This is a genomic window from Olleya marilimosa CAM030 (assembly GCF_000518485.1).
GTDB lineage: Bacteria > Bacteroidota > Bacteroidia > Flavobacteriales > Flavobacteriaceae > Olleya > Olleya marilimosa.
This window is the reverse complement of record NZ_JADR01000007.1, coordinates 115343-230685: the sequence shown is the minus strand read 5'-3', so window position 1 is coordinate 230685 and position 115343 is coordinate 115343. Positions and strand designations below refer to the sequence as shown.

Here is a 115343-nt window from a genome sequence, read left to right as displayed (position 1 = left end):
CTGAAAGTATTAAATCTAAATTTGAAAATAGCAATGGTAAGATACGCTCTCAGCTTGTATTTGAAACACCAAACTATAAAGTATGGGTTGGCAGCTTTAGAACACGATTAGAAGCAGAGAGAGCTTTAGTAGACGTGCAGAAAAAATTTACCGATGCCTTTATCTTTAAGCCTAAAAAAGAAAAAGAATAATATAATTTAGTTTAAAACAAAAAAAAGCGATTCAAATGAATCGCTTTTTTTATATAGTTTACTTAAGTTTATTTAAGCTTTTTCTTAACTTCTACTTCATGGAAAGCTTCAATAACATCTCCAACATTAATATCGTTGTAGTTCTTAATTTGCATACCACAATCATATCCTTTAGAGACTTCTTTGGCATCATCTTTAAATCGTTTAAGCGATTCTAAAACACCTGTATAAGTTACAACTCCATCACGTATTAAACGTATTTGAGAGTTTCTAAAAATCTTACCATTCATTACCATACAACCTGCAATAGTACCAACTTTAGAAACTTTAAATATTTCTCTAATTTCAGCAGTACCTGTAATCTCTTCTTTAACTTCTGGAGATAACATACCTTCCATTGCGTCTTTAAGATCGTTTATGGCGTCATAAATGATAGAATATGTTCTAATATCAACTTCTTCTCTGTCTGCAATTGTACGTGCATTTCCAACAGGACGCACATTAAATCCAATAATAATTGCATCTGAAGCTGTTGCTAATAATACATCACTTTCTGTAATAGCACCAACACCTTTGTGAAGAATATTTACTTGAATTTCTTCTGTAGATAGTTTTTGGAAAGAATCTGTTAATGCTTCAACAGAACCATCCACGTCTCCTTTAAGGATAATATTAAGCTCTTTAAATGTACCTAAAGCAATACGTCGACCAATTTCGGCTAACGTTAATGTTTTAGTTGTTCTTACATCTTGTTCACGTTGTAATTGTGTACGCTTAGTTGCAATTTGCTTAGCTTCACGCTCATCTGCAAATACGTTAAACTTATCACCTGCTTGAGGTGCACCATCTAAACCTAATACAGATACTGGTGTTGATGGTCCAGCTTCCTGCACATCATGACCACGCTCATCTTGCATAGCTTTAACTTTACCACTATTCTTACCTGCTAAGACATAATCTCCAACACGTAATGTACCAGCTTGTACTAATACTGTAGACACGTATCCTCTACCTTTATCTAAAAAGGCTTCCACTACTGTTCCTACAGCTGGCTTATTAGGATTAGCTTTAAGCTCTAATAATTCAGCTTCAAGTAATACTTTTTCTAATAATTCTTTAACACCTGTACCTACTTTTGCAGAGATATCATGAGACTGGATTTTTCCACCCCAATCTTCTACAAGTAAATTCATTTGTGCTAAACCTTCTTTAATTTTTTCTGGATTAGCATGAGGCTTATCAATCTTGTTTATTGCAAACACAATAGGAACACCTGCTGCTTGTGCATGAGATATTGCTTCTTTTGTTTGAGGCATAATATCGTCATCCGCTGCTGCTACAATAATAGCAATATCTGTAACTTGAGCACCACGTGCACGCATCGCTGTAAAGGCTTCGTGACCTGGTGTATCTAAAAATGCTATTTTTTGACCGTTATCTAATTGTACACCGTAAGCACCAATATGCTGAGTAATACCTCCAGACTCTCCAGCAATTACATTTTCCTTACGGATGTAATCTAATAAAGATGTCTTACCATGATCAACGTGACCCATTACTGTAACAATTGGGGCACGAGGTTTTAAATCTTCTGGTTTATCCGCAACATCTTCTACTGAAACATCAATATCGGCTGTAACAAATTCAGTTTTATATCCAAATTCTTCTGCAACGATAGCAATAGTTTCGGCGTCTAAACGCTGATTCATTGTTACCATCATACCTAAAGACATACAAGCTGAGATAATTTGTGTTACTTGAACATCCATCATCGTAGCTATTTCGTTTGCTGTAACAAACTCTGTAACTTTAAGTATCTTACTTTCTGCAGCTTCAATTTGCTGATCGATTTCTGATTGCTCTCTATGTTGATCTCTTTTCTCTCTTCTATACTTAGCACCTTTACCTTTAGATGATTTACCCTGTAACTTCTCTAAAGTCTCACGTACTTGTCTTTGTACTTCTTCCTCACTAGGTTCTGCTTTAACAACAGGACCTCCTGATTTACGACCACCTGGTTTTTTACCTTTAAATCTGTCGTTACCACCTCTAGCAGGTGATGAAGATGTTCTGTTATCTCCTGGTTTAGATATACGACGACGCTTCTTTTTATTAGCGTTATCATCTTTTTTAGGATCTTCTTTTTTCTTTTTAGGCTTGTTAAACTGAGACAAGTCAATTTTTTCTCCTGCAATCTTTGGTCCGGTAAGTTTTGTATACTTAGTTTTCAAAGTTTCTTCAACAGGTTCCTGAGGCTTCTCTTCTTCCTTTGGCTTAGCAACTTCCTTTTTAGGTGTAACAACAGGTTTAGCTTCAACTTTTGCTTCTGGTTTAGATTCAGTCTTAGCCTCAACTTTGGTTTCAACCTTCGGCGTTTCTTTAGCTTCTGAAGTTTTTTCAACTTTTACAGGCTCTTTTTTAGGCTCAGGAACTGCCTCTTCCTTTTTAGCTACTTTTTTACCTGAATCTAAATCTATTTTTCCAACAGTTTTAGGTCCAGAAAGCGCCTTAGAAGCTTTGATAACTTCTTCCTCTTTTTTGAGCTGAGCAGCTTTAGCAGCTTTGATAGCTTCTTCTGCTTTTTGCTTTTCTTCTAACTCCTTTTCGCGTTTAATACGTAGCTCTTCCTTCTCTTTGTTCTTCGCTTCATTAACCTCTTGAGACGCCATTTTTTTGCTTGCGTCTTTTTGAAATTCATTTGAAAGAATACTGTACGTTTCTTCTGAAATTTTAGTAGTCGGACGCTTCTCAACCTCTACACCCTTAGAATCTAAAAATTCTACAGCGCGATCAAGAGAGATGTTAAGCTCACGTAATACCTTATTTAATCTAATTGTTTCAGCCATAAATTGCCTTTAACCTTATTCTTTTTTTTTCCAAATATATGTTAATCTTCGAACTCTTCCTTAAGAATTCTAATAACATCTAAAATTGTTTCTTCTTCTAAGTCAGTTCTTTTGACTAGATCTGCCACATCTTGCTCTAAAATACTCTTAGCTGTATCTAGACCTGCTTTACTAAATTCTTTGATGATCCACTCTTCGATTTCATCAGAGAATTCTCTTAATTCTACATCTTCTTCAGCACCTTCTCTTAGTACGTCTATTTCATAACCTGTCAATTGACCTGCTAATCTAATATTGTGACCTCCTCTACCAATTGCTTTACTTACTTCTTCTGGCTTTAAGATTGCTTCTGCACGTTTGTTTTCTTCATCAATCTTGATTGATGTTACTCTTGCAGGACTTAATGCTCTAGTAATATAAAGTTGTAGGTTATTAGTGTAATTAATTACATCAATATTTTCGTTACCTAACTCACGAACTATGCCATGAATACGAGACCCTTTCATTCCGACACATGCTCCAACAGGATCAATTCTGTCATCGTAAGAGTCTACCGCTACTTTAGCTTTTTCTCCAGGGATACGAACCACGTTTTTAATTGTAATTAAACCATCAAACACTTCTGGTATTTCTGATTCAAAAAGTTTTTCTAAAAACTTTGGTGATGTTCTTGACATAATGATTGTTGGCTTATTTCCTTTAAGCTCTACACTATCAATAACACCTTTTACGTTGTCTCCTTTTCTAAAAAAGTCAGAAGGTATTTGTTTATCTTTTGGTAAAATAATCTCGTTACCTTCATCATCTAACAAAATTACAGCTCTGTGACGAATGTGGTGTACTTCTGCTGTATATAAATCTCCAACTAATTCTTGGAACTGCTTAAACACGTTAGTATTATCATGTTCATGAATTTTTGAAATCAAGTTTTGACGTAATGCTAAAATAGCACGACGACCTAAGTCGATTAATTTAACTTCTTCAGATACATCCTCACCTACTTCAAAATCAGGTTCAATTTTTCTTGCTGCAGTTAACGAGATTTCTTGATTAGGCTCTTCAACTTCACCATCTGCAACTACAACACGATTTCTCCAAATCTCTAAATCTCCTTTATCTGGGTTTATAATAATATCAAAATTATCGTCATCTCCAAATTTTTTCTTCAATGCATTTCTAAATACATCTTCTAAAATAGCCATTAAGGTGACACGATCTATTAATTTATCGTCTTTGAACTCTGAAAAAGATTCAATTAACGCTATATTTTCCATAACTCTATTTGAATTAAAATTTTATAATAACCTTTGCTTCTACAATATCTTTGTAAGCAATATTTTCTTTTTTATTTACTGTAACTTTACCTTTACCAACTGGTTTTGGCTCTCTAGCTTTCCACTCTAAAGTTATTTCATCTTCATTAGCTTCAGTCAAAACACCTTCAATTTTTTGAGTAGTTGTCTTAACACCTAAAGTTCTTCCAATATGCTTTGGATACTGTCTTGGCAACGTTAAAGGAGCAGCTGCACCAGACGACATTACTTCTAACGCAAAATCGTGCTCTTCTCTATCAATATTATGCTCTATTGCACGACTAATAAACATGCAATCTTCAACTTTAACACCTTGATCACCATCAATTATAATATTAATAGCATTCTCTCCATTAACACTAAAATCTATTAAAAATAAATCTTTGCGCTCTGTTAAGGCTTCCTCTAGTAAACTTTTGACTGTATTTATAAACATTTTTAAGTATAAAAAGAGGGGACTTTTAGTCCCCTCAATTTCAGTTTTTCTCTTGCAACGCTGCAAAGATACATAATTTTATTGATTTTCATAACTTTTTAAAAGTCATTTTTTATTACTAACTTTATAATAAGTTCTTTATTAACCATCTAAATCAACATTATGAAAAAACTACTAGTCCCAACTGACTTCTCAACCGAAGCAGAAAATGCAGTTAAAGTTGCTGCTCAATTAGCAAAAAAACATAATTGCGAATTAATATTATTGCACATGCTAGAGCTTCCATTAAATCAACTAAGCACAGGTGGTGGCACACCAGCTGATTTACCAGAAGCTGTTTTTTTTATGAAATTAGCCCATAAAGAATTTGAAAAAATACTTGATAAAGACTATCTAAAAGGCATAACGGTTCATGAAGCAGTAGATTTTAACGAAATCTCTAAAGGCATTCTTGAAACCTGTAAAAATCATGATGTCGATTTAATTGTTATGGGATCTCATGGTGCAGAAGGACTTAAAGAACTGTTTATTGGATCTACCACAGAAAAAGTTGTTAGAACTTCCAACACACCTGTTCTAGTTATCAAAAACGAACATGACAATTTTGATATAAAAGAATTTGTTTTTGCTTCAGATTTTAAAAATGACAACAAAGAAACTTATGTACAAGCTGTAAAACTAGCTAATCTTTTTGAGGCAAAAATCCACCTACTTAACGTTAACACACCAAGTAATTTTACAACAACAGCAGCCTCAAAAGTTAGAATGAGAGACTTTATAGCTAACTCAACTTTTGACAATTACACGATAAACATATATAATGACGAAACAATTGAAAAAGGCATATTGAATTTTTCTAGAATAATAGATGCTGATTTAATAGGCATAAGCACACATGGACGACAAGGTATTGCCCACTTTTTAAATGGCAGTATTAGCGAAGATTTAGTAAACCATGCAAAAAGACCAGTAATTACTTTTAAAATCTAAAGTTAAAATGTAATAAAAATAAAAAAGCTTCCTAAAAAGGAAGCTTTTTTTTGTTGGCCCACTAGGTTTCGAACCTAGACTCTTTGGTACCAAAAACCAACGTGTTACCAGTTACACCATAGGCCAATCTCGTAATGAGGATGCAAATTTAATACAATTATTTATTCACGCAAACATTTTTTAAAAAAAATTTAAATTAAAACTTAACGTTAACTTAAAAACCGTGTCTGTTTGATAATAATTACTAAATTCGCAACACATAATAAACCTTTAATTTATGATGACTTTTAACTTTAAAAAATGGAACTTAATACTTAGTTGGTTCGCTTTTTTAATTGCTCTTATCACTTACACACTTACTGTTGAACCTACTGTAAGTTATTGGGATGCTGGAGAATATATTTTAACCTCTTCAAAATTACAGGTTGGACACCCACCAGGAGCTCCACTGTTTCAGATGTTTGGTGCTGTGTTTTCAGTGTTTGCACTAGACCCTTCACAGATAGGTTTTTTAATGAATATGATGAGTGCTGTATCTAGTGCTTTCGCAATATTATTTATGTTTTGGACCATTGTTTTATTATTAAAAAAAATAATTGGACAACCAGAAAATTTAGCAAAAGGACAAAAAATAGCCATTTTAGGAAGTGCTTTTGTTGGAAGTTTAGCTTTTGCGTTTACAGATTCGTTTTGGTTTAATGCTGTTGAAACCGAAGTTTATGCTATGGCAACATTAATTATGACTGTCATGTTTTATCTAGGCTTACGCTGGGAAAAAGACATGCACAAACCAAGAGGAAACCGTTGGTTAATTCTTATAGCCTTTGTTGTAGGACTATCTTTTGGAATTCACTTTATGGGATTATTAACCATTCCTGCGATTGGGTTAATCTATTTTTTCAAAAACTACCAAAACATAACAGTCAAAAATTTTATAATAGCCAATGTTGTATCGGTTGCTGTATTATTGTTTGTATTTAAATTAATGTTTCCAAACGTATTAAGATACTTTAGTGCATTGGAGCTATTTTTTGTTAATCAAATAGGACTGCCTTTTAATTCTGGTTCAATTATAGCAGGCGTTTTATTGATTGCAGCATTTTACTACGGACTTAAATACACCAGAGCAAAAAAACTGTATCATATTAATACAGGTATTATATGTTTGCTATTTGTATTAATAGGATCATCTACTTGGTTAATGTTACCAATTAGAGCAAATGCCAATGTTGTTATTAATGAAAACAATCCTTCAAGTGCTAGAGAACTTTTAGCGTATTATAACCTAGAGCAATATCCAGAAACACATTTATTTTACGGACCTTTATTTACAGATCAGTATACAGGTTTAGATGAGAACGAACCATATGTAGATGATAAACCTAAATACGAAAAGGATGAAGCTACAGGCAAATATATAATTGTTAACGACTATAAGCGCGCTAAACAAAACTACAATTCTAAACAAGCTGCCATTTTGCCAAGAATGTGGAGTGGAGAAAATGCTGAAAACTACATGCTGTTTACTGGCTTTTTAGAATTTAGTTTAAAACCAGAATACCAAGGTGAAGATCAATTAGTACAATCTATGATTGACTTTAAAAGTGATGTCGCTAAAGGTGTCATTGATTATGAAGATTATCACAACTTTTTAAAACAATTTGGACAGTTTATAAATATTGAAAAGCCATCACTAGCTAGTAACATCTCTTACCTTTTTGAATACCAACTTGGTTATATGTATTGGCGTTACTTTATGTGGAATTTTGCAGGTAAGCAAGACGATTTACAAGGTCGATACGACCAACATGGTAATTGGATTAGCGGAATTAAGTTTATTGACGAGTGGCATTTAGGGCAATCTCAAGACAATCTTCCAAGTGATGTTGCAGACAACAAAGGTCGTAACACGTATTTTTTCTTCCCATTAATTTTAGGATTAATAGGCTTATTTTTCTTATTCAATAAAGACAAAAAATTATTTTGGGTTACCTTGGTATTTTTCTTATTTACAGGATTAGCAATACAAGTATATACAAACGTAAGACCATTTGAGCCTAGAGAACGTGATTATTCTGTGGTTGGTTCGTTTTATGTATTTGCGCTTTGGATTGGACTTGGTGTGTATGCTATTTTTGATTTACTTAAAAAGTATGTTACAAATAAAGTATTAGCTCCAACAGTCACTTTAGTTTGTTTATTATTAGTACCAGTAATTATGGCAACACAAAACTGGGATGACCATGATAGATCAGGTAAATACACTGCTTTAGCTATGGCTAAAAAATACCTTGATTCTTGTGGAGAAAACGGTATTTTATTCTCTATTGGAGATAATGACACCTTTGCTTTATGGTATGCACAAGAAATTGAAAACTATCGTACAGACGTACGCGTGGTTAACACTAGTTTATTTCAAACAGATTGGTATATAGATCAAATGAAGCGTAAAGCCTACAAGAGTGATCCAATACCTTCCAGCTTAACACACGACAAGTATAAACATGGTACAAGAGAGTACTTAATGAAACGTCTAAGATCTAAGGATACTTTGGATATTGCTACGTTTATGAATTTTATAACCAGCGACGACCCTAAAACAAAATTAAAACACGCCTTACAACAAGAGGGTGAAGATTATACACAATATCCACAACAATTTCTAAACTCTAACTATTTCCCTGTAGAAAATATTAGAGTGCCTGTAGACAAACAATCTGTATTAGATAACGGTATTGTAAAAGCAAAAGACAGTGACTTAATAGAAGACTATGTTGATATTACAATTACTGACAATGCCATAACAAAAAACCGCTTATTGATGCTTGATATTGTAGCAAGTAATAATTGGGAACGACCAATATACTTTACTGGTGGAGCTTTTGGAAACGATGATTATATCTGGATGAAAGATTACTTACAATTAGATGGTATGGTTTATAAATTAGTACCAATAAAAACACCTGTTGCTAGAGCAAATCCATTTGATATGGGACGATTAGATACAGAGTTTATGTATAATAAGGTGGTTAATTGGGATTGGGGAAATAGTGGAAGTGATCAAATTTACCATGATCCAGAAACTAGAAGAAACTCAATTACTTATAGAGGAAACTTAGCTAGATTAATTGAAAACTTAATTAACGAAAATCAATTAGATAAAGCTGAAGAAATAGCAGACATTGCTATGAAGAACATGCCTGTTAATAAGTTTGGACACTATACTTTATTAGAGCCTTACATAAGTGCCTATTATGAAGTAGATAATCAAGACAAAGCTAGACAACTATTTAAAGAGGTAGCTACTAAATATCAAGAAAACTTAAAATACTACAGTACTTTAACTAGAGAAAACCAAGACAATAACTTTACTGAAATACTTACTGATATAGAGCGTTACAAAGCCTTAGTAGATGTTTTAGTAGAATATGACAGAGATTTTGCTAAAGAAGAATCTATGACCTTTACTAACTATCTTGAATTGTTTAAACAATACTATGATAGCGAGCCTGAGCCAGAAATCAGTCCTGTACCATCGGACAAAGATTTTTTACAGCAATTAGACACTGTTTTAAAAAGCGAATAGATGCCTGTTTTTCCTGCAAAAACACCAAAATTAATACAACGCCTTTTTCCAAAGTATATTTGGAAAAAGGCGTCTTTGACTAAGACTATTTATTTAACTTTTGATGATGGTCCTACTCCAAAAATCACACAATGGACTTTAGATACACTTAAAAAGTATAATGCTAAAGCAACATTTTTTTGTATTGGCGATAACATAAAAAAATATCCAGAGCTATTTAAATCTGTTTACAATGATGGCCACACCATTGGTAATCACACGTTTAATCATCTTAAAGGTTGGCGTACAGATACCAATAGCTATGTAAAAAATACAGAAAAAACACAACAACTAATTACCTCCAATAGCAAACAATTGTTTAGACCTCCTTTTGGAAAAATCAAACGCAAACAAGCTAAACAATTAATTAAAAGAGGTTATAAAATAGTAATGTGGAGTGTTATATCTTATGACTGGGAAGTCAAGGTAACACCAGAACAATGCCTAGAAAACGTTATTAAAAACAGTGTATCGGGAAGTATTATTGTGTTTCATGACAGCATAAAAGCATCAAAAAATATGCAATATGCATTACCTAAAGTTTTAGAGCATTTTAGCAGTAAAGGGTATCAATTTAAAGCGCTTTAAACAAACTGTTGTACGATACTTATTAAAGTATTAGCATCCTGTTCTCCGCTTTGGCGCCACTTCATTTCTCCATTTTTATAGATAATTAAAGTTGGCAACCCTTTGACGCGTAAAGCTTCAGATAGTTCTTGATTTTTCTCAACATCAATCTTGATAACTTTTGCTTTATCACCAAGTGCTGCTGCTACATCGCGTAAAACAGCGTGCATGGCTTTTGATGGTTCATTCCATTCTGTAAAAAAGTCTAACAGTACAGGAATTTCGACATCTATTAATTCTCCAAATTTTGACATTTGATATTCAGTTTAGTTCAAACTAGTTACTAAAATATAACATTTAGTTGTAATTAAGCAATTTGAGTCCCTTTTTTAAGTTCTATAACAGTAATTTCTGGCCAAATTCCAACGCGTCCAGGATAAGCTAAATAGCCAAAACCTCGGTTAACGTTGATGTATTGTCCTTTTTCTTTATAGATTCCTGCCCAATGTTTGTAACGCCATTTTACTGGACTCCATTTAATCCAACCTGGTATTTCTATCCCAAACTGCATACCATGTGTGTGACCACTTAAAGTTAAATGGTAATGATTATCGTGATCTATGACTTTTTCTGCCCAGTGTGATGGGTCATGAGATAATAATATTTTAAAATCACCTGCAGCTATATTGCTTGAGGCTTTATCCAAGTCTCCAGCTTTTTTAAAACCTCCTTTTCCCCAATTCTCTACACCAACTAAAGCTAATTTTTGACCATCTTTTTGGATGTAACGACTTTCATTTAACAATAAATCAAAGCCAATTTCTTTTTGAATAGTTATTAATTCGTTTAAATTATCCTGTTTGTCTTTTTCAGTTGCCCAATCTACATAATCTCCATAATCATGATTGCCTAATACAGAAAACACCCCATCACTAGCCGACAATCTAGAAAAGGTATCTTTCCAATCATACATTTCTGAAGCTTTATTATTTACTAAATCTCCAGTAAAAACTATCACATCGCTTTTTTGTTTATTAACTAAATCTACAGCGTAATTAATTTTTTCTTTATTATCAAAACTTCCAGAATGGATATCGCTAATATGTGTCATTTTATAACCATCAAACGCTTCTGGTAAATCTTCAAAATGTAAAGTATATTTTAAAACTTTATAATTGTATCGTCCTTGATACATACCATAAAGTAAAGAAGCAAATGGTATTGCTGCTAGGCCTAATCCAATTTGGCTTATAAATTTACGTCTAGAGGGTAAGTAAAAAGACTCTTTAGTTATAAAGTATTTATCATAAACGCTAATAAATGATCTAATAATATCCTCTCCTATTAATATAGGAACAAGCACTAAATTAAAAGCCATAAAGGATAACAAAAAACCTATAGCATAACCTCTACCACCTGATATTACTCTGCCTTCAGATGGTGTTGTAAATTGATACACCATATTTAAAGCTACAACAAGTGCTATTGCAAAAAACAAATAATGTATCCAACTTGATTTAAATACTGTTTTAATAGCCTGAAAACCATAAACAGTTAGTAATATATATAGAATAGAAATAATAATTAGACGTGTCATAACATAGTTTAGACCACAAATTTAACCATTATCAATCTCAATTATCTTAGCAATTTGTTAAACGTTTTGATTTTTAAATCGTTAAGCTGAATACTTTACATCACTATAAAGTTAATTATCATCATATAAACTAATAGTTTTATTATATGCTTTTACCTATTATTAAAATTGAAAGAAGCATAACGCTTTACTTCTTTTTGAAAATGAATATAAGTACTTACAACAGAATTTTTTGAAGCTTCATTTTTAATTATCTTAGTTCCTTATAAAAATTAGCATTCTATTTTAATGAAACTAAAACTAACCGCACTTTTCATTTTACAACTATTCATTTCTAGCTGTAATGACAAAACCGAAAATAGTAACCCAACAACCACAGAAAAACCTTTAATAAGCTATGTCAATCCTTTAATTGGTACAGGAGGTCATGGTCATACGTATCCAGGAGCAACTATGCCTTTTGGAATGATGCAACTAAGTCCAGACACACGACTAGAAGGTTGGGATGGCTGTTCTGGCTACCATTATAGCGATAGTTACATCTATGGCTTTTCGCATACACATTTAAGCGGAACAGGTGTTTCGGATTATGGTGATGTTTTAATCATGCCAACCAATAAGGTTAATTTTAATAATGGTGCAGATGGAAAACCTGGATATCGTGCTCATTTTTCTCATGACAATGAAGTCGCTCAACCTGGTTATTACAAAGTACATTTAGACAGTACAAATATTGATGTAGAATTAACGGTTTCTAAACGAAGTGGCATACACAAATACAGTTTTCCTTCGACAGAAAACCAATATGCAATTGTAGATTTAATTCATCGCGATAAAGTTTTAGATGCTAAAATCACAAAGATTTCTGACACGCAAATTGAAGGTTATCGTTTTTCTGAGGCTTGGGCTAAAGACCAGCGTCTGTATTTTGTTATTAAAACATCACATACTTTTTCAGATATACTTCAATCTCCACCTCAACAAGGTCAAAAAGGCGCTCAAAAAATAGCTTTAAAATTTAACAACCCAAATAACAATCCTGTTTACTTAAAAATAGGTATTAGTGCTGTAGATGTTGAAGGTGCTAGAAAAAACCTTAAAGAAGAAATAGGAGAACACTCTTTTGAAGAGATAAAAAATACAGCTCAAGATATTTGGGAAAAACAACTACAAAAAATTGTAATCCAAGATAAAAATATTGATAACAAAACCAACTTTTACACCTCAATGTATCATGTGGCTTTAGCACCTAATTTGTATCAAGATGTCGATGGTCGTTATCGTGGTATGGACATGAAAATTCACACAACCAAAGCTTTTGACTACTATACAGTCTTCTCGCTTTGGGATACCTATCGTGCAGCGCACCCATTATTTACAATCATAGAACAAGACAAAACCAATGATTTTATAAACACTTTTATTGCTAAATATAACGAAGGTGGTATTATGCCAATTTGGGATTTAAGTGCCAATTACACAGGCTGTATGATTGGCTACCATGCAGTACCAGTAATTGCAGATGCCTACTTAAAAGGCATCAAAGATTATAATATCGACAAAGCTTTTGAGGCAATGAAGCATAGCGCAACAAGAGACAAATTAGGTTTAAAAGCTTATAAACAATTTGGTTTTATTCCTGTGGAAGAAGAAAGCGAATCTGTTTCTAAAACCTTGGAATATGCCTATGACGATTGGACCATTGCCCAAATGGCAAAAAGCTTAGGCAAGCTAGACGATTATAAAACATATTCTAAAAGAGCACAATATTATAAAAACAGTTTTGATCCCGAAACACAGTTTATGAGAGGTCGTTACAGAAACACTTGGTTTGCACCTTTTGATCCTTACGAAGTCAATTTTAATTACACTGAGGCTAATGCTTGGCAATATAGTTTTTACGTACCACAAGACATCTCTGGTTTTATGACACTTCTTGGCGGAAAAGACAAACTAGACGCTAATTTAGACAAACTATTTGTTGCAAAAGACCAAACCTCTGGACGTCATCAAGTGGATATTACAGGTTTAATTGGGCAATATGCACATGGTAACGAGCCTAGTCATCACATGGCTTATCTTTATAATTTTGTAAATAAACCACACAAAACCCAAGAAAAAATCCATCAAATTTTAACCCAATTATATAAAAATCAACCTGACGGAATCTCTGGTAACGAAGACTGTGGTCAAATGAGTGCTTGGTACATTTTTAGTAGCTTAGGTTTTTATCCAGTAACTCCTGGTAGTAATAATTATATTATTGGTACACCGCTTTTTGAAAAAGCAACCATTAATCTAAAAAACGGCAAACAGTTTACAATTTCGACAGATAATTTAAGTTCTAAAAATATTTATATCGCTTCCGCAGAATTAAATGGCAGTCCGCTAAATCAGTCTTTTATCAATCATTCAGATATTATCAATGGTGGCACACTTCATTTTAAAATGACAGACCAACCCTCTACTTGGGCTACAAAAGATAACCAAGTTCCAAAAACCGAAATTACAGAACACCTCATCACTCCTGCTCCATTTATTGCAAAAGGTGATATAGCCTTTAAAGGCGAAACTGAAGTTGTTTTAGATAATGTAGACAAACAAGTTGCAACTTACTACAGCCTAGACAATCAAAGTTTTAAACCATACCAACAACCCTTTACTATCTCTAAAGCTACATTGTTACAAGTCTATTCAGAAAAAAACGGAATTAAAAGTGCTACTATCCAAACCCAATTTTATAAAATAGACCCAAATATTTCAATTAAACTAGAAACCGAATATGCAAATCAATATAATGGTGGCGGAAACGACGCGTTAATAGATGGTATTTACGGAACACAAGATTTTAGAACCGGAACTTGGCAAGGTTATCAAGACAAAGACTTAATAGCAACTGTTGATTTAGGTAGCGCAAAACAAGTAAATCTTGTCACATTAAATTTTTTACAAGAACAACGATCATGGATTTTTTATCCAACCCAAGTGAGTTGTTTTGGCTCGACAGATGGTATTAATTTTAAGCCAATAGATACTACTCAATTTGTTAACAACACACAACCTTCTGAAGACACAGAAATAAAAAAGATCTTCTTTAAACAAGTACCAAAACCATATCGTTACATAAAAATCATAGCAAAAAAACTAGGCAAACTTCCAGAATGGCATTTAGGCTACAAGCATGATGGTAGAAGTTGGCTTTTTGTGGACGAAATCACTATCAAATAACATTTATAACTATATTTAGGACAAATTAAAAACCAACCAATGGAAAACCAAAATAACAAATCTGCTTTAACAACCTTAGTGACTGTCTTCTTTTTTTGGGGATTTATAGCTGCTTCAAACAGTGTATTTATCCCTTTTTGTAAAACCTATTTTGATATCGATCAATTTCAATCGCAATTAGTAGATTTTGCTTTTTATGGTGCCTATTACATTGGTGCCTTACTATTGTTTATAATATCTAGCACAATTAAAAAAGACATCTTAAATGCTTGGGGTTATAAAAACGGAATTATTTATGGATTACTCCTTTCTGCAATTGGCGCTTTTGTTATGTATCCTGCAACAGCTGGTGCAGAACAAGGACAAACTAGTATTTTTTATTTTGTATTAATTGCACTTTTTATTGTTGGACTTGGTTTTTCATTACAACAAACCACTGCTAACCCATTTGCTATTGCATTAGGAGACCCTAAAACTGGCTCACACAGATTAAATCTTGCTGGCGGAATCAACTCCTTTGGTACTACCATTGGACCTATTGTAGTTGCATTTATCATTTTTGGTTCTACACCTTTATCTGGTGATGAATTGGCTGCTATGATTAAAAATAACGAGATTACACTTAATACTGTACAAATGCTATATTTAGGTGTTGGTGTTTTATTTTTATTAGCAGCAGCATTATTTTATTTCTCAAAAAAATTACCAGCTTTAAAATCTGAAACTGCTTTTGAGCCAGCTAATAAAGCCAAAAACTTATTAATTGTGTTAACCCTAATAATCATTGGTTGTTTTGGTTACATTTTTAGTACTTATACAGGTAATGAAGTTGCTTCAGAAGCTTTAGAAAATAAACGTCTAGTCTTTTTAATTATCGCATTAGCTGCTGTTGTTGGATGTTTACTATTTGCTTATTCTAGTTCTTCTAAAAAATCAGAAGGTTGGGGAGCAATGAAGTATCCTCAGTTAGTTTTAGGGATGCTTGCTATTTTTACGTACGTTGGTGTAGAGGTTACTGTTGGTAGTAATTTAGGTGAACTACTAAAAAAAGCTGTAGACGGAACAAACCTAAACGAATTAGGCTTACCAATCCTAAACGATGCACAAATCGCACCTTATATTTCACTGTATTGGGGAGGATTAATGGTTGGTCGTTGGGTTGGAGCTATTACTGTATTTAACCCAAGTAAAGGCTTAAAAAAATGGCTGTTAATTATTGTGCCTTACGTTGCTTTTGGAGTAATATTATTAGTTAATTTTGGAAAATACTCGTCTAATCAAATCTTATTTTTCGCCATATGCGTTGCGGTACAAATTGGAGGTTTCTTTTATGCTAAAGACAATCCAGTTACAACATTAAAAACATTTAGTTTATTAGGTGTTTTAGCTATGGTAATCGGACTATTAACTTCCGGTAACGTCGCATTATTTGCTTTTTTATCTGGTGGGTTGTTCTGCTCAATTATGTGGCCTTGTATATTTACTTTAAGTATTGCAGGTTTAGGCAAATACACGTCTCAAGGATCTGCATTTTTAATAATGATGATTCTTGGTGGAGCAATTATTCCGCCTTTACAAGGTAAATTAGCAGATGTCTTTGGTATACAAACGTCTTACATTATGGCTGTACTATGCTTTGGTTATTTATTATTTTATACTTTCAGGACTAAATCCATTTTGGACAAACAAGGTGTAACGTATTAATTACATAGTATGGACAGAAGAAAATTTTTAAAAAACGCATCATTAACCAGTATTGGTTTAGCAGCAGGAAGTTCAGTATTGGCTTGTGCCAAAACCGAAAAAACGTTAACTGATGCTACACAACAAAAAGAAGACACTACAACCATAATTGACAACACAAGTTTTCCTGTATCCATTTGCACTTGGGGTTTTGTAGATGCCAATGCAAAAGCAGGTCAAACGTTGGAACAAGGTGTAAAGGCTTTAGATGCTGCTATTGCTGGTGTCGCTATTGAAGAAGAAAACTTAACTAATACAACCGTTGGTAAAGGTGGTGCGCCAGACAGAGATGGCCAAGTAACGCTAGACGCTTGCGTTATGGACAGCTCTGGAGATTGTGGTGCTGTTGTTTGTGTCCAAAACATTACCAATGTTGCACTTCTAGCCAAAAAAGTAATGACAGAAACTCCTCACGTTATCTTAGCTGCAAAAGGTGCCGAAGATTTTGCCTACACACAAGGCTTTAAAAAAGAAAACCTACTTACAGAAGCTTCAAAAAAAGCATGGGAAGACTGGAAAAAAACTTCAGAATATAAGCCTATTATCAACATAGAAAATCATGATACCATTGGTATGTTATGCTTGGATAAAGATGGTGACATTGCAGGTGCTTGTACAACCTCTGGATTATCTTATAAAATGAAAGGACGCGTTGGCGACTCGCCAATCATAGGCTCTGGATTATATGTTGACAATCAAGTTGGTGGTGCAGCTGCTACTGGTTTAGGTGAAGAAATTTTAAAAACCGTAGGAAGCTTTTTAATCGTAGAGCTGATGCGCAACGGAATGCATCCACAACAAGCATGTGAAGAAGCCATAAACCGTATCGTCAATAAAAACAAAAACCACAAAGATTTTCAGGTAGCCTACATTGCTATTAACAAAGCAGGTCAAACAGGTTCGTATTGTATTCATCCTGGATTTGCGTACATGAAATATCAGCATGGTAAAAATCAAAGAATCTTATCTAAAGCATTCTTAAAAGCTTAATCAATAATTTACTGTTTTAAGTACAGAAGTTATCAAATTTTAAAGCAAACCTGCGTTAAGTTTTGTAGTTTTGGTATTCTATCAAAATTACTATTATGTCAGACAATAAACGCGTCTTTTTAGTCGATGCCTACGCTTTAATTTTTAGAGGTTATTACGCCTTTATAAAAAACCCAAGAATAAACTCTAAAGGAGAAGACACCTCTGCTATTATGGGTTTTATGAACTCGTTATTAGATGTTATTAAGCGTGAGCGTCCTGACCATTTAGCAGTATGTTTTGATAAAGGTGGAAGTGCTGACAGAGTCGAAATGTTTGAAGCCTATAAAGCCAATCGTGACGAAACGCCTGAAGGTATTAAAACTGCTGTACCTTATATCATGGAGATTTTAAAAGCCATGCATATTCCAATTATGGTTAAAGATGGTTATGAAGCGGATGATGTTATAGGGACTTTAGCTAAACAGGCCGAAAAAGAAGGCTACCAAACCTTTATGGTAACACCTGATAAAGATTTTGCGCAATTAGTTAGCGAAAACATTTTTATGTACAGACCTGTGTTTGGAGGTGGTTATGAAACTTGGGGAATCCCAGAAGTACAGAAAAAATTTGAAGTAACAGACCCTTTACAAGTCATTGACTTTTTAGGAATGATGGGAGACGCTAGTGATAATATTCCTGGTTTACCTGGTGTTGGAGAAAAAACCGCTAAAAAGTTTTTAGCACAATATGGTAGCATGGAAAACCTTTTTGCCAACACACACGAGCTTAAAGGTAAAATGAAAGAGAAGATTGAAGCCAACCAAGAGTTAGGTTTACTTTCTAAAAAACTAGCAACTATTATGTTAGACGTTCCTGTGACGTTTAATGCCAAAGATTTTGAGTTAGACGCTCCAGATATTCCTAAAGTTACTGAGATTTTTCAAGAATTAGAATTTAGACGCCTTATAGATAATTTCACAAAAACCTTTACTTCTGGTGCAGAAGCCACATCGCTTGCTAACAACAACCCTTCGGAAAAAGCAGCACCAAAAGTGACGCCTAAAGAAGCAGAAAGTGCTGGAGCTGGTCAATTTAATTTGTTTGGAGGCGACCCAAATTCCGCAACAGCGACATCTGACACAGATAGCTTAGCGCGAAAAACTGCCGAAACTACTGCTCATTTTTACCAAAGTGTAGCCTCAGGAATGGCAACTACATTATTTATCAAAAACTTAATGAGTCAGACGTCTGTGTGTTTTGATACCGAAACCACAGGTCTAAACCCATTAACTGCAGAATTGGTTGGGATTTCATTTTCATGGGAAATTGGTAAAGGCTTTTACCTACCCTTTCCGGAGGATAAAACCGAAGCACAAGCCCTAATCGAAACCCTAAGACCATTTTTTGAAAGTGAGACCATTCAGAAAATTGGACAAAATTTAAAATACGATATTAAGGTACTAGCCAAATACAATGTACAAGTCAAAGGTCCTTTATTTGACACCATGTTAGCGCATTACTTAATTAATCCTGACATGCGTCATAATATGGATGTATTGGCAGAGACGTACTTAAACTACACTCCAATTGCTATCACAGAATTGATTGGTAAAAAGGGGAAAAACCAATTATCCATGCGTGATGTTCCGTTGGAAAAACAAACGGAATATGCGGTTGAAGATGCTGATATCACGCTACAATTAAAAGAACATTTTGAAAAGGAATTAGGCGAAGCTAACACCCAAAAATTATTTGACGATATTGAGGTGCCTTTATTACGTGTATTGGCTGCAATGGAGTTAGAAGGTATTAATTTGGATGTTGACTTTTTAAATAGCCTATCAGACGATTTAAATAACGATATCAACACCTTAGAACGTAAAATATATGAGGTTGCTGGAGAAGAATTTAATATTGCTTCACCAAAACAATTAGGTATTATTTTATTTGAAAAACTAAAATTGGTTGATAAACCTAAAAAGACAAAAACAGGTCAATATGCGACAGGAGAAGACATACTGTCTTACCTAGCTAAGGACCATGAAATTATTCGCAATATTTTAGATTATCGTGGTTTAGCAAAACTTAAAAGCACCTATGTGGATGCGTTACCACTTCAGGTAGAGCCTGCAACAGGTCGTGTACATACAGATTATATGCAAACCGTTGCTGCTACAGGACGTTTAAGTAGCAATAATCCAAACTTACAGAATATTCCGATACGTACAGAACGTGGACGTCAAGTCCGTAAAGCGTTTGTACCACGCAATGAAGATTACACACTATTAGCTGCGGATTATAGCCAAATAGAACTACGTATTATTGCTGCGTTAAGCGAGGAAGAAACCATGATTGAAGCGTTTAAAAATGGAGAGGACATTCACGCTTCCACAGCATCAAAAGTCTTTAATGTGCCTTTAAACGAAGTCACTAGAGAGCAACGTAGTAATGCTAAAACCGTAAACTTTGGGATTATCTATGGTGTGTCTGCTTTTGGATTAAGTAACCAAACCGATTTGTCGCGTGGTGAAGCCAAAGAACTTATTGATACCTACTACGAAACCTACCCTAAGCTTAAAAAATACATGAGTGCACAAGTAGATTTTGCACGTGATCATGGTTATGTGAAAACTATTTTAGATCGTAGACGTTACCTAAAAGATATAAATAGTCGTAATGCTGTGGTACGTGGTGCAGCAGAGCGTAATGCTGTTAATGCACCAATCCAAGGTAGTGCTGCAGATATTATTAAAATTGCCATGATTAACATTTACAACAAACTAGAAGCTGGTAATTATAAAACCAAAATGTTACTGCAAGTGCACGATGAATTGGTGTTTGATGTTTACAAACCTGAACTTGAGGAAATGAAAACCTTAATTAAAACCGAAATGGAACAAGCCTTTAAAATGGAAGTGCCTTTAGATGTTGAAGTGGATACTGGTTTGAATTGGTTGGAGGCGCATTAGGATGAAAACTATTCTTGTTACATGTGCAATCATCCAATTTGATGATAAAGTTTTAGCTGTTCAAAGAAATAAAAGCATGAAACTTCCATTAAAATGGGAATTTGCAGGTGGCAAGATTGAAGAAGGTGAAACAGAGGTTGAGTGTATTAAAAGAGAAATATTAGAGGAATTAAATATCAAAATTGAAATCAAAGGAAAGTTAACTCCTGTAACTCATGAGTATCCTGATTTTAAAATCAAATTAATTCCTTTTACTGCTGAATATGTTACAGGTAAATTAATACTTAAAGAACATTCTGATTTTGTTTTAGTTAACAAACGGAAATTAATTAATTTAGATTGGGCAGAAGCCGACATACCAATTTTAAAAGAATATTTAGAATTATGAATCAAGGAATTTACGAAGAATTAATAACCCAATTAGTATCTGAAAAATTAAATGAACTTGATAAAGATAAATTCTTTCTAAAGAAAACTTCAATAGACAAAGAGGAAGCCTCAAATGTTTTATCTAAACATTTAGCTAAAACTTTAAAACATGCTTTTCAACTTATAAAAGGTAAAGCTGAATTACAAATTGAAATTGCTAACAAAATAATTAAATTACTAAAAGACGAATTAAATAAACAAGAATTTAATGATGATTTAGTTAGTGTTGAAGGTGAAATTTTAAAGGCAGTATTTTCAAAAACTGATGCGCACTTTTCAGATTTAGATTTAAGATTAAAAGAAATAACCCCTTACACAAGATTAACACAAAGTGAATTATTTACAGGTGGGAATGTTGGTCTATCACTAGAAAGTGAACTTAAAAAGGAGATTCTTTCATCTAACGAAATATATCTTCTTGTCTCTTTTATAAAATTTAAAGGTATCATTATTCTTGAAAAAGAGTTACGAGAATTTACACAGCGTGGTGGAAAACTAAAAGTAATTACCACGACATATATTGGAGCAACAGACTATAAAGCTATTCAACTACTTTCAAAATTACCAAATACTGAAGTTAAAATATCGTACAATACAAGTAATGAAAGGCTACATGCAAAAGCATATCTTTTTTATAGAAATACTGGATTTCATACAGCATATATTGGCTCTTCTAACTTTTCGAGGTCAGCTTTAACAGATGGTTTAGAGTGGAATTTAAAAGTTACGACCAAAGAAGTAAGTCACATAATTGATAAATTCAATAAGACATTTGATTCTTATTGGAGGAGTGATGATTTTGAATTATTTGATGATGGCATACATAAAGAGAAACTTCAAAGCGCTTTAAAACAAAGTAAATTTAGTAAACCTTATGAAAACGCTACAGCTTTGTTTGATATTAAACCTTTTCCTTATCAAAAAGAAGTATTAGAAAAACTAGAAGTAGAAAGAACGGTTCATAAAAGATTTAGAAACCTTGTAGTTGCAGCGACTGGAACAGGAAAAACCGTTATTTCTGCATTTGACTATAAGCGTTTCAAACAAAACAACAAGTCAGCAAAACTTCTATTTCTTGCACATAGAAAAGAAATTATTCAAAAATCATTATCTACTTTTCAAGGTATTTTAAGGAACAATAATATTGGTGAATTATGGGTTGACGGAATGGTTCCTGATAATTTTGAATTCGTATTTGCTTCCGTACAATCTGTCAAAAACAAGTTTAAAGAATATAACTTAACTCCAGATTATTACGATTATATAATAATCGATGAATGTCATCACCAAACCGCTAATAGTTATAGAGAAATAATTAACTATTTTAAACCAAAGGTTTTACTAGGCTTAACTGCTACACCTGAACGAATGGATGGTGGAGACATTTTAGAAGATTTTGATAATAAAATTGCTGCAGAAATTAGATTGCCAGAAGCAATGAATCGAAAATTACTTTGTCCATTTCAATATTTCGGGATAACAGATAGCATAGATTTAACAAATGTAAGTTGGGCTAGAGGTAAATATGTCGCAAGTGAATTAACTAATCTGTATACCGAAAATGACAGAAGAGTTAGAGAAATTATTGATGCATTAGATAAATACACGAAAGATATAAATGAAGTTAGGTCTTTAGGATACTGTGTTTCTATGGAACATGCTAAATTTATGGCTGAAAAATTCACATTAGCAGGATTAAAAGCCGATTATTTAACAAGCATAAATAGTAAAGACAGAATTCAAATTCGTCAGAAACTTGAGAAAAAAGAAATTAATTACCTATTTGTAGTCGATATGTTTAATGAAGGTATTGATATTCCTGAAATTGATACTGTTCTATTTTTAAGGCCAACTGAAAGCTTGACAGTCTTTTTACAACAACTTGGAAGAGGACTGAGACTTCACGAAGAGAAAGATTGCTTAACTGTTTTAGATTTTGTTGGAAATTCCAAACCTGAATATAATTTTGAAAGTAAGTTTAGAGCTTTAATCGGTAAAACTAATACAACAGTTAAAAAAGAAATCGAGGATGATTTCCCGCATCTTCCTTTGGGTTGCTCAATCATTTTAGAGAAGAAGACAAAAGAAACAATTCTTAAAAATATTTCGGCTGCAACATCATTAAATAAAAACAAATTAATTCAAAGAATTCAACAATATCAAAACGACACTAATTTACCATTAACAATAGGTAACTTTTGCTCGTTTTATAATATACCTCTACAATCAATATACAAAAGAGAAAGCTGGAAGCGTTTATGTCAATTAGCAGGAAGAATAGAAAACTTCAATTCTGAAAATGAGAAAGCTATTGTTTCTGCTATTTCAAACAAATGGTTATCTACAAATTCACTCAGTTATTTCTCTTTCATTTTAAAAATTGCAAAACAGAATTTTAAGGTGACAATTTCAGAATTGAATGAAAATGAAAAAACCATGCTTCTAATGTTGCATTACGATGTTTGGCAGAAAGAAGAAGGTTTCGATTCTTTAGAAAAAAGTATTCTCCAAATTGGAAATAATCTTGTTCTAGTCGAGGAAATAAAGGAAATTCTAGAATTTTTAATTGATAATATAGACTTCAAAGAATTACTGATTGAACTTCCATATGAACAACCATTAAAATTACATAGTCGTTATACAAGAGACCAAATATTAACTGCTTTCCAATTTAGTAGTTTCACAAAAAAATCATCTAATAGAGAAGGAACTGCATTGAATATAGATTTGAATACCGAATTACTTTTTATCAACCTTATTAAGTCCGAAGAAAACTTTTCACCAACCACAATGTATGATGATTATGCTGTAAATGAATTACTATTTCATTGGCAAACTCAAAACTCTGCAAGACCTGATAAAGGAAAAGGATTGTCTTACATAAAACATCAAGAGGAAAATAAACGAATTTTACTTTTTGTTCGCGAAAAAGCAAAAGATGAATTTGGCAATACAAAAGGTTATGTTTTTATAGGAGAAGGAAATATAAAAGACCACTACGGTTCAAAACCAATGAGCATTAATTGGGAATTAAATGAACCTATGCCAAATTATTTATGGAAAGATGCTGCAAAACTTTCTGTTGGATAAATCCTAACATTTCCTACCCTCAAAATACTCCATACACTTAATAGCAGGATTTGTTTTTCGGTTTTTAAAGCCATGTGCAGCGCTGCTTACAATTAAAATTAAAGCAGCAACTAATGCAGTGTAGGCTACAGTAGTATTTGTGTTGTTATTAGCTACGTAAATAGCAATTAATGCCCAAGCACCAACTAATGCAAACTCGCGCATGTTACGTGTCCAGGTAACTATTAAGTTTATTACAGTGGCTATCCAAATTAATAGTAAGGTCCAAACGGTTGGTGATAACCCAAAACCATCCCAATTATATTTTACTAAAACTGCTGAGACATTAGCAATACTAGCTACTGTAATCCAACCACTATAGATTACAAATGGCCACCACAAAAACACAATAACAGTGATTGGTGCATCAAACAATTCCATTTTATTTTTAAGCACTATTTGTAATAATGCGATAAGTATTATAAAAATAAATACAGAGGACAATGCAGTATAACCATAAATCCAAGTGACGATCCAAGCACAATTAGCAATACATGAAATAGCAAACCACCAACCTGTTGTTAGTACAAAGTCGTCATTTCTGACCTTGACAAACAAACTACATCCTTGATAAACAATAAATCCTGTTAAAAGCAAATAGATGATTCCCCAAATGGAAAACGCATATCCAGCAGGTGTAAATAAGGTATTGTATTGTTTAGAGACTTCTCCAATGGTCGTGTTATTTAATAAACCAGTATTGGATAAATAGTTCATTACAATCACGCAGACAAAAGCAATCCCATTAATTATTTGTAGTTGTTTTTTCATAGTTATAATATACTACAATTAAAACATCCTGAAAAAATTCTACATCAAAAAAAAGTTAATAGATTACTAATTTTTAACGACGTTTGTTTTTGCTTTTAAACTTAGCCTTATTCTTACGTTGGTTAAAGGGAACCGCATCATTAAAGGTGTTTTTAGCTTCACCTTTTGGCTTGTTTTTTCGCCATTTTTCTTCTTTTCCTGGTAATAAAACGTTTAATAAGTCAGGACGTCCCACTTTATTCAACGTCTTTTTTATCCAAGCTTTGTTTTCTTCTTTATACCAAAAGAAAAAACGATGTTGTTCGTCTTTCTCTTTTCTTGTTTTAGGCGTATTTACTTTTTTAAGCGTGTATGGATGGTAACCACTATAATAAATTACAGTTGCTACTGTCATTGGTGTTGGTGTAAAGCCTTGTACTTGCTCTAACTGAAATCCCATGTCTTTGGTTTCGGCAGCTAGATTAGCCATATCTTCAACCTCACAAGCAGGATGATTAGAAATAAAGTAAGGTATTAACTGTAATTTTAATCCTTTAGCAATATTAATTTTATCAAAACGCTCTTTAAACTTATGGAAGTATTTAAACGACGGTTTACGCATTAATTTTAACACAGGATCACTTGTATGCTCTGGAGCCACCTTAAGTCGTCCAGAAACGTGCTTAGTCATGACTTCTTCTGTATAGGCATCTAACTCTTTTGGATCTGCATTTTTATTAAATTCTGGGACTAACATATCGTGTCGGATTCCAGAACCTATAAACGATTTTTTAACTTTTGGATGACTATCAACCGCTTGGTACAATTCGGTTAACGGTTTATGAGACGTATCTAAATTACTACATATTACTGGCGAAATACAACTTGGTGCGACACATTTATCGCAAATAGACTGAACTTTACCCTTCATTTGATACATATTGGCACTTGGTCCTCCAATGTCACTTAAATAGCCTTTAAAATCAGGCATATTTGCAACAGTATCAACTTCTTTTAAAATAGATTCCTTACTACGTGAGGCAATAAATTTTCCTTGGTGCGCAGATATGGTACAAAAGCTACAACCACCAAAACAGCCTCTGTGAATGTTGATGGAAAACTTAATCATCTCGAACGCAGGAATTGGTCCACGTTTATCATACTTTGGATGTGGTAATCGTGTGTATGGTAAATCAAATGACGCATCAATCTCTGCTTCGGTCATTGTTGGATATGGTGGATTAATCATTAACACCTTATCCCCTACTTTTTGAAAAATTCGTCTTGCAGCTAATTTATTGGACTCTTGCTCGATGACCTTAAAATTAGATGCATATTTTTTCTTATCCTTTAAACAGGTTTCATGCGAAGCTATTTCAATATCTTCCCAATTACTGTTTTTCGGAATTTTTTCGTCTTTATTTAATAATACAGCGGTTTGATTAACTGTATTAATACTACTAAATGGTACGCCTTTTTCTAGTAAACGTATAATTTCACGTAAAGGTTGTTCTCCCATTCCGTACACCAACATATCTGCTTTAGAGGTTTCTAAAATTGTTGGCATTAATTGATCACTCCAATAATCGTAATGTGTTACACGACGTAAAGACCCTTCAATACCACCAATTAATACTGGAGTATCTGGCCATTTTTCTTTTAAAATTTTAGAATATACAGACGATGCATAATCAGGTCTAAATCCAATGTCACCATTTGGCGTATAGGCATCCTTATCACGTTTCTTTTTATTAGCATTATAATTGCTAATCATGGGATCCATACAACCACCTGTAACACCAAAAAATAATCTTGGTTTACCTAATTTTACAAAGTCCTGAAGATTATCGTTAACGTTAGGTTGCGGTACAATAGCGACACGTAAGCCAAAACTTTCTAGCAAACGTCCAATAACTGCTGGACCAAACGTAGGATGATCCACGTAGGCGTCTCCACTAAACAGTATGACGTCTAGCTCTTGCCAACCACGTATCTTAACCTCTTTGTTAGTGGTAGGTAACCAATCTGATAATTTTAATTCTTGCATAACGTTGCAAAAGTATATAAAAAAAGACTGTGATGTATTTATTTTAAAGGGAATAGTTAATCTAGAAGCCTAAACTTTAACATCTAACGCATCGCGTAATGCATTACCAATTAGCATAAAAGCCATTACTAAAAGCATGATGCATAAACCTGGTAAAATAGCTAGATAGGGTTTCCCTAAAATAATATAGTTATAATGATCCTTAATCATTGCTCCCCAACTTGCCATAGGTGGTTGTGCACCAATACCAAGAAAACTAAGTCCAGACTCTATTAAAATTGCTGCAGCAAAATTGGCTGCACATATTACAATCACTGGAGCCATAATATTAGGCAATATGTGTTTTGTTATTATCCTAAAGTCGTTAAATCCTAAAGCTCTAGCTGCTGTCACATATTGCATTTGCTTTGCACTAATAAGTTGTCCTCTAACCACTCTAGCCACTTCTACCCACATGGTTAAACCTACTGCTATAAATACTTGCCAAAACCCTTTACCTAAAGCTAAAGTAATAGCTATAACCAACAATAACGTTGGTATGGACCAGGTTACATTTATAATCCACATGATTAAAGCGTCTACTTTTCCTCCATAATATCCAGCAACACTACCCATAAATATCCCAATAACTAACGATATAAATACTGCTACAAAACCAATAAAAAAAGAAATACGCGCACCAACCAATAAACGACTTAATAAATCACGTCCATATTTATCGGTTCCTAAATGGAAGGTCACGTTTTTAATATATTGAGAGGCTGAATTTTGAGTAATAAAAGAGGCATCAATTGTTTTTGTAACTCCTTCTAATCCATCAGAAGCAAACTCGGTGTACGTTAATTGATTATTATCTATTGAATAACTTGAAATAGGAATTTCGGTATCTGTATTTTTTATTCCGAAGAACACTTTTTGAAAATGTGATTGCTCATTTTTAATTTGAGAAGGTATGGTCAACATCTTAACACTAAATCCAGGAGGTTTAGAATGTATTGACACATGCATTTGATTGGCATTTTGAGAATTGTCTGGTGCAAATAAATACGCAAACACAGATACTAAACCAACTAATGCCACAAAACACAAACTAAAAACGCCCCAAAAGTTTTTTTTAAACTTTTGAAGCGCTAATTGTGATAAGGAGTATGTTTTTGTTGTCATTTTATAATTATCAATTCCTAGGTTTTGCAATGTTAAATATACAAATCAAAGGAATGACAAAACTACTAATTTTTTATCGTGGCTACTTTTTTAATTTCGTAAGTCATTTTTAGGTCGTTTAGCACGTTAAGCGCTTCTTCAACATAAACATCTTTACTTAAATTTTCATGCCATCTGTTACGTTTATCACGTAAGGTTGTGTCTTGATCAAACATTTTTTGTTCGTATGGTAACGACTCAAATGTTAAATTAGTTTTGTAATCTGAAATTGCATCAAACTGCTTAGCTTCTTCTTCATTTAACTTTAACTCTGCTTTGTATTTATCGTAATTAAGCGAGTAGCTATTATCATCCATTTTTGTTTTAGCCCATTTAGCACTATTTTCAATTAATTTTAATTGTTCGTTATTAGCCATACGCTCTTTACTGTTAGCAATGGTACGATCGTAGTCAAAATAGCTATTCCAAACTTCAAAATCTACTGGTGTAATTTTATCCCAAGCTAATGGGTTTTCTTGATCACGCTCTCCTATGTCAATAAAGCTATAACGATCCGGAACAACAACATCACTTTTTACACCTTCTAACTGCGTTGATCCACCATTAATACGGTAAAATTTTTGACGTGTTAACTTTAAAGCACCTAAATCTCCGTGAGAACTATTACGAACCATACGGTTTAAGTCTAATACATTTTGTACTGTTCCTTTACCATAGGTTTGCTTACTACCAATAATAATAGCACGTTTGTAATCTTGCATTGCTGCAGCTAAAATCTCTGATGCAGATGCAGACAACTCGTTAACCATAATTACTAATGGTCCATCCCAAACAATGGATTTGTCAGTATCACGTAAAACCTCTTTTGGCTCGTCAGTTGATCTAACTTGCACTATTGGTCCATCTTTAATAAATAAACCAGCCATGTCTACAACGGTTCTTAAAGATCCTCCACCATTATTACGTAAGTCTAAAACAAGACCTTCAATACCAGCTTCTTTTAAACGCTCAATTTCCAGTTTAATATCTGTTGCAGCATTACGATTATTATAATCTTCAAAATCTACATAAAACTTAGGAAGGTTAATAATTCCGTAATTTTTATTGTCTTTTTTAACTATTGAAGATTTAGCATATGTTTCTTCTAACTCTACTAAATCTCTAGTAACAGCAATATCCTCAATAGTACCATCCACTTTTTTCATGGTTAAAATAACCTTAGTTCCTTTTGGTCCTTTAATTAATTTTATAGCATCATCAATACGCATTCCAACTACGCTCACTGCTTCTTTCTCTTTATCTTGACGTACTTTCATTATTACGTCTCCAACTTCTATTTTACCATCTCTCCAAGCTGGTCCTCCAGAAATAAGTTCTACAATTTTGATGTAGTCCATTTTTTTCTGTAAACGTGCTCCAATACCTTCAAGTTTACCAGACATTTGTTGATCAAACCTATCTTTATCAGTTGGTGCTAAATAAGAGGTGTGTGGATCAAACTCTTCCACAATGGTATTTACATACATACCAAACCAGTCCTCACGATCCATATCTTCAATATAATCTGTAAAATAATTATCTAAAGCTTTAGTAGTTTCTGCTCTAGCTTCAGCTTCAATTTCTGTAATAGATTTTTTTACTACTGGTTCTTTTTCTATAGCTTCAGTATCTTCTGCATCTTCATTTACTTTAGCTGTTCCGTTTTGCTCATCCATTAAAGCATCATAGCTAGATAGCGTATTAAATTTTAACTGTTGTCTCCAACGCTCTTTTAATCCTTTTTTGTTTTTAGCGTATGATAAGTTTTTATAATCCGTATTATACTCTTCATCTTGGTTAAAGTCAAAAGGTTTTGCTAAAATTTCTTTATAATAAGATTTAGCTTCTTCTTGACGTTGCACTAAACGCTCATAAACTAAATTGAAAAATGAAATATCATACGCTCTAAGTTGGTCATCAATTTCGGTTTCAAACTTTTTAAAATCGTCAATATCTGATTGTAGGAAGTAACGTTTTAAAGGGTCAACCAACTCTAAATAGTCGGAATAAATCTCAGCAGAAAAAGCATCATTTAATTGTTTAGGCTCAAAATGAAGTTGATCTAAAGCCAGAGTTATGATTTGAATTAATAGTTTGTCTTTATCTGGATCGTCATCAACTTTTGTTGTAAAACTACAAGAACCAAATGCTAATAATAGTACTAGCAATATTATATTATATTTCCTTTTCATGTGTTCTGTTTAAATTTTTTTGAGAAATTTCTACTAAAGTAAAGAAAAAACCATGCCAATAAAATCTAAACCACCTAATTTTTTGTTAAACTGAAGAAATTGAGTAGATACGGGAGAATTTATGTATTTTAGCTAAGTAATTTAATAGACTACTATGAGTAAAAAACCACTAATTTTAGTGACTAATGATGATGGCATAACTGCACCAGGAATTTTAGCTTTAATTGAAGTTATGGAAACCCTAGGCGATGTAGTTGTTGTAGCTCCAGATAGTCCGCAAAGCGGAATGGGTCATGCTATTACTTTAAATAATGTATTACACTTAGACAAAGTCTCTAAAAAAGGAGACAAAACTTTAAAATACAGCTGTTCTGGGACGCCTGCAGATTGTGTTAAAATTGCAATTAACGAGGTTTTAGACAGACGTCCAGATTTATGCGTTTCTGGTATTAATCATGGCTCCAACAGCTCCATCAATGTGATATATTCTGGAACTATGAGTGCTGCTATTGAAGCTGGAATTGAAGGCATACCTGCAATTGGATTTTCTTTGTTGGATTATAAATGGGATGCAGATTTTGAAGCTTCAAAAAAATATATCAAACAAATAGCTAAAAATGCATTACAACATGGTATTGCTGATGGAATGATACTGAATGTTAATATTCCTGCTTTAAAAGAGAAAGAATTAAAAGGCATTAAAGTTTGTAGACAAGCAAGAGCTAATTGGAAAGAAAAGTTTGACAAAAGACAAACACCTCAAGGTAGAGATTACTACTGGCTAACTGGTGAATTTGTAAATTACGATAATGGCACTGATACAGATGAATATGCACTATCAGAAGGTTACATCTCTGTTGTACCTGTACACTACGATTTAACTGCGCACCATTACATGCAAGAACTAAATACGTGGCAATTTGAATAATAAAAAACAGATTATTTTAGGCTTTATCTTAGGTGTAATTTCTACAGGAATTGGCGTGCTACTATACATTGCCTTTTTTTCTAGGTATGGTGTTGAAGAGACTTTAAAAAAAGCTGTTCATTTTAAATTTGTTGACAAAATAGTTAGCTTAGGCGCATTACTTAACTTAGGTTTGTTTTTTCTGTTTTTAAACAGAAAAAAGGATGATATGGCAAAAGGTGTGCTAATAGCCACACTAATCATTGGATTAATCATTATAATAAATAGATTATAAATTGAAATATTACATTATTTCTGGCGAAGCCTCTGGCGATTTACATGGTGCAAACCTAATGAAAGCGTTGCAAAAACAAGATGCATCAGCTGATTTTAGATTTTGGGGAGGCGACTTAATGCAGGCTGTTGGTGGTACATTGGTAAAACACTATAAAGCCTTAGCTTTTATGGGATTTTCTGAAGTCATCATGAATTTAAGAACCATTGCCAAAAACTTAACGTTTTGCAAAACAGATATTGCAAACTATAATCCTGACGTGATTATTTTTATTGACTATCCTGGATTTAATCTACGTATTGCAAAATGGGCTAAGGCTAAAAATTTTAAAACACATTATTATATTTCCCCTCAAATTTGGGCATGGAAAGAAGGTCGTATTAAAGCTATCAAACATGACGTTGACCAAATGTATGTCATCCTACCGTTTGAAAAAGACTTTTACGAAAACAAACATAATTATCCTGTACATTTTGTTGGACATCCATTAATTGATGCTATTGCAGACAGAACGCAAGTGGACGATAAAACGTTTAGACAAACACATGGTTTAAGCGATAAACCTATAATTGCCTTATTACCTGGAAGCAGAAAGCAAGAAATTACTAAAATGCTATCTGTTATGCTTAGTGTTGTTGATGACTATCCAGACTACCAATTTGTAATTGCAGGTGCACCAAGTCAGGATTACGATTTTTACAAAACTTTTATTAAACAAAGTAATGTCCATTTTATAACCAATAAAACTTACGATTTACTAAGTCTTGCAACTGCTGCTTTAGTTACTTCCGGAACAGCAACTTTAGAAACCGCCTTATTTAAAGTACCTCAGGTAGTTTGCTATAAAGGGAGTTGGGTGTCTTACCAAATTGGTAAACGCGTGGTAAACCTAGATTATATTAGCTTAGTCAACTTAATTTTGGATAAAGAGGTTGTAACCGAATTAATTCAGGGTGACTTTAACACTAAACGTCTAAAAAAAGAGTTAGATACTATACTGGACAATTATGAACGTACTAAATATTTTATGAGTTATTATGACTTAGAAAAAAAATTAGGCGGAAAAGGTGCTAGTGAAAATACAGCTAAACTGATTTACAATTACATACACGATTAATTATTAAATGAATAAAATTGTCCTACTTTTAATATTAGCAACATTAATGTCCTGCGGAAGCAGTAAAAGTAAACGTGTTGTAACTACCAAATCTGAATCTGAAGTCATTAGCCAAACAACTAACAAGCCTGCTAGACGTGGACCTGCAAGAAAAACAACAACCACAACTTCTAGAAATACAGAAACCGGACACAATACAGAAGACAATCAAAACATAGAAGTAATTCCTATTAGTAGTCCTTTAATAGCCAATATTATTAACACTGCTAAAAGCTATGAAGGTGTCAGATATAAATATGGTGGCACTACAAAAAAAGGAATGGATTGTTCTGGTTTAATATTTACAGCATTTCAATCTGAAGATATAAGCTTGCCAAGATCTTCAAGCGCTATGGCAACTCATGGTGACTGGATAGATGTAAAAGAAGTTAAAGAAGGTGACTTATTATTTTTTGCTACAAAACGAAACAGCAGAACGATAAATCATGTAGGATTAGTAACATCTTCTAGATTAGGACGCGTAGAATTTATACATGCCAGTACTAGTAAAGGCGTTATGACTTCATTACTATCTGAACGCTATTGGTACTTTGCTTTTGTCCAAGCGCGTCGTATATTGTAAGAAATTGCTTATATTGAGATATGAAATTGCTTCATTTTTCAATTATAAAATTTACCATTTGCCTAATAATTGGTATCATACTTTCTAAAACACTAAGTATTTCGGTGTTTTACAGCTTTCTTATAACTGTATGTTTTACAGCACTTACGGTTTTTTTATATTTCATCTTTAAAAAGAAAAATAATTACCTCTATATTTTTGGAATAACTTGCTACCTGACCTTTATTGCGTTTGGTCTTTTTATATCTAATAGTAATGAAGATTTAAATAAAACCAATCATTTTAGTAATTATACAAGTCGTGATACCGCATCTACAACTATAACTTTTAGGGTTAGAGAATTACTAAAACCTAACGCTTTTAGTAAACGCTATTATGTTGATATACTAAAACTAAACAATAACACAGTAATTGGTAAAGCATTACTAAACGTTAAAAAGGACAGTTTACAAACCCAATTACCAATAGATGCTATTTACACGACAGCCTTACCATTAGTAGACGTAAAAAAGCCTTTAAATCCGGATCAGTTTAGTTATAAAGATTATTTAGAAAAACAGCAAGTCCACTACCAATTATATGCAGATCACACCAATTTACTACAACTTCAAAATAAAACTCATACATTATTTGGATATGCAGCTAAGTTAAGAAATTACATAAATAGCAAATTAAATCCGTACCAATATACAAATGACCAACTATCCATTATTAACGCCTTGATATTAGGGCAAAGACAAAATATAACAAAAGAAGTTTATGACAATTATACTAATGCAGGAGCAATACACATATTAGCAGTTTCTGGGTTACATGTTGGTATAATATTGTTAATACTAAATTTGGTATTCAAGCCTATAGAACGTTTAAAAAACGGGAAGTTTTATAAAACCCTAATACTCGTTATTTTATTATGGACCTATGCTTTAATTGCAGGTGGCTCTGCATCTATTATAAGAGCAACAACCATGTTTAGTATTGTTGCTATAGGTATTAACTTAAAACGACCGACAAACATCTACAACACCTTAGCTGTTTCTGTTTTTATTTTACTGTTAATTAAACCTAATTTTTTATTTGATGTTGGTTTTCAGTTAAGTTATGCTGCAGTAATAGCAATTGTTAGTTTTCAGCCTATAATAGAAAAACTTTGGACACCTAAATACAAAATAGTTACCCTTTTATGGCAAACACTAACAGTAACGGTTTCTGCTCAATTTGGAATTATTCCTATAAGTTTATATTATTTTCATCAATTCCCTAGTTTATTTTGGCTATCCAATCTAATTGTAATTCCGTTTTTAAGTATCATTTTAGGTCTTGGTTTACTAGTAATAACATTAGCACTATTTGGTTTACCTAAAACTTTATTGTCAGATGCTTTTGGAATGGTTATCAATTGGATGAATTCCTTTTTTGGATGGATTTCTAGTCAGGAAGATTTTTTAATAATTGATATTCCGTTTACCATTGCTCAAGTCATTGTGTCCTACATCTTCATATTTTGTCTATATGTATTATATCACCACAAGAGTTATAGATGGTTACAAGTCACTTTAATTTCAGTTTTAGCATTGCAAATAACATATACAATTATTCAATTTGACACTAAAGGCAATCAATTTATTGTATTTCATAAAAGTAGAAACACACTATTAGGTAAAAAACACAACAATCAATTAGCGACGTTTTCTACATTAAAAACAGCAGAAACAAATGCTATAATTAGAAGCTATGCAGTCAAAAACGCATTACAAACAATACCTTCTAAACCCATTACAAACTTATATAAATTGAACAACAAACATCTATTAGTTGTTGATAGTTTAGCTGTTTTTAATTTAAAAGGAATTACAGTAGATTATGTAGTATTAACACAATCTCCAAAATTAAACTTAACACGTTTAATTGACAGCTTAAAACCAAAGGTTATAATAGCAGATGGAAATAATTATAGATCGTATGTTAATCGGTGGGAAGCCACTTGCTTAAAACAAAAACTCCCGTTTTACCATACATGGAAAACAGGAGCTTATATTATAAACTATTAAAAACGGTTTAATTGTCTTTAAAGGTCGCTTTAAAGGCTTTGTAATAGGCATCAAAATCTGCTTGAGTTTTCATGTCCTTGTGTTTATTAGACTGAAACATTTTTAAATACAACTCTAAAGCTTGAGGTGTTTGATATCCTGTAATAGGAGATATTAACTGTGCATCTTCATCAAAAAACAGTAATGTTGGATAAGCTCTAATTCCTAAACCACGTGAAAGCTCGTGACTAGAATTTCTAGTTTTAGCTTTAGCTGGATTGTAATTAGGATTTTTATACGTTTTTCCTTTAAAAGTAATCTCTTCATTACCTTCTGCGTTAAACTTCACTGCATAGTAATGCTTATTTACATAAGCAATTAAGTCTTTATTTGTAAAAGTTCTAGCATCCAAAAGTTTACATGGTCCACACCAAGCTATGTAAGCATCCATCATTATTTTTCTAGGTTCCTTTTTTTGAAGTTCGACAGCTTCTTCAAGTGTTACCCAATTAATTTTGTCTTGTGCAAAACTGCTAACTGTAAACAACAGTGTTAAGGCTAAAAATATGTTTTTCATTATATCTATATTATATCTTTTATAGTCGCAAATAGTGTTCCAAATTTACAAAAAAATAAAACGCCTCAAATTTGAGGCGTTTTATAATAAATTATACTCTTTGATTAACGTATACCATGCATCATTTTTAATAATGTCTTATTTAAAATAATCATTATTATTCCTGCTCCAATTGGTACCAATGTAAAAATTAAAAAGAAAGTTGTCATTCCATATTCCTCTACAATTGGATCAATATAACTACCTGTAATACCTGCTGTCCAGTTAGCAATAAAATTAGCTACAAACCAAACACCAAACATCATTCCTACAAGTTTAACAGGAGCCAACTTACTTACATAAGATAATCCTACAGGAGATACACATAACTCTCCAAGTGTGTGAAATAAATATGCTAAGATCAAGAAAATCATACTTACAGAAGCTGTTTTAGCTCCTAAAGGAATACTCATTGATCCATAAGCTAATATTCCAAAACCTAATCCTAGTAAAATTAGACCTATTGCAAATTTTATTGGTCCAGTTGGATTGTACTTACTCTGCCATATTTTTGAAAACAATGGTGCAAAAGCAATAATAAAAAATGAATTTAATATACCAAACCATGACGCTGGCACATCTGTTTGATCTGATTGAAACTCTCTTACTAACATCCAAATAACTATAATCCAAATGATAACAAAACTAGTACCTAATAAAATATTTGACAGTGCAAATTTAGAAAACGTTTGTCTAAACAACATTGTTAACACCCACGTTATTATAAGCATTGGCACAATTGTTAAAATGGTATTTACTATTTTAAATGTATTTGCTCCAGCTCCAGTTAATACTCTATCAGTATAATCATTTGCAAAAATTGTCATCGACCCACCTGCTTGCTCAAAAGCCCACCAGAAGAAAATTGTAAAAAATGCAAGTACACCAATAACAATTAATCTATCTCTAGTTACTTTAGATTTTTTAGCTTCATCAACAACTTCTTCTAAATCATCATTTATCTCTTCAATAGAGTCTTCAATAGCATCATCAAAATCTACAGTTCCTTTAGGAGATAATCCAATTCGTGCAAATATTTTTTGTGCATAATAAAATTGTAACATTCCAAAAAACATAAAGATTCCTGCTAAACCAAAACCATAATGCCATCCTACTTTTTCACCTATATAACCACAAAGTAAAATTCCTAAAAATGCACCAGCATTAATTCCCATATAAAAAATGGTATAACCAGCATCTTTTTCTTTTCCTTGGTTTTTATATAATTGTCCAACCATTGAAGAAATATTTGGCTTAAATAAACCGTTTCCAATGATTAATAAAAACAATCCTAGATAAAAGAATATAGAAGTTATTCCTTCTAATGCCATACTTGCGTGACCTAAAGTCATTAGTAAGGCTCCAACAACTATTGCATTTCTATATCCTAATAGTTTGTCGGCTATTAGACCTCCAAAAATCGGTGTTATATAGACTAATCCTGTATACAGTCCATATAACTGTAAAGCTTCAGAACGTTCCCAAGCCCAACCACCATCTAGAAGTGTGGACACTAAGAATAGTACTAATAACGCACGCATCCCATAATAGGAGAATCGTTCCCACATTTCAGTAAAAAAGAGTACAAATAATCCAGACGGATGACCTAATACGGTTTTTTGATTGGTTTCTGAACCTCCAAATTTAAATTCCATAAGTTATAATATTAGTTAGTTTAATTAAAGTTTATCGCCTAAAGTGCGATTGATAAAGTTTGTCATTTTTGTATATAAATGCAATCTTGTATTACCTCCATAAATACCATGGTTTTTGTCTGGATATATCATCCATTCAAATTGCTTGTTAGCTTGTACTAAAGCTTCAACCATACGCATTGTATTTTGTACGTGTACGTTATCGTCTCCTGTACCATGTATTAATAAAAAGTCTCCTTTTAATTTATCAACATGATTTATTGGTGAGTTATTATCGTAACCACTTGCGTTTTCTTGTGGTGTTGTCATGTAACGCTCTGTATAAATAGAGTCGTAAAATCTCCAACTTGTTACAGGTGCGACTGCTATTGCCATTTTAAACACATCGTTTCCTTTAAACAACGCATTACTTGACATAAATCCACCATAGGACCATCCCCAAATTCCCATTCTGCTAGAATCAATGTATGGTCGTGCTCCTAATAATTTTGCAGCTTCAATTTGGTCTTCAACTTCAAATTTACCTAATTCATTTTGAGTTACTTTTTTAAAATCTGCACCTTTTAAACCTGTTCCTCTTCCATCAACACAAGCAATAATATAACCTTGTTGCGCCAACATTTGATACCAATAATCATTTGCACTATGCCATTTATTAGCCACTTGTTGAGATCCTGGACCTGAATATTGAAACATAAATAATGGATATTGTTTGCTAGCATCAAAATTGGCTGGCTTTATCATCCACATGTTTAAGTCGTTTCCGTTTACAGAAATAGTAGAAAACTCTTTATCAGATATTGTATAAGCCTTTAAAGTATCCTTTAAATCTTTATTATCTTTTATGGTTTTTAAAACTTTTCCTGTATTAGCATCATTTAAAGTATATAAATATGGCGTTGTCGCACTTGAAAAGGTATTGATAAAGTAAGTGAAGTTAGCACTAAAGTCTGCATTGTTTGTTCCTTCGTTTTGTGTTAATCTTCTTTTTTGAGTTCCGTTTAATTTAATAGAATAAACGTCTCTGTTAATACTACCGTTTTCTACTGACTGATAAAAAATACGATCTGAAGCACTATCATAACCATAGTACTCTGTCACTTCCCAATTACCTTTAGTAATTTGGTTAATTAACTTTCCTTTTTTGCTATAATGATACACATGATTGTAACCATCTTTTTCGCTAGTCCAAATAAAGGTTTTGTCCTTTAAAAACGTTAGATTGTCTGTAATATCTATGTAAGCTTTATCCTTTTCTTCAATAACTAAATACGCTTCGTTTTGGCTAGCATCTATCATCCATAAATCTAATTGGTTTTGATGACGATTCATATAAATAGCACTTAACATATTAGCGTCATGAGACCATTTAATTCTAGGTATATAAAAGTCGTTGTAAGTTTTATTCACTTTTACTTCTTCTAATTTATTTTTATCTAAATCAAAAAGATGTAAGGATACTACTGCATTACGCTCGCCTGCTTTTGGATATTTAAAAACGGTTTGTGTTTGATATAAATCTTTACCATAAACGTCCATAGAAAACTCAGGAACATCACTTTCGTCAAATCTTATAAATGCTATTTTGTTACTCTCTGCATTCCAATCAAAAGCTCTAACAAAACCAAACTCTTCCTCATAAACCCAATCCGTAATACCATTAATTACTTTGTTTTTTTCGCCATCAAAAGTCAATTGTGTAACGTCGTTACTTTCTAAATTTTTAACGTATAGATTGTTTTGATAACCATAAGCTACTTTTTTACCGTCTGGAGAAAAAGTTGGTTCTTGTATTTTATAATTAGCAACACTATGTACTGACTTGTCTGACACATCATACACCACGTATTTACCTAATGAAGAACGTCTAAAAATAGATTCTTCTTCAAAAGCTAAAAGTATTTTGTTTTCATCTTTGCTAAATGTATAATCAGAAAAATATTTTAAATCTAAATCCTTAGAGCTAACTAAGGTCTTAACCTTTTCTAGCGTCTTGTAATCGTAGATATCAATTGTCGTTGCTCCACTTGCGCGATCAAAGTTTAAAACCGAATATTGTTGTCCATTATTCATGGAGTGTAAGGCTTCTAAACCTTCAGTTCTAAAGGTACCACTCCATATTTCATCAAGTGTAAATTCCTTATTTTGAGCAGTTAAAAAAGTAGTTGCTAAAAAGCAGAATAGAGAAAGGATTCTTAAAATCTTCATTTAATATTAATTATTTAATAATAGGATGTCAAGTTTACTAAAAATTACCCAAAAAACCTCCAATATTAACAGATAAATCAGCAATATTACACGGACTACTGTAAATTGAAAGTCTATATAGTATCTTTGCATTTCAAAATTAATAACATGAGTACACTAGTTTCTGGATTTTCTAAATTATCAAAAGCTGAAAAGATTAATTGGCTAATCACAAATCACTTGTCCAGCTATAAAGATGCTGAAACCATCCTTAAGCAATATTGGAATAGCGATCAAAAGCTACAACAGTTGCATGACGAATTTATAGAAAACACCATTACTAACTACTTTTTACCCTTAGGGATTGCACCAAATTTTGTTATTAATGACAAGATTTACACCATACCAATGACTATAGAAGAAAGCTCTGTAGTTGCTGCTGCTAGCAAATCAGCAAAATTTTGGCAAACTAGAGGTGGATTTAAAGCAACCGTAATATCTACTACTAAAATTGGACAAGTCCACTTTACATATTCTGGAAGTTATAACGATTTAAAAGACTATTTTAATACCATAAAACAACAACTTTTAGAGGACACAAAATCCATCACTAAAAACATGGAAAAACGTGGTGGTGGTATTTTAGATATTGAGTTAAGAGATAAAACTAATGATTTAGAAAATTATTACCAATTGCATGCCACTTTTGAAACCTTAGATGCAATGGGAGCAAATTTTATAAACTCGTGTTTAGAACAATTTGCTAAAACATTTAAAACAGAAGCTGAACAATACTTACAATTACCAATAAACATTGTCATGAGTATTTTATCTAATTACGTACCTGAGTGCTTAGTTAGAGCTGAAGTAAGCTGTAAAGTTGAAGATTTAGCCGAAAAAGATATTAATCCACATACATTTGCTGAAAAATTTGTTCAAGCTGTAAACATAGCTGAAATTGAACCTTACAGAGCTGTCACACACAATAAAGGTATCATGAATGGGGTTGACGCTGTGGTTTTAGCTACAGGAAATGATTTTAGAGCTGTGGAAGCTGGTGTCCATGCTTATGCTGCAAAAGATGGAAAATACAGTAGCTTAACGCATGCTAAAATTGAAGATGGGATCTTTACTTTTTGGATGGAAATACCTTTAGCTTTAGGTACTGTTGGTGGCTTAACAAGCTTACATCCTTTAGTAAAATTGGCATTACAAATTTTAGACCAACCTAATGCAAAGCAATTAATGCAAATTGTGGCTGTTGCTGGATTAGCACAAAATTTTGCTGCTTTAAGAAGTTTAACCACAACTGGTATACAAGAAGGACACATGAAGATGCATTTAATGAATATATTAAATCAATTTGAAGCAACACCTTCTGAAAAAGAACAGATTGTAAATCACTTTAAAACTAACGTAGTTACACATAGTGCTGTTGTAGAAGCTATTGAAAAACTTAGACAATAATGCAAACCTTTTATAGTCACGGAAAATTATTACTTACTGCAGAGTATGTTGTACTTGATGGAGCTAAAGCGTTAGCAGTACCTACTAAATTTGGACAGCAATTAACAGTAGAGCCAATTAGCCAACCTCAAATTATATGGACCAGCTTAGACCATAACAACGCTATATGGTTTGAGGATCTATTTAGTTTAAATGAAATTAACAATGGATACTTATCTCGTAATCCTATCTCAGATAGGCTAATCCAAATTCTTAAAGCTATAAAGCAGTTAAACCCTGAATTTTTAATATCAAATACAGGTTTTAAAATAACCACAATACTTGAGTTTCCTAAAAATTGGGGTTTAGGTACATCGTCTACTTTAATCAATAATCTGTCGCAATGGGCTAACGTAGACCCATACCAATTACTAAAATTAACCTTTGGAGGTAGTGGTTATGATATTGCTTGTGCACAAAATAGTAATGCTTTAATTTATCAATTAGAAAACAATCTACCTACTATAAATAGCTTAGTTTTTAAACCTGTTTTTTTTGAAAACCTTTATTTTATTCATTTAAATAAAAAACAAAATAGTCGTGATGGTATTGCACATTATAAAGCTAACAGACACGATTTAGAAAACTCAATAGAAGCTATTAATACAATAACAAGTAAGTTTATTAAAACTGAAACAATTGATGACTTAAAAGAGTTAATAGACCATCATGAAACGATTATAAGCACCATAACACATCAAACCAAAGTCAAGGATAATCTTTTTAGCGATTTTGATGGCAGTATTAAAAGTTTGGGTGCTTGGGGAGGCGATTTTATTTTAGTTGCAAGCAAGACCAATCCTACTGCTTACTTTAAGGCTAAAGGATTTAATACCATATTAAAATATAAAGACATGGTCTTATAAAATTAATGCATATAAAAAAGCCTCTTAAATTGTTAAGAGGCTTTTTTTATATTTAAACTATAGTAGCTTATTGTACTGTTTTAGCTCTAAAATCTTCAATCTCTGCAGATTCTTTTAAAGCACTGTATAATCTAGTTTGTACTGCACTTAATTTTTGTGCACTTACTTGATTAGCAAATGGTAAATAGTTTTCTAATTCTACAGCAGGCGTCTTTTTAGTAACCTGTACCATAAATACACCAGTGTTTCCTTTTATTAATTTAGAAGCTACACCTTCTTTTAATCCAAAAGCTGTTCCTACAACCATTGGCTCTTTTCCTGCTCCTGCAATTGTTGGATTTTTCATGTTTATTGCTGAAGATGATTTAACCGTTTGGTTTTCTGCTGCAGCAAAATCTGCTAATGTTGAAGCGTTAACTCTGTCCATTATCATTTTAGCTTTTTTCTCTTTTCTAATTGCTGGTAATGCAGTAACTGAAGCATCTTCAACACTCATTAATCCTTTCTCTTGCTTACCAGTTAATTGTGCGATTACAATTCCTCCAGGTACGTTATCAAAACGCTTATAATCTCCTACTTCTGTAGCATCTTCAAAAGCCCAACGTACAATTTGACGTTGATTTCCTAATCCAGGAATACTTTCGTCTAATTCATTAGCTGTCATTGGACGTACTTCATAGTTTGCATTTTTAGCTACTTCTGCAAAGTTACCGTTAGCGATAGCTAATTCAAAGTTAGAAGCATCAGCAAAAATCTTATCTTCAGTTTTAGATGAAGGCTCAATTTTTCTAGCAATTGTAGCTAATTTTGCAGCTGTCTCAACATTTTTCTTATCGTCAACTCTAATAATGTGGTAACCAAATTTAGTTAATACAACGTCAATGCTTCCTTTTTCATTAAAAAACAAAAAGTTAGCAAAGTCAGGATCAAAACTTGCAGGATTGTAAGTTGTTAATCTTGTCCATCCAATGCTTCCGTCTTTACCTTTAGTTCCGTCAGAGTTTATTTCATTTGCTACTTCTGCAAATTTAGTTTTATCATTTTTTACTAAAGGAAAGATGCTATCAATCATTGCTTTAGCTTCTTCTTTAGTTCTAGTAACATCTGCTCCTGCTCTTGTTGTTCCTACAAAAGGAATTACAATATGGCTAGACTCGATTGAATCTGCTAATTTTTTGTAATCTAAAACTTTAGTTACTTTATAATAGTTACCGTCTTTGTATGGACCGTAAGTTTTTCCAGCTTCTAAATTAAAGATTGTATCTGCAATTGTTGCAGGTAAGCTAGACTTGTATTGGTATTTATCTACAAATTTAAAATCATCAGAGTTACTGTTTACAAATCCTTCTGTATCTTTAGTATTTGCAAAACCTAGTTTGTTGTCTGTTGCTTTAGTAACTTCGTTATAAACTTCTTTATCTTTAAGCAATGCTTTAAGCTCATTTTGGATTTCATTTTCATCTTCTAAAGAGGCAACTTCTTTAAAAAATACATATTGAAAGTTTCTGTTAGCTTCTGTTTGATATGCTTTTTGATTTTTGTTTATGTAGTTTTTAATATCTGACTGAGACACGTTAACCTCTGCATCTGGAATAGCTGTGTAAGGGACTTGCACATAATTGATGTCAACTTTTTCTCCTTCTAATTTATGTTCTAACTGTCCTTCTGCTAAAGTTGCAGTAGTACCAGCTTTAACCATGTTAAAGTAGTTAGATTGTAAGGCATTGCTAGCTAAAGACTGCTCTGTAGAAATCCAATTTTGGTAAGCTTCAGCTGAAGAGCTTTTTAAATTATCTATGAATAATTTTAATTTAGCCTCATCAAAAACACCATCTTCATTTAAAAATGTAGGGTCAGTTCCATAAGACGTTTTGATTAAGTCACGCATTTGCTCAGACTCAACAGTCATTCCTAATTTTTCAATTTGACCGTTCATTACAGCTTCTCTCACTTTAGTCTCAAACACACTATTCATGACTTGACTAGTTGTTGCATTTGGTCCCATTTGTCTTTGCTGAAACTCTACAAGGTTAGAAAACTCTTCTCTTGAAATGTCTTGTCCATTGATTGTTGCTACAACATCTGGAGATTTAGAAAATAATGCATCTTTATTATCAAATAAACTTGATAAAATAAAAGCGAATAACGCTAATGCAATAACTAAGATTAATACAACCGTTTTTTGTCTAATTTTATTTAAAATTGCCATTTTTTGTGATAAATTTTGTGAAATATAGTGGGCGAAAATACCATTTTCTATTCAATAATAAAAGTACTTTATTATAATAAATATATTAATTAAAAATACTGTTAGTAAAATAGTTAGTATTTATCTTAAAAAATTAGTCTTCTTCTTTAATTTGAAGCTCTACCAAGTCTATTTTGGTATTGGAAACTTCTAAGATTTTAAAGTTGAATTTTTCTGTAGAAACAATTTCGTTTTGTTGCGGAATCTCCTCTGTATGATCTACAATTAGACCTCCTAAGGTTTCGTAGTTTTCTCCGACTGGAAGATTAAGCTTGTACGTTTCGTTTAGATAGTCTACTTCTGCTCTTGCTGAAAACACATAGGTTGTAGCATCTTTTTGTTCTTCAATTAAATCGATTGTATCATGTTCGTCTTCGATTTCTCCAAACAACTCTTCTACAATATCTTCAACTGTCATAATACCAGAAGTTCCACCATACTCATCCACAACTACAGCAATACTTTTACGCTTTTTGATTAAAACATTAAGAATATCTTTGACTAACATGGTTTCTGGAACCAACTCTATTGGCATAATCATAGAGCCAATATTTTTGGGTTTTTTAAATAAATCAAAAGAGTGGACATATCCTAAAACATCGTCTATGGTTTCTTTATATATTAGTATTTTAGAACAACCAGTTTCTGTAAACAAAGCGCTTAAGTCTTGAATTGAATCCTGAAGCTCTAAAGCTATAATCTCTGTACGAGGTACCATAACCTCTCTTGCTTTTACTTCGGAAAACTCCAAAGCATTTTGAAAAATTTGAATTTCGGTATCTATATCCTCATGCTCTTCAATACTTTCCATTTGCTCACTAATGTAGTGACCTAATTCTACTTTTGTAAAGGCTAGTTGTACTTGATCACCTTCTGTTTTAAAGATTTTTTTTAAAACTACATCACTAATCCAAATAACAAAATCTGACACCCAACTAAACAACACATAAAAAAGGTAGGCAGGAAAAGCTAATACTTTTAACAAGGTATTAGAATATATCTGAAAGAATACTTTAGGTAAAAACTCGGCAGTAAATAAAATTAATAAAGTAGATAATATGGTTTGAGACAATAAACTTAAATCTACTAACATATAGGACGCAAAAGCATTATCTGTTGGTAACATGCTCTGAAACCAACCCATAAGCAAATCTCCCATAAAAAAACCATAAATAACCAATGCAATATTGTTACCAATAAGCATAGTAGCAATAAACTTTGATGGTTTTGCTGTTATTTTTGATAGGATTTTAGCTAGAAAGCCATCTTGCTTTTTTTCTATCTCAATATGAATCTTGTTGGATGATACGTATGCAATCTCCATCCCTGAAAAAAAAGCTGATAATAATAAGCAACAAACAATAATAAGTATTGAGCTAAGCATCTACTTACGATCTTGGTTTTCGAACTTTTTATTAAATCTTTTTTTGAAAAAGAACATAAATACAGCTGTTACACCTAATAGAAGAGACATATATGCTCTGGTTTCTCCCCAACTTGCAATTGCATCATAAAGAAACAGTACTGCAAATACTAAATAGGCGTATTGAAAAAATTTAAAAGTTTTCATTTAAATATAAATTGATAAGTAAAGATACTAAAAAAGTATTCTTTTAATTAGAAAGGAAATATTATTCTTGAACAGCAAATTGACCTGTAACACCCAAAACTTCAGCTTTTTTAAAGTCTCTGTCCGAATCAAAACCCATTCCGCTAGTTACGTAACCTTTAGCCCTGTATGTTGCTGGCAGATTAGTAAATAACCATTGCTTACTTTGATCGTAGTATAATTGCTCTGCAAACAAGGTGTCATTTGTTGATGTCGCTGCAATAACATGACCTCTTAAATCAATAAGATTGGTATTATCGTAAAGTATAGCGTAGTCTGATATAATAGTAGTTTTAGCTCTGTTTTTATCATACAAATGCAAAATAACACCTTCCGGAAACTCAGAGTAAGCAAAAGCCCTATTACTAAAATCAAACATTTTAGGACTAATCAAATTTGCTGCTAGACGACCTGAGTCTGTATATTTAACATTAATACTGTCTGAGACACCTACTGGATCATTAGCAGACATACCCATTTTTTTTACATCGTCTAAATTGTTTTTACATGCAAAAAACAAAGTCATAGCTAATGCTATGACTGAGTTTTTTAATATATGTAATTTAATGTTTTGCATTATAGGTTTGGTACTGTTACACTTCTACCTATCCAACATCCAATTTTAATACTTTGACCTGCATTACCTTCAGCAAATATTTCTGATTTGGTAGGCGCTTTAGCGTTATAGCTTTCTACATATTTAGATCCTGCTCCTCCAGCTTTAGCAGCTTCGTTAGCAGCTAACCAGAACACAGCTCTTTTGTTAAAGTTTGTATCACCACAACTGTTTGCACTACTTGCATACATTGATGCTATCTGTAAGTGAGGGTTTTTGTTAGATGGGTTAAGGTTTAAAGACTCTTGGTAATATTGTCTTGCCTTACCATAACTACCACTCTTTTTAAAGTCTGAAGCAGCTTTGTAATATAATTTAGCCTTTTTAAATGGATCTGTTTCTAAGTCCATAGTTTGGTCTAAATACTTTTGCTCTCCTGTAATAACATATAAGTAATAAGAAGTACTAGCATCTGGTTGTATTGTATTTTTTTGCTTTACAATGGTAACAAACATTGGATCTTCTTTACATCCTTTTTCATATAACTTGTTCATTGCACGTTGTAACCAAACTGCATTAGTTTTGTTTGCTTCGTAATTTTTTTGGTATAATGGAATTAAGTTTTCACAGTTAGCTCTATCTCCTAATTCTTTATCAACACCAAGTTGAACATTATCAAAAGCATCTACCATAGCACCATAATATGTTTTCCATTGACCATCCTTTTTAGTTAAGGCCACACCAGAGTCTTCCTTATTGATTAACTCATTAAGTTTTTTAGCGTTAAATGCAGTTTCTTCTTCAATTTTTTCGGCAACATCATCATACTTATCAAATAAGTCTTGTGCAGTTTTGTTTCCAGAATCATATAAGCTAACCATTAACTTAAAGTATACATATAAACTCTTAGCACTTTTAAAGCTATCCTTATCTGCTTTATAAGCAGCATCAAAACAATCAAAAACATCTTGATCTGTTAAACCTAAAGCTTCTTTGTTATCATACTTAAGTTGACATTGCTCTGATTGGTACTCTCCAACAGGAGAAATACTTGCAAAGTTTGCCATTCTTTCATCAAACATTAAAATTAAATCATTTACATAACCTAATTTTTCTGCTCCAGTAGATTTTTTTATGTAATGATTTAGTATTTTTTCTCCATATACGTAAATCGCTTTGTTATATTTTGGACAGTCTTTTCTTAACTCCATGAAATATGGGTAAGCTGCTTCATAATTTTTAGCTTTTGAAGCCTCAGTCATTAACGACAATTTAGTCATACATTCTTGCTCATTTTGAGCAAATCCTACTGACAGACCCAAAAACAGGGCTATTAATAAAGTGATTTTAGTTTTCATAATCTTCAATTTTACGCTGTTAGTTATATTTCTTTTTATTAAACCATCTATCATTTAATGATAAACTTAATTGGAAGTTAACAAAGTTTTCTTTTACTAAATTTGCATTTGTTGTACCTCTTTGTCCAATCTCTACTCCTAAATTAGCATTAGAAAACCAAACTCCAACTGGTATCCCTACTCCAAAAGACATGCCAAACTCTTGTATTGATTCGTTATTTATAATTAAACCAGTCTTTTCAAAACGCATTCCCGCTCTATAAGTCGCTCTTTTCCAAACGCTTGAAAAAGAATTATATTCTGGAATAAAAAATCCACCTAATGAAAATTTTGAAGCATCTTCAAAGGTTGCACCTACGTTTTCATATAAGGGATTAAAAAATTCGCTTGTGTTTTGTGTGGTATATTCTAGACCAGCAAACCACTTTCTAGGCTGACCTATACCAGAACCTACTGAGAATTTTGATGGTAAGGTTAGTTTTGTTTCTTTTAAGTTATTAGTAGATAAGTCTACCTCAATTTGATTTGTTAAACCAGAAGACACATCAATTGTAGATATTGATCGTTGGTTTTGAGAGGTCAAATTAATCTCTGGTGTATAAGTTACAGATCCTTGATATTCTAGTTTAGGAGATATCATTTTTTGATAATGTATTCCTAAATTAAAATTTAATCCACTCAAGTCAGATCTATTACTCTCTTCCGAGTAATATTGTAATGGCTCATCAGCATCGTTATACAAAACATTAATTGTGTTATTCTGGATGTTTCCAAAATCATAGTCCATTTGTACACCTACACTAAGACTTTTATTAACTTGATATCCTAAAGCTAAAAAAGCTTTATTTAACCCTCCTTCTCCTGCATATCTGTAGTCCACCATATCATTAGCATTACGAGTTTCTAACTCATAACCTACAGAAGAGTAAGGTAGTAGTCCAAAGCCAAAACCAAATTTCCCAACTGGAAAAGCTAGAGCTAAATAATCAAAAGTAGTACTTGTAGCACTATCACTTCCGTTATCAGATTTTAGATCAGTGGTTGTATGGCTTCCTCCAACAGTAAATTTTACTGGTCTAGTTTCGTTATTAAAAGTTGCTAGATTGTTACCACCATAAGTTGCTGGATTTGAAAAATTAATATGAATACTATCTTTGTAAACACCTAATCCTCCCATGCTACGATTTTCAACCGATCCTTTAAATTTTAAGCTTCCTATACCATAAAAAGAATATGGTGAAGCTGTTCCCTCCTGTCCGTAACTTTGAATTGCAAAAACTGCAATAAAAACTAATACAAGTTTTTTTATCATCCGTTTGTGTTGTGTTGTAATATGAAATTCAAACCTTCTAAAAGAAAATTTGAGTTGGCAAATATGCTACTTTTTAATTGTTTAGACAAAAAATTAGTATCTCCACCTGTTAAAATTATTGTTAAATCTGAATAATCAGCACTATAACGTTCAATTATTCCATCTATTTCACTTAAAACACCATAAACAATTCCGCTATTTATTGCGTTTATTGTGGAATTTCCTATAAAATGTTCTGGAAACTGAGTTTCTAATAATGGTAATTTAGCGGTTTGATTGTGTAATGCGTGATAACGCATTCTTATCCCAGGAGAAATTGAACCTCCTAAATAATCGTTTGTATTAGTTATAAAATCATACGTAATACAAGTTCCTGCATCAATTATTAAAACATTTTTATTAGAAAATTGTTGTACAGAAGCACAAACTAATGCTATTCTATCAATGCCTAATGTTTTTGGAGTCGCATACAAATTATTAAATGGTAAAGGTGTTTCATGACTTAATACCAATAAATTAAAATGAATGTTCAAATAATTAACAACAGCTTGATCTAAAACACCAACCGATGATACAATTGCTAAATGCAACTGACTATAAGATTTCCTTAATTCTTTAATGCCATCCAAAACTTCAGATTGTGATACTACAACAACAGTTATAATGTTGTTTTTGTCAAAAACAGCTAACTTAGTTCTGGTATTTCCTACATCTATTACTAAATTCATTCTACATTTAAAAGTGGTAAATCTACAAAACCATTAGATTAAAAAGTATTAATAATATTATAATATTGAAATTGAGACAAATAAGTCTCCTTAAAACACAAAAGTAAAAAAACATTGTAATTTTTTTGATTTTTTGTTTGGTAGTTCTAAAATTGAAACTATATTTGCACTCGCAATTTATTGCTACTGGTGCCTTAGCTCAGTTGGTAGAGCAAAGGACTGAAAATCCTTGTGTCCCTGGTTCGATTCCTGGAGGCACCACCACTAAAAACCCGATTCAGATGAATCGGGTTTTTTGGTTTTAAGAACTAACCAAAGATTAATAATTCACTATAAAAAGTAGTATATTAGCTAATACTACATTTTTCAACTTAAAATTTAAATTATAGTATGAGTACTAAAGATCAATTTATGCAAGAAGCTGTAAACGCAGCTTTAAAAGGAATGAACAACAATGAAGGCGGACCATTTGGCTGTGTCATTGTTAAAGATGGAAAAATTGTAGGACGCGGAAACAATAAAGTAACCTCTACTAACGATCCAACTGCACATGCAGAAGTAACTGCGATTAGAGATGCTTGTAAAAATTTAGACTCGTTTCAATTAGATGGTTGCGAAATATACACCTCTTGCGAACCTTGTCCAATGTGCTTAGGTGCTATTTACTGGGCTAGACCAGACAAAGTATATTACGGAAGTAATCAAGTAGATGCTGCCAATATTGGTTTTGATGACGAATTTATCTACAAAGAAATCCCTTTACCTTATGCAGAAAGAAGCATCCCGTTTGAGCAATTAGCACGCGAAATAGCATTAGAGCCTTTTCAAGAATGGACTAAAAAAATTGATAAAACTGAATACTAAATAAACAATGACGTCAGTTCGAGTGTTTCGACTTTTTGTCGAAATGTATCGAGAATATTTTCAAAAAAGGGCTTCTCGATACAAAATTCCAAAAAGGGAATTTCACTCGAAGTGACGACCTCATTACATTTTTAATTCATTTATAATAAAAATCAATTAAAACAATCCTCATGATAACCTTCATCCTAAATAACAAAACCATAAAAACCTCGGAACATTCCGGAACCACTTTATTGGATTTTGTGCGTTACCAACAACGCTTAACAGGAACAAAGATTGGTTGTCGTGAAGGTGACTGTGGCGCGTGTACCCTTTTAGTAGGAACACGTCATGGTGACACTACAGAATACCAAAGTATTACCTCATGTATTTCGCCACTAGGAAATGCGCATGGTAAACACATTGTTACAGTTGAAGGCACAAATCTTAAAGACAAATTAACCACAGCTCAAGAAGCTATGAAAGCAAATTACGCCACGCAATGCGGATTTTGCACACCTGGTTTTGTAGTTGCCTTAACAGGATTTGCATTATCAAATTCAGATAAAAATTATACTAATGCAATTGACGCTATAAGCGGAAATATTTGCAGATGCACAGGATACAAAGCAATTGAAAAAGCAGCGCATCAAGTTGTAAAAAAACTAGACAACAATACAAACACCACATTTAATTGGTTAATTGAAAATCAATTTATTCCTGAATATTTTAAAACCATTCCACAACGCTTAAAAGACATTGAAGCTAAAGATTTAAATCAACCCAAAGGGAAATATGTTTCTGGAGGTACGGATTTATATGTCCAACAAGCGGATCATTTAGCAGATAACGCTGTACATCTAATAGCCGAAAAGGAGTATTTAAAAGGCATTAACATTAAAAATGGTATTTGCACGATCGGAACCAACGCAACGGTTTCAGATTTATGGAATCATACGGAGTTAAATAGTATTTTACCAAACTTAAAAAAACACTTAAAGTTAGTCTCTTCAGAACAAATTAGAAACATGGCTTCGCTTGGAGGAAATTTAGTAAACGCCTCGCCAATTGGAGACATGACTATCTTTTTTCTGTCGCTTAATAGTAATATTACAATATTAAATTCCGCAGAAAAAGAAAGAACAATTGCTCTTAAAAACTTTTACAAAGGGTACAAAACTTACGATTTAAAAGACGGTGAACTTTTAAAGAGTATTCAATTTAAATTACCAACAGAACAGTCATTTTTCAATTTTGAAAAAGTGTGTAAACGGACACATTTAGATATTGCCAGTGTCAACTCTGCATTCCATATTACGGTTGAAAACAATATTATATTGGAAGCACATGTTTCCATTGGAGGTGTTGCTGCAATTCCAAAATATTTGCATGAGACCTCAGCCTTTTTAGTTGATAAACCATTGACTTTAGACACTATAATTGAAGCTAATCAAATACTTCAAAATGAAATCAGTCCAATTAGTGATGTTCGTGGGACAACTGACTACAAACGTTTGCTAGGACGACAATTATTTTTTGCTCATTTTACAACGTTATTCCCGAAGCAATTCACCTTAAACGATTTTGTACAACATGCATAAAAACAAGCCAAATAAAGTATTAGACACTAAATTAGATGCTGTTTCAAAATCATTAAAACAAAGCATCAAAAACTTAGACTCTTACACGCATGTTCGTGGAGAGTCATTGTATGTTGACGATGTTAATATTAGACAAGGGACATTACATGCGGTCGTGTTTGATTCGCCAAAAGCACACGGAAAAATAAAAAGTATTGATTATTCTAAAGCAGAAGCTCTAGAAGGCGTACAACGTATTTTTACCTATAAAGATGTTCCTGGTGAAAATGAAATTGGTGGTATTATTCCTGACGAACCTTTATTTGCGGAGGATGAAGTCCACTTTTGGGGCATGCCAATAGCCTTAATTGTTGCAGAATCAGACTTTATTGCTCGAAAAGCACGAAGTTTAATTGACATTGAAATAGAAGACTTACCAGTCATTACTACAGCAAAAGAAGCCAAAGCAAAAGGCAGCTTTATTAATGCACCACGCTCTTTTAGTTTAGGAGACACAGAAAAAGCATTTGCCGACTGTGACTATATTTTTGAAGGCGAAACATTCTCTAACGGACAAGAGCATTTATATATCGAAACACAAGGTGCTTATGCAGAACCTTTAGAAAACGGAAACATAAAAGTAACGTCATCTACACAAGGTCCAACAGCTGTGCAAAAAACTATCGCTAAAGTTTTAGGCATTGCAATGCATAAAATTGAAGTTGATGTTACACGACTTGGAGGTGGATTTGGAGGTAAAGAAGACCAAGCAACACCTTGGGCTGTAATGGCAGCTTTGGCTGCGCACCATTTAAACCAGTCTGTAAAACTGATTTTAAATCGTCATGACGATTTACGTATGACAGGAAAACGTCATCCTTATGAAAGCACATATAAAATTGGACTTTCAAAAGACTTAAAAATTATAGCGTATCAAACCGAGTTTTTGCAAAACTCTGGTGCAGCAGCAGATTTATCTCCTGCAATTGCAGAGCGTACTTTATTTCATGCCACCAACAGTTATTACATACCTAATGTAACAACAAAAGTGTTGAGTTGTAAAACCAACTTACCGCCAAACACAGCATTTAGAGGATTTGGAGGTCCACAAGGTATGTTTGTTATTGAGTCTGCTATTGCAAAAGCTGCTCATGAAATTGGTGTACCAACAAGAACAATTCAAGAAGCAAATTTGTTAGATGAAAACGACACGTTTTCTTATGGACAAATTGCTAAAAAAGTAGAAGCCAAAAACACATGGCATTCTGCTAAAAACATATTTAATATTGAAGCTTTAGAACAAGAGGTTGAAGATTTCAATAAAAACAATACCAGTTTCAAAAAAGGAATAGCGTTTATGCCCATTACCTTTGGTATTTCGTTTACAAACACACCTATGAATCATGCACGTGCTTTGGTTCATATTTATTTAGACGGAAGCGTTGGTATTAGTACTGCTGCTGTAGAAATGGGCCAAGGTGTAAACACCAAAATGATGCAAATTGCTGCGGATGTGTTTTCTATTCCTATTGAAAAAATTAAAATAGAAACAACCAATACAACGCGTGTTGCCAATACGTCGCCTTCTGCTGCCAGTTCTACCGCAGATTTAAACGGAAAAGCAACCTTAATGTCGTGCAACGCATTGGTCGAAAGATTAAAAATTGTAGCTTCGGAAGACTTAAAAGCTTCAGTAAAAGACATTACTCTAAAAGAAGAATCTGTTTATATCAACAACAAAAAATCAGCTTTAACTTGGACAGAGCTAGTCAGTAAAGCTATGTTAAAACGTGTTGCTTTAACTGAAAACGCACATTATGCGACTCCAGAAATTCACTTTGATAAAACCAAGGAAAAAGGACATCCTTTTGCTTATCATGTTTACGGAACCGCAATTACAACAACCACTATAGATTGCATGCGTGGTACTTACGAATTTGATAGCGTAAAGATTGTACACGATTACGGAAAAAGCATGAGTGAAGGTATTGATTTAGGTCAAGTAGAAGGTGCTTTAATACAAGGTATTGGCTGGATGACCATGGAAGAGATTGCTTATAATAAAGAGGGAAGATTATTATCAAATGCGCTTTCTACCTATAAAGTTCCAGACATTTTTTCTGTCCCAAAAACAGTAGAAGTGATTCCTGTAGAAACTGAAGGAAACGACATGGCTATTTTAAAATCTAAAGCTGTTGGAGAGCCTCCTTTAATGTATGGGATTGGTGCTTATTTTGCACTTCAGAATGCTATAAAAGCGTTTAATCCAAACTACGATTTACAATTTAACGCACCAATGACTCCTGAAAAGGTATTAACTGGTTTATACCAAAAATAATTAAGCCTTATCGCACTACATTACAAAACACAAAACATCTTAAAAGGTGCACTAATTTATAGTGCTGGAGACACAATAGCAGCTTTAATTGTTGACGAGTATTCTTGGCACAGACTACTAGGAATGGCATTTGTTGGCGCGACTTTTTACGCGTTTGAAATCCCTAACTATTTTGATTGGATTGTTAAAAAAACTAAAGACTTAAAAGGTGTACGCGCTGTATTATCTAAAACGGGTTTAGCCATAGCATACTTTAATCCACTTTGGGTTGCAAGACATTTATTGTTTATCAAATTGTTTTCTGCTAAATTTAATGACATTGGATTTAACCTTATCCAAATTGCCTTTTGGTCCTTTTTGGTGAATATTCCTATTTCGTTTTTAGCAAATTACTTGATTCAAAATAGATTTAAATTAAAGTGGCGTTTTCTTGGAAGCGCAATATACTCGGCAATAATGGCGATTTATTACGCTTTAGGTGAAACTATTTTTAGTTAAATTAAATTTTCTAAATCTTTTGTAGTCAGAATAGAACATTCAGTTATCCCATAATGCTCCAAAACAGCATCCAACAAATAATCTCTGACTACCAAAATAAGATGTGTGTTATCATTAGATTTAAACTGAGAAATCAAAGCTTTGGTTGAAACGTGCAAGCCTTCATTTTTTAATTCTAACTTTCCTATTTCATCAATAATTAAATATTTAGGCTCTGTTTTAGAAGCTTCTAAAATCAAATAGTCATTAGCTTCATTAAAAGCCGATCGCAAAAATTTAAAATTCCCTATTGTAACAATAGCTTCGGTTTCAGCTTCAGCTTCAATCTTAAAAATTGTTTTGTTTTTTAATTTCAGAAAATAACGTTTTCCATTAGCATCGTCGGGACACAATAGCCCATCAACATCATTTCGGCTTTTAGACCAATGTAACAGCGCTGTAGTCTTCCCTGATCGTATTGCTCCCATGAGGATATAAATCATTCCGTAGGCGTTTTAAAATGAATACAATTAGAAATGCTATTCGCCATAAAAAACTTAAATCGAGTAAATCCTTTTAAATGCTGCGTTTGTTTCCAAGTATAGGAAATAATCTGCCTAAAATAAGGGAACAAATCCATAGCATTGGTAATGTCTTGCTGGTACTTAGATTCCTTTTTACTTAAGTATTTCTGAACCAATTTTAACAAAAAAGGACCAATTATTAGATACCAAAGCATTAAAATAAGAAAACTACGGAATACGATATAAATAGCTTTTTGCCACCCAAAAAGAGCACCTCCAAATATTGAAAACCCTAAAACAATTATGGCAACCGTAATTAGCCAAACCCAAATAACTTTGGTTTTAAAGGGCACTTTTCTTTTAGTGCTTTCCGATGCTTTTGGCATTGTTTCCAAATAAAAATCAACTTCGGGTTTACTTGCTATTATCTTAATAATACTTTTAATAAATAATCCAGCTAATAGTCCACAAATGCCATATACTACAAGATATAACGTGACTAAAAAAGATGTGGTAGAGGTTTCCGACACAAAGTTTAACTTTTTCTGAACCCATGAGCCATAAATATTAATAGCTTCCCAAAGACCAGTACCATAAACCACTGTTAGCACTATTAGTTTTTGCAATGCGGACTCTAAAAAAGTCACCATTCCTAAAACCAAAATCACGACACCTTTCCAAGAAAAGTTAGAAAATAAAAACGCACCAAAAAGCGCTTGAAAACTGACTGCAACATAAGCTCCGAATGGAGAATATGGACTTACTGCCATTTTAATAATCAAGACAATAACCAATGCTTTTAAAATAGCTTGCCATTTATTTTTAGCATAAAAAGCAATTAAGCTAATTAACAATATTGAAACACCACCAACAATCAAACCTGTGAATGGCGAATTAAACACATGCAAAAAACCACCCAAACCAGACTCATTTAAAGCCCAAAGCGCAGTTAATTTATCTATGATTGATTTGTTTTTTTTCATTTAAAGATTCTTCGCCTTGCTAAGAATGACAGTTCTTATTACTATTTAAGTATAGATTTATAATGTACTTGTAATAATTGTGCAACAACGCTTATAGCTATTTCTTTTGGTGTATCACCTCCAATATCTAAACCAATAGGACAAACTACATTAGTCATACCTTCAGGAATATTCATATCTTTAATAAGCATGTTATTAAATCTTACCTTTTTGGTTTTACTGCCAATCAACCCTAAAAACTTAGTTTGATTTTGTAAGGCCATTACTATAATATCAAAGTCAATTGCATGATTATGTGTTAACACTAAAACGTAGCAATTGTTCCCCCATTTCACAGCCTCTTTAAAGGTTTTAAAGTCGGTTTCGGTAGTTTGATGTGTTGCAATACTAGCATCTAACTCTAGATTAGAAAACCAGTCGTCTCGAGAATCTATAAGATTAACTTTAAAAGGCGTGTCTACTAAAAGTTTGCAAATTTCTACTCCGATATGTCCTGCTCCGAATAAAAATAACTCTGGCGATTGATTCATAGGCTCTATAATAAATTCGACTTTACCTCCACAACATTGCTCAAATTCAGGTCCTAAGGTGTAACTGGATTCTATAATCCTGTTGTCATTAATAGCAATTATTGCTTCGTCAATAGCTTTAAACTCTAGCTTCCCTCCTCCTATAGTTCCGTAAATCTGTTTGTCTTTAGTCACTATCATTCTAGAACCAACAACGCAAGGTGTTGAACCCAGACATTTAGAAACAGTAATAAAAGCAATGGGTTGTTGTTTTGCCTTAAAATCAGATAATAGACTAATCCAGTTTTGCATAAAGCCTATTTAATTTCTAGTTTTTTAACCAATTTACCAACGGTCATTCCTTGTATTAATATAGAAAAGACAACCACAACATAAGTAATTACCAAAATTAAATCACGCTCCATAACTTCTGTAAGGCCTAATGCCAACGCTATAGATATTCCGCCACGTAGTCCACCCCAAGTCATAATTAGGTTAGTTTTTGGAACAAAATCTAACTTGTTTTCAAAGAATTTTATTGGTACCAATAACGAAATGTATCTACACACCAAAACTAAAGGAATGGCTAATAAACCAGCAGTTAAATACTCAAATTTAAAGGTTAGCACTAGCATCTCCATTCCTATTAAAACAAACAGAATGGTATTTAAAAGAATATCCAACAACTCCCAAAACTTATCGACATAAGTTTCAGTTGTTTTTGACATAGCACTATCTCTAACGGTATCATTTCCAACTACCAAACCAGCAGTTACCATTGCCAAAGGTGCTGATATATGTAGCTTTTGTGCCAAAACAGTTCCTCCCATTACAGCAGCTAAGGTTATAATAACTTCAATATCATAATCGTCAATAGACTTCATTAATCTATACGTAATCCAACCCAAAATCAAACCCAATGCAATCCCTCCAAGTACCTCAACACCAAACAGCTCCACAACCTCTAAAGCACTAACGTTGTCAATACCCAAATCGGCAATTTTAAAAATGGTTAAAAATATAACAACACCAACTCCATCGTTAAACAGGGATTCTCCAACAATTTTGGTTTCTAATTTTTTAGGCACACCTGCTTTTTTAAGTATCCCTAAAACAGCTATAGGATCTGTTGGCGAAATTAATGCACCAAACAATAAACAGTATATAAAATCTATATGTAAACCTATAATTGGTAGTGCAACAAACATAGCACCTCCAACTAAAAATGTCGAGATTAAGACACCAAAAGTCGCAAACGCAAACACTGGCCAACGTTGTACTTTAAGTTGCTCAAAATTAGTATGCAAAGCACCTGCAAACAGTAAAAAACTTAGCATTACGTCTAATAAAATGCTTTTAAAATCTATTTGTTTAATTATAAATTTTTCTGCATTTAATAGGGTATCGTCAAAATAACTTAGCGCAAAAACACCTAAAGTAAATACAATGGTAATTAACATTAACCCTATGGTATTAGGCATTTTTAAAAATCGAACGTTTATATACCCAAAAATGGCAGAAATAAGCACTAAAATTGATGCAATCACAAAATAATCCATAGAAAAATATATTTATTGCTAAATTAAAATAATTAACATAAAAATCTGTTATTTGACTAAATTTAGAATTTAATACATTTTATGAAACACCTTTATATACTAGTTCTTGTATTAACCTATTTTATAAGTCCAGCTCAAAACATGAAAACTTTTACATACGCAACAAAAGGATTAGACACCCTTAAATTAGATGTTTACACACCAGAAAACATTAAACCAACAGATAGTTTACCTGTTGTTATTTGGATGCATGGTGGCGGTTTTTCGGGAGGTGGACGTAATGGTATTGACGAGATCAACATTGTTAATGCTGCAAACAAAAATGGTTACATTGGTGTTTCAATATCCTATAGATTATTAAGAAAAGGAACTAAAACTGGATTTGGATGTGATTGTAGTAAAGAGAACAAATTGTTCACCCTTAACCAAGCTGCAATAGATTTTTTGGACGCAACTAATTTTGTCTATCAAAACAGTACGATGTTACAAGTTGACACTTCAAAAATAATAGCAGCAGGAAGTAGTGCTGGTGCAGAAACTGCATTACACGTTGCCTTTATGAGACGTTTTTTTATACCTGATTTAACCGCGTATAAAGACATTACTTTTGCAGGTGTTATTGGGTTTTCTGGCGCCTTTTTAGACATAGACTCATTAACTATTGACAATGCAATACCCATAGCACTTACACATGGCACAGAGGATCGTGCTATACCTTATGGTAGTGCTCCACACCAATATTGCCAACCTGAAAAACCAGGTTATATGATGTTACATGGTTCTAAAACCATCACAGAAAAACTAGACACTTTAGAAGCGTCTTACTTTTTAAACATTGTTAAAAACGGGACTCACGATGCTGCAAATGTGCATCCTGAAGATTTAGATGCTATATTCTATTTTTTAAATAAAACAGTCCTAGAAGATGAGGTTATTCAAACCAAAAAATACACTTTACCAAAACCTACCACCTATTAATTTGTTATAAATTTAGGTACTTTTGTTAGTACTACTAAAACTTTACGACAAAACGGTTTTAGATTTATATCTTTAAAAAAAATCATAATGGCAAAAACATATTACGATCCAGCAGACCTAAGAAAATTCGGAAAAATTACAGAATGGAATGAAGAACTTGGTAACAAGTTTTTTGACTATTACGGAAAAGTATTTGAAGAAGGTGCGTTAACAGCTCGCGAAAAATCACTAATAGCATTAGCAGTTGCACACACAGAGCAATGTCCATATTGCATAGACGCCTATACTAAAGACGGTTTACAACGTGGCGTTACAAAAGAAGAAATGATGGAAGCCATACACGTTGGTGCTGCCATAAAAAGTGGTGCAACATTGGTACATGGTGTGCAAATGATGAATAAAGTAAACAAATTAGACGGTTAATATAAAACCAAAATAAGTTTACTTACGTAAGAATTACAAACAAGACAAATTGATTAATGGCAACAAAATCCCTTAAAAAGTTAGGTAGCGATTTAGCAAAAAGCAATAAACAACTAGAAATCTTATCTGGCGGAATCTTTGCTGATGGCGAATTACCGACTTTTAAAAACAAAATTTCTGAAACTAGTCAATTTCCGCTTAAAGCGAAAACATTAGAAATACTACAAATTAACGTTGGATACATGTGTAATCAAGTGTGTGAGCATTGTCACGTAGATGCAGGTCCTGACCGAAAGGAAATTATGACCCAAGAGACGATGCAACAAATCTTGGATGTTATTAAAACTACAGGCGCACATACTTTAGATTTAACAGGAGGTGCTCCAGAAATGAACCCAAATTTTAGATGGTTTGTAGAAGAAGCTTCAAAAATTGGAATTAAAGACTTTATCGTGCGTTCTAACTTAACCATTATTCGTGCTAACAAAAAATATTACGATTTACCGCAGTTTTTCAAAAAACACAACATTCATGTTGTAAGCTCAATGCCACACTGGACTCGTGGTAAAACAGATAAACAACGTGGTGAAGGTGTATTTGACATGTCTATTAAAGCCTTGCAGGAATTAAATGCTGTTGGTTATGGTATGCCAGGAAGCGATTTAAAACTGAACTTAGTTTACAATCCTTCAGGTGCCTTTTTACCAGGAGACCAATCTGCTATGGAAAAAGATTTCAAAAAAGCATTGATGGAAGATTTCAGCATTCAGTTTCATAACTTATTTGCGATTACTAATCTACCAATTGCTAGATTTTTGGACTTTTTAATAGCTTCAGAAAACTACGAAGACTACATGTACTCATTAGTAGAGGCTTATAATCCTGCTGCAGTTGCCAACGTCATGTGCACCAATACATTGTCTGTAAGTTGGGATGGTTATTTATTTGATTGCGATTTTAACCAAATGCTAGAATTACCTGTAAACAGTAAATCTAAACATATATCAGACTATAAAACCGAATTACTTGAAGGTAGAAACATAGTAATTTCTCAACATTGTTATGGTTGCACTGCAGGCGCAGGAAGCAGCTGTCAAGGTGTTGTTGCATAATATAAAACTAACTTTTTTCGCTGTCGCGGAAATCTGTAAATGAAAACTAAAACTGCCATTTTAATTTTTTCTAATTCTGCTAAAGAGGACGCTAAACGCAAATCTTTTTCGGATAGTCAGTTGTTTGAAACTCTAACAAACGATACGATTAGAAAAGTTAAAAAAACAGGATTACCATTTTTTCATTTTACCGAAGCACAGCAACAAGGCTTAAACTTTGGTGATCGTTTTACAAATGCTATTCAATTGGTTTTTGATAAAGGTTTTACTAACGTTATTTCCATTGGAAACGACACACCACACTTAAAAACAAAACATATAAATGATGCTTACCAAAAACTTAACAACAATCAGTTGGTTTTTGGACCATCAAAAGATGGTGGTTTTTATTTAATGGGTTTAACCAAAAACCTGTTTAATGCTAAGCAATTTAAAAATTTACCTTGGCAAACTTCAGCTTTAAAAAACTCAACCTTACAATACTTATCTACTACTAAAATCACTTTTAGTACTCTAGAAACCTTAGACGACATCGATTCGGTTAAAGACTTAAAAGCTATATTAAATAGTTATAAAACGGTTTCAAAAGCACTAAAATCAATAATACTACAGCTATGTTTTTCAGCGAAAGCGATACTTAAACACATAGCATTACAAAACCTATTATTACCTCAACAATTACCTTTTAATAAAGGATCTCCTACATTAGTTTCCGTTAAAAACTAAAGGCTTTTAGCCAAAAAATCACTGAAACTAATCTTTATTATTTAATGAAACACATTTACCTATGTGCTTTGCTTCTTGTTTGTACATTTAGCGTTGCACAAACTACAATTACTGGTACTGTAACAAGTGCCCAAGATGGTCAAACTTTAGCGTATGTTAATATTTTGGCAGACCAAAATAATGGAACAATAACCAATGGGTTTGGTGACTATTCTATTATAATTTCTAACGAAACGGAACACTTAACATTCTCATTTATTGGGTACAAAACACAACAAATCGCAATTAATAATCAATCGGTTATTAATGTTGTTTTGGAAGAGGACACCTCAAATTTAGACGAAGTGGTTATTACAGCTTTGGGTCTTGAACGCGACACTAAAGAGCTAGGATATGTAGTACAATCCTTAAAAAGTGAAAGTTTAACCGAAGTTAAAACAGTTAACTTTATTGATAATTTGGCCGGTAAACTTGCAGGTGTAACAGTATCTCAAGGTGCGACAGGTGTTGGATCGTCTTCAAAAATTACGATTCGTGGTGAAGCCTCTTTTTCTAACAACAATCCTTTGTTTATTGTGGATGGTGTCCCAATTAACAACAATACTGTTTTTAACTTTACAAACGAAGCTGCTGCTGGTTTTCAGGAAATAGATTTTGGAAATGGAGCTATGGAAGTTAATGCAGACGATATAGAAGAAGTTTCTGTTTTAAAAGGTCCAAGTGCTGCTGCTTTGTATGGTACGCGTGCATCCAACGGAGTGATTGTTATTAAAACCAAAGATGGTAAAAAAACAAAAGGCTTAGGGATTAGTATTAACACGTCGTTATTTGTTGACAATGCCTTTAGACTACCAGAATTTCAGAATAGTTACGGTCAAGGTAATTCTGGACAATTTGAATACGTTGATGGTCTTGGTGGCGGAATTAATGATAACATTACCTATTCTTGGGGACCACAATTGGATGCTGGCATTTACCTTCCGCAATTTAATAGTCCTGTGACATTAGCAAACGGAACTATTGTACGTGGTGGAGATACTGCCTTATATTCTGGTGACGCTATTACACCAACCTTATTTCAGTCTAATCCAGATAACTTAAAAGATTTTTATCAAACAGGAATTACTACAATAAACAATATAGCTATTTCTAATGGTTTTGATACTGGTGATTATAGATTATCGTTTACCGATTTAAGAAGCGAATCTATTATTCCTGGTGTGAATTTAGACCGACAAACGGTTGCTACAAAACTAAATTTTGAGCCCACAGAAAAAACGACTATTTCAACTTCATTATCTTACACAAATTCTACAAGTGATAACAGACCATCTAACGGTTATGGTAGCGAAAATGTAAATTACAGCTTGGTAGCTTGGGGACCACGAAGCCTTGATATTAATAGCTTAAAAAACTATTGGCAACCAGGTTTAGAAGGTGTACAACAATATAGTTTTAACTACACGTTTTTTGATAATCCTTATTTTATTTTATACGAAAACACAAATAGTTTTAATCGTGATCGTGTCTTCGGAAACATAGCTATAACACATAAATTTACAGACCATTTAAATCTTCAGGTTAGAACAGGAATGGATTATTCGTCTGAAAAAAGAATACTAAAACGTGCGTATTCTAGTAATCGTTTTCAAAATGGTGCTTACGCAGAACACGATGTGTTTTACAGAGAAGTTAACACCGATTTTCTATTAAACTACAATAATTCGTTTGGCGATTTTAAACTAGATGTATCTATTGGTGGAAACCGATTAAACCAAACAGCATCAACCAAGCAATCACAAACGGTTAGTTTGGCACAACCTGGAATTTTTAATTTAAATAATGCTGCATCACCTATTGAAGTGTTTCAATTTGAATCTAAAAAACGTATCAATTCCTTTTATGGAGTTGCAAAATTAGGCTATAAAGATTTTCTATTTTTAGACATTACTGGTCGGAATGATTGGTCTAGTGCTTTAGCAACACCTTTTTCGGTGGATGGTACTTCTTTTTTCTATCCTTCGGCTTCAGCCAGTTTTATTTTATCTAATGTTACAGAGCTTCCTGAAGCTGTATCTTTTGCAAAACTAAGAGCCAGTGTGGCACAGGTTGGTAACGATACTAATCCGTATCAAACTTCCGGAGCTTTTGTATCGCAAACACCTTTTAATAGTCAACCTACTTTTAGTAATCAGGATTTTATTCCTAATTCTGAATTAAAACCAGAAAGCACAACTAATTACGAATTTGGTGCAGATTTACGTTTCTTAAAAGATCGTATTCGTTTTGACTTTACCTATTATAATGCCATAACTAAAGATCAAATAATTTCTTTACCAATACCAATATCGTCAGGTTATGATCAACAAGTCGTTAATGGTGGAAAAGTAAAATCGACTGGTGTCGAAATTATCGCTGGCTTCACTCCTATTAAAACGTCTAATTTTAAATGGAATACAACCTTCAATTTTGCTAAAAACAAAGCAACTATTGAAGAGTTACCGCAAGCAGACGGTCGTTTAACTTTGGCTTATAGCCGAATTTACGATAGTGCCAATCAAACGGTTTGGTTTCAAGTTGAAGAAGGTGGACAGATTGGAGACATTTATGGTACTGGATATTTAAAAAATGAAAATGGTCAATTTATAATTGATGACAACGGAAACTACATTGCAGATAACAACCTACAAAAATTAGGAAACTATAATCCAGATTTCACTTTAGGTTGGAGCAACGATTTTAACTATAAAAACTGGTCTGCTAGCTTTTTGTTTGATTGGAGACAAGGTGGTGAAATTGTATCTAGAACAAGCGCTTTGGGTAATGTTGGAGGACAATTAGCAGAAACAGAATACAGACCAGAAGATGGTATTATTGCAGAAGGTGTCACACAATCTGGAACACCAAACACTGTAGCTATTACAGCTGAAAGTTATTACAGACAGTTTTACGACAGAAACCACGAAGAAAATAACGTCTACGACGCGTCTTACTTAAAACTAAGACAATTTTCTGTTGGCTATAATTTTAAATTAAAAGAAGGCTTTTTAGGCTTAAAAGAAGGTGGAGACATTGCAGTGTCTTTAATTGGTAAAAACCTATTTGTTATTACTGAAAACCCACACTTTGATCCAGAACAATTAGCAGTACAAGGTAACGGTTTTGTTAGTGGTGTGGAAGACATGAGTTATGCCACATCACGCAGTTTTGGATTAAAAGCAAGTTTAAATTTTTAATAGACACATCATGAAAAACACATTATATATATTAAGTTTTTTCACGCTTGTTTTAACAACAAGTTGCACAAAAGACTTTGAAGACATTAATACTAATCCCAACGCACCAAACACTGTACAACCAAGTTTGTTGCTGCGTCAGGTTATTTATGATTTTGGAGAACAAATGAGTTATGAAGGTTTTGTTGCTGGAGATTTATTATCGCAACACAGAACTGCTTTAGATTTCAATTTATTTGACAGACACGCCTTAAAATCGCCGCAATTAGGTGGAAATCCTTGGCCAATATTTTACACCAATTTACGTGATAACGAAATTATATTAACACAATCCAAAACCACCTCAACCTTTAAGGTTTATGAAGGTCCTGCTTTAATTTTAAAAGCATATATGGCAGCAGGATTAACAGATTTGTTTGGTGATGTTCCCTATTTTGAAGCCTTTAATGGAATTAATGGAACCGTTACACCAAGTTATGACAGTCAAGAATCTATTTATTTAAATGAAAACGGGATATTAGATAATCTTGATAAAGGGATTGAAGCTATTACAAATTACGATTTAGCGATTCCGTTGGAAGGAGATATTTTATTTAATGGTGATTTAGACGCTTGGGTAAAATTTGCAAATAGTTTAAAATTGAAATATTTGCTTCGTATTTCCGATCAAGTGAATGTTTCAACTGAATTACAAACCTTATATGATGAAGGTAATTACATTTCAGCTACAGCTGAAAATGCTGTATTCAACTTTACTAACACAGATCCAAACAGCTTTAGATTAGCTCAATTAAGAGTAGGAGATTTCAATAATTTTATCTTATCAGAAACGATGGAAAATATTTTAATTGACCTAAATGATGATAGACTAAGCACGTTTTTCAAACCTTTTGAAAATTCGTCTTCCAATCAGTTTAATGGTTTAATCAATGGTATTGATGCTTCATCAACATCAATAGCTTTAGCAGACTACTCTTTAGCAGGAAGTGCTTTTAGAGAAGACACTTCGGTTTTGGATGCTAATTTTATTACCTCTTGGGAAGTTCATTTTATATTAGCTGAAGCTGCTTTAAAAGGGTTAATTAGTGCCAATGCACAAGATTTATATGAAACAGGAGTCGCACAAGCTTTTGAGTATTGGCAAACCGATTTACCTACAACTTACCTAACAACCAATGCTGCTTATAATGCACCTGGAACTACACCTTTACAACAAATTATCACCCAAAAATGGATTGCTAATCTTATAAATGGTTATGAAGGTTGGGTAGAATACAGACGCACAGGTTTCCCTGAGTTTAATACAATATCAGCCAGTTTAAATAACGGATTAATACCTGTAAGAATGCCTTATCCTGCAGAAGAAGAAGCTTTAAATGCCGAAAACTATAATCAAGCAGCAAGTGCTACTAATGGTAATGATATTAACTTCCCAGTTTGGTGGGACCAAAACTAAAAAATGAGTACAGAAATTTGGCAATGGATTTTAGTGATCGCTTCAAGTTTAATCTTGTTTGCTTTATCTCCTTATGCAAAAACCACTGCATCTTTTTTTAAAGCTAATCACAACAAAAAATCACCAAATGTTTTAGTACTAACTGGTAGTTTAATAATCTCTTGGATTTTTGCCAAAAGTATTACTAATGCTGCCAATTTAGGCCTAGATTTTGGTCTAGTTGGAGGTGTCGCTTATGCTGGATATTATCTAAGTTTTGCGGTTGCTGGATTACTAATTTATCAATTACGTACCAAAGGTGGCTTTACAAGTATCCATGACTTTTTAACTAGTAAATTTGGCAAAAAAGCGGTTGCAGTCTTCACGTTTTTAATCATCATTAGATTATTTAATGAGGTTTGGAGTAATACCATGGTTATTGGCTCTTACTTTGGTGAAACAGGAAGTGCTAGCTATTACACAGCCATAATAGTATTTACAGTATTAACCCTTAGCTACGCTATTAAAGGTGGATTAAGCAGTTCGATATTTACAGACGTGATACAAATGGTTTTATTTTCTGTACTATTAATCATTATTTTATATACAATTTTTTCAGTTGAAAACTTTAGCACAAAAGACATTGTAACTTCAGGCACTTGGAGTTTTGAACTAGGTTTAAACCTCTTTTTTGCAGCCATTATACAATCCTTTAGCTACCCTTTTCATGATCCTGTGCTAACTGACAGAGCTTTTATTAGTTCGCCAAAAGTGACTAGAAAAAGCTTTTTATGGGCTAGCTTATTAGGTGCCATTTGCATTGTGCTTTTTAGTTTAATTGGTGTGTATGCACAAACTCAAGGTTTAAAAGGACAAGCAGCTGTAGAGGTTGGAAAAGCATTTGGAGTTGTGGTATTATTAGTCATTAATTTTATTATGATTACCTCAGCAGCTTCAACCTTGGATTCGACGTTTTCATCGTTTTCAAAATTGTTGGCAGTCGATTTGGGATTAGGCAAAAGCCTAACATTTGGTAGATTAGCAATGGTAGCCATTGCTGTACTTGGTACAATTCCTATATTTTTTAATGCCGAAATCCTCTCTGCCACCACAATATCCGGAACTATGGTCATTGGTTTAACACCAATATTTGTGTTCTGGAATTATAAAGTGCCAAAAATAAGCTTTTATTTAAGTATTGGTTGTGGTATCCTTTTTGGGTTTTTATTAGTCTTCAAAGTTTTCCCAGAAGCTTTAATTTTTACAAAGGGTCGTTATGCCGATTTACTTTGGGTAAATGTTTGGGGTATTTTTAGTTGTAACCTTTTATATTTCGTTCCTAGATGGATAAAACAATAAATAACATAGGCACATTAACTGGTAAAGTCTTACTTTTTGGAGGCGTTTACAGTAATCTTCAAGCCTTAGAAGCACTTAAAGCTGTAGCTGAACAACAACATATAGCTCCAGAAAATTGTATTTGCACAGGAGACGTTGTTGGCTATTGCGCACAACCAGAAGAAACGGTTCAGCTTTTAAAAATTTGGAATGCTAAAAGTATTTTAGGAAATGTAGAAATACAACTTATAGAAGGTGAAGCAGATTGTGGATGCGATTTTACAGAAGGCTCACGATGTGATGGGTTTTCTAAACTTTGGTATCCTTATGCACAAAGCAAACTAAGCAAAAACTCGATAGCGTATTTAGCAACGTTTCCGGATCATATCACTTTTAATTATGCTAATAAAAAAGTAACCGTTGTCCATGGTGATTACTTTAATGTATCAGAATTTGTATTTAAATCTACAGACTGGAATATTAAGGCCAAAACAATAGACGCAACCAAAAGTGATGTTATTGTTGCTGGACATTGTGGATTACCTTTTAGTCATGAGCAAGACAACAAATTATGGCTAAATCCAGGTGTAATCGGTATGCCTGCTAATGATGGATCACCACAAGTTTGGTATGCCATTTTGGAAGACATTAATGGTGAAATGAAATTTACGCATCATACGCTCGACTATAATTACAAGCTAACTAATAGTTTAATGAAAAACGGTTTATTACCAGAAGAATACGCAAGAACAATAGTGACTGGCATTTGGGATAATACCGAGATTTTACCAGCTATTGAAAGTGGATTACAAGGTTTCGGAATTAATTTATAACATTATGAAAACAGTATTATTTTTATTTATAAGTCTTTTTGCTGCACAAAGCATAGCACAAGACACACTAGATGAATTACTTAAAAAACACAATAAAAATAGTGTTCCTTATATAACTGTGCAGGAATTAGCAATGCCAAAAACCGACGCTATTATCCTAGATGCAAGAGAACCTAAAGAGTTTGAAGTCAGTCACATTAAAAATGCAACTTTAGTAGGTTACGATTTTTTTGACATTAAAAAAGTTACAGAAAAATACACTAATAAAGACCAAAAAATAGTAGTCTATTGCTCAATTGGAATACGATCGGAAAACATTGCTAAAAAACTAAAAGACGAAGGCTACACTAATGTCTTTAATCTTTATGGTGGTATTTTCGAGTGGAAAAACAATGATTTTACTGTAGTAGATTCCGAAGACAATGAAACAGAACAAATACATACTTTTAATGAAGCTTGGAGCAAATGGTTAACTAAAGGTATAAAAGTATTTGAAACAACTTCTTCAAAAAAATAAAAATTCATGTATAAAAATCTAGTAATAACCTTTACCAGAAACCCTGAATTAGGAAAAGTAAAAACACGATTAGCTAATACTATTGGCAATATTTCCGCTTTAGCGATTTATAAAAAATTATTAGAACATACTGAAAGCGTTTTACAACAAATAGACTGTGACAAGGCAGTATATTACTCGGTTAAAATTAGAGAAAACGACCTTTGGAATCCTGACATATATCAAAAACATCAACAAGTTGGAGACCACTTAGGCATAAGAATGTCTAATGCCTTTAAAACTGGTTTTGATACTGGCTACACTAAAATAATTATTGTTGGTAGCGATTTATATGATCTAAAACCCGAACATATTAATCAAGCTTTTGATGCTTTAGATAATAATGATGCTGTAATTGGACCTGCTATAGATGGTGGCTATTATCTTTTAGGAATGAAACAATTGCATCCTGCTGTTTTTGAAAATAAATCTTGGGGAACCGAAACAGTTTTTGAAGACACCATGAAAGATTTAGTTAAGGAAAACGTATTTTTGTTAGAACCATTAAATGATGTTGACACATACGAAGATATGTCCAACAACCAAACCTTAAAAGCCTTAATTGAACATGATAAAGCAAATAAATAAAACCGTAGAATACCTAAAAGAAAAAGGATTTGATCAACCAGAAGTTGGTATTATTCTAGGAACTGGATTAGGAAAATTAACGGATGAACTTGAAGTTATTCAAGAGGTGAGTTATAATCACATTCCTAATTTCCCAACTGCTACTGTCGAGTTTCATAAAGGAAAATTAATTTACGGAATCTTAGCTGGAAAAAAAGTAATTGTAATGCAAGGTCGTTTTCATGTTTATGAAGGTTATAGCTTGCAAGATGTTACGTACCCAGTTAGAATTATGGAAAAATTGGGTATCAAAACATTATTGGTATCTAATGCTTCTGGAGCTATTAATTTAGACTTTAAGAAAGGTGAATTAATGCTTATTGACGATCATATTAATCTACAAGGAAGTTCACCTCTAGCTTTTAAAGGAGTTGCTGAGCTTGGCGAGCGTTTTGCAGATATGAGTGCACCTTATGATTTAGACATTAATGCAAAAATTAAAGCTATAGCAAAAGCTAATAATATAAAATTACACGAAGGTGTCTATGCTAGTGTTGTCGGACCGCAACTAGAAACTAGAGCAGAATACCGCATGCTTAAAATTATTGGAGCAGATGCAGTTGGGATGAGTACTGTACCTGAAGTTATTGTTGCTAATCATTTAAATTTAAAAGTGGCTGCAGTGTCAGTTTTAACAGATGAATGCGACCCAAATAATCTAAAACCTGTAGATATTGGTGAGATTATAGCTATGGCTAATCAAGCAGAACCTAATATGATTACATTATTTAAAGCGTTGATAGAAACACTTTAATATTAAATAAATCAGGTTTAAATTATAAACACAAACTTAAAACTAAAAAAATGAGCTATTTAGACGCTACAAACAACTTATATAAAGAAGCTGCTTTAACACCAGATGTTGGCTTATGCTGCACCACTAATCCTATATGGGAATTACCAGGTCTTAAGATTCCTAAAATCATGCAGGAAATGAACTACGGTTGTGGTAGCACTGTAAATGCTAGAGATTTAACTAACAATCCAAAAATGTTATATGTTGGTGTTGGTGGTGGTATGGAATTATTACAATTCGCTTATTTTAATCGTCAAAAAGGTGGTGTTATTGGTGTTGATGTGGTAGATGAAATGCTAGAAGCATCACGTAAAAATTTTATTGAAGCTGAAGCACAAAACGATTGGTTTAAAAGTGAGTTTGTAGATCTTGTAAAAGGAGATGCTTTAAATCTTAACGTAGCAGATAACTCAATTGATGTAGCAGCACAAAATTGTTTATTTAATATCTTTAAGGCAGAGGATTTAAAAAAGGCTATTGCCGAAATGTATCGCGTTTTAAAACCACATGGCAAACTTGTTATGAGCGATCCTACTTGCGAGCAGGAAATGAATGACACATTACGTAACGATGATAGATTAAGAGCTTTATGCTTAAGCGGAAGTTTACCAATTGCCGACTATGTAAAAGCATTAACTGACGCAGGTTTTGGTACAATAGAAATTAGAGCCAGAAAACCTTATCGTATTTTAGACCCTAAAAATTATCCTACAGATGAATTAATCTATATAGAATCTATAGAAATAGCAGCCATTAAAGATCCAATGCCAGCAGATGGACCATGTGTTTTTACAGGTAAAGCTGCAATATACTATGGTGATCAAGATTTTTTTGATGATAAAAAAGGGCATATTTTACTTAAAAATCAACCTATAGCTATTTGCGATAAAACAGCAGGAGATTTAGCTGCTTTAGGTCGGGATGACATATTTATTAGTAAATCTACGTATCACTATGATGGTGGTGGATGCTGTTAAGTAACCTTTGTTACAACTAAAAAACAAGTAAATGACTAATTTAGTCAGCTATGGAAAAGTATCTAGACATTATAAAAAACGCCTATTTTGGCTATTGGAATTACCTAAAACACCAAATTATTTTCCCAAATAATTGGGACAACTATTTTTATGGATTAATCATAATATCATTAGTTGTTTGGGGTTTAGAAATTGTGTTTCCTTGGCGTAAAAAGCAATCTATTTTTCGTAAAGATTTTTGGTTGGATACGTTTTACATGTTTTTTAATTTCTTTTTACTAAATCTTATTGTATTAATAGCTTTATCTAATACTGCTGCAAGTTTTTTTGATGATATTTTAGGCGTTGTTGGTTTATCTATTTCAAGTTTTCAACTGTTTGATGTAGACAATTTACCATTATGGTTAGGTTTGTTTATTTTCTTTATAATTTCAGATTTCACACAATGGATAACTCATAATTTATTACATCGTTTTGAGTTTTTATGGAACTTCCACAAAGTACATCACAGTGTTAAAGAAATGGGATTTGCAGCCCATTTACGCTACCATTGGATGGAACCGGTTTTATACAAATCCATGCTATACATACCTATTGCCATAATTGGTGGTTTTGATGCAAAACACGTTGCTATTGTCCACTTTTTTGCAATCACTGTTGGACACTTAAATCATGCCAATTTAGGCTGGGATTATGGTGTTTTAAAATATGTATTTAACAATCCAAAAATGCACATTTGGCATCATGTAAAACACTTGCCAGAGCACACAAAATTTGGCGTTAACTTTGGGATAACCCTAAGTATTTGGGATTATATTTTTAAAACCAATTATATACCACATGATGGTCGTGATATCGAGTTAGGTTTTGAAGGAGATGAGCACTTTCCAAAAGATTTTATAAGTCAAGAATTATATCCTTTAAAAAAATGAAACAACTTTTAGCTTTAGCATTATTAGTCTTGTTTTGCGCTTGTAAAAGCACAAAACAAACTGTACAAAATACCCAAACAGCAACTAACAACTTTAAAAAAGAAGCTATAGCTGAAGCTGAAGCTGAAAGTAAAAAAGATATAGTCAATACTGTAAAAAAGGACACACTTTCTTCTCATACCGAAACTATAAAACTTACAGAAAAAACACCTCTGCCACCTTTGCCTCCTAAGGGAACAAAAACAGAAAATTTTAGTCACCAAAGATGGAATAAGCTTTTACAAAAGCATGTTTCTATCTCAGGAAACGTAGACTACAAAAAGTTTAGAGAAGATAAAACTACTCTTGCTATTTACATCGATGCTTTAACACACGCTGAAACAATAGAAGATTGGTCAAAAGAAGAAAAACTAGCCTTTTGGATTAATGCATACAACGCATTAACAATAGATTTAATTATAAAAAATTATCCTGTAAAAAGCATAAAAGACATTAAAAACCCTTGGGAACATCGCTTATGGCAATTTGGTGACAAATGGTATAATCTTGAAGATATAGAGCATAAAATACTACGTAAAATGGACGAACCACGCATACATTTTGCTATTGTTTGCGCCTCTTACTCTTGTCCTAAATTACAAAACTCTGCATTTACAGCAGATAATTTAGAACAACAATTAACCTTGGCTACTCAAGAGTTTTTAAGTGATACAAACAGAAATGAAATCTCTAAAAACACATTAAAATTATCTAAAATATTTAGATGGTTTAGTAAAGATTTTGAGCAAAACGGAAGTTTAATTGATTTTTTAAACAAGTATACAGAAGTAACTATTTCAGCGAAAGCTAAAATTAGCTACAAAGATTACAACTGGGACTTAAATGACTAAAACCAACCTAATAAAACTTACGTAAATACAGCATGATAAGTATTATTATTCCGGTTTTAAACGAAGCGAAGCATATAACAGAGGTATTGTATCATTTAATTGATAATGCATCCTTAAATACTATTCAAGAGATTATTGTTGTGGATGGTGGAAGTGCAGACAATACCGTTTCAATTATCCAAGGATTAGGTTTAAATATTAAAGTTTTACATTCTGAAAAAGGTCGTGCTAAACAAATGAATCTTGGTGCCAAAGCTTCAAAAGGAGATATCCTTTATTTTTTACATGCAGATTCTTTTCCACCTAACAGATATGACCAGTTAATTTTAGATGAAATTAAAAAAGGTAATAATGCAGGTTGTTTTAGATTACAATTTGATAGCAACCATTGGTGGCTACGTTTTACTAGTTGGTTAACTCAGTTTTCTTGGCGAGCAAGTCGTGGTGGTGATCAAAGTCAGTTTATAACCAAAGCGTTATTTAATGATATTGGTGGTTATGATGAAAACTATATTATCTACGAAGACAATATTTTAATTAACGAACTATATAAACGTAAAGAATTTGTTGTGATTAATCATAAGCTTAAAACCTCAGCTAGGTTATATCAAAAACATGGCGTTTGGACACTACAATACCATTATTTAGTCATTTATATAAAAAAATGGTTTGGTGCATCTGCTGAAGTACTACACCAGTACTACAAAAAACATATTTCTTAAAAATACTGTCCTATACCAAAGACTAATCCTTGACCATCCTTTTCTGAAATTCCGTAACCATAATCTATTCTAAAAATAGCATTAAATATAGATTTGTGGATAAAACGCAAGCCTACACCTGGAAATACTCGTAAGTTATCAGCATCACCAAAATCTCCTAAATCTCCACCAGGATTTCGCCAGCTTCCTGCATCTACAAACGCATTACCTTGCAGTGCAAACCAACCTTTTTCATATAATGTATGTCTATATTCCGTATTTAAAACAACTGCTCCTGTACCTCTATCAATGGTATTACCAACACCTCTTATATTTAAATTATTATCTACTGAAAATGGTGCAAAAGGGGTTTCGTCATTACTAGACAATCCTAACCTAACACGTGTTGCCCAATTCCCTCTTTGCCCTACTCTTTTGTAATAATTAAAATCATTCCATCCAATTAAAAATTCGGGTAAATCATCACTAGTAGACGTTACATATTGCACATTTAATTGACTTTTAAAGCCCGAAACGTATTGGTAATTGTAATCTAGATTATTGTACTCGTATATGGCTTTATACAATAATTTATTAACACTTAATGCTTGAGGAACATCAGGATTTGTTGCTCCTGACTGATATTCATATTCTTCTGAAAAAGAATTAAAACCAAACTCAAAACGGTTATTAAAGTTAGGCTGATACAATCCTAAAACTTCAAAAGATTTGTTTCTGTATCTATAATCTGAAGTTGTATTATCAAAAAAAACAGGCTCTAAAGTTTGTAAATCTTGATGATTAATTGCCAAACCAAACTGACGACTAAACAAATAAGGTGCTCTAAAATTTATACCATATGAGCTAAATATATCTTTTTGATAAAATCCACCAAAAATCATATTTTGTCCTAAAAGGTTAAACTCATAAACACCAAGTCTATAAGCAAACTCGCCATCATTTGAGGTATATACATTAAAGGAAGGTATAATGGTAAAATTTTCTTCGATGTTATAAAACACATTGTAATCTCCATTTTCTGAAGGAAACACTTGATAATACGCATGAGAAACAGAAGGTAATCGTTTTAATAACTTAATATCTTCATCTAATTGGATACTATCTAATACTGCACCTGCTTTAGCATTAGCTACTTTTTTTACAAAACTAGATTTTAGCTTTTTATTGCCTTGAACTTTTAAATCAGTAATGTTTTGTGAGTGTGAAATGCTAACTCCTAAAAAGGTTAAAACAAATAATAAATACTTCATCTAGTTTACTTTATAATGCTCTTTAATAAGCGTTTCTGCAGGTTTGTTTTGTGGTGTAAATCGGTTATTATCAATACCTCCAACTTTATCATGATTAATAAACCATTTCCAGACAAAACCTCCAGCAAACCAATCTTCTTTCCAGAAAGCTTCAAATAGGGCTTTTGTGGTATTAACCTGTGCTTCTAGGTTTACATTTTCTTCAATTCTATCTACTGTCCATGGTGCTTTAGCTGCATAATCTATGCTACGGTAACCAAACTCGGTAAACAAAACAGGTTTGTTATATTTATCTGCAAATTGTTTAATGGTTGCCTTGTGTTTTATCCAACCTTTTAAACACTCTTCTACAGTAGGTGTTTTACTATCACTAACCGGAAAATAGGCATCAATACCAATATAATCTAATTGTTCCCAAAAAGGTGTTTTTTCAAATTCGTTCCAATTAGCAGCATAGGTTAATTTACCTTTATAAATTTTACGAATATCATTAATTAGTTTAAACCAATACTCTGGTCTAGCAGCAACAAATTTTTCTAATTCTGTCCCAATGCAAAAAATCTCAGTATTGGTGTCTTCGGCTACTTGGGCAAAAGCTAAAATAAATTTTGAATACGTTTTTTCAAAAGTTAGCCAATCCGCTTCGGTTTTCATTTCTAATAATCCAGTAAACTCACCTTTCCAAACCCAAAGTTGTGGTTTAAGCATCGCATTAATATTGTTCTTTTTTAACGTATTAATATATTGCTTACCTCCTGTAATAGTTTCACCAAACCATTGTCTTTCTGCATCATAATTAACCTCAGGATGTGCTAAGTCTTTAACCATAGCAAAAGGCATGATAGCTGCATAATTAGCATTGATATTTAGAAGTGGATCTATATTTTTTTGAGTAATACTATCCCTATGAGCCACATAACTTACGCCATTTATTTTTTTGTCTTGAGCTGTACAAGATTGAAGTAATATTGCAATAAGTAAAATTTGAATGAGACGCATCATGTTTTTTTACTAAATATAAATAAATCCCGCTTTTCAGCAGGATTTATTAACTATTAAATTAATGCTACTTATTAAAATAAGGCTCTTAAACCAATATTAAAAGACTGTCCTAAACCAGTATTGTTTCCTCTAACAAATTTAGAGTACAAGGTTTCAATATTTAACACATCACTAATTTGATATTTTGCACCACCTCCAACTGCAGTAAAATCTTGTTCAAAATCATTACCTGTATCAATACGTTGTGAGTGTTGTACTAATCCTAAAACGGTAAATTTAGAACTCGGAAAATAACTTAAAAACAAACCTGGTGTTAAGCTTAAACTGTTATTAGCAAAGCTTTCTTCTTTTTTACCAAAGTGATATTCTGTATTAAGCTCTGTAAATAATTGCCATTTAGAGTTAAAATTATAATCATAAAAAAAACGATTTTGAAACGTAAACCCTTTTTGATCTAAAAACACTCCGTTTTCACTTTCGTTATCAACTAAAGGAATATGAAACGCTGTCTGGATAGTAAAATTACTAACACTTTTTATAGGATTAAATTTAACTGCAGGCGCAAAAGATGTAAAACCAGAACGTGCAGTATTAGATTCGCCATCAAATTTAAACACATCTAAAGCATCACGATCTCCAATAACATTAGACCTAAATTCTAATAATAAACCAACATTAAAGCGGTTATTAGCACTAATACCTGTAAACACATCTACGGTTGAAGTAAAATAAGTTTCTCTAGCTTCCGTACCAGATGTAAACGTACTTTCTGTTTGTGTATAAAGGTTATTAAAAAACTTAATATCCCATTGTCCTTGGCTTAATAATTTTGAAGGTGTGTAGGTTTGAATGTTACTTCCTGAGGCTTCATCTTCTTGAGAAAATCCAGTGATTGAAGTTGCAATAGCTAATAGTAGTAAAGTTAGTTTTTTCATGCTTTTTTTTGTTTTGCTTTCCGCGAAAGCGTTATATTTTTTTTATTGTTTGTTAAGGTTCCAGTTATAAGAAAAGTACTTTAACTTATAATTTTCAGGTATTATATTAGTTCTGTATTTGTTTATAAATTCAATTTCGGTCATACCGTTTTGTACAAAATCTTCGTTGTACCATTTCATGATTTCAGAAGCTTCAACTGTTTTCTTTTTGTCGTTTACCTTCACAAAATAATCACCATTTAACGCTAATTTTGTTTGTTGTTCTAATTGCGCTTCCAATGTTTTTGGCAAATAAGCATTAGCAATTAAAGGCGGACAACCTATAGCACCACAAACAAGCACAAAATGAAATCTTGCATCTTTAAAATTCCCTCTCAATAATTCGTTTTCAATGGTGTTTAATGTCACTTTCTGACCTGCTAAACTGTACGTTATTTTATCAAAAAATCCAGCTTTATCTAATGGTGAAGCTATTGGATAATTATCAACAATCCCTTTAATAACAGATAAGTTGTAAGCATTAATCCAAAAAGCTTGGTAGTTTTTAGCTTCTGTTTTTGATACAGACACTTGATTAGCAATTGTTAATATTGAGGTTAAAGTTTCCGCGTTTTCCTTTACTGCTTTATAATCTACTTTACCTTTAGACACGTAAGCTTTCAAAAAGGCATCGGTTTGTGTAAAAAAATCGTTAAGGGTTTGCGCTTTCGCGGAAAATAATCCGCTGAAAACAAGCACTATTATTAGGCTATTTTTCATCATTAGGTTGGGTTTTAAATATTTGTAACATTGATTAAGTCTTAACATTTAACAAAAACTTTCAAAAAAAATAAAAAAAAATCTCGTCTTACTATTAATTATAACCTTACACAAAAGAGGTTATTTAAAAAGATTCTAAACTAAAAATCCAATTAAGTTTTTAACTTTAAAAACGACAGACTATCTAACTAATTAAATTTTTATGGAACACATCGTCATTATAGGAAATGGGATTTCTGGAGTTACTCTAGCAAGACACGTTAGAAAATTATCGGACAAAAAAATCACTATCGTTTCAGCCGAAACGGATTATTTTTTTTCTCGTACAGCCTTAATGTATGTGTACATGGGACACATGAAGTTTGAGCACACACAACCTTATGAGAATTGGTTTTGGGAGAAAAACCGCATCAACTTAAAAAAAGGCTTCGTTAATACTATAGATACTGATAATAAAACACTCCACTTTGCTGAAGGTGATACAATGACTTACGACAAATTAGTAATTGCTACCGGAAGTAAACCTAATAAATTTGGTTGGCCAGGACAAGACCTAAAAGGTGTTCAAGGCTTATACAGCAAACAAGATTTAGATAACATGCAGCAAACTGCACCAGACAATAAAGTGTGTAAACATGCTGTAATTGTTGGTGGAGGATTAATTGGTATTGAAATGGCAGAAATGCTAAATTCAAGAGATATACCAGTCACTTTTTTAGTTAGAGAGACTAGTTTTTGGAATGGTGTTTTACCTGAAGGCGAAAGTCAAATGATTAACAGACACATAAAAAACCATCACATTGATTTAAGGTTAAATACCAATTTAAAAGAAATTAAATCTGATGACAATGGACATGTTAAATCAATAATTATTGAAGAAACCGGAGAAGAAATAGCTTGCAACCTAGTTGGACTGACTGCAGGAGTATCTCCAAATATTTCATTTTTAAAAGACTCTAAAATTAAAACAAACAAAGGTGTACTTGTTAACCGTTATTTAGAAACTAACATAAACGATGTGTATGCAATTGGAGATTGCGCTGAGCAACACGAAGCTATTGGCAACAGACGTCCAATAGAAGCGGTTTGGTACACAGGACGTATGATGGGAGAAACTTTAGCACAAACCATTTGTGGTAATAGACTACAATACAAACCTGGTCATTGGTTTAATAGCGCAAAATTTTTAGATATCGAATACCAAACTTACGGTTGGGTGTTTGGAGAACGTGGACGTCCTGAGCACGAAAAACATTTCCATTGGAAACATGAGGACGACACCAAATGTATAACCGTAGCTTACAACAACGACACCAAGACTTTTTTAGGCATTAATACTTTTGGTATCCGAATGCGACACGAAACTTTTGACAAATGGTTAACCGAACAACGTGATGTAGATTACGTAATAAATAATTTAAAAGAGGCCAATTTTGACCCAGAATTTTACAAACATTTTGAACAGGATATCCTAAAGGCATACAACAAGCAACTACAAACAGTATAACAGCATCCAAATATGAGTAATAAACTAAATCACAGTATGTCATTAGCATCACCAGATGCGTTTCATATATCAACAAAACAAAAATTTGCTTTAGGTATTGGTCTTGTTGGACTATTAATTTTAACATTAGCCTTATTTAACGTTAATCTACCAAATACAGCATTATTTTTAACGCTAGCATTAGGATTGATTACAATTGGTATTATTATATATTCTAGAGAAGCGTATTTAACCAAATTAGAGGGTATAAAAAATGACGGAGTTTGGTATAAATCCATTTCATCCAGAGGATTTTGGGGTTGGGCTTTAGGTATTATACTAACCAGTTTTTATATTGTGTTATACTTTTTTCCTAAATATTTGGGTTTAGTTAAAGATGGTGCTCCAAACACTGGTTTAATTGGATTATTCGACCCTTTAAGCAATTTATTAAGTGGTAGAAATGCTAGTCAATGGTTTGTTTATGGCACATTATATACCATCGCCATTTTAGCATTTGGTTACAAATACATCTTAAAATATAGACACAATCGCTATCAACAAATCAGAACCGTTTCGGTTATGTTTTTTCAGTTAGGTTTTGCTTTTTTAATCCCAGAATTCATGTACGTCATGAATAATGATTTACCATATTATGACCTTAAAAGCATTTGGCCATTAAACTATTACATTTTTGATGAGTGGTCTGTAAAAGGCTTTTTATCTAATGGTAATTTAGGATTAGCTTTAATCATTTTTGGGATAGCTTCTACCTTTATTATCACACCTATTTTAACATACAAATACGGAAAACGTTGGTATTGCTCATGGGTTTGTGGTTGTGGTGGTCTAGCTGAAACTGCAGGAGATAGTTTTAGACATTTATCTTCAAAAAAACTTTCTGCTTGGAAGCTAGAGCGATGGTTAATACATACCGTTTTAGTATTTTCTGTAGTAATGACAACAGCAATGGTCTATAGCTATTTAGGCAAAGACAGTAACAATTTTTGGTTAACACGTGATGTTTTTATCATATCTGTAATCGTATTTTTAACCATCATATTTGCAGGTGTCATGTATTTTAGAGGCAAAGAGCTTGGTAAAGATGCAAAAGCTGGTGCAATTGGTTATGCTGTTGTAATTGCTTTATTACTAATTATGCACTTTACAGCTACAACCGATCATTTATTTTTTGTAAAAGGTAGTGCTTTAAGATCTACCTATGGAATCTACATAGGCTCCATATTTTCAGGAGTTATCGGAACAGGTTTTTACCCAATTTTAGGTAGCAGATCTTGGTGTAGATTTGGATGTCCTATGGCAGCTATATTAGGATTTCAACAACGTTTATTTTCAAAATTTAGAATCACGACCAATGGAGGACAATGCATCTCATGTGGTAATTGCTCAAACAGTTGCGAAATGGGAATTGATGTTCGTGCCTATGCCCAAAAAGGAGAAAACATAGTACGTTCTAGCTGTGTTGGATGTGGTGTTTGTAGCGCTGTTTGTCCAAGAGGTGTTTTAAAATTAGAAAACGATACTATGGATGGACGTATAAACCCAACAGAAGTATTATTAGGTAATGATGTTGACTTGATGGACTTTGTAAACAAAAAATAAAAAATGAAAACCTTTGTTTTATATTTTTTTATTGTTTTAGGTTATAACGCTTACGCGGAAAAAACTTACGTGAAAGCCTTTTACGACAACGGAAGCCTATTGTATAAAGGTTGGACTAGTAATAATCAAAAAATAGATTTTTGGGTGTATTACTACCCAAACGGAAGCATTAAAGAAAAAGGAAACTATAGCAACAACCTTAAAACAGGCTATTGGATAGAGTACCATGACAATAAAACAATCAAAGCTAAAGGTAATTATGTTAAAGGCTTAAAAGAAAAGTATTGGAGCTACTATCATAATAATAACACTTTACAAAAAGCAGGTAATTATCTTAAAGGTAAAGCCAATGGTTACTGGAAAACATACCACAAAAACAGCTACTTAAAAAGTCAAGGTCGTTATATAAATGGGCTAAAAACGGGCTACTGGAAAACCTATTTTGATAATTCAAAAACTAAAAGTGAAGGGCATTATTTAAACGATTTAAAAAATAAATTCTGGAAATTCTATCATAGCAACTCAGTAATTTCTAAATTTGGAAGCTTTAACCAAAACCTCAAAACTGGCTATTGGCAGTATTTCCGCGAAAGCGGTAAAAAAGAAAAGGAAGGTCATTTTATAACCGATAAAAAGGTAAAATGGTGGTTGTTTTATGATGACAACGAAAAAATAAATCATAAATGTCAACTTAAAGACAATCAAAAAAATGGGTATTGTCTTATGTATAAAAACGAAGCTTTGATATCTGCAGTAAAATTTAAAGCAGGACAAAAAATAAAAGAATGGACCGATTTAAAGTCCTTTAAAAGAGAAAACAAATTAAGCGACCTTAAATGACCAAAATAAAAGTCATCATTCCTGCCTACAATGAGCAAGACTCGATTGCTCAAGTTATTAAAGACATACCTTCTATAGTGGACGAGGTGATTGTGGTTAGCAACAACTCGACAGACTTAACAGAAGCTAATGCCAAAAACGCAGGAGCAACTGTTTTACAAGAAAACAATAAAGGCTACGGTTATGCTTGCTTAAAAGGTATGGATTATATCGCTAAACAAGATAGTAAACCTGATATTGTGGTGTTTTTAGATGGAGATTATAGTGACTATCCGGAAGAATTAACCAAAATTGTTGCGCCAATTATAGATCAAAATATGGACTTTGTTATTGGTGCACGTGTCAAAAAATTAAGAGAAGAAGGCAGTATGATGCCACAACAAGTGTTTGGTAATTGGTTAGCAACAACCTTAATGTCACTTTTTTTTGGTGCTAAATTTTCAGACTTAGGACCATTTAGAGCTATTAAATATGATAAGCTTCTAGCTTTAAACATGGTAGACAAAACCTATGGTTGGACGGTAGAAATGCAACTAAAAGTATTAAAGCAAAAACTAAGCTATATAGAAGTCCCTGTAAACTACAGAAATAGAATTGGTGTCTCAAAAGTTTCAGGAACAATAAAAGGTAGTATATTTGCAGGCGTTAAAATACTAACGTGGATTTTCAAATACAGTTTTAAAAAGTGATTCTCGAAACCATTACCATTATTATTTATAGCATTGCGCTAGTACTTATTTTCATGTATGCTTTGGCACAATTAAACCTTTTGTTTAATTACTTAGCATCAAAAAAGAAAGAAGAAAACGGACCAAAATTTAACTTTAATAATTCAGAAGAAATTCCGTTTGTAACTATTCAACTTCCTGTTTTTAACGAGTTGTACGTTATGGATCGTCTATTGGACAACATAGCCTTAATGGACTATCCAAAAGATAAATTAGAAATCCAAGTTTTAGACGACTCTACAGATGAGACCGTTGCTACAACCAAAGCACACGTTGACCAACTTAAAACAAAAGGGTTAGATATTACACATATTACTAGAACCAACAGACAAGGTTTTAAAGCAGGTGCTTTAAAAGAAGGTTTAGAAATAGCAAAAGGAGAATACATTGCTATTTTTGATGCCGATTTTTTACCAAAACCAAATTGGCTTAAAAAAACTATTCCGTTTTTTAAGGACCCAGAAATTGGTGTGGTACAAACTCGTTGGGGACACATTAACAGAGACTATTCTACATTAACAAAAATACAAGCTTTTGCTTTAGACGCACATTTTACTTTAGAGCAAGTTGGACGTAGTAGCAAAGGACATTTTATTAACTTTAATGGTACAGCTGGTGTTTGGCGTAAAGACTGTATTTTAGACGCAGGAAACTGGGAAGGTGACACCTTAACAGAAGATTTAGATTTAAGTTACAGAGCGCAACTTAAAAACTGGAAATTTAAGTATTTAGAAGACGTTGAAACTCCGGCAGAACTTCCTGTGGTAATTAGTGCAGCAAGATCACAACAATTTAGATGGAATAAAGGTGGTGCAGAAAACTTCCAAAAAATGTTTGGACGTGTCATTACAAGCAAAAATATTTCTGCTAAAACTAAACTTCACGGGTTATTACACTTATTAAATAGTACTATGTTTTTAAACGTACTAATAGTTGGTATTTTAAGCATCCCGATGTTGTACATTAAAAACGAATATGCACACTTAAGACCATACTTTTACGTCATGAGCTTTTTTGTAGTTAGCACAATTATCTTTTTTGTATGCTACTGGGTGATGTACAAGCAAAGTCATGGTAATACATTTAAAGATTTTTTAAAATACATTGCACTATTTTTTACGTTTTTCTCAATAGCAATGGGCTTTTCATTACACAATTCTATTGCAGTATTAGAAGGCCATGTTGGTAAACGTAGTGAGTTTGTACGCACACCAAAATTTAATATTAGCACACTTAAAGATAGTTGGAAAGGCAATAAATATTTACGTAAAAACATATCCATTAATGTTATTTTTGAAGGTGCATTGATGTTATACTTTGCGTTTGGTATGTACAGTGCTTTTGTGGTTGGAGATAAAGGTGGTGACTTTGGTTTATTCCCATTTCACTTAATGTTAACCATAGGATTTGGATTTGTATTTTTTAAATCCCTAACCTCTAAAGCATAATATTTTGGGCGTTACCACAAGGGTCGCGTTTTTCATTATATCTTTTCTGCGATACAAATTTACATTCATTTAAAACTGTTTTACAAAGCAAAACCCTTGCTAAACTTTAAAATCTAGTTTTATAATATCGCAAAAAAGGATGCCATTTCAACCGCTAACGCAGGACGCATCATGCTTAATACATTATTTTTAAAAACTAACAAACTAACATTACTGCTAATACTAGCTAGCTTTTGTTTGTATGGTGTATTTGCTTATAATTTAGCCAGAACAGATCACACCAATTTAATATCCATATATATTGTATTATTTGGATTATTCATCAAAATAGTAAACAACAATAAAAACAATTTTAAGCTTTTAATTGCAATTGCAATCATTAGCAGATTAATCTTTTTAATAGCAATCCCTAATTTATCACAAGATTTTTACCGTTTTATTTGGGATGGACGCATGATATTACAAGGTTTTAATCCTTACCTACATACACCTGCAAGTTTTATAGCATTAGGAGAGTATCCAATAAGTCAAGCACAACAACTAGTAGTAGGCATGCAAGCGCTTAACGCCAGCCACTACTCCAACTATCCTCCCATAAATCAATTACTATTTACTATAGCAAATCTAATATCTTCATCAAACATACTAGGGTCTGTAATAGGTTTAAGACTTATAATAATAGCAGCAGATATAGGAACCCTATATTTTGGGGCTAAACTTTTAAAAAGACTCGAACTATCTCAATATAAAATATTCTGGTTTATCCTAAATCCTTTTATAGTTATAGAGCTAACAGGAAATTTACACTTTGAAGGTGTTATGTTATTCTTCTTAATCTTAAGTTTATACTTATTACATAAAAACAAATGGCAATGGTCTGCGGTAATTTTTGCGCTATCTATTTCAACAAAATTAGTTCCTCTTTTATTTTTACCATTATTTGTAAAATGGTTTAGAGTTAAAGACAACCATTCCAAAATTGATTTCAAAAAACTAATTTACTTCTATATAATTATTGGTGTCTCTACATTAGTATTATTTACACCATTTTTCTCAATGGAATTTGTAAACAACTACTCTAAAACCGTAGGGTTATGGTTTGGAGACTTTGAGTTTAATGCAAGTATATATTACATCGCTCGAGAGGTTGGTTATTTAATAACAGGCTACAATCAAATAGCAATAATTGGTAAAATATTACCTGTAATAATTTTTACCTCCATTTGGTATATAGCATTAACTAGACAAAATCAAAATTTTATAACCTTGATAAAAAGTATGCTTATCGCTTTTACAGTATACTTATTACTAAGCACAACAGTACACCCTTGGTACATTGCTTCCATTTTATTGCTTTCTATATTTACAAACTACAAGTATCCATTAATTTGGAGTTTTATAATTATAATAAGCTATTTAGCATATGCCAATGCAGATAACACCGAAAATTTATGGATTATAGGCTTTGAATATCTTGTGGTTTTTACAGCGCTATTTTGGGACGTATTAAAACAAAAAAAGCTTCTCAAATATTGAGAAGCTTTTTTACTCTGTACAGGCGGAGAGACTCGAACTCTCACACCTCGCGGCACTAGATCCTAAGTCTAGCGTGTCTACCAATTCCACCACGCCTGCAACTTATACCGATAATTTCGGATTGCAAATATAAACAATAGTTTGAATATTCATAATAACTTCAAACAAATTATTATCCTTTTTGTATTTTTACCTAAATCCAATAATATTTTTCAATGAAAAACATAAAATCTTACGTCCAAGAAAATAAACAACGTTTTCTTGACGAATTAATAGAACTACTTAAAATTCCCTCTATTAGTGCAGACTCTGCCTATAAACAGGACACTATAAACACAGCCGATGCTGTTGCAAAAAGCTTAAAAGAGGCTGGTTGTGATGTTGTAGAAATTTGCGAAACAGAAGGCTACCCAATTATTTATGCTCATAAAATAATTGATAAAGATTTACCAACCGTTTTAGTTTATGGTCATTACGATGTACAACCACCTGATCCATTAAATTTATGGACTTCGCCACCATTCGATCCTGTGATTAAAACAACAGATTTACATCCAGAAGGCGCTATTTTTGCACGTGGTGCTTGTGACGACAAAGGACAAATGTATATGCACGTCAAAGCACTGGAGTTTATGACAAAAAACAACGCTTTACCTTGTAACGTCAAGTTTATGATAGAAGGAGAAGAGGAAGTTGGAAGTGTTAACCTTGCTAAATTTGTAAAACAAAACCAAGACAAATTATCTAACGATGTGATCCTAATTAGTGATACTGGTATGATCGCACAAGACACACCATCCATTACAACAGGATTACGTGGTTTAAGTTATGTTGAGGTAGAAGTTACAGGACCAAATCGCGATTTACACTCAGGATTATATGGTGGTGCAGTAGCAAATCCAATAAACGTTTTAACTAAAATGATTGCATCATTACACGATGACAACAATCATATTACCATTCCTGGATTTTATGACAACGTAGAAGAATTATCTTTAGACGAGCGTGCACAAATGGCAAAAGCTCCGTTTTCATTAGACAAATACAAAGAAGCTTTAGACATTGATGCTGTTTACGGAGAAGAAGGCTATACCACCAACGAGCGTAACAGCATAAGACCAACCTTAGACGTTAACGGTATTTGGGGTGGTTATACTGGCGAAGGCGCAAAAACAGTAATAGCAAGTCAAGCATTTGCAAAAATATCGATGCGTTTAGTACCAAACCAAGATTGGGAAAACATCACAGACTTATTCAAAAAACATTTTGAAAGCATTGCACCAAAAGGCGTTAAAGTAAAAGTAACACCTCATCATGGTGGACAAGGTTACGTAACACCAATAGATAGTGTCGGTTATCAAGCAGCAAGTAAAGCCTATCAAGAAACCTTTGGAAAAACACCAATACCACAACGTAGTGGAGGAAGTATTCCAATCGTCTCATTATTCGAGCAAGAACTTAAAAGTAAAACCATTTTAATGGGCTTTGGTTTAGATAGCGACGCCATACACAGTCCAAACGAACATTTTGGAGTATGGAATTACTTAAAAGGAATAGAAACCATTCCGTATTTCTATAAGTATTTTACTGAAATGCATAAGTAAAATTAGGGTGTCACCACCTTTTGCTTTAAAAGTGGCAAAAGGTGGTCGCGTCATCCATTATATCTTTATTTTGCCATATATGGCAGCAAAATAAAGGATGCCATTACTACCGCTTACACAACCAATCAAAGTGAAAGACCAACATTTAAAGCACGTATTAGCACTAACCTTTGCCACACTACTAATTAGTACATCAGGTAGTTTAGGTCGCTATATAAGCATGCCTGCTCCTGTAACCATTTGGTGGCGTAGTTTTTTAGCTTTGTTTCTACTATTAGGCTATTGTAAATACAAAAACATTACCCTAAAAATAAACTCTAAAAGAGACTTAGGTGCATTTGTGTTAAGCGCCTTATTTATGGCTTCGCATTGGATTACTTACTTTATAGCGCTGCAACTATCAAGTGTTGCAATTGGTATGCTAGCTTTATTTACATTTCCTATAATGACAGCTTTTTTAGAACCCTTATTTTCTAAAACAAAATTTGACTATATGCACCTTTTATTAGGCGCTATGGTACTTTTAGGGATTTACATTCTCTCTCCAGAATTAGACTTTCAAAATGACTCAGTAAAAGGGATTCTGTTTGGACTATTGTCTGCCTTCTGTTATGCTATGCGTATTTTAATACTTAAACAATACGTAACCTCCTACCATGGTAGCAGTCTAATGTTTTTTCAATTATTAATAATTAGCATCATTTTATTACCTGCCTTATTTTTATACGACACTTCTAATATAAGCACACAGTTTCCGTTTGTAATCATTCTAGCATTAGTAACTACAGCAATTGGCCACACCTTATTTATTCAAAGTTTAAACCATTTTAAAGTCAGTACAGCAAGTATTATTGGTAGTACGCAACCAATATTCGGTATTATAATTGCCTTTTTCTTTTTAAACGAAATTCCTACTTGGAACACTTTTTTTGGTGGAATTTTAATCTTATCAACGGTTATTATAGAGAGTTTACGCTCTAGAAAGTAGTGACTAATCTATACTTGTCATAAAAAACAGCTTAATAAAAAGTCTTTATTTAGGCGTGCCTTTTTTGTGATAACATAGTTATTTCCGTTTGGGGTGAGATCCTGAAACTAGTTCAGGATGACCTAGTGTAAGTGACAACATATGCAAGATCATTCAACCCTAACTTACTCAAAATGAAACACAAACTGTACTTTCTTTTATAAATAAAAACACAAAAAAACAACTCTACATTTGTAGAATCGAATTTTTATTCTACATTTGTAGAAGTTAATCTAAACTTGTAGACATGCAATTATCAAAAACGGAAGAAGAATTAATGAGTCATTTATGGAAACTAGAAAAAGCTTTCATGAAAGATTTACTAGAAGCCTATCCAGAACCAAAACCAGCAAACACAACCGTTGCAACGTTATTAAAACGTATGACTGACAAGGGTTTTGTAGATTACACAACGTTTGGAAACTCTAGACAATACTTCCCTTTAGTAAAGAAAAAAGATTACTTTTCTAAGCATGTAAATGGCTTGATTAAAAACTTTTTTAACAATAGCAGCTCACAATTTGCGTCGTTTTTTACAAAAGAAACCGATTTAAGTAAAAATGAATTAGAGGAGTTAAGAGCAATAATTGACAACGAAATTAAAAACAAGTAATCATGGAACTATTACTATTAAAATCCAGTGTTTGCCTTTTGGTTTTACTATTGTTTTACAAAATAGCTTTAGAACCATTAAGTGTGCATAAATTTAAAAGAGTTTATCTATTGGTTGCTGTAGCAATAGCAGCTATCATACCTTTTATAACATTTGTAAAATATGTACAACCTAATTTTGATAACTCATCATTAATTTTTGATACATCACCAACAATACCATTAGACACAAATTTTAAAATAGTAGAAGAAACAAACTACTTATTTATCATATTATGGAGTATTTATGCTTTAGGAGTAGGTTTATTTTTTATTAGATTCTGCATTAATCTGTTTCAAATAATTTCAAAAATCAGAAAACATACTAAAGTTAAAAGTAAGTCTTTTATCAATGTTTTAATGGAACAAATAGAAGTTCCGCATACGTTTTTTAATTTCATCTTTTTAAATAAAAACAAGTTTGAAAATAATCAAATTCCACCCGAAGTCTTACTTCACGAACAAACACACGCTAAACAAAAACATAGTTTAGACATCATATTTATAGAGCTACTTCAAGTTGTGTTTTGGTTTAATCCATTAGTATATTGGCTAAAAAAAGAAGTAAAACTTAATCATGAATTTTTAGCAGATCAAGACGTTATAAATCAAGGGGTCGACACTAAAACTTATCAAACAATTTTATTACAATTCTCGTCTAATCAACAAGAATTAGCATTAGCAAATGCTATCAATTATTCATCAATCAAAAAACGTTTTACACTTATGAAAACACAAACACCAAAAAGAACAAAATGGATACGTAGCGTATTGCTATTACCATTATTAGCGCTATTACTTTATAGTTTTAGTAGCACGAAAGAAGTTGAAAAAGAATTAACTCCAGCTATGCTTTTTCAAGATGAAAAAGAAGTAAATACTAGGCAAAACACCTTAACAAAACAAATTGAAGATGATTTAGACAAAATCGGACAATTAAAAATCAATTACCTTAATCAAAACCCAACGCTAAAAATTAACGGAATAGCATGTGATGGTTGTACACTTAACTTATCAAAAAAAGGAATAGCAGAGTTAATTTTAAGCACAACTAACCAAGAAGATATAACTAACTTTAAGTTAAAAATCCCTGGAATTAAAACATTATTTAACGAAGGTAACATGCCTAATAATGAAACTAGACAATATGTTTTAAAAACAAAAAAAGGTGATATTATTCAACTATTTGATATCAAAACTAAATCCAACAAATTTAAGCCTGTTGTTATTAAGGTTGTAGACAAAAATGATGAGAACTACTCAGAATCACCTAAAGTTAAAAAAGGAGACGCGTCTAGTATTCCACCACCTCCTCCACCTCCACCTGTAAATCCAAATGCAACACCAGAGGAGAGAGAAAAACAAGAACGAGTTATAAAAAAATACGATAAAGAAAATAAAATCATAAAAGGTAAAGTTTATAAAAACCCTCCTCCACCACCAACTCCTTTACATTCAGATACTGAAACAGGATTTATAAACATTAATGATGAGGCTCATTTTTTTGTAACAACAAAAAACAAAACTAAGTATTATAACAAATCAGGAATTGAAGTCGACAAAAAAGGGAATAAATTATCTAATATTCCAACAGATGGTAGCAAAGTAATTCCTGGTCAAAAAATAACTAAAGTTTATAAAGACGGTAAAGTTTTTATTAAATTTAAAAAAACTTGGAAGGATGATGACTTAACACTTCCACCTCCACCACCTCCAATGAAAACTACAGATCACATTATTAGTATGGCAAAAAAAGACGCTTCATTTTATTATAATGGAGAAGCCATTACCTCTGATAAGGCTTTAGATTTAGTTAAAAATAATTCAGAATTAAACATATCATCACATACAAATAACGGTGTATCCACTGTACATCTGTCAGAAAAACCAATTAAAACGGTTAATGGTAAAGTTGTAAACGAGTAACATATGTTTTTAGATAAAAATAGCTTCATTAATTTGAAGCTTTTTTTTGGCTTAAACTGTAACAAAATCAAACATTTAGCGTTCTAATAGATAATCAGTCCTGAGCTTATCTAAGTATCATCAATCAAAATCAATCACATCATGTTAAAACAATTTTTTATTATCTGTTCTGGAGCAGATACAGATATTCTAAAAACTGCTTCCATTGGCGAACAAAACAAATATGCAGGAATAGGCGCAACCGTATTTTTTACAGCAGTAATGGCTTTTATAGCTTCTAGTTATGCACTTTACACTGTTTTTGACAACACCTATATCTCTATTGGATTTGGATTAGTTTGGGGCCTTTTAATTTTTAATTTAGACCGCTTTATTGTATCAACCATTAAAAAAAGAGGCGATTTTTTAAACCAATTACTGCAAGCAACGCCTAGATTAATTTTAGCTTTAATTATAGCTATAGTCATCTCAAAACCTTTAGAGCTTAAGATTTTTGAAAAAGAAATCAATCAAGTTTTATTAACAGAAAAAAATGCCATGACACTTCAAAACCAAGAAGACATTGCATTACAATTTTCACCTAAAGAAATTGAATTAAAACAAAACATAGCCACTCTTCAAAATGAAATAACCACAAAAGAAGCTGAAGTCAACACGCTTTACAATACCTATATCTCAGAAGCAGAAGGCACCTCTGGCACTAACAAACTTGGCAAAGGACCAGTCTATAAAGAAAAACGCGACAAACATGATACTGCTTTCGCAGAATTACAGCAATTAAAAACAGATAATAAAGCAAAAATTTCAACCATTGAAGGAGAGTTAAGTCAACTAAACTTGGATTACCAATTACAAGTCAGCAACACACAACCAATAATTGATGGTTTTGATGGATTAATGGCTAGACTTAACGCCTTAAACACATTACCTTGGTTACCATCATTTTTTATATTTCTATTATTTTTAGCTATTGAGACCTCTCCTATAATAGCCAAACTATTGTCACCCAAGGGAGAATATGATTTTAAACTAGAAGACCAAGAAACAGCTATAAAAACGGTTGTTGAGCAACGTGTACAAGAAAGAAAACTATCTGCAAAAGCTGACTTTAAAATAAATGATAAAATTTACTCGGATTTATCAGAGGAAGATGAACTGTATCAATACAAACGTAAAAAAGCACGTAATCTAATGCAACTTCAAGCAGATGCCTTTTACAAACAGCAACAAAAAGCATTGTAACTAAAAAGGCTTCAATTATTAATTGAAGCCTTTTTATATATTGTCATTAAAATTATAATTTCTTAACGTACTCTGTAATAATAACAGTAAGTGTTGGTCCTACTTTACCTTCAATATAGTTAGCGTTTTCACGATCTAATCTAATATTTCTAACTGCAGTCCCTTGTTTAGCCACTTGACTAGAGCCTTTAATTTTAAGATCTTTAACTAAAACAACATTATCTCCAGTTTCTAAAATAACACCATTACAATCTCTATGGATAATTTTATCTGCTTCGTCTTTATGCTCATCTGTTAATCTAGCAATTGCTAAATTATCATCATCCAAGTACATCATGTCTAGCAAATCTTTTGGCCAACCTTCGCCTCTTAATCTTTGTAACATTCTCCAAGCCATAATCTGAACAGCCACGTGCTCTGACCACATACTATCGTTTAAACACCTCCAATGGTTTACATCCATTTCTGTGTTTTTTTCGATTTGATCATAACAGTTAGCACATACCATTAAACTAGTATCAACAGTTTCGTTTAATGAAGGTGGAATATTATATTGTCTGGTATCTACATTAGAAGCACACAACTCGCAGCTTGAGTTACTTCTTTCTTTTAACATTTGTAAAACGCTCATGTTTAATATTATTTGATGCGCACAAATATAATCATTGCTTTGTGTTTAGCTATAAAAAGTACAATTAAGATGCCTGTTGTATATTTTTAGCAACCGTATCATCAATATATATCTCTAATAATTTAGCATTAGTTGAATTAAAGACAACCGCATTTGTTTTTGCTGGAATTAATATTGTCTCACCCATTTTTAAAGTTTCATGTTCAGCACCTATGGTAATAGCTACCTTACCTTCTACACACATAAATATCACAAAAGAATCCAAGTTATCATATGATTTTGCTTGAAGATTAGTAATGTCCAAGATGTTAGTTGTAAAGTATTCGCAATTAACCAAATTAGTCCTAGTATTAGGTTGTATGCTATAGTTTGCTTTACCGTTAGTATCAAATTGTTTGGTCGCTTGTTCTGCTAACTTTGTGTGCAGTTCTCTTTTATCACCATTATCATCTACTCTATCCCAATCATATACACGATAGGTTATATCTGAGGTTTGCTGTATCTCGGCAGCTAAAACACCTGCTCCAATAGCATGTATTTTTCCTGCTGGTATAAAAAAGCTATCTCCTTTTTTAACTTGCTCTCTGTTAAAAATAGCATCTACATTATCTGCATTAATATGGTTTAAAACTTCTGGATTTATTGAATTATCTTTTAATCCTAATACAATATCTGCATTTTCATCACTATCCATTATATACCACATCTCTGTCTTACCAAAGCTATTATGATGCTTTTTAGCCATTTTATTATCTGGATGTACCTGCACAGACAAATCTGTTTTAGCATCTAAAAATTTAATTAACAACGGAAAATCAAATCCAAAATTCGCGAAGTTATTTGCACCTAATAAATCTGCTTGATATGTTGCAATTAATTGCTTTAAACTAGAACCTTTATAAGCTCCATTACTAACTTCAGAAACATTCCCGTTTACATCAGAAATTTCCCAACTTTCACCAACATTATCTTTAGTCGTATTCTTACCTAGTAAAGTCCCTAGTTTGTTTCCTCCCCAAATTTTTTCTTTTAATATTGGATTGAATTTAATTGGATATATTTTCATAATTATACTTTTAAAAGGTGCATAAATATTGAATTTTAATAAATTGGTTTTCAACCTTAATTTTTTTTAGATAATCCACAATAGAAAACAAGCTTTGAAACAAGCTTAATTTTATTTTTCGATTATTTAATTCTTGGATATTAAATTTTAATAATTGTTGTTGATTTTCGCTAATGGCTTCAATCAAACCTTTTAATCCATGATGGCTAATATTTAATAAATTAATAGACACATAACCTAAATGATTTAAGTCAAACTGACTTGACATATATCTAGCTCCTGCCCTAATAGCAGAAATATCCGATTTAAATTTTTTTACATTAACTACAGATACATTACAACACTTATTTTTAATCTCATTTAATAGCTCGAAGGTATTATCCTTGCTAGCATTGTTTACTAAACAAAATTGTAAATGTGATGTTTTTACAAATTGTTTAATAAATACATTGGGATCGATGTCTTTTTCATTATTATGAAAATTAATTATTATACCTATTTTCATGATTTGGGGAATTAAGTGATTAGGCTACGTTTACATTATTAGTAACATGTTTTTTACTTGTTGCGTATTTTTTTTTATTTCTGTAAACCCATGCAATTTGCCCTAACTGCGCTACTATTTTTACAGAATCCTTCATTGATAATTTACTACCATCTGCATGAATCCATCTTTTTAAGGGTTGCTCACAAAGCATTGCTTTTGCTTCTTTTAATCCAAAATGGATACTCATTCTTTTAAAAATTTCTACATCAAAAATCCATTGCGTAACAAATTTTTCACCAAAGGCTATATTAATTACATCTTTTTGGAAGATTTTAGCTCCACATTGCGTGTCTTTAAAATCCATTTTTAAAATCTTTCTTATAATAAAGTTTATCGTTAAGCTAATTATTTTTCTTGCAGACTCCTTTGTAATATCTGCTCCCATTCTAGAGATACGTGATCCACTTACAATTTTAAAGTCTGTTGTTTCAATGGTTTTAACTAAATCATCAAAATCTGCTAAGTCTGTAGATAAATCTGCATCTAAAAATCCGATGTAATCTAAATCTTCTTTTTTAGCCATATGTAACATTCCTAATCGTACAGCTTCAGCTTTACCTCCATTTTTCTCACAGTCATACACTGTAATAAAATTTTCTCTCCCTTTTTGTAATTGTTTTAAAACTTCTAATGTTTTATCCTTACTTCCATCATTTACAAAACATAAATGGTAACCAGAATTTTTATCTATATAAGTAATAAATTCTTCACTTAACAAACGTTCTTCTTCGTTATAACAAGGGATTACAACACCAACACAACGCTCTTGAATCATTACATTACTATTGGTAACCGTATTTTGCCCTTCAGGAGTCCCAATTAATCGTTTTACACGTGCACTAATCTCATTTAAGCTTAATGGCTTTTTCATGTAATCATTAATTCCTAAATCAAAACCTTCTGTAATTGTTTCGTCTTTTGTATCTCCAGATAAAACCATGATAGGCGTTTCAGAATTTTTAGTAATTCTAATATGTTTTACAACATCTAATCCAGATACAAATGGCATATTTATATCTACAATAACTAAATCTGGGTTAAAAGTGTTGAATGCTTCCATTCCTTTCTTTCCGTCAGTTTCTATTTGTACTTCGTAACCTAACTCTACTAATCTTTTTTGTAAAGGCAGTAATACTAATTGTTGATCATCTATTGCTAAAACTTTCATAATAAGGGTATTTGTTTGTTGTTGATGGTACAAATCTACACGAGAAGACACTGCTATATTTGAAATTTAGTTTAACTAATAGCTATGTGTCGACGAATGGTAGTTTGCTGTAGATAATTAAAAATGGAAGCCCTACATAATTTATTTATCTTTACCATATTATTACAGCTCAGGCTTTAGAATGAAGGAAACCTCAAATAAATACTTAATCTCAGCTATTCTTTTAGCTTTAGCGTTTCATGGTAGTGCCATATTTTTTACTTTGGAAACTACTTACGACGCGTTAATACATTTGTTTTTTGCAGACCATTATGCTAATAATTGGTTTGAACCTTGGAACTACGAGTGGTATACTGGTTTTACCGTACAAAGCTATCCACCTTTAGTACACCAATCCATTGGACTACTATCCATGATTGGTGGTTTAAAATTTGGGATGTTTAGTGTTGCACTTATTGCAATTGTTTTATTTGTGACTGGTACCTATCGTTTTTCTTTAATGATGACTGCTAACAAGACGGTTGCTGGTTATGCTTGTGTTTTGGCTGTGTTTAGCTCATCTTTTGTAGAAACGCTACATATTTTTGGACAATTACCTAGTATAGTTGGAGTTTCGGTTTTAATGCATGCTTTACCAGAAATTTATTTATGGTTAAAAACCGGAAAAAAATGGTATTTAGCAACCTCGTTGTCTTTAATTGCAGTAACAGTAACCTCACATCACGTAACTCCAATTTTTGGAATGGTATTTTTTATCTTTCCTTTAATAGGTATGGTAATAATGGATGTTTCGCGTGAGCAAGTCAACACCATGAAAGAGGTTACCTTCAAGCTATTTTTAAATAGTTTTTTTAAACTTTTTAAGCGTATTGTAAGTTTTGGGATGCTATCTTTAGTCTTAATTGTTGGTTGTATTTTCCCGTATTGGTTAAACTCTAAAGCCAACCCAATTACTCAAGTACCAATTCCGCATGGCTCACGTGATAATTTTCTTGAAATTACATCATCTGGTTTAGTTTTCTTTTTAATTCCTTGGGGAATTCTGCTAGTACTTTTACCATATATATTTTACAGATATTACAGCAAACGTTACTTGTTTTTTGGTTTATCGGTTACAATTTGTACCATTTTAGGAACTGGAGGCACTACTCCTGTACCTTTAAAAATGTTAGGCGAAACTGCTTTTAACATTTTAACCTTAGATAGGTTTACCCTTTGGGCTTCCATATTATCTATTCCGTTAATGGGAGAATTTGCCTATCGTTTTGTTGAAGGTGATTTAAAAGAACTCATCCAGTCTAAATTTGGTGCTGTTTATCACAGAATAATTGGTGGAATACTTGCTGGATTAATGGTGTTTATGGTCGTGTTTACTATGAGTTTAAACTATTTTAGACCATCGCAACCGCAAAAAATAAAGATGTTGCCAATTGTGAATTTCTTAAATCAAGACGATCATGATAAATGGCGATTTTTAACACTTGGTTTTGGCGACCAAATGGCTTGGTTAAGTGCACAAACCAATGCCATGACTGTTGATGGAAACTACCATTCTGCAAGACGATTACCAGAATTAACCACACGACCAATTGAACGTTTAGAAAACTCCAAATTTAAAGGTGTTGCAGGTATTGGATCGCTACAGCAATTTTTAACCACTCCAGAAAAATACAACCTTAAATACATTTTTTCTAACGATAAATTTTACGACCCAATTCTCTATTTCTGTGGTTGGCAACGACTACGACAACTGGAAAACGGAATCATGGTTTGGGAACGATTAAACATTCCGCCTGTATCCTCTATTTTGCCAAAAGAAGACGTTGCTAAATGGTTAAAAATACATTGGGGAATTATGCCATTTTTAACCGTTTTAATTGCCTTTATATTAAACATACAAATGCTTTGGGTAAACATGTTAAAAACCCGATTTAAACCTATTCCAGAATTTTTAAAGTTCCCAACTACGTATAAAAAGTTTAATAGAAACGTACTGCGAATTACACATATTTGGTCTATAATTTTGGCTATTGTTGTTTTTTATGGCATCTATTTATTTTATCTAAAAAACGACTCGCAACGCAGTCCAGAAAACGCCATTATTGCCTATTATGATGCTTTAGATTTTAAAGAATTTGAAAAAGCGCATAGCTTAATAGATCCAAATAATAATATTCCTATTGCGCAATACATGCTAGAGATATCGGTAACGGATGGTTTACTAAGCAGCTACGCAAAAATGGATGCTATTGAAACCGAAATCACCAAATTTAACGACAGTACAGTGTCGGCAAAAGTAACTACGCAATGGATTACACCTTTGGAGAAAATTGAAAAAATTGATTATAAATCATTATCTAAACGCAAAGGAAAATGGTATTTACAACCAGACGACTTAAATAACGATTTACCTCCAGACCAACTCTATTCTGCTAATGCAACCAAGTATTATAATCAAGGACGACGACGTATTACAACAGAAGCTACACATCATGAAGACGTCCTTAAACAGCCTGTTCTAGAAATCGTTTCGGCTAAATTGGTACATTACGATGGTAGCTATGCTATAATTGGAGAGGTCCAAAACATAGATAATGTCCCAGCAGATGTTATTTTAAAAGGAACACTTTATAACGACGATAATAAACAACTAGCAACTTATAATGCAAAGTACCACGTTAAGCATAAATTAATGCCAAAAGAATCGAGTAGTTTTAGGATTAATTTTGAAGGTATTGCTTGGTCTAAAACACAAGATTCTATTCCAGATACGTTTAATCCAGACGAATTTACTCCAGTTGAATTTGAGGAACAACCAACCAAATTTAATTTGCAAGCAGCAGGAAATGTTTCAGGTTCAGATTTATATAAAAACGTGGTGTTAAGCGCTATTACTATTAAGGACAGCATTATACACGGAAACTTATTTAATAGTGGTATACAAGAAATTACCATTCCGCAATTATTAATCACCTATTACGACGCTAATAAAAACATGGTTTGGGTGGATCATTTATTTGTAAAAGAAGGTGTGAGACAACAACGCAAACAAGATTTTGAATATCAAATTTTAAAGGATGGTAAAGTAAAAATCATAAATAGTGATATGAAAAACATTTTTGTTAACGGTTTACCAAATGATGCTATTGCAGACAAAGTCGTGCCTAACAGAATTGAAAATCATAGCGATGCACAATTACAAAAAATTGACCATCCTGATTTTAGTTATATTAAAATAGAAATTAACACCTACATAGGAAGTCCAAATTAATGCATTTTAAACGCACATACACATTTGTTATAGGTTTGGTTTTATTATCATCATTTGCTGTGATACAATCCAGTGACATGACTAATCCAATCCAATTATTAACAACACAAACAGACTATAATGTTGGATATCCTGTTGTTTTAGAATTTACAGCTTCAGAAGGCGAAAAACCATTATTGTATTGTTCTAACAGTTACGGTTCTACTTTAGTTTCGGCTAAAGCCAAAAACGATACCTTACAATATGTAATACCGTATAATATGACCAAAAAAATTGGCGTTGTAAACTGGATAGTATTAGACAAAAATAAATCTGCTGCAGGTCAATTCAACATAAACCCAAAAGCAGAAGTCGCGACCATGGAAACCTATATTGGACCTCCAAGTATTGAAGCAGGAGGAACAGATTACACTATGTTGGTTGTTATTCCTACGGATTCTTTAGACAATCCTGTGCCAACAAACACTAAAGTCGATGCTAAATTTCAGTTTTTAAATTCAGAAGAAAAGGACGCCATTTTTACAAAAAACTTAATTTCTTATAAGAACATCTATTCTAAAAAAGAAAGTGGACGCATGTTAGTGTCTTCAGAAAGTTTAGGAGTTAACTCCAAAGAGTTTACAATAAATGTTTGGGCTGCCATCCCTACAGACTTTAAAATTATGGCAAAACGACCACACAATTACGCAGACGGAAATCAGGTAACCACATTTAATACGTCTGTAATTAAAGACAAGCAGAACAATGTGGTTAGCGATGGGACGTTTGTCACCTTTTTTATAACCAATGGTATTGGAAATATTTTAAAAACTACTGGTACGACTATTGAAGGAATTGCATATGCAAAAATTATTCATCCTGATTTTAAAGACAACTGGAGTATTAAAGCCTATGTTGATGGTATGGCAGAAAGCGATACGATTACATTAAACTACCAAAGTGTTATTGAAGATTTTGAGGTTGCTTTTGCTAATAAAAATCGTGAAATTTTAGTGGGTCCTTTACAAAGTTTTATGAAGCAAATGATTCCTGATGGTCTACACGTTAAACTATTAATATATAAAGACAATTTACTTGTTGACACCATTACAAAAACAGCCTTTAATGGCTACGTTACTTTTAACTTAAAACCTGCTATTTATAAAAATGGTAGTTATAATTTTAGTATTGAAACTGCAGGAACACACAAAACATTTAATAACAAAAAACTATGGTAGGTCTTAACAAAAACATACTACGTACCATATTAATAATCTCATATATTATGATTGTAGCCTTGATAATATCTGGTATTAGTGGACTTTTTAGCTACTTAAATACTGGAGCAGATAGAAGCTCAATGCTACATACCGAAATACAAAAAGTCGAACAATATGCTCCAAAATTAATTTGGGAACCTTTACAAAATGAAGGTCGACCAATGGATAACGAAAATCTAAATGCTTTGCAAAATGATTATTTAGATGCTTGGTATGTCAAACAAGTAGCTTACAAAACCAACAAAACTGCTGGCATAAAAGATTATTATACAGATAGTGCCAGAGAAAATTTATACGCATTTATTGCATTAAACAAAACAGAAAACACAACCATTGAAGCCACAACGCTAAGTCACAACCCAACTTTAGAATTTTTTAGTGAAGATGGACAGTTGGCTGTTGTTACAGATAGAGATGTTGTAGAATACAAACGTGTGTTTAAAGCTGAAAAATTAGTGCTTGAAACAACAGAAACCTCAACCTATAAAATGGTGTTTTTACTAGAAGATGGTTTTTGGCGCATTAGACATTTGATAAAAGAAAGTAGTAACCCTTATTTACCAGAAACAGCAAAAATTAAAACCGATAGTTTAATTATAAAAGGGATTAATTATTATCCAAAAGCTACACCTTGGAATATGTTTGGTGACGCTTTTGCTAAAGACACAATTGCTAACGACTTTAAAATCATTAAAGACGCTGGCTTAAATTCGGTTAGGATTTTTGTACAATATGATGACTTTGGAAAAGCAAATGTTAACCCTAAAAAATTAGAAAAACTAAAACAAACTTTAGATGCTGCTGAAGAAAATGGACTAAAAGTAGTAATCACACTATTTGATTTTTATGGAGATTATTCTATAATGAATTGGACCTTAAATCAACGTCACGCAGAAACTATAGTCTCTACTTTTAAAGATCACAACGCTCTTATTGCTTGGGATATTAAAAACGAACCTAACCTTGATTTTGACTCAAGAGGAAAAGATATGGTTATCGCTTGGTTGGACAACATGATTGATTTGGTAAAATCTATAGATAAGGTACATCCTGTAACTATTGGTTGGTCAAACACCCAAAGTGCACCAATTTTAAAAGACAAGGTAGATATTGTGTCGTTTCACTATTATGAAGGCTTAAGCGAATTAGATGAAGCTATAAAAACCATGAAAAAAGAAATACCAAATAAACCATTAGTATTACAAGAATTTGGTATGTCATCTTACAATGGTTTCTGGAAACCTTTAGGAAGTAATGTAGAGGATCAAGCTAATTATCATAAAAAAATACAAGAGATTATTGCTGCTAATAAATTACAATTTATGTCTTGGACATTATATGATTTTGTCGATGTACCAAAAGCAGTAGTTGGTAGCAGACCTTGGCGTAGAAATACCCAAAAGCATTTTGGGTTTATTGATAAAAATGGTGTAAAAAAAGCGTCGTTTAAATATATTACTAACTAGTAGTATTAGACAGCTATTTAAATAGTCTTATAAAAGTAAAAATCTCAAATTAAGTAGGTTAATTTGAGATTTTTTAGAAATGCATGTGCTATATCAACATGAGATTTTTATTTGTTTGGGACAAAAAAGGTATCGTATTTTAATAATCTTATTCTGCTGAAGCAGGCTCTAAAACCACTGCTTTTTCATTCTTTTTTCTTAAGTTTTTTTTTGGTGATTTAGTTGCAATAATAGTATCAAAGTTATTAAGATACATCTCTGCAATTTTTTCCATTGGATACGCTGTTGCAGCTTCGTAATTAGCTTTTCCTAAAGCTATTCTATGTGCTTCATTTGTTACAATTGCTTCAATAGCTGTTGCTAAACTATCTACAGATGTAGGCTCAAAAAATTCACCTTTATAACCTTCATCTTTTACCAATAATGCAAGATCTCCTAAATCTGGCATCACCACAGCTTTACCATAACTTCCAGCTTGGTGTAAAACTCCAGAGCTTCCTGTTGTTGACGTATATGGAAATACAACTACTGCACTTTCTTTAAATAATGTTGGTACTTCATATTCTTCTACATAACCTGTAAAACGTACTTGTGGTACATGCTTGTAGTCTTCTTGTACTTTTGCTAAATAACCAGGTACGTTTGGGTTATCTGTTCCTGCAATGACAACTTCTAGATCCAAACCTGTTGTTGCTCTTACTTTCTCAACCGCTTCAATCATATTCTCTACTTTTTTGTAAGTTCCAAATTTTCCGAAGGTCATCACTTGTAAAGGTCCTTGTGGTAAATCGTATTCTGGCTTTTCTTCTGAGATTTCAAAAGTTCCGTGCGGAATTAATGTCACATTTTTAACTTTATACTTTTTCTCTAAAATATCAACATATTTTTGCATGGTTACTGCAACTGTATCTGCTTGCAAGATTAGCTTTGTTAAGCTTGTCCCTATAAAACCATATACTTTTTGCATGATTTTGCTAGTTGTAAAACCTGCAGATCCTAAATCTACTTCTTCTAATATATTATGTAATAACACGATATTAGGAATCTTTTTAAGTTTACAAACTAGTGGTAACATTAATCCTAAAGCTGCTGCAATTTTTTTGTCTCCAAACTTCATGAATTGTAAGTTGAATAATACTGCATCTGGTTGTGTGTTGTTAATTGCTTTAGTAACATTTATTATGTTTGTGTAGCTATTAAATGCCCAACACTCCTTAACTGTTATTTTACAACCAGCTTCTGTAAAAGCAATGTCTTTTGCGCCTTCTGTTTTATCTGTTAATAAAACAATCTCAGTTACACTTTCTTTTTGTCTAAAGTGCTTTACTAAATGGTAAGCATACTCGTTTAATGTGACTTTGCTTGGTGGATATGCAGTTACGATTGCTAGTTTCATTGTTATATATTTTAATATGTTGATTCTTAATTACACTACAAATTTGCGTTATTTAAGACACTAATTATGACATCTTTAGATAGGTTGCAGGTTACTGTAGACGAATGGTAAAAAGGTGTCGTTTTACCATTTAACATGTTGACTTTCAAAAGAAAAAAACAAAAGACACACACTGTTTATAGACTGCTACCATTTAGTACTAATATAAACACTTGCACATACCTACAGCAAAATGCTTCATACAGAAAAAGCCATGGTTTAAAACCACAGCTTCTTCATTTATAATAGACTAATAAAATAATTTACTTTTTATTTTCTCATTTTAGACTCAAATACAAAGAAGATCACTTGGATAACCAACAACAATACCATTGCAATTATTTGCATATGTACAACTTGCTCTAAACTATCATGAAAAAAGATAACTAATCCCATTTGCAACATTCCGAAGACTCCAGATATTACTACAGGAATATATCTATCTAATGATAAATAGTAGTATGCAAAGATGTTTGATATGGCAAACAAACCTGTTGCTAAAGCATACTTCCATAATAAAGGCGCCATTGTTAGATAACTATCTCCAAATAATATAGTAATTGCAGTTTCTGGAAACAAAGCACAACCAATAACTATTGCAGTTGCAATTGCTGCGATGTAACCAACGTATTTAAATAAAATTGGTGCTGTTGCTTGTCCTTCTTTTTTAAGTTGTACTACTGTTGGTAATAATAACATAACAAACATCCAAGCTACAAAATATACTATACGACCTATTAAGGCTAATGATGCGTACAATCCTGCGTCGTAAGCGTCAAAGTAATGTTTTACTAATAAGATGTCACTATTGTTAATTATAATCTGTGTCAGCTCGTAAAACGCTGTGATTACAAAAAAGCTTTTAACCTGTTTAGCTTGGCTAGCTTCAATAGCAATTGTTTTTTTAAAGTTTAAGTTTTTAAATTTGAAAGGCACTAATCCAAATCCAAAAGAAATTAAAATCCCAACAGCAATCACAACCGATGATTGGATATCAAATAAAAAGATTAAAGCTAACGTAATAATCAATCGGCTTAACATTTCGGCTTGATAGGTAATTGATAAAGATTTAAATTCTTTTTTACCTTGAAACACACCTCTGTTAACACTCATTAAAAAATAAAGAGGTACACCTATTCCAAAAATGATAAACATGCTAGAGGATGATGTATTAAAAAGAGCTTGTAATTGATTTGCAAACACGATAATTAAAGCACCTAAACCTAATCCTACAATGGTTGCGTTTTTGTAAATTTTTGAGATAAAATTTTTAAACGTATCGTTTTCAAAAACCACCGAGAATTTTGCAGTGACTAATTGAAACGTCATCGCTACAAAAGACAGCACTAATAAAAAGGTAATTAATACAGCTGCATCTGCAAATTGTGCTGGACCTAACACACGACCTAAAATAAGATTATACAAATAGTTTCCTCCATTTACTGCTAATACGCTAAGCATAAATAATTGCTCTGGAGATATTTTTTTGGATTTTAATATAGATAAAGCTTGCATCTTATTATGGTGTATTGGTTAGTACAGTTTAGGCTACTTGTGGATATACAAATGCTTCGTAAATCTCTTCACTCCTTTTACCCTCAACAAAAAACATCTGTTGATTTACAACTCCGTTTACATACATTGTTTTTAAAGTTTGCAAAGCACATTCATCAATATCTGTAACCTTATCAATATTTAATGTTACACTTTTCAATGTATTTACTATACAACCAAAATGTATTTTAAAATTATTAATAGTAGCAGTATTTAAGCTTCCATTTAAAATAATTGTGTTGTCCTGTTGTGTAATTGTTAGTGCCATAATTGTTATATTTAAATTGTTATTATCTGATTTTCTGATACAAAGATGCAACGCAAACCTCTGAAGGACTGTTGAATTTCGACGAGTGGAGCATTGGTGTAGATGAATGAATGAAAATGATTGACTAACTTGCAAGTGAATTAAAACCTAAACATGAAACTCAAATTTATAACCCTACTTACCCTATTATTGACTGCTGTTTTTAGCTATGCTCAAGACATGCAAGAAGGCTTTACCTATTTAGAAACTGGTAAGTACGCTAAAGCGGAAACGTTTTTTCAAAACATACTAAAAGACCATCCAGACAATAAAACTGCTAGACTATGTTATGGTCGTGCAATTGGATTAAACGGAAAACCAGAGCAAGCCAACACACTGTTTACAAATCTATTAGCAGATTACCCAACAGATTTTGAGGTGAAACTAAATTATGGTGAGTCTTTATTATGGAATAGCAACTTCACTAAAGCCAAAACCTATTTTAAAGGTTTAATTGACGAAGATCCTAAAAGTTTTCCTGCTTTATTAAGTTATGCAAACACACTATCTAATTTAAAAGAATATGAAGCTGCACTAACTTATGTAAACAAAGCATTAGAGGTTTTACCAGGCAACCCAAACGCATTAACCTCTAAAAAATACATGTATCTAGGCTATGCTTACCAAAAGCAACAAGCGCAACAGTATGACGAAGCCGAATCCCTATTAAAACAAAACCTAACGCTTTTTGACAACGACAAAGACACCTTATTAAACTTAGCAAACTTATATTTAATTGCAAATAAGTTAGATGAAGCTAAAGCCACTTATGATATTTTAGCTAAAAACCCTGAAAACAAAATCACAGCATTAAATGGTTTAGCGTTAGTTTCTCACTTAAACGGAAAAGAGAAAGACGCACTACAATTAAGTCAACAAGCATACGATAGTTTAGAAGATACAACAGATGCAACACTTACACAACAAACCACAGAGCGTTATGCACAAGCTTTAATTTGGAATAAAAAATATAAAACTGCAAACACGCTTATCGCGAAATTAATAGAGACTAAACCTAACGACAATTGGGTATTAGCTTTACGTGCAACACTTAACATTTACAAAAGCGATTTTAAAAAGAGTGTTAAAGATTACGACCAGATTTTGGTAAACGACAGCACATCGTTTGATGGTAACTTAGGAAACGCAAATGCTTTAAAAGCGTTAGGTAAATATGAAGCAGCTTATACCTCTGCCGAAAACACGTTGAAGTTTTACGACAACCAAAAAGATGCCACTAACTTTATAAAAAACCTTAACACAACGTTTACCCCTTTTTACGAAGGTAAAGCATCGTACACATTTGATAATGGAGATAATGAAGCATTTGCACTTAACAACAATCTAGAGTTTCCATTGTCTACAAAATTTAAAATCTTAGGAAGCTATAATTACCGAAGCACAAGCAATGCTGTAACAAATAACGAAGCAACCTCTCACGATTTTAGTGCAGGATTATCTTACCAATTATTACCAAACGTAACCTTTAAAGGTACTGCAGGATTAACCTCTGCCAAAGCAACTACAAATGACTACACACAATTACTTACAGATGTCTCTTTTAATATAAAACCATTTAAACTACAAGATTTAACTATTGGTTATAAGCGTGAATTACAAAGCTTTAATGCAGAGTTATTAGATCGCGAGATTGTACAAAATAACTTTTATGCTAACTACAGCTTAAACACTAATTTTAACTTAGGTTGGTTTACACAATACTTTTACACAAGCCAAAGTGATAGTAATGCCCGAAATTTATTGTTTACTTCTTTATACTATAACATCTTACCAAAACCATCACTTAAAGCAGGTTTAAACTACCAATACATTACGTTTAAAAACCAAGTACCTACAATATATTTCTCACCAGAAACCTTTAATGCAGTAGAGGTTTTTGCAAACCTGATTAAGGATGAAAACATAGCTAAACCTAAAGAATGGTACTACGAGCTTACAGCTGCAACAGGTTTACAATACATTGAAGATGACGAACAGCAAAGCACATACAGAATACAGGCTAAATTAGGTTATAAATTTTCAGAGCGTTGTATGGCTAACCTTTTTGGTACACGAAGCAATATTGCGTCTGCAACTGCAGCAGGTTTTACGTTTAACGAAATTGGATTACGTTTTAAATGGTTATTATTTGAGAAGCCTGTTTTTAGGGAGTAATCAACTACTTTTTAAAGCTTAAGCTTTTATAAAGCCACTCCATTATAAAACACAATAAAATAAGACCTAAAGCAACAACAACACCTGTGACATTAGTTTGAAATTGTTGGACTATAAGTGTACAAAAAGCCAATAAACACAAAATACTTGCTAATAAATGGATAGTTTTATTAGATTGTAATATTGTATGCTTTTTAAAGCCTATATAATTAACTAAGCAAAAAATTAATAAAAAGCCAGCACTTCCTGCTGTAGAAATACTTTCTAGATTAAACAAATTAACCAAAATTATAGATAAGATTGCTGTTACTAAATAACCAATAGGTTTACCCCAAAAAACATGACAAAAATAACGTGGTAATTCTTGATCCTCTGCAATGTCATAGTTTACTCTTCCACTTCCTAAAATAGTAGCGTTAATGGCGGAAAAAGTAGAAATCAATGCAGTAACTGTAATAATAGTAAATCCAACTTGACCTAAGGTTGGTGCAGCAGCTTCAGCTAAAACATAATCTTTAGCACTTGCTATTTTATCAAAAGGTAAAGAGCCAACAGTTACAATTGCAATTAAAATATATAATACAACAACAAAACCTACAGCTCCAAAATAGGCTTTTTCAGTATTTTTTTCTCGGTTTTTCAAATCCGAAATAGAGTTGGCAATTAGCTCAAAACCTTCGTAAGCTACAAAAATAACCATTCCTCCGGAAAGTAATAAAAAAGGGTTTTCCCAATTACTTGGTTGTAATTGATGTAAATTTTCGGGATGCATAGATAAGCCATAAAGTCCTATCCCAATAAAAGCAACTAATATTAACAATTTAATTACAACCGCAACAGACTCTATACGACCAACTAAACTTACACTTAAATAATTAATAGCTAAAGCAATAATAATTATTGATGTTTGATAAATACGAACATCTATAGCTTTTTCTCCTGTAATTTTAAACAACTCGCCTGCATAAGAACCAAATGCCGAAGCATATAATGCCAACATCACAATATAACTTACCCAAAGTAAATTGTTTATACCACCTGCAAAAATTCCATTACCATATTGTTGATGTACAAATCTAACTGTACCACCATTTTCAGGAAATTTTTTAGATAATTTAGCGTAAGAATATGCAGTTAATAAAGCAATAATACCAGCAAATAAAAAGGCAACAGGTGTCCCTCCTTTGGCTAATGACACCGCTAATCCTAGAACCGCAAAAATTCCGCCACCAACCATTCCTCCAATACCAATAGATATCGCATCTTTTAAAGTTATTTGATTACTCATTTTTGTGTTACTTTGGGTATTAAAGGTAATAATTATTAAAACCCCTAAAAAGTATTTACTGCTAAAGATTAAATTTTATTAAAAAAAGCGCCAACATTAAATATTGAACGATTTTATTAATTTATATTCCTTTTAAATAAGAACAGTTAATAGACACCAAAAAAACACAAACAACTAATAAACAGGTATTAATAAAAACCAAAAACTAAAACATTAAGATGTAATTTCCACACAAAATGTGATGCTTAATTTACAATCTGTTATTTTAACTGATAAATTTTCCTTTTGTAGATGCTAATTATTATATTTACTTTAAAATACATTTAGATTCTAAAAATCAACAACTTACACTTAATAAGCCCTAACTTATTAGTTTTGAACAACCAATTACTTATATGAAAGAGCTTTACAAACAGTTATTTCAAAAACACGTAACAAAAGACAATGTTAGTTACACATACATGGACTCAATACAAAGAGATATTGCAATTGGGTCCTGGGAAGTAAACCTCCAAAACAATGAAGTGACATGGAGTGCAATGACCAAAACCATTCATGAAGTTGAGCAAGACTACAATCCTAGTTTAGAAGAAGGCATCAATTTTTTTTTAGAAGGTTATGATAGAGAGTTAATAAGCATCCTATTTAATCGTGCTGTTAATAAACAAGAACCTTATGATAATGAGGTACAACTAAAAACAGCAAAAAACAATATTAAATGGGTGCGTATTGTAGCTTATCCTGTAATAAAGAATGATGCAACTCAAAAAGTTATAGGTGTCATCCAAGATATTACCGAAAAAAACAAAACTCTATTTGAACTTAAATTAAAAGAAGAATTAATACGTACAACGTTTGACAATGCTCCTAACGCTATGGCATTAGTTAGTTTGGATGGTCAAATACTTACTTCAAACAAAAGCTTTAGCGACTATTTAGGCTACACAAAAGAGGAACTTAGTGGCTTCCCGATAAATACTTTATCTCATCCAGAAGATGTCGATGTAATACCTCAAAATATAAAAGATTTAATTGCTGGTAAAAGCAATAAATTTCAGTGTGAAAAACGATACATCAGAAAAGACAAATCTATCATACATTGTCTATTATCAGTCTCTATTTTAAGAGATGAAAATTTCAAACCTGTTCATTTTATATCTCATATAATTGATATAACTAAACGTACAATAGCTAATAAAAAGGTAGAAACGCTTTTAAAAACCACAAAACAGCAAAATGAAAGATTATTAAATTTTGCTCATATTGTATCACACAACCTAAGGTCACATTCTGGAAACATACAAATGTTATTAGATTTAATGCACTCAGAAATACCAGAAGCAACTAATAACGAATATGTTCCGTTAATATTAGAAGCTGTCCATCAATTAAGCGAAACCATTGACAATCTTAACCAAGTGTCTACTATAAACGACAATAAAGAACAAGATTTACAGCGTTGTAATCTTTTAGATTTTACAAATAAAGCCATCTCAAATTTTAGTGCCGAAATTAAGGAAACTAAAGCCATCATTAATATAAACATAGAACAAGATATTTATGTTTTAGCAATACCTGCTTATTTGGACAGCATATTATTTAATTTTATATCTAATGCTTTAAAATACAAACAAGACCATATAACACCCGAAATAACTTTAAGCGCAGAACAGTCTGATAAATTTGTTAAAATAGAAATTGAAGATAATGGTCTTGGTATTAATCTAGACCTTCATAAAGATAAAATTTTTGGGTTATACAAAACTTTTCATAACCACAAAGAAGCTAAAGGATTAGGCTTATATATTACAAAAAACCAAATTGAAGCCATGCATGGTAAAGTTAAAGTAAAAAGCAAAATAAACAAAGGAAGCATATTTTCTATATATTTAATGTATGAAACAAATTGAATCTGCCTGTCTAATTGACGACGATCACATCTTTATTTTTGCTGCTAAAAAAATTTTATTAGCTACAGATATATGTCAAAATTTCATAATTTATAATAATGGAGCTGATGCAATTGAAGGCTTATCCGAAATTATTAAAACTGGCAAAAATGTTCCTGATTTAATATTATTAGATATTAATATGCCAATTATGGATGGATGGCAATTTTTAGATGAGTTTATTAAAATGAAATATCCCAAAAAAGTAACACTATACATTGTTAGTTCCTCTATAGATCCTGTAGATATTAAAAAAGCAAAAGAGTATGAAGCCATTACAGACTTTATTATTAAACCCATTACACGAAAAAATTTGATAAATATGGTGGCTACCGTATTTGACAAAGAGCAGGATTAATAGGGTCATATATTTTTTTCAAAATAAAAAACGAATATTAAACTCTTAAATAAAAAAAGGGCAAAAGATTTCTCTTTCACCCTAAATAAGGAACCAACTGTATAAAGCTATTATTAATTCTTAGGTTCCTAGCTATCAATCAACAAACTATATGAAAATATTACTTTACTAGTAATTTTAAGGGATTGTAATGTGTGTTATCACTTGATAATTTACAGAGGTATAATCCAGAGCTTAAATTTTGTCTGCTTATAGCAATCTGATTTTTACCAACTTGTGTATTTATTGTTTTATTATAAACTACTTTACCTAACAGATTGTAAATCACCAATTGTACTGATTCAGATTTTGTTGAAGTAAAGTGTATGTTTGACATATCCAACATTGGATTTGGGTACGCAGCAATGTTATTAGCAGAAGTTTCAGTTTCAAAATCATTAACAAGCAATGTTGTTCCTCTAGAAAAACGCACATCTTGCAAATTCATTTCTTTTGTCACAATGCTTCCATCTTCGCTAACCATTGTAAAGACAATAGTCACAACATCATCTGCATTTAAATCTGTAGGTAAATTAGATGTAAAATCAGCAAATGAAAGCACATAGTTTTGAAAACTATCTGTTAAAGCAATGGTCGTTTTGTATTGTTCTTCCCAATTAGAAATACTTTGCTTCACTAATGTAATCTCTAAGTTTCCTGTTCCTTTAGCTTTTAATTTAAGACTATTAAAATCTGTTAAATCAACAGCTTTAAAACGTGGAGTCAAAGCTCTGTAAGCTGCAAAATAGGTACTTGTAGTTGCATTAAGCGTCACATTACGTTCTATTGGAAAATCTAAACTATTAAACGCAATTGTGTTTTCTGTTACGTTATAATTATTAACGCTAGTAGATGCCTGAGAGTCATCAAAACCCCAAGGACCATCAGACATAAATAAATCGTCTGGTGTATTAATACCATCTCCAATTCTAAATCCAATATCAAATAAATGTCCAGTTGGTACAGTTATTTCTGTGATATAGTTTTCATTTAAATCAAGACTACTAGAAGTGTAGTTAAAATCACTAGTTTCAGTTGTTCTAAAACCAGAATCAAAAGCAACAGTGTTAGTTGCATTTGTATTTATTATTTGAAGGTCTAAAGTACCATTAGCATATTTTCCTTTTCTAACAAATACAGTTGGAGGTGTTGATAGTTGGTATTCCGAGATTGGCTTTACCGTATCCAATAAGTTTAATACCTCTTGAGCTAAATTGTATAAATCATCAATTGAATCTGACCAAATTTGGAAATTATAAAACGTGATATCTGATTGATATAAGTCTAAATTCCAATGTGACTCGATAACAAAATTAGCATCAGCATTATCTAATTTTGCAGATAAACTTAATACATATTCAAAACTACCATCTGCATTTTTAATAATAGATTTAATAAACGATTGATCGTTAATATCTATGGTTGATACCGAAATTAACTCGGCTCCTAATAATCTGTCACAAATATATTTTGTATGCTCATACACACCATTTTCTGTTTTTAATGCTAATATTGAGGCTATTGAAGCACCATTTTGCATATAATCTACTGAGTACACCTCTGTAGCATTAGTAATATTTAGTAAATCTAATGGAGTTGAGTCTATTGCATAATCTTCGTTAATTGTATTTAATGGTACAAAATCTTGTAATTGAAAACTATTACTAGCTGATCTGTAATTAGAATTGTTACGACTTGTATCTTTAGTGACACGTTTTGCTGTTTTTTGGTTAAATTTATAACTCGTTTTAGCACGATTAAAGTTTCGTTTATTAATAGCTTCAGACAATCTTCCGTTACTTTCTAAACCACCATCGTTAGCTGTAGTTGGAGGTGCAATAACGTCACAACTTCCAAAACCAGAACAAGAAGGGTCCTCACAATCAATCAATCCGTCACCATCATCATCAATACCATTATCACAAATTTCTTGAGCTACAGGAGCTGTAGGGCAACGCGCTCCATCATTACTTGCGCTTGAAGGACCAAATGCAAATAAATTAGAATCCATGGTTGATGACGCTGTCAGGTCTTGAACACTTTGAATTACATATATAGTACCTGTTTGATTTGCAGACACGTAAAAACGACCATCTGCATCAAAATAAACAGCACCATATGTATAATTTAATCCAGATAAAATTGGAACTTCACCTAAAGCTTGAACATTACTTGTTGTTGGATCAATACGATATAAAATATTTGTACTTTTTTCTACTGCGTATAAATTTCCATCTACTGCATTAAATGCCCAATCGTGAATGCTGATGTTTTGAGATAAATTTTCTGTAGATAAGTATTGTGTATATGTTGCTGAGTTTGGATCTAAATCTACTTTAAAATAGCTAGTACCTCCAGCTTTAAAATAATACACACCATTTGGACTAATATCTCCAACATATTTATTTCCTGAGGTCAATTCTGGAATAGTAAACGTTGTTGTTTGAAAATCATTACCAATTCTAACTATAGTATTAGAAGGCGAGCTTAAATAACCCCAAATAAATCCATCTGCTGGATTGTAAGCTGCTGCGTTGATATTTCCTGGTGTAATATCCTTAGCAGCTATATAAGCATTACCAGAAGCTAAATCAATTGCATAAACATCATTATACTGAAATAAATACGCACTATAATCACAATTAAACGGAGTGTCCTGTGCGTTAACAGAAAAACTTAATAGTAAAATTAACACTACTAATATTTGCTTTTTTGATGTGTGTAGTTGTTTTATCATGGTTTGTGTATTTCTTATTTATAGTACAAATTTACTTGTAATAGGTGCTTTTTAATATGTTTTTCGATTGACACGTTGTAAGTGTAGACCAATGGTAATTAACTGTAGATAAACAAGTTTAAAATTACAACTTAACAAAAATATTAGTGAAATAGTTTTTACCTTCTGCATCTTGTGTTGTAGATATACCAATATTTGTTGCCTCAGGATTTTCTATGTTTTCTCTATGTCCTTCACTATTTAACCAAGCACTTACTAAGGCTTGCGCATTACTAAAACCAAATGCAACATTCTCTGAAACCGTCTTTGCATTAACGGTTTGTTTTAAGTTTTGAGAACGCAAATAAAAATAATCATGACTTGGTGCGCCTTGGCTAACCATATAATTATTGTGATTTATAGCTTCTTTAGACGCTTCATTTAAAATATCTAAACTTGATAATCCTTGAGAAATTCTGTAATTATTAATCAACTCTATAATCTCATAATCTAATTGTGAGTAGGATACATCCACGATTGTAGCATTATAGCTTTCAGGTAAATTTACCTCTTCGTCTACTGAACAAGACATTAATAAAATATTGAATAATACGATTAGGATTATAGTTAGTTTTTTCATCTTTATTTAGTTATTTGATGACAAAACTAATTTTAAAGCGTGGTAGGTTTAGGGTTTTTCGATTAGTACAATTTTATGTGTAGATGAATGGTAAAAAATAAAAGATTAGCCAATAATTTTACCTTTTATCGAGGATTGACGTAAAAACACACAACAGCATTACCACCTAACTACCTGACAAGGTATAGGATTGATAAATTAAACAATAAGGATGATGTTTTACAATTACAGTAAATTAAGACGTTTCATTAATTCTGGTCTATTAGATCGACTTACAGGAATTACATCTTTTTTAATTAGCACACTATTATCCTCAATATCAATAATTTTTTTAATGTTAATGATGTATGACCTGTGTACTTTTAAAAATAAATTGTCAGGTAATTTATCTTCAATTTTTTTTAGTGTAGAATGTACTGTATAGTTCTTATCCTCTGTTTTAACTTGAATATAATCACCTTTAGCCTCAACAAGATAAATACTTGGTATGTCAATTTTAATTAAGCGTCTATCAATATTTACATACAAATCATTGCCAGAAGATGTTTCCACCTTTTCAGATTTTGAAACCTCTTTAGGAGTTGTAATTTTTTTAGCTTCTGCCTTATCAATTGCTTTTTTAAAGCGATCTAACGTTATAGGTTTAACTAAATAATCAACAATACAGTCATATTCAAAAGCTTGAATAGCAAAATTTGGGTCTGATGTTGTTAGTATTATTTTAGGTGGATTTTTAAGGGTATCGATAAAATCAAAACCAGTAAAATCTGGCATATGTATATCAAGAAAAATTAAATCTATTTCGTTTTGATTTAAATATTTTATGGCTTGCATTGCATTTGGAAACTCTTCCAAAACATTTAGACTTGGTACATTTGAGCACAATTGAGAGATAATCATCCTAGCTGTAGCTTCATCATCAATGATAATACAATTCATATTTTTATTTATATTTAAATGTCTTCTAAATAATCGGTTATGTTTTTTAATATCCTTTCAAATTGATCTTTAAGATCTGTAGTACCATTTAACAAATTGTTTTCGTAAGCTACTGCGACTTCATAACCTTTTTCTAGGCCTAAAATACTAATTTTATGTTTAAGTTTATGCACATTATCTGCTGCTAATTTAAAATTATTAGCTTTAAAATTATTAAAATAGACTTGTTTTTCTTCTGGATATTC

At 32.4% G+C, this 115343-nt stretch carries 92 protein-coding genes and 3 tRNA genes (2 of these 95 running past the window's edge); 54 read left to right on the top strand and 41 right to left on the bottom strand.

The features are described from left to right. Positions 1-191, top strand: the final stretch of a protein-coding gene (locus M890_RS0109860; RefSeq protein ID WP_028283378.1) for an SPOR domain-containing protein. The gene continues 208 nt to the left of window position 1, outside the view; 191 of the gene's 399 nt are visible here — the last part of the coding sequence; the start codon falls outside the window, past its left edge; the stop codon is at positions 189-191. Positions 192-259: 68 nt separating this feature from the next. On the opposite strand, the gene infB is transcribed toward M890_RS0109860, so the two are convergent. The 3 genes from infB to rimP are packed head-to-tail and all read right to left on the bottom strand — an operon-like array spanning position 260 to position 4786. After that, entirely contained in the window at positions 260-3037 is a 2778-nt protein-coding gene (gene infB / locus M890_RS0109855; protein WP_028283377.1) for a translation initiation factor IF-2, read from the bottom strand. 41 nt (positions 3038-3078) lie between these two features. Further along, entirely contained in the window at positions 3079-4311 is a 1233-nt protein-coding gene (gene nusA / locus M890_RS0109850) for a transcription termination factor NusA (RefSeq protein ID WP_028283376.1), read from the bottom strand. A gap of 13 nt (positions 4312-4324) precedes the next feature. After that, positions 4325-4786, bottom strand: coding sequence for a ribosome assembly cofactor RimP (gene rimP / locus M890_RS0109845; RefSeq protein WP_028283375.1), 462 nt, complete (start codon positions 4784-4786; stop codon positions 4325-4327). Positions 4787-4948: 162 nt separating this feature from the next. On the opposite strand from rimP, the gene M890_RS0109840 reads away from it, so the two are divergent. Beyond that, complete coding sequence (locus M890_RS0109840) at positions 4949-5776, top strand: universal stress protein (RefSeq protein WP_028283374.1); 828 nt, start codon at positions 4949-4951, stop codon at positions 5774-5776. 53 nt (positions 5777-5829) lie between these two features. On the opposite strand, the gene M890_RS0109835 is transcribed toward M890_RS0109840, so the two are convergent. Further along, positions 5830-5902: transfer RNA gene (locus M890_RS0109835), tRNA-Gln, on the bottom strand. A gap of 151 nt (positions 5903-6053) precedes the next feature. Between M890_RS0109835 and M890_RS16020 the strand changes: the two genes are divergently transcribed. Next, positions 6054-9362 (top strand): glycosyltransferase family 117 protein, encoded by a 3309-nt coding sequence (locus M890_RS16020; protein ID WP_036597391.1) that lies wholly within the window; start codon positions 6054-6056, stop codon positions 9360-9362. Next, positions 9363-9989, top strand: coding sequence for a polysaccharide deacetylase family protein (locus M890_RS0109825; RefSeq protein ID WP_028283373.1), 627 nt, complete (start codon positions 9363-9365; stop codon positions 9987-9989). Here M890_RS0109825 and M890_RS0109820 read toward each other — a convergent pair. After that, positions 9986-10282: a thioredoxin family protein gene (locus M890_RS0109820; protein ID WP_028283372.1), complete on the bottom strand. Its 297-nt coding sequence runs from the start codon at positions 10280-10282 to the stop codon at positions 9986-9988. The two genes, M890_RS0109825 and M890_RS0109820, sit on opposite strands and share 4 nt — an antisense overlap. Positions 10283-10335: 53 nt before the next feature. Next, positions 10336-11565 (bottom strand): metallophosphoesterase, encoded by a 1230-nt coding sequence (locus tag M890_RS0109815; protein ID WP_028283371.1) that lies wholly within the window; start codon positions 11563-11565, stop codon positions 10336-10338. Between the two features lie 288 nt (positions 11566-11853). Between M890_RS0109815 and M890_RS0109810 the strand changes: the two genes are divergently transcribed. The 6 genes from M890_RS0109810 (at position 11854) to M890_RS0109785 (ending at position 23996) form a co-directional block, all read left to right on the top strand. Continuing rightward, complete coding sequence (locus tag M890_RS0109810; protein WP_028283370.1) at positions 11854-14793, top strand: GH92 family glycosyl hydrolase; 2940 nt, start codon at positions 11854-11856, stop codon at positions 14791-14793. A gap of 39 nt (positions 14794-14832) precedes the next feature. Further along, positions 14833-16497: an MFS transporter gene (locus M890_RS0109805; protein WP_028283369.1), complete on the top strand. Its 1665-nt coding sequence runs from the start codon at positions 14833-14835 to the stop codon at positions 16495-16497. Positions 16498-16506: 9 nt separating this feature from the next. Next, positions 16507-17526, top strand: coding sequence for an isoaspartyl peptidase/L-asparaginase family protein (locus tag M890_RS0109800; protein ID WP_028283368.1), 1020 nt, complete (start codon positions 16507-16509; stop codon positions 17524-17526). 95 nt (positions 17527-17621) lie between these two features. Continuing rightward, positions 17622-20477, top strand: coding sequence for a DNA polymerase I (gene polA, locus M890_RS0109795; RefSeq protein WP_028283367.1), 2856 nt, complete (start codon positions 17622-17624; stop codon positions 20475-20477). A gap of 1 nt (position 20478) precedes the next feature. Then, positions 20479-20865 carry a (deoxy)nucleoside triphosphate pyrophosphohydrolase gene (locus M890_RS0109790; protein WP_028283366.1) on the top strand — a complete coding sequence of 129 codons (387 nt, stop codon included), beginning with the start codon at positions 20479-20481 and terminating at the stop codon, positions 20863-20865. Next, entirely contained in the window at positions 20862-23996 is a 3135-nt protein-coding gene (locus M890_RS0109785) for a DEAD/DEAH box helicase (RefSeq protein ID WP_028283365.1), read from the top strand. Before M890_RS0109790 ends, M890_RS0109785 begins: the two co-directional genes overlap by 4 nt. Before the next feature lie 3 nt (positions 23997-23999). Here the strand turns inward: M890_RS0109785 and M890_RS0109780 are convergent, their stop codons facing one another. From M890_RS0109780 to M890_RS0109765, 4 genes are all read right to left on the bottom strand, one after another. Further along, the gene (locus tag M890_RS0109780) at positions 24000-24806 is read right to left on the bottom strand and encodes a TspO-related membrane protein (RefSeq protein WP_028283364.1); all 807 of its coding nucleotides are present in this window, start codon (positions 24804-24806) and stop codon (positions 24000-24002) included. A gap of 73 nt (positions 24807-24879) precedes the next feature. Further along, entirely contained in the window at positions 24880-26832 is a 1953-nt protein-coding gene (locus M890_RS0109775) for a YgiQ family radical SAM protein (protein WP_028283363.1), read from the bottom strand. 69 nt (positions 26833-26901) lie between these two features. Further along, the gene (locus M890_RS0109770; RefSeq protein ID WP_028283362.1) at positions 26902-27996 is read right to left on the bottom strand and encodes an ABC transporter permease; all 1095 of its coding nucleotides are present in this window, start codon (positions 27994-27996) and stop codon (positions 26902-26904) included. A 65-nt stretch (positions 27997-28061) separates the two neighbouring features. Then, the gene (locus M890_RS0109765) at positions 28062-30227 is read right to left on the bottom strand and encodes a carboxy terminal-processing peptidase (protein WP_028283361.1); all 2166 of its coding nucleotides are present in this window, start codon (positions 30225-30227) and stop codon (positions 28062-28064) included. Between the two features lie 154 nt (positions 30228-30381). Between M890_RS0109765 and surE the strand changes: the two genes are divergently transcribed. The 5 genes from surE to M890_RS0109740 are packed head-to-tail and all read left to right on the top strand — an operon-like array spanning position 30382 to position 35219. Next, positions 30382-31155, top strand: a complete 774-nt coding sequence (gene surE / locus M890_RS0109760; protein WP_028283360.1) for a 5'/3'-nucleotidase SurE — start codon at positions 30382-30384, stop codon at positions 31153-31155. Beyond that, positions 31148-31429: a hypothetical protein gene (locus M890_RS0109755; RefSeq protein ID WP_028283359.1), complete on the top strand. Its 282-nt coding sequence runs from the start codon at positions 31148-31150 to the stop codon at positions 31427-31429. Before surE ends, M890_RS0109755 begins: the two co-directional genes overlap by 8 nt. A 1-nt stretch (position 31430) precedes the next feature. Beyond that, positions 31431-32546, top strand: a complete 1116-nt coding sequence (gene lpxB, locus M890_RS0109750; protein ID WP_028283358.1) for a lipid-A-disaccharide synthase — start codon at positions 31431-31433, stop codon at positions 32544-32546. Between the two features lie 7 nt (positions 32547-32553). Continuing rightward, positions 32554-33168 (top strand): C40 family peptidase, encoded by a 615-nt coding sequence (locus M890_RS0109745; RefSeq protein WP_028283357.1) that lies wholly within the window; start codon positions 32554-32556, stop codon positions 33166-33168. A gap of 20 nt (positions 33169-33188) precedes the next feature. Beyond that, positions 33189-35219 (top strand): ComEC/Rec2 family competence protein, encoded by a 2031-nt coding sequence (locus M890_RS0109740; RefSeq protein ID WP_028283356.1) that lies wholly within the window; start codon positions 33189-33191, stop codon positions 35217-35219. Positions 35220-35226: 7 nt separating this feature from the next. On the opposite strand, the gene M890_RS0109735 is transcribed toward M890_RS0109740, so the two are convergent. The 3 genes from M890_RS0109735 to M890_RS0109725 all read right to left on the bottom strand — a co-directional run bounded on the left by M890_RS0109735 (position 35227) and on the right by M890_RS0109725 (position 39677). Next, the gene (locus M890_RS0109735; protein ID WP_028283355.1) at positions 35227-35775 is read right to left on the bottom strand and encodes a thioredoxin family protein; all 549 of its coding nucleotides are present in this window, start codon (positions 35773-35775) and stop codon (positions 35227-35229) included. A gap of 104 nt (positions 35776-35879) precedes the next feature. Continuing rightward, entirely contained in the window at positions 35880-37469 is a 1590-nt protein-coding gene (locus M890_RS0109730; protein WP_028283354.1) for a peptide MFS transporter, read from the bottom strand. A 24-nt stretch (positions 37470-37493) separates the two neighbouring features. Next, entirely contained in the window at positions 37494-39677 is a 2184-nt protein-coding gene (locus tag M890_RS0109725) for a S9 family peptidase (RefSeq protein WP_028283353.1), read from the bottom strand. Between the two features lie 147 nt (positions 39678-39824). Here M890_RS0109725 and M890_RS0109720 point away from each other — a divergent pair, with 147 nt between their 5' ends. Further along, positions 39825-41123, top strand: coding sequence for a hydroxymethylglutaryl-CoA reductase, degradative (locus M890_RS0109720; protein ID WP_028283352.1), 1299 nt, complete (start codon positions 39825-39827; stop codon positions 41121-41123). After that, positions 41123-42028, top strand: a complete 906-nt coding sequence (locus M890_RS0109715) for a GYDIA family GHMP kinase (RefSeq protein ID WP_028283351.1) — start codon at positions 41123-41125, stop codon at positions 42026-42028. The genes M890_RS0109720 and M890_RS0109715 overlap by 1 nt, the downstream gene beginning before the upstream one ends. 67 nt (positions 42029-42095) lie before the next feature. Here the strand turns inward: M890_RS0109715 and M890_RS0109710 are convergent, their stop codons facing one another. The 7 genes from M890_RS0109710 to M890_RS0109680 form a co-directional block, all read right to left on the bottom strand. Further along, entirely contained in the window at positions 42096-44237 is a 2142-nt protein-coding gene (locus M890_RS0109710; RefSeq protein WP_028283350.1) for a peptidylprolyl isomerase, read from the bottom strand. A gap of 133 nt (positions 44238-44370) precedes the next feature. Then, positions 44371-45660, bottom strand: a complete 1290-nt coding sequence (locus M890_RS0109705) for a hemolysin family protein (RefSeq protein ID WP_028283349.1) — start codon at positions 45658-45660, stop codon at positions 44371-44373. Further along, entirely contained in the window at positions 45661-45846 is a 186-nt protein-coding gene (locus M890_RS0109700; protein WP_028283348.1) for a hypothetical protein, read from the bottom strand. It lies immediately after the preceding gene. Positions 45847-45907: 61 nt separating this feature from the next. Then, entirely contained in the window at positions 45908-46462 is a 555-nt protein-coding gene (gene lptC, locus M890_RS0109695; protein WP_028283347.1) for an LPS export ABC transporter periplasmic protein LptC, read from the bottom strand. Beyond that, positions 46462-47799 carry a hypothetical protein gene (locus M890_RS0109690; protein WP_028283346.1) on the bottom strand — a complete coding sequence of 446 codons (1338 nt, stop codon included), beginning with the start codon at positions 47797-47799 and terminating at the stop codon, positions 46462-46464. Before M890_RS0109690 ends, lptC begins: the two co-directional genes overlap by 1 nt. A 19-nt stretch (positions 47800-47818) precedes the next feature. Continuing rightward, entirely contained in the window at positions 47819-49111 is a 1293-nt protein-coding gene (locus M890_RS0109685; protein WP_028283345.1) for a beta-barrel assembly machine protein BamG, read from the bottom strand. After that, positions 49108-49839, bottom strand: a complete 732-nt coding sequence (locus M890_RS0109680; protein ID WP_028283344.1) for a type III pantothenate kinase — start codon at positions 49837-49839, stop codon at positions 49108-49110. The genes M890_RS0109685 and M890_RS0109680 overlap by 4 nt, the downstream gene beginning before the upstream one ends. 188 nt (positions 49840-50027) lie before the next feature. On the opposite strand from M890_RS0109680, the gene M890_RS0109675 reads away from it, so the two are divergent. The 5 genes from M890_RS0109675 to M890_RS0109655 all read left to right on the top strand — a co-directional run bounded on the left by M890_RS0109675 (position 50028) and on the right by M890_RS0109655 (position 55098). Next, positions 50028-50103: transfer RNA gene (locus tag M890_RS0109675), tRNA-Phe, on the top strand. 126 nt (positions 50104-50229) lie between these two features. Then, positions 50230-50703, top strand: coding sequence for a nucleoside deaminase (locus M890_RS0109670; protein ID WP_028283343.1), 474 nt, complete (start codon positions 50230-50232; stop codon positions 50701-50703). Positions 50704-50873: 170 nt separating this feature from the next. Next, positions 50874-52283: an FAD binding domain-containing protein gene (locus M890_RS0109665; RefSeq protein ID WP_036597388.1), complete on the top strand. Its 1410-nt coding sequence runs from the start codon at positions 50874-50876 to the stop codon at positions 52281-52283. After that, positions 52276-54600 carry a xanthine dehydrogenase molybdopterin binding subunit gene (locus M890_RS0109660; protein WP_084553642.1) on the top strand — a complete coding sequence of 775 codons (2325 nt, stop codon included), beginning with the start codon at positions 52276-52278 and terminating at the stop codon, positions 54598-54600. The genes M890_RS0109665 and M890_RS0109660 overlap by 8 nt, the downstream gene beginning before the upstream one ends. 123 nt (positions 54601-54723) lie before the next feature. Continuing rightward, complete coding sequence (locus M890_RS0109655; protein ID WP_198018208.1) at positions 54724-55098, top strand: hypothetical protein; 375 nt, start codon at positions 54724-54726, stop codon at positions 55096-55098. Here the strand turns inward: M890_RS0109655 and M890_RS0109650 are convergent. The 4 genes from M890_RS0109650 to M890_RS0109635 are packed head-to-tail and all read right to left on the bottom strand — an operon-like array spanning position 55095 to position 58652. Next, positions 55095-55580 (bottom strand): nucleoside-triphosphatase, encoded by a 486-nt coding sequence (locus M890_RS0109650; protein ID WP_028283339.1) that lies wholly within the window; start codon positions 55578-55580, stop codon positions 55095-55097. The genes M890_RS0109655 and M890_RS0109650 overlap by 4 nt on opposite strands. Further along, a complete protein-coding gene (locus M890_RS0109645; RefSeq protein ID WP_028283338.1) occupies positions 55577-56584 on the bottom strand; it encodes a hypothetical protein in 1008 nt (335 codons plus the stop codon). The genes M890_RS0109650 and M890_RS0109645 overlap by 4 nt, the downstream gene beginning before the upstream one ends. 41 nt (positions 56585-56625) lie before the next feature. After that, positions 56626-57405: a xanthine dehydrogenase accessory protein XdhC gene (gene xdhC, locus M890_RS0109640; protein WP_028283337.1), complete on the bottom strand. Its 780-nt coding sequence runs from the start codon at positions 57403-57405 to the stop codon at positions 56626-56628. A gap of 5 nt (positions 57406-57410) precedes the next feature. Further along, entirely contained in the window at positions 57411-58652 is a 1242-nt protein-coding gene (locus tag M890_RS0109635; protein ID WP_028283336.1) for a cation:proton antiporter, read from the bottom strand. 141 nt (positions 58653-58793) lie between these two features. Between M890_RS0109635 and M890_RS0109630 the strand changes: the two genes are divergently transcribed. The 15 genes from M890_RS0109630 (at position 58794) to M890_RS0109555 (ending at position 74233) form a co-directional block, all read left to right on the top strand. Beyond that, positions 58794-59630 (top strand): alpha/beta hydrolase, encoded by an 837-nt coding sequence (locus M890_RS0109630; protein WP_232219146.1) that lies wholly within the window; start codon positions 58794-58796, stop codon positions 59628-59630. Positions 59631-59717: 87 nt separating this feature from the next. After that, on the top strand, positions 59718-60053 hold the full coding sequence (locus M890_RS0109620; RefSeq protein ID WP_028283334.1) for an arsenosugar biosynthesis-associated peroxidase-like protein: 336 nt from the start codon (positions 59718-59720) through the stop codon (positions 60051-60053). Positions 60054-60109: 56 nt separating this feature from the next. After that, complete coding sequence (arsS, locus tag M890_RS0109615) at positions 60110-61165, top strand: arsenosugar biosynthesis radical SAM (seleno)protein ArsS (RefSeq protein WP_028283333.1); 1056 nt, start codon at positions 60110-60112, stop codon at positions 61163-61165. A gap of 39 nt (positions 61166-61204) precedes the next feature. Next, on the top strand, positions 61205-61891 hold the full coding sequence (locus M890_RS0109610) for a TIGR04282 family arsenosugar biosynthesis glycosyltransferase (protein WP_028283332.1): 687 nt from the start codon (positions 61205-61207) through the stop codon (positions 61889-61891). A 44-nt stretch (positions 61892-61935) separates the two neighbouring features. Then, the gene (locus M890_RS0109605) at positions 61936-65127 is read left to right on the top strand and encodes a SusC/RagA family TonB-linked outer membrane protein (RefSeq protein WP_028283331.1); all 3192 of its coding nucleotides are present in this window, start codon (positions 61936-61938) and stop codon (positions 65125-65127) included. Positions 65128-65137: 10 nt separating this feature from the next. Continuing rightward, entirely contained in the window at positions 65138-66583 is a 1446-nt protein-coding gene (locus M890_RS0109600) for a SusD/RagB family nutrient-binding outer membrane lipoprotein (protein WP_028283330.1), read from the top strand. Between the two features lie 3 nt (positions 66584-66586). After that, positions 66587-67921, top strand: a complete 1335-nt coding sequence (locus M890_RS0109595; RefSeq protein ID WP_028283329.1) for a sodium:solute symporter family transporter — start codon at positions 66587-66589, stop codon at positions 67919-67921. Next, complete coding sequence (locus M890_RS0109590; protein WP_028283328.1) at positions 67906-68733, top strand: metallophosphoesterase family protein; 828 nt, start codon at positions 67906-67908, stop codon at positions 68731-68733. Before M890_RS0109595 ends, M890_RS0109590 begins: the two co-directional genes overlap by 16 nt. A gap of 4 nt (positions 68734-68737) precedes the next feature. Further along, positions 68738-69250 carry a rhodanese-like domain-containing protein gene (locus M890_RS16750; protein ID WP_028283327.1) on the top strand — a complete coding sequence of 171 codons (513 nt, stop codon included), beginning with the start codon at positions 68738-68740 and terminating at the stop codon, positions 69248-69250. A 6-nt stretch (positions 69251-69256) separates the two neighbouring features. Beyond that, positions 69257-69877, top strand: a complete 621-nt coding sequence (locus tag M890_RS16745) for a TIGR04282 family arsenosugar biosynthesis glycosyltransferase (protein WP_028283326.1) — start codon at positions 69257-69259, stop codon at positions 69875-69877. Continuing rightward, positions 69858-70670: a purine-nucleoside phosphorylase gene (locus M890_RS0109575; RefSeq protein WP_028283325.1), complete on the top strand. Its 813-nt coding sequence runs from the start codon at positions 69858-69860 to the stop codon at positions 70668-70670. Before M890_RS16745 ends, M890_RS0109575 begins: the two co-directional genes overlap by 20 nt. Positions 70671-70720: 50 nt before the next feature. After that, positions 70721-71689: an arsenosugar biosynthesis arsenite methyltransferase ArsM gene (arsM, locus tag M890_RS0109570; RefSeq protein WP_028283324.1), complete on the top strand. Its 969-nt coding sequence runs from the start codon at positions 70721-70723 to the stop codon at positions 71687-71689. Between the two features lie 50 nt (positions 71690-71739). After that, the gene (locus tag M890_RS0109565; RefSeq protein ID WP_028283323.1) at positions 71740-72621 is read left to right on the top strand and encodes a sterol desaturase family protein; all 882 of its coding nucleotides are present in this window, start codon (positions 71740-71742) and stop codon (positions 72619-72621) included. After that, entirely contained in the window at positions 72618-73511 is an 894-nt protein-coding gene (locus M890_RS0109560; RefSeq protein WP_028283322.1) for a DUF547 domain-containing protein, read from the top strand. Before M890_RS0109565 ends, M890_RS0109560 begins: the two co-directional genes overlap by 4 nt. Positions 73512-73543: 32 nt before the next feature. Further along, positions 73544-74233 (top strand): TIGR04283 family arsenosugar biosynthesis glycosyltransferase, encoded by a 690-nt coding sequence (locus M890_RS0109555; RefSeq protein WP_028283321.1) that lies wholly within the window; start codon positions 73544-73546, stop codon positions 74231-74233. Here M890_RS0109555 and M890_RS0109550 read toward each other — a convergent pair. From M890_RS0109550 to M890_RS0109535, 4 genes are all read right to left on the bottom strand, one after another. Further along, entirely contained in the window at positions 74230-75483 is a 1254-nt protein-coding gene (locus tag M890_RS0109550; RefSeq protein ID WP_028283320.1) for a BamA/TamA family outer membrane protein, read from the bottom strand. The two genes, M890_RS0109555 and M890_RS0109550, sit on opposite strands and share 4 nt — an antisense overlap. Then, positions 75484-76482 (bottom strand): glycoside hydrolase family 113, encoded by a 999-nt coding sequence (locus M890_RS0109545; protein WP_028283319.1) that lies wholly within the window; start codon positions 76480-76482, stop codon positions 75484-75486. 74 nt (positions 76483-76556) lie between these two features. Beyond that, on the bottom strand, positions 76557-77420 hold the full coding sequence (locus M890_RS0109540; RefSeq protein ID WP_028283318.1) for a transporter family protein: 864 nt from the start codon (positions 77418-77420) through the stop codon (positions 76557-76559). A gap of 42 nt (positions 77421-77462) precedes the next feature. Continuing rightward, positions 77463-78182, bottom strand: coding sequence for a DUF547 domain-containing protein (locus tag M890_RS0109535; RefSeq protein WP_316929349.1), 720 nt, complete (start codon positions 78180-78182; stop codon positions 77463-77465). Between the two features lie 199 nt (positions 78183-78381). Here M890_RS0109535 and M890_RS0109530 point away from each other — a divergent pair, with 199 nt between their 5' ends. The 6 genes from M890_RS0109530 to mptB all read left to right on the top strand — a co-directional run bounded on the left by M890_RS0109530 (position 78382) and on the right by mptB (position 85840). Continuing rightward, the gene (locus tag M890_RS0109530; RefSeq protein WP_028283316.1) at positions 78382-79686 is read left to right on the top strand and encodes an NAD(P)/FAD-dependent oxidoreductase; all 1305 of its coding nucleotides are present in this window, start codon (positions 78382-78384) and stop codon (positions 79684-79686) included. A 12-nt stretch (positions 79687-79698) separates the two neighbouring features. Then, entirely contained in the window at positions 79699-81288 is a 1590-nt protein-coding gene (locus tag M890_RS0109525; protein ID WP_028283315.1) for a 4Fe-4S binding protein, read from the top strand. 3 nt (positions 81289-81291) lie between these two features. Continuing rightward, the gene (locus M890_RS16015) at positions 81292-82128 is read left to right on the top strand and encodes a toxin-antitoxin system YwqK family antitoxin (protein WP_036597385.1); all 837 of its coding nucleotides are present in this window, start codon (positions 81292-81294) and stop codon (positions 82126-82128) included. Beyond that, positions 82125-82817, top strand: coding sequence for a glycosyltransferase family 2 protein (locus M890_RS0109515; RefSeq protein WP_028283314.1), 693 nt, complete (start codon positions 82125-82127; stop codon positions 82815-82817). The genes M890_RS16015 and M890_RS0109515 overlap by 4 nt, the downstream gene beginning before the upstream one ends. Beyond that, the gene (locus M890_RS0109510; protein ID WP_028283313.1) at positions 82814-84304 is read left to right on the top strand and encodes a cellulose synthase family protein; all 1491 of its coding nucleotides are present in this window, start codon (positions 82814-82816) and stop codon (positions 84302-84304) included. Before M890_RS0109515 ends, M890_RS0109510 begins: the two co-directional genes overlap by 4 nt. Positions 84305-84475: 171 nt before the next feature. Further along, entirely contained in the window at positions 84476-85840 is a 1365-nt protein-coding gene (gene mptB / locus M890_RS0109505) for a polyprenol phosphomannose-dependent alpha 1,6 mannosyltransferase MptB (RefSeq protein WP_028283312.1), read from the top strand. A gap of 17 nt (positions 85841-85857) precedes the next feature. Here the strand turns inward: mptB and M890_RS0109500 are convergent. Then, a tRNA-Leu gene (locus M890_RS0109500) sits at positions 85858-85939 on the bottom strand. A 116-nt stretch (positions 85940-86055) separates the two neighbouring features. On the opposite strand from M890_RS0109500, the gene M890_RS0109495 reads away from it, so the two are divergent. The 5 genes from M890_RS0109495 (at position 86056) to M890_RS0109475 (ending at position 92290) form a co-directional block, all read left to right on the top strand. After that, entirely contained in the window at positions 86056-87444 is a 1389-nt protein-coding gene (locus M890_RS0109495; RefSeq protein WP_028283311.1) for a dipeptidase, read from the top strand. Positions 87445-87574: 130 nt separating this feature from the next. Beyond that, positions 87575-88432 (top strand): DMT family transporter, encoded by an 858-nt coding sequence (locus M890_RS0109490; RefSeq protein ID WP_028283310.1) that lies wholly within the window; start codon positions 87575-87577, stop codon positions 88430-88432. A gap of 286 nt (positions 88433-88718) precedes the next feature. Continuing rightward, on the top strand, positions 88719-89084 hold the full coding sequence (locus tag M890_RS0109485) for a BlaI/MecI/CopY family transcriptional regulator (protein WP_028283309.1): 366 nt from the start codon (positions 88719-88721) through the stop codon (positions 89082-89084). 2 nt (positions 89085-89086) lie between these two features. Continuing rightward, on the top strand, positions 89087-91048 hold the full coding sequence (locus M890_RS16470; RefSeq protein ID WP_084553641.1) for a M56 family metallopeptidase: 1962 nt from the start codon (positions 89087-89089) through the stop codon (positions 91046-91048). Positions 91049-91189: 141 nt separating this feature from the next. Then, complete coding sequence (locus M890_RS0109475) at positions 91190-92290, top strand: DUF4407 domain-containing protein (RefSeq protein ID WP_028283308.1); 1101 nt, start codon at positions 91190-91192, stop codon at positions 92288-92290. Positions 92291-92342: 52 nt separating this feature from the next. Here the strand turns inward: M890_RS0109475 and M890_RS0109470 are convergent, their stop codons facing one another. The 4 genes from M890_RS0109470 to M890_RS0109455 form a co-directional block, all read right to left on the bottom strand. Next, a complete protein-coding gene (locus M890_RS0109470) occupies positions 92343-92921 on the bottom strand; it encodes a PhnA domain-containing protein (protein WP_028283307.1) in 579 nt (192 codons plus the stop codon). A gap of 64 nt (positions 92922-92985) precedes the next feature. Continuing rightward, positions 92986-93987, bottom strand: coding sequence for a type I phosphomannose isomerase catalytic subunit (locus M890_RS16005; RefSeq protein WP_036597410.1), 1002 nt, complete (start codon positions 93985-93987; stop codon positions 92986-92988). A gap of 10 nt (positions 93988-93997) precedes the next feature. Next, positions 93998-94492, bottom strand: coding sequence for a glycosyltransferase family protein (locus M890_RS0109460; protein ID WP_028283306.1), 495 nt, complete (start codon positions 94490-94492; stop codon positions 93998-94000). A gap of 19 nt (positions 94493-94511) precedes the next feature. Further along, positions 94512-95702 (bottom strand): response regulator, encoded by a 1191-nt coding sequence (locus M890_RS0109455; protein ID WP_028283305.1) that lies wholly within the window; start codon positions 95700-95702, stop codon positions 94512-94514. Between the two features lie 181 nt (positions 95703-95883). Here M890_RS0109455 and M890_RS0109450 point away from each other — a divergent pair, with 181 nt between their 5' ends. Genes M890_RS0109450 through M890_RS0109440 form a run of 3 tightly spaced genes read left to right on the top strand, consistent with a single transcriptional unit; the run spans position 95884 to position 101698 of the window. Then, positions 95884-98973 carry a putative glycosyltransferase family protein gene (locus M890_RS0109450; RefSeq protein ID WP_028283304.1) on the top strand — a complete coding sequence of 1030 codons (3090 nt, stop codon included), beginning with the start codon at positions 95884-95886 and terminating at the stop codon, positions 98971-98973. Continuing rightward, positions 98973-100190: a hypothetical protein gene (locus M890_RS0109445; RefSeq protein WP_028283303.1), complete on the top strand. Its 1218-nt coding sequence runs from the start codon at positions 98973-98975 to the stop codon at positions 100188-100190. Before M890_RS0109450 ends, M890_RS0109445 begins: the two co-directional genes overlap by 1 nt. Next, positions 100184-101698, top strand: a complete 1515-nt coding sequence (locus M890_RS0109440; RefSeq protein ID WP_028283302.1) for a DUF4434 domain-containing protein — start codon at positions 100184-100186, stop codon at positions 101696-101698. The genes M890_RS0109445 and M890_RS0109440 overlap by 7 nt, the downstream gene beginning before the upstream one ends. Before the next feature lie 148 nt (positions 101699-101846). Here M890_RS0109440 and M890_RS16000 read toward each other — a convergent pair whose 3' ends face one another. The 3 genes from M890_RS16000 to M890_RS0109425 form a co-directional block, all read right to left on the bottom strand. Further along, on the bottom strand, positions 101847-103094 hold the full coding sequence (locus M890_RS16000) for a glycosyltransferase (protein WP_036597383.1): 1248 nt from the start codon (positions 103092-103094) through the stop codon (positions 101847-101849). Positions 103095-103403: 309 nt separating this feature from the next. After that, the gene (locus tag M890_RS0109430) at positions 103404-104648 is read right to left on the bottom strand and encodes an oligosaccharide flippase family protein (RefSeq protein WP_028283301.1); all 1245 of its coding nucleotides are present in this window, start codon (positions 104646-104648) and stop codon (positions 103404-103406) included. Between the two features lie 28 nt (positions 104649-104676). Then, positions 104677-104955, bottom strand: coding sequence for a hypothetical protein (locus M890_RS0109425; protein WP_028283300.1), 279 nt, complete (start codon positions 104953-104955; stop codon positions 104677-104679). Between the two features lie 153 nt (positions 104956-105108). Here M890_RS0109425 and M890_RS0109420 point away from each other — a divergent pair, with 153 nt between their 5' ends. Beyond that, on the top strand, positions 105109-107169 hold the full coding sequence (locus tag M890_RS0109420) for a tetratricopeptide repeat protein (RefSeq protein ID WP_028283299.1): 2061 nt from the start codon (positions 105109-105111) through the stop codon (positions 107167-107169). A 4-nt stretch (positions 107170-107173) separates the two neighbouring features. Here the strand turns inward: M890_RS0109420 and M890_RS0109415 are convergent, their stop codons facing one another. After that, positions 107174-108457, bottom strand: a complete 1284-nt coding sequence (locus tag M890_RS0109415; protein ID WP_028283298.1) for an APC family permease — start codon at positions 108455-108457, stop codon at positions 107174-107176. Between the two features lie 395 nt (positions 108458-108852). Between M890_RS0109415 and M890_RS0109410 the strand changes: the two genes are divergently transcribed. Then, on the top strand, positions 108853-110367 hold the full coding sequence (locus tag M890_RS0109410; protein ID WP_028283297.1) for a sensor histidine kinase: 1515 nt from the start codon (positions 108853-108855) through the stop codon (positions 110365-110367). Beyond that, the gene (locus M890_RS0109405; RefSeq protein WP_028283296.1) at positions 110354-110764 is read left to right on the top strand and encodes a response regulator; all 411 of its coding nucleotides are present in this window, start codon (positions 110354-110356) and stop codon (positions 110762-110764) included. The genes M890_RS0109410 and M890_RS0109405 overlap by 14 nt, the downstream gene beginning before the upstream one ends. 160 nt (positions 110765-110924) lie before the next feature. Here the strand turns inward: M890_RS0109405 and M890_RS0109400 are convergent, their stop codons facing one another. The 4 genes from M890_RS0109400 to M890_RS0109385 all read right to left on the bottom strand — a co-directional run. Then, positions 110925-113540: a T9SS type A sorting domain-containing protein gene (locus M890_RS0109400; protein ID WP_028283295.1), complete on the bottom strand. Its 2616-nt coding sequence runs from the start codon at positions 113538-113540 to the stop codon at positions 110925-110927. A 124-nt stretch (positions 113541-113664) separates the two neighbouring features. Further along, positions 113665-114159 (bottom strand): CAP domain-containing protein, encoded by a 495-nt coding sequence (locus tag M890_RS0109395; protein ID WP_036597381.1) that lies wholly within the window; start codon positions 114157-114159, stop codon positions 113665-113667. Positions 114160-114384: 225 nt separating this feature from the next. After that, entirely contained in the window at positions 114385-115098 is a 714-nt protein-coding gene (locus tag M890_RS0109390; protein ID WP_028283293.1) for a LytR/AlgR family response regulator transcription factor, read from the bottom strand. A gap of 14 nt (positions 115099-115112) precedes the next feature. Then, positions 115113-115343 carry the 3' portion of an Hpt domain-containing protein gene (locus M890_RS0109385; protein WP_028283292.1) on the bottom strand. It continues 87 nt past the right edge of the window, so only the last 231 of its 318 coding nucleotides appear in the window; the start codon falls outside the window, past its right edge; it ends in the stop codon at positions 115113-115115.

Coding starts and splice junctions, on each gene's coding strand:
- infB (WP_028283377.1), bottom strand. CDS start 3,037: ATGGCTGAAACAATTAGATTAAATAAGGTATTACGTGAGCTTAACATC.
- nusA (WP_028283376.1), bottom strand. CDS start 4,311: ATGGAAAATATAGCGTTAATTGAATCTTTTTCAGAGTTCAAAGACGAT.
- rimP (WP_028283375.1), bottom strand. CDS start 4,786: ATGTTTATAAATACAGTCAAAAGTTTACTAGAGGAAGCCTTAACAGAG.
- M890_RS0109840 (WP_028283374.1), top strand. CDS start 4,949: ATGAAAAAACTACTAGTCCCAACTGACTTCTCAACCGAAGCAGAAAAT.
- M890_RS16020 (WP_036597391.1), top strand. CDS start 6,054: ATGATGACTTTTAACTTTAAAAAATGGAACTTAATACTTAGTTGGTTC.
- M890_RS0109825 (WP_028283373.1), top strand. CDS start 9,363: ATGCCTGTTTTTCCTGCAAAAACACCAAAATTAATACAACGCCTTTTT.
- M890_RS0109820 (WP_028283372.1), bottom strand. CDS start 10,282: ATGTCAAAATTTGGAGAATTAATAGATGTCGAAATTCCTGTACTGTTA.
- M890_RS0109815 (WP_028283371.1), bottom strand. CDS start 11,565: ATGACACGTCTAATTATTATTTCTATTCTATATATATTACTAACTGTT.
- M890_RS0109810 (WP_028283370.1), top strand. CDS start 11,854: ATGAAACTAAAACTAACCGCACTTTTCATTTTACAACTATTCATTTCT.
- M890_RS0109805 (WP_028283369.1), top strand. CDS start 14,833: ATGGAAAACCAAAATAACAAATCTGCTTTAACAACCTTAGTGACTGTC.
- M890_RS0109800 (WP_028283368.1), top strand. CDS start 16,507: ATGGACAGAAGAAAATTTTTAAAAAACGCATCATTAACCAGTATTGGT.
- polA (WP_028283367.1), top strand. CDS start 17,622: ATGTCAGACAATAAACGCGTCTTTTTAGTCGATGCCTACGCTTTAATT.
- M890_RS0109790 (WP_028283366.1), top strand. CDS start 20,479: ATGAAAACTATTCTTGTTACATGTGCAATCATCCAATTTGATGATAAA.
- M890_RS0109785 (WP_028283365.1), top strand. CDS start 20,862: ATGAATCAAGGAATTTACGAAGAATTAATAACCCAATTAGTATCTGAA.
- M890_RS0109780 (WP_028283364.1), bottom strand. CDS start 24,806: ATGAAAAAACAACTACAAATAATTAATGGGATTGCTTTTGTCTGCGTG.
- M890_RS0109775 (WP_028283363.1), bottom strand. CDS start 26,832: ATGCAAGAATTAAAATTATCAGATTGGTTACCTACCACTAACAAAGAG.
- M890_RS0109770 (WP_028283362.1), bottom strand. CDS start 27,996: ATGACAACAAAAACATACTCCTTATCACAATTAGCGCTTCAAAAGTTT.
- M890_RS0109765 (WP_028283361.1), bottom strand. CDS start 30,227: ATGAAAAGGAAATATAATATAATATTGCTAGTACTATTATTAGCATTT.
- surE (WP_028283360.1), top strand. CDS start 30,382: ATGAGTAAAAAACCACTAATTTTAGTGACTAATGATGATGGCATAACT.
- M890_RS0109745 (WP_028283357.1), top strand. CDS start 32,554: ATGAATAAAATTGTCCTACTTTTAATATTAGCAACATTAATGTCCTGC.
- M890_RS0109740 (WP_028283356.1), top strand. CDS start 33,189: ATGAAATTGCTTCATTTTTCAATTATAAAATTTACCATTTGCCTAATA.
- M890_RS0109735 (WP_028283355.1), bottom strand. CDS start 35,775: ATGAAAAACATATTTTTAGCCTTAACACTGTTGTTTACAGTTAGCAGT.
- M890_RS0109730 (WP_028283354.1), bottom strand. CDS start 37,469: ATGGAATTTAAATTTGGAGGTTCAGAAACCAATCAAAAAACCGTATTA.
- M890_RS0109725 (WP_028283353.1), bottom strand. CDS start 39,677: ATGAAGATTTTAAGAATCCTTTCTCTATTCTGCTTTTTAGCAACTACT.
- M890_RS0109720 (WP_028283352.1), top strand. CDS start 39,825: ATGAGTACACTAGTTTCTGGATTTTCTAAATTATCAAAAGCTGAAAAG.
- M890_RS0109715 (WP_028283351.1), top strand. CDS start 41,123: ATGCAAACCTTTTATAGTCACGGAAAATTATTACTTACTGCAGAGTAT.
- M890_RS0109710 (WP_028283350.1), bottom strand. CDS start 44,237: ATGGCAATTTTAAATAAAATTAGACAAAAAACGGTTGTATTAATCTTA.
- M890_RS0109705 (WP_028283349.1), bottom strand. CDS start 45,660: ATGCTTAGCTCAATACTTATTATTGTTTGTTGCTTATTATTATCAGCT.
- M890_RS0109700 (WP_028283348.1), bottom strand. CDS start 45,846: ATGAAAACTTTTAAATTTTTTCAATACGCCTATTTAGTATTTGCAGTA.
- lptC (WP_028283347.1), bottom strand. CDS start 46,462: ATGCAAAACATTAAATTACATATATTAAAAAACTCAGTCATAGCATTA.
- M890_RS0109690 (WP_028283346.1), bottom strand. CDS start 47,799: ATGAAAACTAAAATCACTTTATTAATAGCCCTGTTTTTGGGTCTGTCA.
- M890_RS0109685 (WP_028283345.1), bottom strand. CDS start 49,111: ATGATAAAAAAACTTGTATTAGTTTTTATTGCAGTTTTTGCAATTCAA.
- M890_RS0109680 (WP_028283344.1), bottom strand. CDS start 49,839: ATGAATTTAGTAATAGATGTAGGAAATACCAGAACTAAGTTAGCTGTT.
- M890_RS0109670 (WP_028283343.1), top strand. CDS start 50,230: ATGAGTACTAAAGATCAATTTATGCAAGAAGCTGTAAACGCAGCTTTA.
- M890_RS0109665 (WP_036597388.1), top strand. CDS start 50,874: ATGATAACCTTCATCCTAAATAACAAAACCATAAAAACCTCGGAACAT.
- M890_RS0109660 (WP_084553642.1), top strand. CDS start 52,276: ATGCATAAAAACAAGCCAAATAAAGTATTAGACACTAAATTAGATGCT.
- M890_RS0109655 (WP_198018208.1), top strand. CDS start 54,724: ATGGCATTTGTTGGCGCGACTTTTTACGCGTTTGAAATCCCTAACTAT.
- M890_RS0109650 (WP_028283339.1), bottom strand. CDS start 55,580: ATGATTTATATCCTCATGGGAGCAATACGATCAGGGAAGACTACAGCG.
- M890_RS0109645 (WP_028283338.1), bottom strand. CDS start 56,584: ATGAAAAAAAACAAATCAATCATAGATAAATTAACTGCGCTTTGGGCT.
- xdhC (WP_028283337.1), bottom strand. CDS start 57,405: ATGCAAAACTGGATTAGTCTATTATCTGATTTTAAGGCAAAACAACAA.
- M890_RS0109635 (WP_028283336.1), bottom strand. CDS start 58,652: ATGGATTATTTTGTGATTGCATCAATTTTAGTGCTTATTTCTGCCATT.
- M890_RS0109630 (WP_232219146.1), top strand. CDS start 58,794: ATGAAAACTTTTACATACGCAACAAAAGGATTAGACACCCTTAAATTA.
- M890_RS0109620 (WP_028283334.1), top strand. CDS start 59,718: ATGGCAAAAACATATTACGATCCAGCAGACCTAAGAAAATTCGGAAAA.
- arsS (WP_028283333.1), top strand. CDS start 60,110: ATGGCAACAAAATCCCTTAAAAAGTTAGGTAGCGATTTAGCAAAAAGC.
- M890_RS0109610 (WP_028283332.1), top strand. CDS start 61,205: ATGAAAACTAAAACTGCCATTTTAATTTTTTCTAATTCTGCTAAAGAG.
- M890_RS0109605 (WP_028283331.1), top strand. CDS start 61,936: ATGAAACACATTTACCTATGTGCTTTGCTTCTTGTTTGTACATTTAGC.
- M890_RS0109600 (WP_028283330.1), top strand. CDS start 65,138: ATGAAAAACACATTATATATATTAAGTTTTTTCACGCTTGTTTTAACA.
- M890_RS0109595 (WP_028283329.1), top strand. CDS start 66,587: ATGAGTACAGAAATTTGGCAATGGATTTTAGTGATCGCTTCAAGTTTA.
- M890_RS0109590 (WP_028283328.1), top strand. CDS start 67,906: ATGGATAAAACAATAAATAACATAGGCACATTAACTGGTAAAGTCTTA.
- M890_RS16750 (WP_028283327.1), top strand. CDS start 68,738: ATGAAAACAGTATTATTTTTATTTATAAGTCTTTTTGCTGCACAAAGC.
- M890_RS16745 (WP_028283326.1), top strand. CDS start 69,257: ATGTATAAAAATCTAGTAATAACCTTTACCAGAAACCCTGAATTAGGA.
- M890_RS0109575 (WP_028283325.1), top strand. CDS start 69,858: ATGATAAAGCAAATAAATAAAACCGTAGAATACCTAAAAGAAAAAGGA.
- arsM (WP_028283324.1), top strand. CDS start 70,721: ATGAGCTATTTAGACGCTACAAACAACTTATATAAAGAAGCTGCTTTA.
- M890_RS0109565 (WP_028283323.1), top strand. CDS start 71,740: ATGGAAAAGTATCTAGACATTATAAAAAACGCCTATTTTGGCTATTGG.
- M890_RS0109560 (WP_028283322.1), top strand. CDS start 72,618: ATGAAACAACTTTTAGCTTTAGCATTATTAGTCTTGTTTTGCGCTTGT.
- M890_RS0109555 (WP_028283321.1), top strand. CDS start 73,544: ATGATAAGTATTATTATTCCGGTTTTAAACGAAGCGAAGCATATAACA.
- M890_RS0109550 (WP_028283320.1), bottom strand. CDS start 75,483: ATGAAGTATTTATTATTTGTTTTAACCTTTTTAGGAGTTAGCATTTCA.
- M890_RS0109545 (WP_028283319.1), bottom strand. CDS start 76,482: ATGCGTCTCATTCAAATTTTACTTATTGCAATATTACTTCAATCTTGT.
- M890_RS0109540 (WP_028283318.1), bottom strand. CDS start 77,420: ATGAAAAAACTAACTTTACTACTATTAGCTATTGCAACTTCAATCACT.
- M890_RS0109535 (WP_316929349.1), bottom strand. CDS start 78,182: ATGATGAAAAATAGCCTAATAATAGTGCTTGTTTTCAGCGGATTATTT.
- M890_RS0109530 (WP_028283316.1), top strand. CDS start 78,382: ATGGAACACATCGTCATTATAGGAAATGGGATTTCTGGAGTTACTCTA.
- M890_RS0109525 (WP_028283315.1), top strand. CDS start 79,699: ATGAGTAATAAACTAAATCACAGTATGTCATTAGCATCACCAGATGCG.
- M890_RS16015 (WP_036597385.1), top strand. CDS start 81,292: ATGAAAACCTTTGTTTTATATTTTTTTATTGTTTTAGGTTATAACGCT.
- M890_RS0109515 (WP_028283314.1), top strand. CDS start 82,125: ATGACCAAAATAAAAGTCATCATTCCTGCCTACAATGAGCAAGACTCG.
- mptB (WP_028283312.1), top strand. CDS start 84,476: ATGCTTAATACATTATTTTTAAAAACTAACAAACTAACATTACTGCTA.
- M890_RS0109495 (WP_028283311.1), top strand. CDS start 86,056: ATGAAAAACATAAAATCTTACGTCCAAGAAAATAAACAACGTTTTCTT.
- M890_RS0109485 (WP_028283309.1), top strand. CDS start 88,719: ATGCAATTATCAAAAACGGAAGAAGAATTAATGAGTCATTTATGGAAA.
- M890_RS16470 (WP_084553641.1), top strand. CDS start 89,087: ATGGAACTATTACTATTAAAATCCAGTGTTTGCCTTTTGGTTTTACTA.
- M890_RS0109475 (WP_028283308.1), top strand. CDS start 91,190: ATGTTAAAACAATTTTTTATTATCTGTTCTGGAGCAGATACAGATATT.
- M890_RS0109470 (WP_028283307.1), bottom strand. CDS start 92,921: ATGAGCGTTTTACAAATGTTAAAAGAAAGAAGTAACTCAAGCTGCGAG.
- M890_RS16005 (WP_036597410.1), bottom strand. CDS start 93,987: ATGAAAATATATCCAATTAAATTCAATCCAATATTAAAAGAAAAAATT.
- M890_RS0109460 (WP_028283306.1), bottom strand. CDS start 94,492: ATGAAAATAGGTATAATAATTAATTTTCATAATAATGAAAAAGACATC.
- M890_RS0109455 (WP_028283305.1), bottom strand. CDS start 95,702: ATGAAAGTTTTAGCAATAGATGATCAACAATTAGTATTACTGCCTTTA.
- M890_RS0109450 (WP_028283304.1), top strand. CDS start 95,884: ATGAAGGAAACCTCAAATAAATACTTAATCTCAGCTATTCTTTTAGCT.
- M890_RS0109445 (WP_028283303.1), top strand. CDS start 98,973: ATGCATTTTAAACGCACATACACATTTGTTATAGGTTTGGTTTTATTA.
- M890_RS0109440 (WP_028283302.1), top strand. CDS start 100,184: ATGGTAGGTCTTAACAAAAACATACTACGTACCATATTAATAATCTCA.
- M890_RS16000 (WP_036597383.1), bottom strand. CDS start 103,094: ATGAAACTAGCAATCGTAACTGCATATCCACCAAGCAAAGTCACATTA.
- M890_RS0109430 (WP_028283301.1), bottom strand. CDS start 104,648: ATGCAAGCTTTATCTATATTAAAATCCAAAAAAATATCTCCAGAGCAA.
- M890_RS0109425 (WP_028283300.1), bottom strand. CDS start 104,955: ATGGCACTAACAATTACACAACAGGACAACACAATTATTTTAAATGGA.
- M890_RS0109420 (WP_028283299.1), top strand. CDS start 105,109: ATGAAACTCAAATTTATAACCCTACTTACCCTATTATTGACTGCTGTT.
- M890_RS0109415 (WP_028283298.1), bottom strand. CDS start 108,457: ATGAGTAATCAAATAACTTTAAAAGATGCGATATCTATTGGTATTGGA.
- M890_RS0109410 (WP_028283297.1), top strand. CDS start 108,853: ATGAAAGAGCTTTACAAACAGTTATTTCAAAAACACGTAACAAAAGAC.
- M890_RS0109405 (WP_028283296.1), top strand. CDS start 110,354: ATGAAACAAATTGAATCTGCCTGTCTAATTGACGACGATCACATCTTT.
- M890_RS0109400 (WP_028283295.1), bottom strand. CDS start 113,540: ATGATAAAACAACTACACACATCAAAAAAGCAAATATTAGTAGTGTTA.
- M890_RS0109395 (WP_036597381.1), bottom strand. CDS start 114,159: ATGAAAAAACTAACTATAATCCTAATCGTATTATTCAATATTTTATTA.
- M890_RS0109390 (WP_028283293.1), bottom strand. CDS start 115,098: ATGAATTGTATTATCATTGATGATGAAGCTACAGCTAGGATGATTATC.